General features: G+C 63.2%; 110 protein-coding genes, 1 tRNA gene and 3 pseudogenes (2 of these 114 running past the window's edge). 40 read left to right on the top strand and 74 right to left on the bottom strand.

Features of this window, described 5'->3' with window-relative positions:
• Together VF194_RS00910 and VF194_RS00915 are read left to right on the top strand one after the other, a co-directional pair.
• Window positions 1-651: the end of a sensor histidine kinase gene (locus VF194_RS00910; RefSeq protein WP_330887093.1), read on the top strand. The gene continues 807 nt to the left of window position 1, outside the view; 651 of the gene's 1458 nt are visible here — the last part of the coding sequence; its start codon lies beyond the left edge, outside the window; its stop codon occupies window positions 649-651.
• On the top strand, window positions 648-1349 hold the full coding sequence (locus VF194_RS00915; protein WP_330887095.1) for a response regulator transcription factor: 702 nt from the start codon (window positions 648-650) through the stop codon (window positions 1347-1349). The genes VF194_RS00910 and VF194_RS00915 overlap by 4 nt, the downstream gene beginning before the upstream one ends.
• Window positions 1350-1352: 3 nt before the next feature.
• Here the strand turns inward: VF194_RS00915 and VF194_RS00920 are convergent, their stop codons facing one another.
• Genes VF194_RS00920 through VF194_RS00930 form a run of 3 tightly spaced genes read right to left on the bottom strand, consistent with a single transcriptional unit; the run spans window position 1353 to window position 4068 of the window.
• The gene (locus VF194_RS00920) at window positions 1353-2021 is read right to left on the bottom strand and encodes an HdaA/DnaA family protein (RefSeq protein WP_330887097.1); all 669 of its coding nucleotides are present in this window, start codon (window positions 2019-2021) and stop codon (window positions 1353-1355) included.
• A complete protein-coding gene (locus tag VF194_RS00925; RefSeq protein ID WP_330887099.1) occupies window positions 2018-3097 on the bottom strand; it encodes an AI-2E family transporter in 1080 nt (359 codons plus the stop codon). Before VF194_RS00925 ends, VF194_RS00920 begins: the two co-directional genes overlap by 4 nt.
• Window positions 3094-4068 (bottom strand): DUF2066 domain-containing protein, encoded by a 975-nt coding sequence (locus tag VF194_RS00930; protein ID WP_330887101.1) that lies wholly within the window; start codon window positions 4066-4068, stop codon window positions 3094-3096. The genes VF194_RS00925 and VF194_RS00930 overlap by 4 nt, the downstream gene beginning before the upstream one ends.
• 222 nt (window positions 4069-4290) lie before the next feature.
• Between VF194_RS00930 and purM the strand changes: the two genes are divergently transcribed.
• Both purM and purN read left to right on the top strand, forming a co-directional pair.
• Window positions 4291-5370, top strand: coding sequence for a phosphoribosylformylglycinamidine cyclo-ligase (gene purM, locus VF194_RS00935; protein WP_330887103.1), 1080 nt, complete (start codon window positions 4291-4293; stop codon window positions 5368-5370).
• The gene (purN, locus tag VF194_RS00940) at window positions 5370-6020 is read left to right on the top strand and encodes a phosphoribosylglycinamide formyltransferase (RefSeq protein ID WP_330887105.1); all 651 of its coding nucleotides are present in this window, start codon (window positions 5370-5372) and stop codon (window positions 6018-6020) included. Before purM ends, purN begins: the two co-directional genes overlap by 1 nt.
• Before the next feature lie 87 nt (window positions 6021-6107).
• Here the strand turns inward: purN and ndk are convergent, their stop codons facing one another.
• Window positions 6108-6530, bottom strand: a complete 423-nt coding sequence (gene ndk / locus VF194_RS00945) for a nucleoside-diphosphate kinase (protein ID WP_330887107.1) — start codon at window positions 6528-6530, stop codon at window positions 6108-6110.
• A gap of 101 nt (window positions 6531-6631) precedes the next feature.
• Here ndk and VF194_RS00950 point away from each other — a divergent pair, with 101 nt between their 5' ends.
• On the top strand, window positions 6632-8545 hold the full coding sequence (locus tag VF194_RS00950; RefSeq protein WP_330887109.1) for an ABC-F family ATP-binding cassette domain-containing protein: 1914 nt from the start codon (window positions 6632-6634) through the stop codon (window positions 8543-8545).
• A gap of 7 nt (window positions 8546-8552) precedes the next feature.
• On the opposite strand, the gene VF194_RS00955 is transcribed toward VF194_RS00950, so the two are convergent.
• On the bottom strand, window positions 8553-9008 hold the full coding sequence (locus VF194_RS00955; RefSeq protein ID WP_330887111.1) for a DNA polymerase III subunit chi: 456 nt from the start codon (window positions 9006-9008) through the stop codon (window positions 8553-8555).
• A gap of 10 nt (window positions 9009-9018) precedes the next feature.
• A complete protein-coding gene (locus tag VF194_RS00960; RefSeq protein ID WP_330887113.1) occupies window positions 9019-10554 on the bottom strand; it encodes a leucyl aminopeptidase in 1536 nt (511 codons plus the stop codon).
• Between the two features lie 156 nt (window positions 10555-10710).
• Between VF194_RS00960 and lptF the strand changes: the two genes are divergently transcribed.
• The 6 genes from lptF to rsmA all read left to right on the top strand — a co-directional run bounded on the left by lptF (window position 10711) and on the right by rsmA (window position 18166).
• The gene (gene lptF / locus VF194_RS00965; RefSeq protein ID WP_330887115.1) at window positions 10711-11835 is read left to right on the top strand and encodes an LPS export ABC transporter permease LptF; all 1125 of its coding nucleotides are present in this window, start codon (window positions 10711-10713) and stop codon (window positions 11833-11835) included.
• Window positions 11836-11846: 11 nt separating this feature from the next.
• Entirely contained in the window at window positions 11847-12929 is a 1083-nt protein-coding gene (gene lptG, locus VF194_RS00970) for an LPS export ABC transporter permease LptG (RefSeq protein ID WP_330887117.1), read from the top strand.
• Complete coding sequence (locus VF194_RS00975; RefSeq protein WP_330887119.1) at window positions 12926-15082, top strand: LPS-assembly protein LptD; 2157 nt, start codon at window positions 12926-12928, stop codon at window positions 15080-15082. The genes lptG and VF194_RS00975 overlap by 4 nt, the downstream gene beginning before the upstream one ends.
• A gap of 19 nt (window positions 15083-15101) precedes the next feature.
• Window positions 15102-16337, top strand: a complete 1236-nt coding sequence (locus VF194_RS00980) for a peptidylprolyl isomerase (protein ID WP_330887387.1) — start codon at window positions 15102-15104, stop codon at window positions 16335-16337.
• Between the two features lie 70 nt (window positions 16338-16407).
• Window positions 16408-17355, top strand: coding sequence for a 4-hydroxythreonine-4-phosphate dehydrogenase PdxA (pdxA, locus tag VF194_RS00985; RefSeq protein WP_414656061.1), 948 nt, complete (start codon window positions 16408-16410; stop codon window positions 17353-17355).
• Complete coding sequence (gene rsmA, locus VF194_RS00990) at window positions 17339-18166, top strand: 16S rRNA (adenine(1518)-N(6)/adenine(1519)-N(6))-dimethyltransferase RsmA (protein WP_330887123.1); 828 nt, start codon at window positions 17339-17341, stop codon at window positions 18164-18166. Before pdxA ends, rsmA begins: the two co-directional genes overlap by 17 nt.
• A gap of 16 nt (window positions 18167-18182) precedes the next feature.
• On the opposite strand, the gene gmk is transcribed toward rsmA, so the two are convergent.
• Both gmk and VF194_RS01000 read right to left on the bottom strand, forming a co-directional pair.
• Window positions 18183-18833, bottom strand: coding sequence for a guanylate kinase (gene gmk / locus VF194_RS00995; RefSeq protein ID WP_330887125.1), 651 nt, complete (start codon window positions 18831-18833; stop codon window positions 18183-18185).
• Window positions 18823-19716 carry a YicC/YloC family endoribonuclease gene (locus VF194_RS01000; protein WP_330887127.1) on the bottom strand — a complete coding sequence of 298 codons (894 nt, stop codon included), beginning with the start codon at window positions 19714-19716 and terminating at the stop codon, window positions 18823-18825. The genes gmk and VF194_RS01000 overlap by 11 nt, the downstream gene beginning before the upstream one ends.
• A 65-nt stretch (window positions 19717-19781) precedes the next feature.
• Here VF194_RS01000 and VF194_RS01005 point away from each other — a divergent pair, with 65 nt between their 5' ends.
• Window positions 19782-20552 carry an SDR family NAD(P)-dependent oxidoreductase gene (locus tag VF194_RS01005; RefSeq protein WP_330887129.1) on the top strand — a complete coding sequence of 257 codons (771 nt, stop codon included), beginning with the start codon at window positions 19782-19784 and terminating at the stop codon, window positions 20550-20552.
• Here VF194_RS01005 and mltG read toward each other — a convergent pair whose 3' ends face one another.
• The 6 genes from mltG to VF194_RS01035 form a co-directional block, all read right to left on the bottom strand.
• Window positions 20553-21530 (bottom strand): endolytic transglycosylase MltG, encoded by a 978-nt coding sequence (mltG, locus tag VF194_RS01010; protein ID WP_330887131.1) that lies wholly within the window; start codon window positions 21528-21530, stop codon window positions 20553-20555.
• Window positions 21531-21540: 10 nt separating this feature from the next.
• Window positions 21541-22818, bottom strand: coding sequence for a beta-ketoacyl-ACP synthase II (gene fabF / locus VF194_RS01015; RefSeq protein ID WP_330887133.1), 1278 nt, complete (start codon window positions 22816-22818; stop codon window positions 21541-21543).
• A 60-nt stretch (window positions 22819-22878) separates the two neighbouring features.
• Window positions 22879-23118 (bottom strand): acyl carrier protein, encoded by a 240-nt coding sequence (locus VF194_RS01020; RefSeq protein WP_300302640.1) that lies wholly within the window; start codon window positions 23116-23118, stop codon window positions 22879-22881.
• 142 nt (window positions 23119-23260) lie between these two features.
• A complete protein-coding gene (gene fabG / locus VF194_RS01025) occupies window positions 23261-24001 on the bottom strand; it encodes a 3-oxoacyl-[acyl-carrier-protein] reductase (RefSeq protein WP_330887137.1) in 741 nt (246 codons plus the stop codon).
• A 10-nt stretch (window positions 24002-24011) separates the two neighbouring features.
• Window positions 24012-24953, bottom strand: a complete 942-nt coding sequence (gene fabD / locus VF194_RS01030; RefSeq protein WP_330887139.1) for an ACP S-malonyltransferase — start codon at window positions 24951-24953, stop codon at window positions 24012-24014.
• A 97-nt stretch (window positions 24954-25050) separates the two neighbouring features.
• Window positions 25051-26655, bottom strand: coding sequence for an FAD-dependent oxidoreductase (locus tag VF194_RS01035; protein ID WP_330887140.1), 1605 nt, complete (start codon window positions 26653-26655; stop codon window positions 25051-25053).
• Between the two features lie 121 nt (window positions 26656-26776).
• On the opposite strand from VF194_RS01035, the gene VF194_RS01040 reads away from it, so the two are divergent.
• Window positions 26777-26953 carry a hypothetical protein gene (locus tag VF194_RS01040; RefSeq protein ID WP_330887142.1) on the top strand — a complete coding sequence of 59 codons (177 nt, stop codon included), beginning with the start codon at window positions 26777-26779 and terminating at the stop codon, window positions 26951-26953.
• A 78-nt stretch (window positions 26954-27031) separates the two neighbouring features.
• Here the strand turns inward: VF194_RS01040 and VF194_RS01045 are convergent, their stop codons facing one another.
• From VF194_RS01045 to VF194_RS01080, 8 genes are all read right to left on the bottom strand, one after another.
• Entirely contained in the window at window positions 27032-27253 is a 222-nt protein-coding gene (locus VF194_RS01045) for a hypothetical protein (protein ID WP_330887144.1), read from the bottom strand.
• Between the two features lie 116 nt (window positions 27254-27369).
• The gene (locus tag VF194_RS01050; protein WP_330887146.1) at window positions 27370-29607 is read right to left on the bottom strand and encodes a tetratricopeptide repeat protein; all 2238 of its coding nucleotides are present in this window, start codon (window positions 29605-29607) and stop codon (window positions 27370-27372) included.
• Between the two features lie 36 nt (window positions 29608-29643).
• Window positions 29644-30006 carry a flagellar biosynthesis regulator FlaF gene (locus tag VF194_RS01055; protein ID WP_330887148.1) on the bottom strand — a complete coding sequence of 121 codons (363 nt, stop codon included), beginning with the start codon at window positions 30004-30006 and terminating at the stop codon, window positions 29644-29646.
• Window positions 29963-30379, bottom strand: a complete 417-nt coding sequence (locus tag VF194_RS01060) for a flagellar biosynthesis repressor FlbT (protein WP_330887149.1) — start codon at window positions 30377-30379, stop codon at window positions 29963-29965. Before VF194_RS01060 ends, VF194_RS01055 begins: the two co-directional genes overlap by 44 nt.
• 149 nt (window positions 30380-30528) lie before the next feature.
• Window positions 30529-31362: a flagellin gene (locus VF194_RS01065; protein ID WP_330887151.1), complete on the bottom strand. Its 834-nt coding sequence runs from the start codon at window positions 31360-31362 to the stop codon at window positions 30529-30531.
• Between the two features lie 211 nt (window positions 31363-31573).
• Window positions 31574-33061, bottom strand: a complete 1488-nt coding sequence (locus tag VF194_RS01070) for a tetratricopeptide repeat protein (RefSeq protein ID WP_330887153.1) — start codon at window positions 33059-33061, stop codon at window positions 31574-31576.
• A complete protein-coding gene (locus VF194_RS01075) occupies window positions 33058-35118 on the bottom strand; it encodes a tetratricopeptide repeat protein (RefSeq protein WP_330887155.1) in 2061 nt (686 codons plus the stop codon). Before VF194_RS01075 ends, VF194_RS01070 begins: the two co-directional genes overlap by 4 nt.
• Complete coding sequence (locus VF194_RS01080) at window positions 35115-36812, bottom strand: tetratricopeptide repeat protein (protein WP_330887157.1); 1698 nt, start codon at window positions 36810-36812, stop codon at window positions 35115-35117. The genes VF194_RS01075 and VF194_RS01080 overlap by 4 nt, the downstream gene beginning before the upstream one ends.
• A 130-nt stretch (window positions 36813-36942) precedes the next feature.
• On the opposite strand from VF194_RS01080, the gene VF194_RS01085 reads away from it, so the two are divergent.
• The 4 genes from VF194_RS01085 (at window position 36943) to VF194_RS01100 (ending at window position 43023) form a co-directional block, all read left to right on the top strand.
• On the top strand, window positions 36943-38373 hold the full coding sequence (locus VF194_RS01085; RefSeq protein ID WP_330887159.1) for a hypothetical protein: 1431 nt from the start codon (window positions 36943-36945) through the stop codon (window positions 38371-38373).
• Between the two features lie 9 nt (window positions 38374-38382).
• Window positions 38383-41070: a bifunctional acetate--CoA ligase family protein/GNAT family N-acetyltransferase gene (locus VF194_RS01090; protein WP_330887161.1), complete on the top strand. Its 2688-nt coding sequence runs from the start codon at window positions 38383-38385 to the stop codon at window positions 41068-41070.
• A gap of 96 nt (window positions 41071-41166) precedes the next feature.
• Window positions 41167-42156 (top strand): GTP 3',8-cyclase MoaA, encoded by a 990-nt coding sequence (gene moaA, locus VF194_RS01095; protein ID WP_330887163.1) that lies wholly within the window; start codon window positions 41167-41169, stop codon window positions 42154-42156.
• Between the two features lie 96 nt (window positions 42157-42252).
• Window positions 42253-43023, top strand: a complete 771-nt coding sequence (locus tag VF194_RS01100; protein ID WP_330887165.1) for an NAD kinase — start codon at window positions 42253-42255, stop codon at window positions 43021-43023.
• Between the two features lie 56 nt (window positions 43024-43079).
• Here VF194_RS01100 and VF194_RS01105 read toward each other — a convergent pair whose 3' ends face one another.
• The 4 genes from VF194_RS01105 to msrA form a co-directional block, all read right to left on the bottom strand.
• Entirely contained in the window at window positions 43080-44669 is a 1590-nt protein-coding gene (locus VF194_RS01105; RefSeq protein ID WP_330887167.1) for an ABC transporter substrate-binding protein, read from the bottom strand.
• A gap of 83 nt (window positions 44670-44752) precedes the next feature.
• The gene (locus tag VF194_RS01110; RefSeq protein ID WP_330887169.1) at window positions 44753-45364 is read right to left on the bottom strand and encodes a LysE family translocator; all 612 of its coding nucleotides are present in this window, start codon (window positions 45362-45364) and stop codon (window positions 44753-44755) included.
• Window positions 45361-45822, bottom strand: a complete 462-nt coding sequence (locus tag VF194_RS01115) for an Lrp/AsnC family transcriptional regulator (RefSeq protein ID WP_330887171.1) — start codon at window positions 45820-45822, stop codon at window positions 45361-45363. Before VF194_RS01115 ends, VF194_RS01110 begins: the two co-directional genes overlap by 4 nt.
• Before the next feature lie 42 nt (window positions 45823-45864).
• Window positions 45865-46524: a peptide-methionine (S)-S-oxide reductase MsrA gene (msrA, locus tag VF194_RS01120; RefSeq protein WP_330887173.1), complete on the bottom strand. Its 660-nt coding sequence runs from the start codon at window positions 46522-46524 to the stop codon at window positions 45865-45867.
• 132 nt (window positions 46525-46656) lie between these two features.
• Here msrA and VF194_RS01125 point away from each other — a divergent pair, with 132 nt between their 5' ends.
• Entirely contained in the window at window positions 46657-47601 is a 945-nt protein-coding gene (locus tag VF194_RS01125; RefSeq protein ID WP_330887175.1) for a DMT family transporter, read from the top strand.
• On the opposite strand, the gene VF194_RS01130 is transcribed toward VF194_RS01125, so the two are convergent.
• Window positions 47591-48265, bottom strand: a complete 675-nt coding sequence (locus VF194_RS01130) for a GntR family transcriptional regulator (protein WP_330887177.1) — start codon at window positions 48263-48265, stop codon at window positions 47591-47593. The two genes, VF194_RS01125 and VF194_RS01130, sit on opposite strands and share 11 nt — an antisense overlap.
• 107 nt (window positions 48266-48372) lie before the next feature.
• Between VF194_RS01130 and VF194_RS01135 the strand changes: the two genes are divergently transcribed.
• A complete protein-coding gene (locus tag VF194_RS01135) occupies window positions 48373-48711 on the top strand; it encodes a DUF1491 family protein (RefSeq protein ID WP_330887179.1) in 339 nt (112 codons plus the stop codon).
• Here the strand turns inward: VF194_RS01135 and VF194_RS01140 are convergent.
• The 7 genes from VF194_RS01140 to mnmA form a co-directional block, all read right to left on the bottom strand.
• On the bottom strand, window positions 48708-49763 hold the full coding sequence (locus tag VF194_RS01140; RefSeq protein ID WP_330887181.1) for an SAM-dependent methyltransferase: 1056 nt from the start codon (window positions 49761-49763) through the stop codon (window positions 48708-48710). The two genes, VF194_RS01135 and VF194_RS01140, sit on opposite strands and share 4 nt — an antisense overlap.
• Window positions 49764-49788: 25 nt before the next feature.
• Window positions 49789-52467, bottom strand: a complete 2679-nt coding sequence (locus VF194_RS01145) for a molybdopterin-dependent oxidoreductase (RefSeq protein WP_330887183.1) — start codon at window positions 52465-52467, stop codon at window positions 49789-49791.
• Window positions 52464-52805 carry a nitrite reductase small subunit NirD gene (gene nirD / locus VF194_RS01150; RefSeq protein WP_414656062.1) on the bottom strand — a complete coding sequence of 114 codons (342 nt, stop codon included), beginning with the start codon at window positions 52803-52805 and terminating at the stop codon, window positions 52464-52466. Before nirD ends, VF194_RS01145 begins: the two co-directional genes overlap by 4 nt.
• Window positions 52806-52818: 13 nt before the next feature.
• On the bottom strand, window positions 52819-55266 hold the full coding sequence (nirB, locus tag VF194_RS01155; RefSeq protein WP_330887187.1) for a nitrite reductase large subunit NirB: 2448 nt from the start codon (window positions 55264-55266) through the stop codon (window positions 52819-52821).
• Window positions 55267-55532: 266 nt separating this feature from the next.
• Complete coding sequence (locus VF194_RS01160; RefSeq protein WP_330887189.1) at window positions 55533-56120, bottom strand: ANTAR domain-containing response regulator; 588 nt, start codon at window positions 56118-56120, stop codon at window positions 55533-55535.
• Window positions 56121-56224: 104 nt separating this feature from the next.
• Window positions 56225-56299: transfer RNA gene (locus tag VF194_RS01165), tRNA-Met, on the bottom strand.
• Between the two features lie 145 nt (window positions 56300-56444).
• Window positions 56445-57632 carry a tRNA 2-thiouridine(34) synthase MnmA gene (mnmA, locus tag VF194_RS01170; protein WP_330887191.1) on the bottom strand — a complete coding sequence of 396 codons (1188 nt, stop codon included), beginning with the start codon at window positions 57630-57632 and terminating at the stop codon, window positions 56445-56447.
• A gap of 406 nt (window positions 57633-58038) precedes the next feature.
• On the opposite strand from mnmA, the gene VF194_RS01175 reads away from it, so the two are divergent.
• Together VF194_RS01175 and VF194_RS01180 are read left to right on the top strand one after the other, a co-directional pair.
• Window positions 58039-58446, top strand: coding sequence for a polyketide cyclase (locus VF194_RS01175; protein WP_330887192.1), 408 nt, complete (start codon window positions 58039-58041; stop codon window positions 58444-58446).
• Window positions 58447-58708: 262 nt separating this feature from the next.
• Window positions 58709-58999, top strand: coding sequence for a DUF1330 domain-containing protein (locus tag VF194_RS01180; RefSeq protein ID WP_330887194.1), 291 nt, complete (start codon window positions 58709-58711; stop codon window positions 58997-58999).
• 56 nt (window positions 59000-59055) lie between these two features.
• Here VF194_RS01180 and VF194_RS01185 read toward each other — a convergent pair whose 3' ends face one another.
• Together VF194_RS01185 and VF194_RS01190 are read right to left on the bottom strand one after the other, a co-directional pair.
• Window positions 59056-59667, bottom strand: coding sequence for a LysE family translocator (locus VF194_RS01185; RefSeq protein WP_330887196.1), 612 nt, complete (start codon window positions 59665-59667; stop codon window positions 59056-59058).
• 94 nt (window positions 59668-59761) lie between these two features.
• Complete coding sequence (locus tag VF194_RS01190) at window positions 59762-60316, bottom strand: dihydrofolate reductase family protein (protein WP_330887198.1); 555 nt, start codon at window positions 60314-60316, stop codon at window positions 59762-59764.
• A gap of 96 nt (window positions 60317-60412) precedes the next feature.
• On the opposite strand from VF194_RS01190, the gene VF194_RS01195 reads away from it, so the two are divergent.
• Both VF194_RS01195 and VF194_RS01200 read left to right on the top strand, forming a co-directional pair.
• Complete coding sequence (locus VF194_RS01195) at window positions 60413-60922, top strand: helix-turn-helix domain-containing protein (RefSeq protein WP_330887200.1); 510 nt, start codon at window positions 60413-60415, stop codon at window positions 60920-60922.
• Entirely contained in the window at window positions 60919-61686 is a 768-nt protein-coding gene (locus VF194_RS01200; protein WP_330887202.1) for an enoyl-CoA hydratase/isomerase family protein, read from the top strand. The genes VF194_RS01195 and VF194_RS01200 overlap by 4 nt, the downstream gene beginning before the upstream one ends.
• A gap of 13 nt (window positions 61687-61699) precedes the next feature.
• On the opposite strand, the gene VF194_RS01205 is transcribed toward VF194_RS01200, so the two are convergent.
• Both VF194_RS01205 and VF194_RS01210 read right to left on the bottom strand, forming a co-directional pair.
• Complete coding sequence (locus VF194_RS01205) at window positions 61700-62494, bottom strand: anti-sigma factor family protein (protein WP_330887204.1); 795 nt, start codon at window positions 62492-62494, stop codon at window positions 61700-61702.
• Window positions 62484-63047: a sigma-70 family RNA polymerase sigma factor gene (locus VF194_RS01210; protein ID WP_330887206.1), complete on the bottom strand. Its 564-nt coding sequence runs from the start codon at window positions 63045-63047 to the stop codon at window positions 62484-62486. Before VF194_RS01210 ends, VF194_RS01205 begins: the two co-directional genes overlap by 11 nt.
• Before the next feature lie 162 nt (window positions 63048-63209).
• Between VF194_RS01210 and VF194_RS01215 the strand changes: the two genes are divergently transcribed.
• Together VF194_RS01215 and VF194_RS01220 are read left to right on the top strand one after the other, a co-directional pair.
• On the top strand, window positions 63210-64103 hold the full coding sequence (locus VF194_RS01215; RefSeq protein WP_330887207.1) for a metallophosphoesterase family protein: 894 nt from the start codon (window positions 63210-63212) through the stop codon (window positions 64101-64103).
• A 4-nt stretch (window positions 64104-64107) separates the two neighbouring features.
• A complete protein-coding gene (locus VF194_RS01220; protein WP_330887209.1) occupies window positions 64108-64485 on the top strand; it encodes a cupredoxin domain-containing protein in 378 nt (125 codons plus the stop codon).
• A 46-nt stretch (window positions 64486-64531) separates the two neighbouring features.
• Here VF194_RS01220 and VF194_RS01225 read toward each other — a convergent pair whose 3' ends face one another.
• Window positions 64532-65659: a hypothetical protein gene (locus tag VF194_RS01225; RefSeq protein WP_330887211.1), complete on the bottom strand. Its 1128-nt coding sequence runs from the start codon at window positions 65657-65659 to the stop codon at window positions 64532-64534.
• Between the two features lie 194 nt (window positions 65660-65853).
• On the opposite strand from VF194_RS01225, the gene VF194_RS01230 reads away from it, so the two are divergent.
• A complete protein-coding gene (locus VF194_RS01230; RefSeq protein WP_330887213.1) occupies window positions 65854-66978 on the top strand; it encodes a mechanosensitive ion channel family protein in 1125 nt (374 codons plus the stop codon).
• On the opposite strand, the gene VF194_RS01235 is transcribed toward VF194_RS01230, so the two are convergent.
• Window positions 66952-67554 carry a response regulator gene (locus tag VF194_RS01235; protein ID WP_330887215.1) on the bottom strand — a complete coding sequence of 201 codons (603 nt, stop codon included), beginning with the start codon at window positions 67552-67554 and terminating at the stop codon, window positions 66952-66954. The genes VF194_RS01230 and VF194_RS01235 overlap by 27 nt on opposite strands.
• A gap of 287 nt (window positions 67555-67841) precedes the next feature.
• Between VF194_RS01235 and VF194_RS01240 the strand changes: the two genes are divergently transcribed.
• A complete protein-coding gene (locus VF194_RS01240; RefSeq protein ID WP_330887217.1) occupies window positions 67842-68690 on the top strand; it encodes an SDR family NAD(P)-dependent oxidoreductase in 849 nt (282 codons plus the stop codon).
• 6 nt (window positions 68691-68696) lie between these two features.
• Here the strand turns inward: VF194_RS01240 and VF194_RS01245 are convergent, their stop codons facing one another.
• The 4 genes from VF194_RS01245 to VF194_RS01260 form a co-directional block, all read right to left on the bottom strand.
• Window positions 68697-69386: a hypothetical protein gene (locus VF194_RS01245; protein WP_330887219.1), complete on the bottom strand. Its 690-nt coding sequence runs from the start codon at window positions 69384-69386 to the stop codon at window positions 68697-68699.
• A 184-nt stretch (window positions 69387-69570) separates the two neighbouring features.
• The gene (gene der / locus VF194_RS01250; RefSeq protein ID WP_330887221.1) at window positions 69571-70968 is read right to left on the bottom strand and encodes a ribosome biogenesis GTPase Der; all 1398 of its coding nucleotides are present in this window, start codon (window positions 70966-70968) and stop codon (window positions 69571-69573) included.
• Window positions 70969-70975: 7 nt separating this feature from the next.
• Entirely contained in the window at window positions 70976-72313 is a 1338-nt protein-coding gene (locus VF194_RS01255) for a PQQ-binding-like beta-propeller repeat protein (protein ID WP_330887223.1), read from the bottom strand.
• A gap of 35 nt (window positions 72314-72348) precedes the next feature.
• Window positions 72349-72999: a tetratricopeptide repeat protein gene (locus tag VF194_RS01260; RefSeq protein WP_330887225.1), complete on the bottom strand. Its 651-nt coding sequence runs from the start codon at window positions 72997-72999 to the stop codon at window positions 72349-72351.
• 233 nt (window positions 73000-73232) lie between these two features.
• Between VF194_RS01260 and VF194_RS01265 the strand changes: the two genes are divergently transcribed.
• From VF194_RS01265 to VF194_RS01280, 4 genes are all read left to right on the top strand, one after another.
• Window positions 73233-73877, top strand: coding sequence for a hypothetical protein (locus tag VF194_RS01265; protein WP_330887226.1), 645 nt, complete (start codon window positions 73233-73235; stop codon window positions 73875-73877).
• A gap of 75 nt (window positions 73878-73952) precedes the next feature.
• Window positions 73953-74123 (top strand): hypothetical protein, encoded by a 171-nt coding sequence (locus VF194_RS01270; protein ID WP_330887228.1) that lies wholly within the window; start codon window positions 73953-73955, stop codon window positions 74121-74123.
• Window positions 74124-74248: 125 nt separating this feature from the next.
• Entirely contained in the window at window positions 74249-75112 is an 864-nt protein-coding gene (locus VF194_RS01275; RefSeq protein WP_330887230.1) for a dienelactone hydrolase family protein, read from the top strand.
• A 66-nt stretch (window positions 75113-75178) separates the two neighbouring features.
• On the top strand, window positions 75179-75550 hold the full coding sequence (locus VF194_RS01280) for an SET domain-containing protein (protein ID WP_330887232.1): 372 nt from the start codon (window positions 75179-75181) through the stop codon (window positions 75548-75550).
• A 96-nt stretch (window positions 75551-75646) separates the two neighbouring features.
• Here the strand turns inward: VF194_RS01280 and VF194_RS19765 are convergent.
• Window positions 75647-76006: pseudogene (locus VF194_RS19765) on the bottom strand (PAS domain-containing protein); the annotation flags it as partial.
• A gap of 146 nt (window positions 76007-76152) precedes the next feature.
• Window positions 76153-76422: an HU family DNA-binding protein gene (locus VF194_RS01290; RefSeq protein ID WP_330887236.1), complete on the bottom strand. Its 270-nt coding sequence runs from the start codon at window positions 76420-76422 to the stop codon at window positions 76153-76155.
• A gap of 471 nt (window positions 76423-76893) precedes the next feature.
• Here VF194_RS01290 and VF194_RS01295 point away from each other — a divergent pair, with 471 nt between their 5' ends.
• On the top strand, window positions 76894-77328 hold the full coding sequence (locus tag VF194_RS01295) for a GNAT family acetyltransferase (protein ID WP_330887237.1): 435 nt from the start codon (window positions 76894-76896) through the stop codon (window positions 77326-77328).
• Window positions 77329-77344: 16 nt separating this feature from the next.
• Here VF194_RS01295 and VF194_RS01300 read toward each other — a convergent pair whose 3' ends face one another.
• On the bottom strand, window positions 77345-77698 hold the full coding sequence (locus VF194_RS01300; RefSeq protein WP_330887238.1) for an ArsC family reductase: 354 nt from the start codon (window positions 77696-77698) through the stop codon (window positions 77345-77347).
• Window positions 77699-77806: 108 nt separating this feature from the next.
• On the bottom strand, window positions 77807-78355 hold the full coding sequence (locus VF194_RS01305) for a TetR/AcrR family transcriptional regulator (RefSeq protein ID WP_330887240.1): 549 nt from the start codon (window positions 78353-78355) through the stop codon (window positions 77807-77809).
• Window positions 78356-78522: 167 nt separating this feature from the next.
• Between VF194_RS01305 and VF194_RS01310 the strand changes: the two genes are divergently transcribed.
• Together VF194_RS01310 and VF194_RS01315 are read left to right on the top strand one after the other, a co-directional pair.
• On the top strand, window positions 78523-79014 hold the full coding sequence (locus VF194_RS01310; RefSeq protein ID WP_330887242.1) for a DinB family protein: 492 nt from the start codon (window positions 78523-78525) through the stop codon (window positions 79012-79014).
• The gene (locus VF194_RS01315) at window positions 79011-79397 is read left to right on the top strand and encodes a hypothetical protein (protein ID WP_330887244.1); all 387 of its coding nucleotides are present in this window, start codon (window positions 79011-79013) and stop codon (window positions 79395-79397) included. The genes VF194_RS01310 and VF194_RS01315 overlap by 4 nt, the downstream gene beginning before the upstream one ends.
• 38 nt (window positions 79398-79435) lie before the next feature.
• On the opposite strand, the gene VF194_RS01320 is transcribed toward VF194_RS01315, so the two are convergent.
• From VF194_RS01320 to VF194_RS01355, 8 genes and pseudogenes are all read right to left on the bottom strand, one after another.
• Window positions 79436-80503, bottom strand: coding sequence for a hypothetical protein (locus VF194_RS01320; protein WP_330887246.1), 1068 nt, complete (start codon window positions 80501-80503; stop codon window positions 79436-79438).
• Between the two features lie 109 nt (window positions 80504-80612).
• The gene (locus VF194_RS01325; protein WP_330887247.1) at window positions 80613-81287 is read right to left on the bottom strand and encodes a VOC family protein; all 675 of its coding nucleotides are present in this window, start codon (window positions 81285-81287) and stop codon (window positions 80613-80615) included.
• A 578-nt stretch (window positions 81288-81865) separates the two neighbouring features.
• A complete protein-coding gene (locus VF194_RS01330; protein WP_330887249.1) occupies window positions 81866-83173 on the bottom strand; it encodes a type II toxin-antitoxin system HipA family toxin in 1308 nt (435 codons plus the stop codon).
• Entirely contained in the window at window positions 83173-83415 is a 243-nt protein-coding gene (locus VF194_RS01335) for a helix-turn-helix domain-containing protein (RefSeq protein WP_330887251.1), read from the bottom strand. The genes VF194_RS01330 and VF194_RS01335 overlap by 1 nt, the downstream gene beginning before the upstream one ends.
• A gap of 186 nt (window positions 83416-83601) precedes the next feature.
• Window positions 83602-84363: an enoyl-CoA hydratase-related protein gene (locus VF194_RS01340; protein ID WP_330887253.1), complete on the bottom strand. Its 762-nt coding sequence runs from the start codon at window positions 84361-84363 to the stop codon at window positions 83602-83604.
• A gap of 37 nt (window positions 84364-84400) precedes the next feature.
• On the bottom strand, window positions 84401-85600 hold the full coding sequence (locus VF194_RS01345; protein WP_330887255.1) for an epoxide hydrolase family protein: 1200 nt from the start codon (window positions 85598-85600) through the stop codon (window positions 84401-84403).
• Window positions 85601-85933: 333 nt separating this feature from the next.
• Window positions 85934-86256 (bottom strand): annotated as a pseudogene (locus VF194_RS01350) (IS66 family transposase); the annotation flags it as partial.
• A 49-nt stretch (window positions 86257-86305) separates the two neighbouring features.
• Window positions 86306-87562: an MFS transporter gene (locus VF194_RS01355; protein WP_330887257.1), complete on the bottom strand. Its 1257-nt coding sequence runs from the start codon at window positions 87560-87562 to the stop codon at window positions 86306-86308.
• A 113-nt stretch (window positions 87563-87675) separates the two neighbouring features.
• On the opposite strand from VF194_RS01355, the gene VF194_RS01360 reads away from it, so the two are divergent.
• Window positions 87676-88227, top strand: coding sequence for a helix-turn-helix domain-containing protein (locus tag VF194_RS01360; protein ID WP_330887259.1), 552 nt, complete (start codon window positions 87676-87678; stop codon window positions 88225-88227).
• A 738-nt stretch (window positions 88228-88965) separates the two neighbouring features.
• Entirely contained in the window at window positions 88966-89910 is a 945-nt protein-coding gene (locus VF194_RS01365) for a LysR family transcriptional regulator (protein WP_330887260.1), read from the top strand.
• Between the two features lie 519 nt (window positions 89911-90429).
• Here VF194_RS01365 and cysE read toward each other — a convergent pair.
• The 5 genes from cysE to VF194_RS01385 all read right to left on the bottom strand — a co-directional run bounded on the left by cysE (window position 90430) and on the right by VF194_RS01385 (window position 94038).
• Entirely contained in the window at window positions 90430-91236 is an 807-nt protein-coding gene (cysE, locus tag VF194_RS01370) for a serine O-acetyltransferase (protein ID WP_330887262.1), read from the bottom strand.
• Window positions 91237-91307: 71 nt separating this feature from the next.
• Window positions 91308-91811 (bottom strand): cupin domain-containing protein, encoded by a 504-nt coding sequence (locus VF194_RS01375; RefSeq protein WP_330887264.1) that lies wholly within the window; start codon window positions 91809-91811, stop codon window positions 91308-91310.
• Window positions 91756-92337, bottom strand: a complete 582-nt coding sequence (locus tag VF194_RS19770) for a GNAT family N-acetyltransferase (RefSeq protein ID WP_414656063.1) — start codon at window positions 92335-92337, stop codon at window positions 91756-91758. Before VF194_RS19770 ends, VF194_RS01375 begins: the two co-directional genes overlap by 56 nt.
• An 18-nt stretch (window positions 92338-92355) precedes the next feature.
• Complete coding sequence (locus tag VF194_RS01380; protein ID WP_330887266.1) at window positions 92356-93156, bottom strand: enoyl-CoA hydratase-related protein; 801 nt, start codon at window positions 93154-93156, stop codon at window positions 92356-92358.
• A 303-nt stretch (window positions 93157-93459) separates the two neighbouring features.
• Window positions 93460-94038, bottom strand: coding sequence for a TetR/AcrR family transcriptional regulator (locus tag VF194_RS01385; RefSeq protein ID WP_300781505.1), 579 nt, complete (start codon window positions 94036-94038; stop codon window positions 93460-93462).
• 515 nt (window positions 94039-94553) lie between these two features.
• Here VF194_RS01385 and VF194_RS01390 point away from each other — a divergent pair.
• Window positions 94554-95747: a YbfB/YjiJ family MFS transporter gene (locus VF194_RS01390; protein ID WP_330887270.1), complete on the top strand. Its 1194-nt coding sequence runs from the start codon at window positions 94554-94556 to the stop codon at window positions 95745-95747.
• 301 nt (window positions 95748-96048) lie between these two features.
• Here the strand turns inward: VF194_RS01390 and VF194_RS19715 are convergent.
• The 9 genes and pseudogenes from VF194_RS19715 to VF194_RS01435 all read right to left on the bottom strand — a co-directional run.
• Window positions 96049-96253: pseudogene (locus VF194_RS19715) on the bottom strand (Arm DNA-binding domain-containing protein); the annotation flags it as partial.
• A 291-nt stretch (window positions 96254-96544) separates the two neighbouring features.
• Window positions 96545-98104: a glutamine-hydrolyzing GMP synthase gene (gene guaA, locus VF194_RS01400; protein ID WP_330887273.1), complete on the bottom strand. Its 1560-nt coding sequence runs from the start codon at window positions 98102-98104 to the stop codon at window positions 96545-96547.
• Between the two features lie 63 nt (window positions 98105-98167).
• Window positions 98168-98698 carry a tetratricopeptide repeat protein gene (locus tag VF194_RS01405; RefSeq protein WP_330887275.1) on the bottom strand — a complete coding sequence of 177 codons (531 nt, stop codon included), beginning with the start codon at window positions 98696-98698 and terminating at the stop codon, window positions 98168-98170.
• Window positions 98699-98700: 2 nt separating this feature from the next.
• Entirely contained in the window at window positions 98701-100032 is a 1332-nt protein-coding gene (locus VF194_RS01410; RefSeq protein ID WP_330887277.1) for an RsmB/NOP family class I SAM-dependent RNA methyltransferase, read from the bottom strand.
• Between the two features lie 5 nt (window positions 100033-100037).
• Window positions 100038-101501, bottom strand: a complete 1464-nt coding sequence (gene guaB, locus VF194_RS01415; RefSeq protein WP_330887279.1) for an IMP dehydrogenase — start codon at window positions 101499-101501, stop codon at window positions 100038-100040.
• Between the two features lie 11 nt (window positions 101502-101512).
• Window positions 101513-101938 (bottom strand): hypothetical protein, encoded by a 426-nt coding sequence (locus VF194_RS01420; RefSeq protein ID WP_330887281.1) that lies wholly within the window; start codon window positions 101936-101938, stop codon window positions 101513-101515.
• A gap of 98 nt (window positions 101939-102036) precedes the next feature.
• Window positions 102037-102723 (bottom strand): RlmE family RNA methyltransferase, encoded by a 687-nt coding sequence (locus VF194_RS01425; protein WP_330887283.1) that lies wholly within the window; start codon window positions 102721-102723, stop codon window positions 102037-102039.
• A complete protein-coding gene (locus tag VF194_RS01430; protein ID WP_330887389.1) occupies window positions 102720-103763 on the bottom strand; it encodes a Ppx/GppA phosphatase family protein in 1044 nt (347 codons plus the stop codon). Before VF194_RS01430 ends, VF194_RS01425 begins: the two co-directional genes overlap by 4 nt.
• Before the next feature lie 100 nt (window positions 103764-103863).
• Window positions 103864-104934, bottom strand: a complete 1071-nt coding sequence (locus VF194_RS01435; protein ID WP_330887285.1) for a LysM peptidoglycan-binding domain-containing protein — start codon at window positions 104932-104934, stop codon at window positions 103864-103866.
• Between the two features lie 117 nt (window positions 104935-105051).
• Between VF194_RS01435 and VF194_RS01440 the strand changes: the two genes are divergently transcribed.
• Window positions 105052-105999, top strand: coding sequence for a cytochrome c (locus VF194_RS01440; RefSeq protein ID WP_330887287.1), 948 nt, complete (start codon window positions 105052-105054; stop codon window positions 105997-105999).
• A gap of 73 nt (window positions 106000-106072) precedes the next feature.
• On the opposite strand, the gene VF194_RS01445 is transcribed toward VF194_RS01440, so the two are convergent.
• On the bottom strand, window positions 106073-106528 hold the full coding sequence (locus VF194_RS01445) for a cytochrome c (RefSeq protein ID WP_330887290.1): 456 nt from the start codon (window positions 106526-106528) through the stop codon (window positions 106073-106075).
• Window positions 106529-106735: 207 nt separating this feature from the next.
• Between VF194_RS01445 and VF194_RS01450 the strand changes: the two genes are divergently transcribed.
• Window positions 106736-107320: a TIGR00730 family Rossman fold protein gene (locus VF194_RS01450; protein WP_330887292.1), complete on the top strand. Its 585-nt coding sequence runs from the start codon at window positions 106736-106738 to the stop codon at window positions 107318-107320.
• Between the two features lie 133 nt (window positions 107321-107453).
• The gene (locus VF194_RS01455) at window positions 107454-108665 is read left to right on the top strand and encodes an NADP-dependent isocitrate dehydrogenase (protein WP_330887294.1); all 1212 of its coding nucleotides are present in this window, start codon (window positions 107454-107456) and stop codon (window positions 108663-108665) included.
• A 163-nt stretch (window positions 108666-108828) separates the two neighbouring features.
• Here the strand turns inward: VF194_RS01455 and alaS are convergent, their stop codons facing one another.
• The 3 genes from alaS to VF194_RS01470 form a co-directional block, all read right to left on the bottom strand.
• On the bottom strand, window positions 108829-111486 hold the full coding sequence (gene alaS, locus VF194_RS01460) for an alanine--tRNA ligase (RefSeq protein ID WP_330887391.1): 2658 nt from the start codon (window positions 111484-111486) through the stop codon (window positions 108829-108831).
• A 517-nt stretch (window positions 111487-112003) separates the two neighbouring features.
• Complete coding sequence (locus VF194_RS01465; RefSeq protein WP_330887296.1) at window positions 112004-112603, bottom strand: hypothetical protein; 600 nt, start codon at window positions 112601-112603, stop codon at window positions 112004-112006.
• Between the two features lie 219 nt (window positions 112604-112822).
• A protein-coding gene (locus tag VF194_RS01470) for an IS1595 family transposase (RefSeq protein ID WP_330887298.1) crosses the window boundary here: on the bottom strand, window positions 112823-113543 show its 3' portion. 212 nt of this gene lie beyond the right edge of the window; the window shows 721 of its 933 coding nt (coding positions 213-933); its start codon lies beyond the right edge, outside the window; its stop codon occupies window positions 112823-112825.

A 113543-nucleotide genomic window follows, 5' to 3' on the forward strand; every position in this document is an offset into this window, starting at 1 on the left:
ATCGTCGATCGCGCCGCCGAAATGATCGATGTGGTGCTGGACAAGCCGCCTGAGACTGTGAGCAAACGCCTGACCAGCATCCGCGAGGCGGTACAGCGGTTGCTGCTGCTGATCGACCGTTTCCTCGATTCCGAGCGCCGCCAGGCCGAGCTGGTGCAGCCGAAGCGAATCGCCATCGCCAGTCTCTTCGCGCGCGTGCAGCGTCATTTCGCCAGCATGGATGCCGGCCATCAGCTGACCTTCGCCGCCGACCGGACTCTGCCTTTCTACTGGGGCGACCCGGAGATGCTGGCCACCGTTCTGATCATCCTGATCGACAATGCGATCAAGTATTCGCCCGATGCCAGCCCGATCGAGATCGCGGCGCGGTCCGACGACGGTGCGATCACGATCAGCGTCACCGATCACGGCATCGGCATACCGGCGGATGAGCTGGACTCGGTCGGCCGGCGCTTTTTCCGCGCTTCCAACACCAAGCCGGCCACCGGCACCGGCCTCGGCCTGCATAGCGCACGGCAATTGCTCGGCTACCATCGGGGCATGCTGAACGTGCATAACGGCCCCGACGGCGGCACCGTCGCGTCGGTACGCCTGCCGCTGCCCGGACTTACGCCATCACGCCGCTCAGCAGAGGATCGAGAAGTCGCATGACGCGCATCCTGGTGGTTGAGGACGAACCCTCGCTGCGCACCGATCTGGTGGATTATCTTACCATGCGCGGCTTTGCCGCCGAGGGCGTCGGCACGGCGCGCGAACTGCGCGTCCTGCTGGCGGAACCTGCCGCGCCGGACATCATCATCCTGGATATCGGGCTGCCGGACGGCAACGGCTTCGAGCTGGCCGGGGAAATCCGCGGCCGGTTTGACTGCGGCATCATCATGCTGACGGCTTTGGGCGAAGCCGACGACCGCATCAGGGGATTCGAGAGCGGCGCCGACATCTACCTCGTCAAGCATAGCAGCCTGCGCGAGATCGAGGCGACAGTGCAGAGTCTGCTGCGCCGGCTGCAGGATCCGCGCAACAAGGCGGCCGGCCGCCAGCCCGACCAATGGATCCTGAACCGCAGTTCCTGGCACCTGCTGGCGCCGAATGGCAGCGAGATCAAACTGACGGCGACCGAACAGGCCTTCCTCGCCGCCCTGCTCGACAATATCGGCCAGGCCTGCTCGCGCGAGAGGCTGGCGGAAATCCTCGCCCGGCCGCAGACCAACTGGGAGAACCGCCATCTCGACGCCGTGGTCAATCGGCTGCGCCGCAAGATCAAGGATACGGCCCAGCTCGACGCGCCGATCAAGATGGTCTATGGCCGCGGCTACGCCTTCTCCGCCCCCGGCAGAATCGAAGACTGAGGCTCAGTCCGCTTGCGCTTCCAGGACCTTTCGGGCCAGCGCGACGGTCACCGCCCGGCTCTCGGCCAGGGCGGCGGCATCGAGGGCCGCGACCCAATGGCGGGCGGCATGGCAGGAGCGCTCGATGCGCGGCACCAGATAGCGGATTACTTCCTCACCGACATTCAGTTGCCGATCGGCAAACAGTTTGACCAGCACGGCGGCGAGCAACGCGTCGTCGGGCTCGGCGATCACTTGCGACGGCATCGCCTTCAGCCGCGACATCAGGTCGGGCAGCGCAAAAGGCCAGCGCGCCGGCGGCAATGATCCGGTCAACAGCAGCGTGTGGCCGCGTTCGCGCACCATGTTGATCAGATGAAACAGCGCCGCCGGATCGCCGACGCAGTCGGCGTCGTCGACCGCAAGCGGCTGCCGCGCCAGATCGTCGACCTGCCCCACCCGCACCTGGTCCGGGCCGACGATGCGGGCATGCGACGCCGTTGCGGCCCAGATTTGCGCCAGATGGGTTTTGCCCGAACCGGCATGGCCATGGAGCACCAGCGCCTGCCCCGGCCAGTCCGGCCAGCGGTCGATCCAGGCCAGCGCCGCCTCGTTGCCGGGCGCAACCAGAAAATCCTCACGCGACCAGGATATCGGCAGCGTCAGGCCAAGACTGAGCTGATTCACTTTCATGCCTTCGGATCGGGTGACGCACCAGGACGATAAAGCAGGCTCTTGCGATAGCGTTCGAGCAGGAAGCGCGCCAGCACGCCGATGACGGCGAAAACCGGCACGGCCAGCAGGACGCCGAGAAATCCGAACAGGGTGCCGCCCGCCAGCAGGGCGAAAATGATCCAGACCGGATGCAGGCCGACGCGATCGCCGATCAGTTTCGGGTGCAGGATATTGCCTTCGATGAACTGCCCGACGGCAAAAATGCCCGCGATAACGGCGATCATCACCCAGTCCGGCCAGAACTGCACGATCGCCACGCCGACCGATACGGCGAAGCCGAGCGTGGTGCCGACATAGGGAATGAAGGAGATCATGCCTGCGGTCAGGCCGATGAACAGGCCGAACTGCAAGCCGGCGACCGACAGGCCGATGCCGTAGAAAGCCGCAAGGAACAGGCAGACCAGCACCTGCCCGCGCACGAAGCCGGCCAGAACGCGGTCGATCTCGAGCGCCTGCGTGCGGATCGTCTCGGCATGATCGCGCGGCAGATAGGCGTCGATGCGGGCGATCATGTGGTCCCAGTCACGCAGCAGATAGAAACCGACCACCGGCGTGATGACCAGCAGAGATACTGCGTTGAAGATGGCCCAGCCGCCGCCGAGCAGGCTGTTGAGCACATTGCCCAGCATCGCCACGGTCTGGCCGGAATTGCCGCTCAGCGCCTGCTCGACATTGCCGCGCAGGTCGATGCCGAAGCGCCGCGTAAGGCTCTCGATATAAGGCAGGACGCGCCCGTTGAACCAGGCGATGTATTCCGGCAGGTGCTTGATGAAGCTTTCGAGCTGATGAACCGCCACCGGCACCAGAAAGGTCAGCAGCAAAATGGCGATCAGGAAGAAGGCCAGGATGATCAGCAGCGTCGCTACCGTGCGCGGCAGACCCCAGCGCTCCAATCGATCGGCCACCGGATCGAGGAAATAGGCCACCGCCATGCCGGCGACGAAAGGCAGCAGGATCGGGCGGAACAGAATGAGCAATGCGACGGCAAGGGCGGCGATGATCACCCAGGCGATATATTGCTGCCGGAGGGTCAAGGCTGGCGACCTCGCAGCTCCCAGAAGCCGCCATTCTGCTCGAGCTGCACGTCGCGCTGTGCCAGCGCCACGGCGAGCTGGTTCGGCTCGCCATAGAAGGCGATCAGAAGCTGCGCGTCATGATGCGACAGACGCAGTACCTTGACCTTGCGCACCACCGGTACCGCCGCCAGCGCACTGCGCAGCTTGTTCCACTCGGCCAGGCTGGTGAACAAGGCGGCGGCGCTGAGCTGCCCCTGCTTCTCCGGATCGATGACCGTCCTCTCCTTCCAGCGCGCCTCGATGCGCCGCGACAGCTCCATCGCGGCTGAAAGCAGCGCCTCCTCCTGCGTTCCGCCGGTGGAGGTGAAAGTCGTGAGCCGATCGAGGAACTCGGCGCCGCCGACATGGTAGGGGTAAATCTCGATGCGGACGTTACCGGGATCCTGCTGCTTCAGCGTCGCCGAGACCATCAGCACGTCCTCGAAGCCTTGCTGACGGGCGAAACCGCGCAGATCCTCCGAATTGGCAAGCAGCCGATCCAGCGACGGTGCGCTGTCGCTGGGCGGCGCGACACCCAACGGCACCAGACCATCGCCGTCCGGCCGGCTCTGCCAGGCATCCCGCCAGGGGTTATCGGCTTCCCACAGCTTCTCCCCCGCAGGCGCCTGCCAGACCGGGATCAGCAGCACGGGGCGGCTCACGGTTTCCGAATAGGGCAGCCTGGCATCCTGCAACAGGCGGCGAACGGCATCGGCCCGGAAGTTCACCGTGATCTTGCCGATATAGCGGGTTGCGGATGTCCGCTCCTCGTCGATCTCGAAACCGGCGACGGTCTGATTGAGCAATGCCTCGGTCGGCCGGGGCAGCCGCCCGTAATCCTCGGGCAAAGTGAGCCGCCGCATGAGCTGCGAAAAGGCGCGGCGCTGGCCGTCCGCAATGGCGAGTGGCCGGGCAGCGGCGGCGCTGTCGGCGCTGGCATCGACGGCCACGGCCGAAACGGTGTAGGGGTTGGCCAGTTTCGCCTTCGCCGAGGGGGCGCCCGGGGCGGCGTTTCCCTGGCCAGTATTTTCCTGCGCATCCGCCGGCCCGCTTGTCGCGAATGCCAGAAGACCAGCAAAAAGGACGATGAAACAGAGCCTTGTCGGGCGGGTCTGGAGCATTGCAAACAAGGGCGGAATGGGTATGTTGGCCGGCATCCACTCTAGCCTATCGTGGAGGCCACCATCAACACGTCGCCGCTTTATAAGGCTGCCGGGGTCGATATCGATGCCGGCGAGGCCCTGGTGGATGCCATCAAGCCGCTGGCCAAATCGACCCGCCGCAAGGGAGCCGATGCAGCTCTGGGTGGCTTTGGCGCGCTGTTCGATCTCAAGGCAGCGGGCTTTTCCGATCCGATTCTGGTTTCCTCCACCGACGGTGTCGGCACCAAGCTGAAAATCGCCATCGAGACCGGCCGCCATGGCGGCGTCGGTATCGATCTGGTCGCCATGGTGGTCAACGACATCCTGGTGCAGGGCGCCGAGCCGCTGTTCTTCCTGGATTATTACGCCACCGGCAAACTCGAGGTCGAGGTGGCCAAGCGCGTCATCGCCGGAATCGCCGAAGGCTGTCGCCAGGCCGGCTGCGCGCTCACCGGCGGCGAGACCGCCGAAATGCCCGGCATGTATGCCGCAAAGGACTACGACCTTGCCGGTTTCGCCGTCGGCGCGGCCGAACGCGGGCGCCTGCTGCCGCGCGATGTGCAGGCCGGCGACGTGCTGCTCGGGCTGGCTTCCTCGGGCGCGCATTCCAACGGCTTCTCCCTGGTGCGCAAGGTGATCGCCGATAACGGTCTGGACTTCGAATCCCCTGCTCCGTTTGAGGTCTCGAAGCCTTTGGCCGATATCCTGATGGTGCCGACGCGCATTTACGTCAAAAGCTGCATGCCGCTGGTGCGCGATGGCCGCATCAAGGCGATGGCGCATATCACCGGCGGCGGGCTGGTCGACAATGTGCCGCGCGTGCTCCCCGACGGCACCCGGGCCGTGATCGATGCCAAAAGCTGGTCGTTGCCGCCGGTGTTCAAATGGCTCAAGGCAGCGGGCAAGATTTCCGACGCCGAGATGGCGCGGGCGTTCAATTGCGGCATCGGCCTGGTGGTTGTCGTCGCTGCCGATCAGGTCGATGCCGTGCAGGCGGCGTTGACTGCCGCCGGCGAGGCCGTCTCGCGCATCGGCCGCATCGAGAAACTGGACGATGCAACAGCCGAACCGGTCTGCGACGTCGTCAATATGGCGGGAGCCTGGAATTGATGGCGGCGCGCAAGTCCGCCGCAATCCTGATCTCCGGCCGTGGCAGCAACATGCGCGCCCTGGTCGAGGCAGCCGAAGCCGCGGGCTTCCCCGCCCGGATCGCTCTGGTGGTGTCGAACAACCCTGTTGCCGCCGGCCTGGATTATGCGCAGGCGAAAGGCATCACCACGGCGGTCATCCCCAGCAAGGGGCGAAGCCGCGAGGATTTCGACGCCGAGCTGCACGCGACCTTGAAGGCACACAACATCGAGCTCGTTTGCCTTGCCGGTTTCATGCGCATTCTCACCGAAGGCTTCGTGCAGAACTGGGCCGGGCGGATGATCAATATCCACCCCTCGCTGCTGCCGGCCTTCAAAGGCGTACATGTGCATGAGCAGGTAGTGGCATCCGGCGTGCGCTTCACCGGCTGCACCGCGCATTTCGTCACTCCCGGCATGGATGAAGGCCCGATCATCGTGCAGGCCGTCGTGCCGGTGCCGATTGGCGCCACGGCGGACGAGGTTGCCGCCCTGGTACTGGAACAGGAGCACAGGATCTATCCGCAGGCTTTGCGCTGGCTGGCCGAGGGGCGGTTGACCGTGGAAGGCCAGGTCGTGCGCGTGCAGGAGGCAGCGGTACCGCAGGGCGCGATGATCAGCCCTACCGTATAAACGAAGCTGCACAAATCGAAGCCGTGTAAAACAAAAAAAGCCCGGCAGTACTGCCGGGCTTTCCGTATTCGGATTGTGTCGGGCGGTTTAGCCGACGATCTCGGTACCCGAGAAGAAATAGGCGATCTCGACGGCGGCGGTTTCCGGCGCGTCGGAGCCATGCACCGAATTGGCTTCGATGCTCTCGGCAAATTCCTTGCGGATGGTGCCCGGCGCCGCGTTGGCCGGATTGGTGGCGCCCATGACTTCGCGGTACTTGGCGATGGCGTTCTCGCCTTCCAGCACCTGCACGACCACCGGACCGGAGATCATGAAGCTGACCAGATCCTTGAAGAAGGGCCGCTCCTTGTGCACGCCGTAAAAGGTCTCGGCCTGCTTCTGGCTCATCCAGATGCGCTTCTGCGCCACGATGCGCAGGCCGGCGGCCTCGATCTTGGCATTGATCGCGCCGGTCAGATTCCGGCGGGTGGCATCCGGCTTGATGATCGAGAAAGTGCGTTCAATCGCCATGGTCGATCGTCCTTTCGGCATTGGCGGGAAAAAAGGTGGCGGCTATATAGAGGCTTCGCCGCTCCCCTGCAACTCCCTGACCAGGCCTTTCAGACCCCGAAATGTTGAGTTTTCGCGATTTAACCTACCGGATTGCCGGCCGTGTCCTGCTGGACCACGCCTCGGCCACGATCCCGGCCGGCCATAAGGTCGGCCTGGTGGGGCGCAATGGCACCGGCAAATCCACCCTGCTGAAGGTGATCTGCGGTGAATTGCAGACCGAGACGGGCGGCGTCGAACTCCCGGAACGCTGCAGGATCGCCAAGCTGCCGCAGGAGCCGCCCGGCGGCAGCCAGACACCGATCCAGTACGTACTGGCCGCCGATGAGGAACGCGAAGCCCTCCTGGCCGAGGCCGAGGAGCTGGAGCTGTCGAGCAGCATGGAAGACGCCGAGCGCATCGCCGCGGTGCATTTGCGGCTCGCCGAGATCGAGGCGCATCGCGCGCCGGCCCGCGCCGCCGTGATCCTGGCCGGCCTGGGCTTCGACGAAGCGATGCAGAACCGGCCGCTGGACACCTATTCAGGCGGCTGGCGCATGCGCGTGGCGCTGGCTGGCTGCCTGTTCGCTCAACCCGACCTGCTGCTGCTCGACGAGCCGACCAACCATCTCGATCTCGAAGCCTCGCTATGGCTGGAAAGCTATCTCAAGACCTGGCCGCGCACCTTCCTGCTGGTCAGCCATGACCGGCATTTCCTCAACAACGCGGTCGAGCATATCCTGCATATCGACCACGCCAAGCTGGTGCTCTACCGCGGCAATTACGACAGCTTCGAAGCCGAACGCCGCGCCCGCATGGAGCAGCAGGCGGCTTTTGCCGCCCGCCAGACCGAACAGCGCCGCCATCTGCAGGAATTTGTCGATCGCTTCCGCGCGAAGGCCTCAAAGGCGCGTCAGGCGCAGAGCCGGCTCAAGATGCTGGCGAAAATGCAGCCGATCGCAGCAGCCATCGAAGATCCGACGGTGATCTTCCGCCTGCCCGAGCCGGAGGAGCTGGCGCCGCCAATCATCTCGCTCGACAATGTCGCGGTCGGCTACGAACCGGGAAAGCCCGTGCTGCGCGGCTTGAACATGCGCATCGACATGGATGACCGCATCGCCATGCTGGGTGCCAACGGCAACGGCAAATCGACTTTGGCCAAATTGCTGTCCAAACGCCTCGAGCCCCAAGCCGGCAGGATGCAGCAGACCAACAAGCTGCGGATCGGCTATTTCGCCCAGGATCAAGATGAGGTGCTGGAGCCGGAACGCACGCCGGTCGAACATCTGCAGGCACTGATGCCGAAGGCAACCGTCGAGCAGATCCGCACCCGGCTGGGCAGCTTCGGCCTCACCGGCGACAAATCGACCACCAAGGCCGGTGCTCTGTCGGGCGGTGAGCGCGCGCGGCTTTTGTTTGCCATGGTCACGCATCATGTGCCCCATCTGCTGATCATGGACGAACCGACCAACCATCTCGACATGGATACGCGCGATGCGCTGGTGCAGGCGGTCAATGAATTCAAGGGTGCGGTCATCCTGGTCAGCCACGACCGCCATATGGCGGAAGCCTGCGCCGACCGTTTCTGGCTGGTAGCCGACGGCACGGTGAAGGAGTTCGATGGCGATCTTGACGATTATGCCCGCCTGCTGGCCGAGAGACGCCGTGCCGCCTTGGCGCAAGAGCGCGGCGGCAACGAGAAGTCGGCGGTCGACCGCAAGGCCGAGCGCAAGCAGGCGGCAGCGACGCGCCAGATGCTCGCCCCGCTGCGCATCGCCGTACAGAATGCCGAGAAAGCCCTGGCCAGGCTCAATGCCGAAAAAGCAAAACTGGATGCCAAGCTGGCCGATCCAAAGACCTACGAGACCTTGTCGCCCGCCGCCCAGGCCGAGTTGCAGAAGCAGCATGGCGAACTGGTAAAGAGGATTGAAGCCGCGGAAGAGGACTGGCTGGCGGCGCAGGAAAAGCTCGAGGAAGCGCAGAACGAGGCAGCTTAGAAGGCGTTCACCCCTCCGCCTTCTTGACCCAGCCGCCGCTTTCACTCTGCTGCCAGTAAGTCAGCGTATGGCCGGCAGCCTTGGCTTTTTTCCAGCGCTCGCGCGCGGCCTGCACGGCGATTTCGTCGTTGCCATCGAAAAGATCGCAGACGCGGGTGAAGGCCGAGACATCCTCGGCATCGGCACCATCGACAAGGAACAGTACATCGGCCTTGTTCGGCCGCTCGTATTCGGTGGTCAGATAGATCGGCTGCTTGTCCTCGAAGCCATCGGCCTTAACGCCGTGCGGCAGGAAGCTGGCGCGGCCATAAGTCCAAAGCAGACCATTGAGCGCGTCGATGCGCTCTTCCGAACCGCCCTTCACCACAGCGCGCCAGCCGCGCTGCAGGGTTTTCTCCAGCAATTCCGGCAGCACCTGCTCGAGGCGCCGCCGGGTCAGATGGTAGAAAAGCAGTTCGGTCATGCCAACAGGTTCACCGCTCCTCGTAATGGTCGGCGACCAGGCGGTTGAGCAGGCGCACGCCGAAACCGGTCGCGCCCTTGGGCACCGTAGGCTTGTCCTTCTTGCTCCAGGCGGTCCCGGCGATGTCGAGATGCGCCCAGGGTGTCTTGTCCTTGACGAAGCGCTGCAGGAACTGCGCCGCCGTGATCGAGCCGGCACCGAAGCCAGGTCCGGCAATGTTCTGCATGTCGGCGATCGGCGATTTCAGACCCTCCTCATAGGCATCCGACAGCGGCATGCGCCAGAGCAGTTCGCCTTCCGCCTTGCCGGCGGCAGCGAGGTTCTCGGCGAGCTTATCGTCGTTGGAGAACAGGCCGGCATGCTCATGACCGAGCGAGATGATGATTGCGCCCGTGAGCGTTGCCAGATCGACCATGAAGCGCGGCTTGAAACGCTCTTGGCAATACCACATGGCATCGGAGAGGATCAACCGGCCTTCGGCATCGGTGTTGAGCACCTCAATGGTCTGACCCGACATCGACCTGACCACGTCGCCCGGCCGCTGCGCCTTGCCGCCCGGCATGTTCTCGACCAGGGCGACGACGCCGACGGCATTCACCTTGGCCTTGCGGCCGGCCAAGGCTGCCATGGTGCCGATCACCGCGCCGGCGCCGGCCATGTCCCATTTCATCTCCTCCATGCCGGCAGAGGGCTTGATCGAGATGCCGCCGGTATCGAAGCAGACGCCCTTGCCGACAAAGGCCACCGGCTGGCCAGCCTTCTTGCCGCCATTCCATTGCATCACCACGAGTTGCGACTCGCGATCCGACCCCTGGCCGACGCCGAGCAGCGCGCCCATGCCGAGCTTCTTCATCTCCTTTTCGCCCAGCACCTCGACCTTGACGCCGAGCTTGGCCAGCTTGCGGCATTCCGCCGCCAGTGCTTCCGGATGGATCACATTGGCCGGCTCGGTAACGAGATTGCGAGTGAGGGTGACGCCGTCCGCGAGCTTGTCCAGTGGCTGGTGCAGCTTGCGGGCGGCGGGCGCCGCGTCGCTCAATATACTGACGGCCTTCAGGGACGGCTTATCCTTGTCCTTCAGCTTGGTCAGATACTTATCAAAGCGATAGGCGCCGAGCCGCGCTCCCAGGGCGGCCCGCGCCGCGGCTTCTGCGGCCGGCAGAACAGCGCCTTTCGGCACTTCCGTGGCAATGGCAAGGTCGGTCTCGCCGGATGTGATCAGGCGACGGACGGCTTCTCCGGCCAGATCCTCATAGGCTGTGGCCTTGATCTCGGCCGGCTTGCCCAGTCCGGCCAGCAGGACACGCCGTATCGCCGCCCCGGCGCTTCCCTTGGCGCCGCCCGCCGCGCCCCCGGGGGCCAACACTTCGAGCCACTGCCCCTTGGCGCCGGAAAACCGCGGCGCAGCCGCCATGGCCCTGGCCAGCGCCCCGCCGACCGCCTTATCGACCTGAATCCCGAAAGGGCCGAGCTGGCCGCCATCCGACACGCATAGGACGAGACTGCCGCTCTTGGGGGGCTTGGCTTCGATGATATCGATTTTCATGGCGCTTCAGTCCAGGGAATTGGGGTGGGAACCGACCGGGCACTATAACGGCGGGGCGGCCGGGCGATCAATCCGCCTCAGCCCGGCGATTCGCCGAATCTTCTTTATCATCCAAGCCCTTCTTTTCAGGTCACGGCGGTGGCCAGAAGGGGCGGAATGGGTATACTGCCGGCCATGCGCGGGGTATCCCTCTACATCATGCGCCAGATCGCCTGGCCGATGCTTTTTGCCACCCTCACCCTGACCGGGGTGATCTGGCTGACCCAGTCGCTGCGCTTCATCGACCGGATCGTCAACAACAACCTGTCGTTGGCCGATTTCTTCTATCTGACATTGCTGGTGCTGCCGAACATCATGGCGATCATCCTGCCGGTCGCCGCTTTCTGCGCCACGCTCTATGCCTTTCACCGGCTGGCCAGCGATTCCGAGATGATCGTGCTTTCGGCCGCGGGCTTCAGCCGGCTTTCTCTTGCGCGGCCCGCCCTATACATCTCCATCCTGATCATGGCGGTGATGTATCTCATCCTGCTTTTCCTCATGCCACTGGGATCGCGCACCTTGCGGGAGACGCAGTACCAATTCCGCAACGACCTCGCCGGCATGGCGATCCTCGAAGGGGTCTTCAACACGCCAACGGCCAATCTGACGGTCTATGTGCGGGAACGCGAACCCAATGGGGACCTGATCGGCGTGCTGGTGCACGACAACCGCACGAAAGGCCAGCCGATCACCATGATGGCGGAAAAAGCCAGGCTGCTGCGCACCCCGGAAGGCCCCCGCCTCTACATGGTCAACGGCAACAGGCAACAGATGGACTCCAACCGGCAGTCCCTGTCGTTGCTGTATTTCGACAATTACAGCTTGGATCTGCAGGCCTATGCGGAAAAGGAAGCCGCCGCCTGGCGCGAGCCCTCCGAACGGTATCTGAGCGAGCTGTTCTGGCCGGATATGAGCAATCCGGACGACAGGAATAATTACAGCAAGCTGATCGTCGAAGGCCACCGCCGCTTGGTGACCCCGCTGCTGGTTCCGGCCCTGATAATGATTGCAGTCGCCAGCGTGATCGGCGGCGAGTTCAATCGTCGCGGCCAAGGCAAAAGGCTGGCCGTCGGCGCGGCGGCGGCAACCCTCCTGCAGGTGCTGAGCCTGGGTGTCATACATCTGGCCACCCAAACGCCGACTCTGATCCCGCTGCTGTACGTCACGCCGCTGGCTTTTTTCGCCATAGCAGCCTTCCTGCTGCGTGAGCCTCAGCTACGCCCTCGCCTGCGGAACGCTTGATGCGGCAATCGATGACTTTATCGGTGTATTTGGGGCGCCACTATCTGCTGGCGATCCTGAGTGTGCTGATCGTTCTTGCCGTATTGGCCTTCAGCTTCGATACCGTCGAGTTGCTGCGCCGGGCGGCGAAAAGCAGCGATGCCACGCTGCCGGTGGTTTTCGAGATGTCGATCCTGAAACTGCCCTCGCTGCTCACAAAGCTGTTTCCCTTCGCCGTCCTGTTCGGCGGCATGCTGGCATTGACAAGGCTGACCCGCTCACAGGAACTGACCGTCAGCCGTGCCGCAGGCGTCTCCGTCTGGCAATTCCTCCTTCCCGGCCTTGCCCTGGTCTTCCTGCTCGGCGCCTTCGTCGTGACGGTCTACAACCCGCTGTCATCCGCCATGCTTGGCCGCTACGAAACGCTGGAAGCCAAGGCGCTGCGCGGTCGCAGCAGCCTGCTCGCCGTCTCCTCCGGCGGGTTGTGGCTGCGGGAGGCCGATGCGACCGGTCAGGTCGTCATCCATGCATTGCGCACCGCACGTCAGGGCATCGAACTCTACGATGCGATCTTCTTCTATTTCGAAGCGGGCGATCATTTCGTAAAACGCATTGATGCCGCGAGTGCACTGCTGGAAGACGGAGAATGGGTGCTGAAGGAGGTCGTTGTCAGCTATCCGGACAAACCGGCCGAGCGTCTCGACCAACTGCGCCTGCCCACCACGCTGACATTCAATCGCATCCAGGAAAGCTTTGCCTCCCCCAATACGATTTCGTTCTGGGAGTTGCCGTCTTTCATCGCCACTTTGGAGCAGGCCGGCTTCTCTGCCGTCCGCCATCGGCTTTATTTCTATTCGCTGCTGTCGCTGCCTCTACTGCTCTGCGGCATGCTGTTGATCGCTGCCAGCTTCAGCCTTCGCCTGACCCGCCGCGGCGGCATCGGCGTCATGCTTTCCGGCGGCGTGGCGGCGGGCTTTCTTCTGTATTTCAGTGTCGAGCTTGTTCAGCCTTTCGGCCTTAACGGAACGATCCCTGCGCCGCTCGCTGCATGGGCCCCCACCGTTATCTTCCTGATGCTGGGTGTGTCCTTGCTGTTTCATCTGGAGGATGGATGAGCCGCCGCTGCAGTTCCTTCATTCTCCTGGTATTCTGGTCTTGGCTGGCGATATCCGTATCGGCATTCGCGCAACCGAGCACCAATGCGCCCGTGCTCGTTACGGCTGATACGCTGAAATACGATCAATCGCTTGGCATTGTAACTGCCGAAGGCCATGTCGAATTGGCCCAGAATGGGGAGACGTTGCTTGCCGATCTCGTGAGCTACAGCGAGCGCGACGATAAGGTGGTCGCCAGCGGTAATGTTGCTTTGATGCAGCAGGACGGCGCGGTTCTCTTCGCCGATTACATGGAACTGACCGGCGGCATGCGTAATGGCTTCATCCGCGATGCCTCTTTCCTGCTGGCGGACAATTCACGGGGTGCGGCGGCGTATGGCGAGCGTAAGGACGGCAACCGCACGATCCTGCATAAAGGCGTCTATACGACCTGTTCCCTGTGTGCGAAAGACCCGACCCGCCCCCCGCTTTGGCAATTGAAAGCCGATCGCGTGGAACACGATCAGGAGGCCCAAGAAGTCTATTATCGTGACGCGACCTTCGAAATGTTCGGCGTGCCGATCCTGTATACGCCCTATTTCAGCCATCCCGATCCGACCGTGTCCCGCCGCAGCGGATTGCTGCCGCCCAGCTATCTGACCAACACCTATTTCGGCCAGGCAGTCCGCATCCCGTATTACTACGTCATCGACGACAACGCAGACTTGACGCTGATGCCGCAATTCTCGACCGATCAAGGCGGCCAGATTTATGGCGAGTTCCGACAGCGGCGTCAGACCGGCGAAATCGATCTCGACGGCAGCATCACCAAAGTCGACAAAAGCGGGAACCAGCAGGATGGCGGGGAGTTCCGCGGTCATATTCGCGCCAATATGGCTTTCAGGGCGAACGACGACCTGACCTGGGGCGCCAACATTTTCCGTGCCTCGGATGACACTTATCCAAGCCTTTATCGGATCCCCGATTATACGACCCGCAATGCCCTGACCAGCCGGGTCTATGCCGAGGCGATCAACAATCGCCATTACGCGGCAATCAACGCTTTCGCATTTCAGAACATCAGAACCGACGTCGCCCCGGATACGGTTCCCATCGTCGCGCCAATTTTGGACTATTCCGCCTCGACCGATCCCGGCAAATACGGCGGCTACTGGACCTTTGGCGCCAATATGGCCTCCATTTACCGCGAGGCGGGGACCGATACCCGGAGGCTTTCCACCAGCGCCACCTGGACACAACCCTATTACGCGCCGAGCGGAGAAATTTACACTGCCACGGCGATGCTGCGCGCTGACGGCTATTGGGTAAACGACCTCAATCAGTCGCTGGGCCTGCAGACGGACAGCAACGGCTCCGAGTTTGCAGGCCGCGTCGTCCCACTCGTTGCGCTGGATTGGCGCTACCCGTTCGTCCGCGACGAGGGTACGGTTCGGCAATTGATCGAGCCGATCGTCAGCGCGGTCATCACCCCCTATGGCAGCAATTCGAGCAGAATCCCGAATGAGGATTCGCTCAGCCCGGAATTCGACGAAACAAACCTGTTCGGTCTGGACCGCTTCCCGGGCTATGACCGGTGGGATGGCGGTCCAAGATTGAATTATGGCGTGCGAGCGGCGGTTTACGGCCAGAGCGGCGGATATTCAGAGTTGCTGGTTGGCCAATCGATCCGCGGTCATGCCGACGACACTTTTGCCCCTGGCTCCGGCCTCGACGATCAGATGTCGGACTATGTCGGCCGCCTGACGATCTCGCCCGGCCGCTACCTCAGCCTGATCGACCGGGTTCGGCTGTCGCCGAACAGCAAGCTGGCAGTTCGCCGCAATGAACTGACCACGCAGATCGGCTCGAACACCTCATTCCTGAGCATTACTTATGCAGATGTGGCCGACACCGATTTCCTCGACGATGTGGGCGATCAGGAGGCAATCGCGGGAACACTGCGCATGCAGATGACGAAGTACTGGAGCACGGAGTTTCGGCATACCCGCGATCTCGGGGACCGGGGCGGCTCCCTTCTTAATTTCGCCGGTTTGCGCTATACCGACGAATGTTTCGATATCGTAGTCTTTGCACAACGGACATTCACGGTTAACCGTGAAGTTCAACCCGACACCACGATCGGACTCCGCTTCCGGATCGCAACATTCAATTGAGCTCATGATGCTTCGCTTGATGACCCTTCTTGTGCTTCTGAGCGGCTTGATCGGCATCTCAGCCTATGGCCAGGAGCAGCAACGCATCGTTGCCCTTGTCAACGACGAGGTCATCTCGCTCAGAGACGTCACCCAGCGCATGCGCATCATCATGGCCACGTCACATCTCCCGAACACGCCGGAAGTCCTCCGTGCCGTCCGGGAGCAGGCCATGCGCTCGCTCATTGACGAGCGCCTCGAGATGCAGGAGGCCAAGCGCCGCGGCATTTCTGTTTCGCAGCAGGATCTGGACACCGCGATCAATTCCGTGGAACGTCAACTTGGGATTCCCAATGGCCGCCTGGAGGAATTCACCAAGCGCGCCGATATCGATGCAGACGCCCTGATCAGCCAGATACGCGCCGAACTGACCTGGGCACGTATGATCCGTTCTCGACTGTTGGCGACGGTCACCGTCACCGATCAGGAGATCGATGAAAGGATCGAAAAAATGAAAAGCATGGCGGGTCAGACGGAAGATCTGATCGCCGAAATTCTCATCCCAGTCGACAGTCCGGACCAGGAGGAGCCGCAGCGGCAGACGGCTCTGCATATCCTGCAGCAATTGCGAAACGGCGCCAGCTTTCCGGCGCTCGCCCGGCAGTTCAGCCGCGGAACGACGGCCGCCAATGGCGGCGATGTCGGCTGGGTGCCGCGCGGCACCTTGCCCGAAGAAGTCGAAGCCGTCGTGGCGAAAATGAACAAGGGCGATATATCGGAGCCCATCCGCACCGTTGGCGGCTATCAGATCATCTTTCTTCGCGATCGGAGGCGAATGGCAATGCCGGGAGCGGAGGAAACGAAAGTCACGCTCAAGCAGATTCTGCTGCCCTTGCCGGAGAATGCCCCGCAGAATGCCATCCAGGCAGCCATGGCTTCAGCGCGTCAGGCCCGCGGCAATATCCATAGCTGCGATGACGTCGAAGCTGTCGCGCAACAGCTGAAGGCACCGGGCTCCGGCAGTCTAGGGACCCTACGGCTGGGCGATCTGCCCCCAGCCTTCCGCAACGCCGTGAGCAATTTGGCAATAAACCAGACCTCCGAGCCCGTTCAAATGCCGAAGGCCATTCATCTCTTCACGCTCTGCGGCAAGGAAGAGCACGGCGCCTTCGATCGCAACCAAATTCGCCAGAATTTGCTACTGCGCCATGCCGAGCTTCTGGCACAGCGCTATATTCGCGAATTGCGCCGCGATGCAACGATCGAATTCCGCTGATCGTCCGCACCGCGGCGCACCCATCGCCGTCACGATGGGGGAGCCGGCCGGTATTGGCGGGGAAATCGCGATGCGGGCCTGGCTGCAGCGGAATGACTGTAGGCTGCCGCCTTTTTTCCTGCTGGACGATCCGGACCGATTGAAGTCCCTGGCCGAACGGATGCACTGGCCGGTGCCGCTACAGGCCATCGCCAGCCCGGAAGAAACAGCCGCCATCTTCAGCACCGCCCTGCCGGTGCTGCCCATCCCCCTGGCAGAGGTGCCGCAGGCGGGCCAGCCCAATCCGGCCAATGCCAAGGCGGTGGTCGCGGCGATCGAACAGGCCACGGCGATGTGCAAGGATGGCAGCATCGCCGCCATGGTGACCAATCCGATCAACAAGGCGGCGCTCTATGCGGCCGGCTTCCGCCATCCCGGACATACCGAGTTCATTGCCGACCTGTGCGGCGGTGCGATGCCGGTGATGATGCTGGCATCTGAGCGACTGCGCGTCGTGCCGGTGACGATCCATATGTCGCTGCGCCAGTCGATCGACCATTTGACGACGGCTCTCATCGCGGCGACGTCCCGGATCACCGCCGCCGACCTGCGAGAGAAGTTCGGCATCGCGCATCCCAGGCTGGCAGTCGCCGGCCTCAATCCCCATGCCGGCGAGGCCGGGACAATGGGCCGCGAGGATGCCGATATCGTCGCTCCGGCGGTTGCGCAGCTGCGTGCCGAAGGCATCGCCGCGTTCGGCCCGCTCTCGCCAGATACGATGTTCCATGCCGAGGCTCGCGCCACCTACGATGCGGCCATCTGCATGTATCACGATCAGGCGCTGATCCCGATCAAGACGCTCGATTTCGATCAGGCTGTGAACGTCACGCTGGGCCTGCCGATCATCCGCACTTCGCCGGATCATGGCACGGCGTTCGATATCGCTGGTAAGGGAATCGCCAAAGCCGATAGCCTTATCGCGGCCATCCGCATGGCCGCGCAAATGGCCGAAAACCGGCGCCATGTCAGCGGCCATTGACAACCTGCCGCCGCTGCGCGAGGTGATCGCGCGGCATGAACTCGCGGCGCGCAAATCGCTTGGCCAGAATTTCCTGCTTGATCTCAATCTGACGCGCAAGATCGCCCGCGCTGCCATGCCATGGATGGGGCCCGCCGTGGTCGAAATCGGCCCCGGGCCGGGAGGCTTGACCCGAGCGCTGTTGCTGGAGGGGGCGCCGCGGGTCATCGCGATCGAACGCGACGAACGCTGCTTGGCGGCACTGTCCGAACTTGCCGCGGCTGCCGAAGGCCGCCTTAAGCTGCATCCCGGGGATGCAATGGAAACGGACATCGCTGAGCTGACGCCGCCGCCCTGGCAGATTGTCGCCAACCTGCCCTACAATATTGCCACGCCACTCATCCTCGGCTGGCTGAAGCGGGTCGAGTGTTTCACCCGCATCACGGTTTTGGTGCAGAAGGAAGTGGCCGAACGGCTGGCCGCAGCACCCGGCAGCAAATCATACGGCCGTCTCTCGGTCGCGGCGCAATGGCGTTGCCGCGCCCGGATGCTGTTCGATATCGGCCCCAAGGCCTTCGTACCGCCGCCGAAGGTCACTTCGACCCTGGTGGAACTCGAGCCGCGCGAAAAGCCGCTGGCGGAGGCCGATCCGGCCAAGCTGGAGAAGATTACCGCCGCCGCCTTCAACCAGAGGCGCAAAATGCTCCGGGCGGCACTGAAACCACTTTGGCCCGATTCCGATGCCAAGCTGACGTTGGCCGGCATCGATCCGACACGGCGCGCCGAGACGCTATCCATCGAGGAATTCTGTGCGCTTGCCCGCCTGTTGTAGGCGCGCCGTCTTGAATTCAATGGCCTTCGCGCAGCCGCTTGACGAAATCGACCAAGCCGATGCCGCGATGGCGCTTGAGCCGCTCGGCATGCAGAATGGTGCGCACCTCGCCCAGGCATTGCTCGATATCTTCGTTGATCACCACATAATCGTATTCGGCCCAGTGGCTCATCTCGTCGGCCGCCTTCGACATGCGCTTGGCGATCACCTCGGCCGAATCCTGTGCCCGCGTATGCAGCCGCTTCTCCAGATCTCGCGTAGACGGCGGCAGAAGGAAAACACTGACCAGATCGTCGCGGGCATTCTGGCGAAGCTGCTGCGTACCCTGCCAGTCGATATCGAACAGAACATCGTGGCCGGCAGCCAGGTGCTGTTCGACCGGGCCTTTCGGGGTGCCGTAGTAATAATCAAACACCTTTGCGTGCTCGAGCAGCTCCTGGCGATTGACCATCAAGCCGAATTCTTCGCCGCTGATGAAATGGTAATGCACGCCATCAACCTCGCCGGGCCGGCGCGGCCGCGTGGTCACCGAAATCGAGAGGTGCACGTTGGCTTCGAGTTCCATCAGGCGGCGTGAGATCGTCGTCTTGCCGGCGCCCGAGGGCGAGGACAGAACGAACATCAGGCCGCGGCGGGCAATACTGATGGCAGATGATTTATTCGACATTCTGAGCCTGTTCCCGCAAACGGTCGACCACCAGCTTCAGATCCAGGCCCACGGCCGTCAGCGCTGCATCGAATGCCTTCGAACAAAGCGTGTTGGCTTCCCGATTGAACTCCTGCGCCAGGAAATCGAGCTTGCGGCCAACGCCCCGGCTGTCGCCGCCACTGATCAGATGGCGCGCCGTCTCGACATGCGTGCGCAACCGATCGATCTCTTCACGTACATCCAGGCGCGTGATCTGCAACGCCAGTTCCTGTGCCAGCCGTTCCTCGGAAACCGGCGGTGACATCGCCAGAAGCTCGTCTAGCTGCTGACGCAGACGATTGCGCAGCGCTTCCGGTCGCACCGATTCCACGTCCTGTGCCTGGTCGGTCAGTTTTGCGATCTCGTCCAGAAGACCGCTGAGCACGCCCGCCAGCTTGGTTCCTTCTGCCGAACGGCTCTCAACCAGCTTGTCGACAGCCTCGGCAAAGCTTGCCTTCACTTCCGCCATCAAGGCATCGCGCGCAGCCTCATCCTCGCTGGTCCCGACCGGCTCGATAATCCCCCGCACGGCAAGAAGCCCATCCAGGCGTGGAGCCCCTATGCCGCGCGCCTCGAGACGTTCCGCCAGCGCCAATAACTGGTCCAGCAAGCCCTCATTCAGCCTGTAGGCTGGCGCGGAATCGCCGGTTTCGGCGAATTGCAGATTGAGTGTGATATTGCCGCGGACCAGCTTGCCTTGCGCCATGGCCCGCAATTCCGGCTCCAGCGATTCGAAGCCCGACGGCAGGCGGAAGCGCAGCTCCAGCCCTCGGCCATTGACCGATTTCAGCTCCCAGGTCCAGGCCTTGTTTGCGGCGCGCCCGTCGGCGCGCGCAAAGCCGGTCATGCTGACGAGCGACATCACTCCCCCGAAAATGCTACGCTGCGCCGGACTATAATCGCAAACCAAGCCATGGTCGAGGCTAAGTGACGGAACCAGAACCTCTTTCCTGCATCGTCGTCACCGGCGCGTCGAGTGGCATCGGCGCGGCGCTTGCCCGGCTCTATGCAACGTCCGGCGTGACATTGGCACTGACCGGACGCGATAAAACCCGTCTCGATGGCGTCGCCTCAGAATGCCGGGCGCTTGGCGCAACGGTCATCGCCGACACGATTTCGGTCACCGATGCCGAGGCGATGAAGGCCTTCATCAACGAGGTTGCGGACCGGGGTCGGCTCGACCTCGTCATTGCCAATGCCGGGCTGTCCGGTGGCTTCAAGGGCTGGGACGATTTCGACAGCTACGTCCGCGAGATCACCGGCGTCAATATCGATGGCGTGCTGAACACGGTCAATCCCGCCATCCCGATCATGGTCCGCCAGGGCGGCGGTCAGATCGCCATCATGGCTTCGATTGTCGGTCTGATCGCCGCGCCCGGCGCCGTGCCGTATTCATCGACCAAGCATTTCGCCCGCGCCTATGCCGAGGAATTGCGCGGCCGGCTGGCACCCTTGAACATTCGGGTTTCCGCGATCTGCCCGGGCTTCGTGGTTAGCCGCATGACCGACCGCAACAATTTCCCGATGCCATTCCTGATGAAAGCCGATAAGGCGGCGCACATCATCCGCGACGGCCTGGCCAGAAACCGGGGGCGTATCGCGTTCCCCTGGCCCATGCTGGCTCTGGCCCGGCTGCTCGGAATCCTGCCCTATCCCTGGCTGGACCACCTGATGCGCCGTATCCCGCGGAAAAGCTGATCAGCGCTTCCGCTCGGCCCGGTAGGCCGCCACGTTGCGCAGGTGCTGTTCATAGGTTTCGGCAAAGACATGGCCGCCTCTGCCATTGGCGACAAAGAACAGATAATCGTTCTGCTCGGGCTGCAGCACGGCCGCCAGGCTTGCCCGTCCGGGGTGATTGATCGGCGTCGGTGGCAGGCCGTCGATCAGATAGGTGTTCCATGGCGAAGCGGCCGCCAAATCGGCGTGGCTGAGCGGCCGGTCCAGCGGATGTTCGCCCTTGGTCAGCCCATAGGCGACGGTCGGATCAGCCTGAAGCCGCATGCCCTTCTTAAGCCGGTTCAGATATACGGCGGCCACCCGTGGCCGTTCCTCTGCGATCGGCGTCTCCGCCTCGACGATGGAGGCCAGCACGATCGCCTGCTCCGGATTGGCCAAGGGCAGGCCCGGCGCCCGCTTGGCCCAAAGCTCGGCGAGCAGGCTCTTTTCTGCCTGCTGCATGCGGTGAACCAAATCGCTGCGGCTGTCGCCGCGGATATAATGATAGGTTTCCGGCAGCAGGCTGCCTTCCGGAATGTTCTCCTGCGGCCAGTCGCCGCTTAAGGCATCGGCGCCGGCGATCAACTGGCGGATCTCGGCGGTGGTCAGCCCCTCCGGGATGGTCAGGCGATGGATCAGGACTCGCCCGGCGGCAATCTGCTCCAGCACGCCGCGCGGGGTCTCTCCGGGGGCGAACTGGTACTCGCCCGCCTTCAGCTTGGTTCTGGTGCCGGTGTAAGAAGCCGCGAATTCCAGCAGCCGCGCATTCGAGACCACGCCGCCCCGGGTCAACAGCCGGGCGATCGCCGTGACGCCGCTGCCGCGGGGAATGACGATTACCGTCTCCTGCGCGGCAGGACCGGGCCGATCCAGCCAGGATACGAACCAGATATACCCGCCGCCAAAAATCAGCACCGCCGCCAGCGCAATTGCCAGCAGCGGCCGCACGATCCGTTTCATGCCCAGGAGTTTAGGCGTCGTACCGCTTCAGGACCAGAGACGCGTTGGTGCCGCCGAATCCGAAGGAGTTCGAAAGCGCCGCCCGAACCTGACGCTTCTTTGCCTTGTGCGGCACAAGATCGATGCCCTCGGCCGCCTCGGAAGGATCGTCGAGATTGAGGGTGGGCGGAACCACGCCGGTCTTGATCGCCAGGATCGAGAAGATCGCCTCGACCGCGCCGGCGGCGCCGAGCAAATGGCCGATCGACGACTTGGTCGACGACATCGACAGGTTGGCCACCGCGTTGCCAAACAGGCGCTTGATGGCGCCCAGTTCGATTTCGTCGCCCAGCGGCGTCGAGGTGCCGTGTGCGTTGACGTAGTCGATATCCGACGGCTGCATGCCGGCGCGTTTCAGAGCCATCTGCATGCAGCGGAAGGCGCCGTCGCCGCTCTCATGCGGCGCGGTGATGTGATAGGCATCGCCTGACAGGCCATAGCCGACGATCTCGGCGTAGATTTTAGCGCCGCGACGCTTGGCATGCTCCAGCTCTTCCAGCACGACGATGCCGGCGCCCTCGCCCATCACGAAACCGTCGCGCCCCTTGTCCCAGGGACGCGATGCCGCGCTCGGGCGGTCATTGTAGCCGGTGGACAGCGCGCGGGCGGCGCAGAAGCCGGCAATACCGAGCGGACCGACGGTCGCTTCGGCGCCGCCGGCGATCATGACGTCGGCATCGTCAAAAGCGACCAGACGAGCCGCATCGCCGATCGCATGCGCACCGGTCGAACAGGCCGTCACCACGGCGTGGTTCGGGCCCTTGAAGCCGTGCTCGATCGACACGTAACCAGAAACGAGATTGATCAGCCGACCCGGTACGAAGAACGGGCTGATGCGGCGATGCCCCTTTTCCTTGAGCGTGATCGCCGCCTCCTCGATGCCATTCAGGCCGCCAATGCCGGAGCCGATCAGGACCCCGGTCCGGCAGCGCTGCTCTTCGTCGGCCGGCACCCAGCCGGAATCGCTGATCGCCTGCTTCGCCGCCGCCATGCCGTAGACGATGAAATCGTCGACCCGCTTGCGCTCCTTGGCTTCCATCCAGGCGTCCGGATCGAAGGCATCCTCCCGGTCCGGGTGATCCGCCTTGAGGGGCACCTGACCGGCGATCTTCGCCGGCATTTCGGACGCATCGAACCGGGTGATCGGACCAATGCCGGACTCGGAATTGGTCAAGCGGGTCCAGGTTGCCTCAACGCCGGTGGCAAGCGGCGTAACCAAGCCGAGGCCGGTAACGACGACACGACGCATGGCAGAACCTTTCTTACGGGAACCGAAAAGCGAAAGATGCGCAGCAGGAGCGGGCCCGACTTAGGAGGCCGAACGCTCCTTGATGAAATCGATGGCATCCTTGACGGTCAGGATCTTTTCCGCCGCGTCGTCAGGGATCTCGACGCCGAATTCTTCTTCGAACGCCATCACCAGCTCGACCGTATCCAAGCTGTCCGCGCCCAGGTCATCAATAAAGCTTGCGCTTTCGGTAACCTTTTCTTCCTCGACGCCCAGATGCTCGACGACGATCTTCTTAACGCGCTCAGCAATGTCGCTCATTTCCTAAATCCTTGTTGTTGTGGCTGCCCGCACCGCGCCAAGCGGCGGCAGCCGGCAGATGGGGGCCTCCATTACCATAGAAAATCGGCGCTTCCAAGTTGTTCCAGCCCCCCGCCGAAGGATGATCCGTCGCCGAATTTCCTCAGGAAATCATGGCCATACCGCCGTTTACATGCAAGGTCTGGCCGGTCACATAAGCGGCTTCCTCAGACGCCAGATAGATCACGGCGGCTGCAATTTCAGGGCTTTGGCCGAGTCGGCCGGCCGGGATGCGCTGGGAAATGGTCTCTTTTTGCTGCTCGGTCAGCACGTCCGTCATGGCCGTCTGGATGAAACCCGGAGCGACGCAATTGACGGTGATGTTGCGGGAGGCGACCTCCTGGGCGAGCGCCTTGCTCATGCCCGTCAGGCCGGCCTTGGCAGCAGCATAGTTCGCCTGGCCCGGATTGCCGGTCGCACCAACCACCGAGGTGATGCTGATGATACGACCCCAGCGCCGCTTCATCATGCCCTTCAGGGAGGCCCGGGCGAGCCGAAAGGCCGCGCTCAGGTTGACATCCAGCACCGTCTGCCAGTCCTCGTCCTTCATGCGCATGGCAAGGCCATCGCGCGTGATGCCGGCATTGTTGACCAGGATATCAACCTGGCCCATCGCGGCCTCGGCCTTGGCGATCAGGCCGTTGACCGCGTCCACATCGCCCAGATTGCAGGGCACGACGTGGACGCGATCGCCGAGCTTGGCGGCCAGTTCCTGCAGCATGGCTTCGCGGGTGCCGGACAGCGCCACCGTGGCGCCCTGCGCATGCAGGGCGGTGGCGATCGCGCCACCGATACCGCCGGTAGCACCGGTCAGCAGGGCGAATTTGCCGGACAAATCGAACATAGATGTCTCCTTAAAGGGTTTTCGCCCAGGCTTCCAATTCGGCAGGCAAACCAACGCTGACCGGTTCGACCTCCTTGTCGATCCGCTTCATCAGGCCGGCCAGAACCTTGCCCGCCCCCAGTTCCGCGACCTGGGATGTGCCTTGCGCCTTCAGCCAGATCATGCTTTCGCGCCAGCGCACAAGTCCAGTGACCTGTTGCACCAGCAATTTCTTGATATCGTCGGGATCGGATTCGCCCTTGGCCGTGACATTGGAGACGACCGGCAATTTCGGTGCGCTAAGCTGCACCTTGCCCAAAGCCTCTGCCATGGCATCGGCCGCCGGTTGCATCATGGCGCAATGAAATGGCGCGCTGACCGGCAGCAGCATGGCCCGCTTCACCCCCTTGGCCTTGGCCACTTCGATGGCGCGCTCAACGGCCGATTTCTTGCCGGAGATCACCACCTGGCCGCCGCCATTGTCGTTGGCGCAACCGACCACCTCACCTTGCGCCGCTTCGGCGACGACCTGCTGCGCCAGATCGAGTTCCGCGCCCAGCAGGGCCGCCATCGCCCCCTCGCCGACCGGCACCGCCTTTTGCATCGACTGGCCGCGCAGCTTCAGGAGCCGTGCCGCATCGGCGATCGACAGAGCGCCCATGGCGCAAAGCGCCGAATACTCACCCAGCGAATGGCCGGCCGCATAGGCCCCCTTGGCCGCCAGATCGACGCCGAACTCCTTTTCGGCGACACGTACCACTGCCATGCTGGTCGCCATCAAGGCGGGCTGCGCATTTTCGGTCAGCGTCAGATCGCTTTCCGGCCCTTCGAACATCAGCTTCGAGAGCTTTTGCGACAGGGCATCGTCGACTTCCTGGAACACCTCGCGTGCCGCGCTGAAGGCCTCGGCAAGTTCCTTGCCCATGCCGACCGCTTGGCTGCCCTGGCCTGGAAACAAATAGGCACGGCTCATACTCGGGCTCCCCGTTCGTTGACGCCACAAATGATAAAATGCGGCGCCAGTCATAAGCGCCAGTCCCGCCCTGTCAAGCGCTGACGATTACCCGCCCTCAAACCGGCTGCATCAGAGCTTTTCTGTAAGCTTTTGAAATCTTTTCAGGATTCGCGCGCCGCCAACGTGCCGCGACATGCTGATCCGGGCGCAGCAGGTAAACGGTTCCAGGCTCGGCACCGTAGCGGCGGGCAATCAGATCCTGGTTGTGCACGGGAAGCGTGGAGATTCGAGAAGCCAGCGGTGCCGGCACCGCGGCCTCGGCATCGAAGGTCAGCAATGTGAACCCATTCTGGCATCGCCGCAGCAGCCAATCCCCATCGTTCAACGGAGCATCTATGGCCGGCGCCCCCGGCGGCGGCCCGCCAGCGAAAACCTCATCATCCGGCGTCGACAAGGGCGAATCGCGATACCTTGTCGGCAAGGACAGCCGGCCCGAATTGACCATCTGACGCGCGAAGGCGTAGTCGCCGGCGAGATCGAGGACGGCATCGCGCAAAGCCTTGGCGGCGCTGTTGCGTGGCACGATGAAATCGGTGCTGCGGGTGGAATGCAGGATATTCTCCTCCGCCGCCTCGACCCGCTCGCTGTCATAGGTGTCCAGCAGCGCATCCGGCGCCTCGCCGGTCATCACATAGGCGAGTTTCCAGATCAGGTTGTCGACGTCCTGAACGCCGGAATTGGCGCCGCGCGCGCCAAATGGCGATACCTGATGGGCGGCATCGCCAATGAACAGGATACGACCGTGACGGAAATGGTCCAGACGCCGGCACTGAAAGGTATAGATGCTGACCCATTGCAGCTCGAAGGGGGTATTCTCGCCCAGCATCGCCTTGAGCCGCGGAATGACGCGCGCCGGCTGGCGCTCGACTTCCGGATCCGCCTGCCAGCCCAATTGCAGATCGATCCGCCAGATGTCATCCGGTTGCTTGTGCAGCAGCGCCGAGCCGCCATTGTGGAAAGGAGGTTCGAACCAGAACCAGCGCTCGGTGGGGAAGTCGGCCTTCATATGGACGTCGGCGATCAGGAAGCGGTCCTCGAAGACCTGACCACGGAAATCCAAGCCAAGCTGCCGGCGGATGGTCGAGCGCGCGCCATCGGCGGCCAGCAGGTAATCCGCGACCAGTGTATAGCCGCCATCCGGGGCTTCCACGCTCAGCCGGACGCCGTCATTGCCCGTCGTCACCCCCACGGCCCGATGTTTCCAGCGCAGGTCGATCGCCTCCTGCGCCCGGGCCGCCTCGACGAGGAAAAGCTCGGCATAATATTGCTGAAGATTGATGAAGGCCGGGAAGCGATGGCCGCTTTCTGGCAGCAGATCGAAGCTGTAACGCTGCGCCGGTCCGTGGAAGACCCTGCCAAGCTGCCAGGTCACCCCCTTGTCCAGCATGCGCTCGCCGACGCCCAGGCGGTCCCAGATCTCAAGCGTGCGCTTGGCGTAGCAGATCGCCCGGCTGCCGACGCTGACCGTGTCCTCCTCGTCCAGCAGGACGCAGGAGATGCCGTGTTTGGCCAGATCCAGGGCGGCGCTGAGGCCGACAGGCCCTCCGCCCACGATAGCAACCCGGCAATGCTCGACGCCGCCCGGATTGTTGGGCGGCCTGTACCCAAACGACGGATAGGCGAACTCCGCCATCCTTTCCTCCGGCTGTTTTGGTTGCATTTGAAACCAATATAGCGAACGGAGAAAGCCTCTGGCGATGGAAAATATGGTTAATCAATGCTGAAGGCGTGGTGCGGCCTCTGCGCCGATACGAAACTGGACGCGAATTGAGGAGTTCGCCGTGGAAGCGTCAGGCGTCAAGCAGAAACTGTATTTCGTCGGCCTGAGGGTCGCGCAGGACAGCCAGCTCGCCGTGCTCACTGCCGTGACGGCGGGGCTTGAAAATATCAAGCAGATCACCAAGGCTGCCGCCCCCATGCAGGCTGGTGTCGGCGGTCAGGTGGATATCTCGGTCTAAGCGGGCGATCCGCCTCAAAGACAAAAAAACCGGCCAGTTCCTGGCCGGTTTTTTCACGCCTGCTGCAGGACTGGGCCTTTATTTGGCGTCGAAAGCGCCCGAGCGAATCGTATCCGGCAACTTCTCCAGGCCATGGGCGGTGACCGCCTTGCCGAAGATCGCCGTCAGCTCCGCCAGAGCCATGCTCATGGCTATCGCCGCAACGATCTCGCGGTTCACGCCACCATTCACCAGAGCTTCCCAGGTCGCGACGAAGGATTCGCGCGTGACCTTGCTCTGCTCGTCTTCCGTCATCGACATGGGTTGACCCCCCCTCCGAAAACTGGGCAAACAATTTCGCCTCAACAACCGCTTTCGTCGCATATTTTGGTTGATTGATGGTAAATGCGACTCTTCAAGGCCGAGCGGTAACCGAATTATAACCCGGCGCCGCCGGATTCGCTAAGCATGGCCCGAAAGATGGGCAGCGCGCGCTGGACGACGTCGTTACCGCGAGGATCGGGCGCGCCCCGGCAAAGCCGTACCGAGGGATACCAGGGCGTCCGCTCACCGGCCGCGCCCCAATACCAGAGCTGCCCCCAATCCTCCGGCAGCAGGATCAGGGTCGGCACCCCCAGGGCTCCGGCAATGTGAGCCGAGGCCGTGCTGACCGTGACCACCATATCCAGAGCGGCGATCTGCGCCGCCTGACCGTCGATGTCCGCCAACGGATCAATTTCCGGATCGCGGTAGATATCGATACCGGTCTCCTTGCGGAAGGCCTCGGTATCGGCCGCCGCCTGGCCGTACTGCAGGGAAACGAAGGCTACGTCCGGCTCCTGAAATAACGGCAGCATGTCTCGCAACGTAACGGATTTATGCCGACCGGTACGTGGGTTGCGGCTATTCCACGAAATTCCGACACGTTTACCGAAACCCGATTTGCGATATCGAGCTTGCAATATTCTGACGCGTTCCGCGTCAGGTATGAGGAAACGGCGTGGCTGGAGCCGGAAATCCTCCTGACCCTGCCGGCAAAGTGCGGCGACATCCCCCAGCGGCATCTGACAGGTCAACCGCAACGCGCCGGTGTCCAAATCCAAAGCGTTGTCTACGACCTGAATGTCGGGGAAGGACCGCGCGAAGAGAGGCACGAGACGTTTTTCTGCTGCCAGCACAATGCCGATGCCTGCCGCGGCCAATTCCGGCAACAGGCTGGAAAACAGGATTTCGTCGCCCACTCCCTGCTCGCGCCAGATCAGAACGCGGCCCGGCGAGGGGTTACTCCCATCCCAGCGCGGGAGGCCTCGGCTGCAATCGGGCGATGTCCAGCCAGCGCTGTATCGGCGCCAAGCGAAATACGGCCATCCCTCGCCATAGCGTCCCAGCCGGAGCAACATCATCCCGAGGTTGTTATGCGTATCCGCATCCCCAGGCTGAAGAGCCAGCAGTTGCCGATACAGCGCCTCCGCCGCCTCGAATTGGCCCTGCGCGCTGCGAATATTGGCGAGGTTGCCGATGGCAACCGTGTTGTTGGGATCGAGTTGCAGCGCCGCCTCCGCAGCTTCGGCCGCCGCCTGCAGATTGCCGCGCCGCAATTCCAAACCCGCCAGATTCGCGTAACCAGATGGCTCCTCCGGTCTAGCCGCGATCACCTGCCGATAGGTGTCGCAGGCCTCATCGAGACGGTCGATCTTGCCAAGGCTCTGGGCCAGCTTGGCACGCGCCCCCAGATCGTCCGGTTGGCTGGCAACCACCTGTTCGAGGATCTGAACCGCCCGTTCATGCGCTCCCACATGGTTAAGGGCGTGGCCCAAGGCCGCCAGCGCCGCCGGATCCTGCGGTCTTTGCGTCAGTAATTGTTCCAACAAGGGAATGGCTTCCGCTTCTGCATGACGCTCCAGCAACAATTTGGCAAGCAATGCCAAGGCATCGCCATGATGCGGATCGAAAGCCAGTGCGGCGCGCAGTTCCTGCTCGGCACCGGCGGCATCGCCATCCGAAAATGCCATTCCACCTTTGATGAAATGCCGCTCCCCTTTCGGCAGGGTCGCCTTCTCCTCCAGTAAATTGAAGAGCCGGCGCGCACCCGATGTATCCTTGGCGCCGAGAGCGGCTTTGATCAGATTTGCCAGCGATGCGGCATATCCCGGCGCTGCATTCAGGATATCGGAAAACGCTGATAACGCGGCTTGCTGCTCGCCTGACATCCATTCTGATAATGCCAGATTGAAACGAGCGGCAACCAGGCCGGGATCGGCGGTCAATGCGGCACGGAAATGCGCCGCGGCGGCGCGCCATTCTTTGTCTTTTTGATCCAACAGACCGAGATTATTATGCGCCTCGGCAAAAGCAGGGTTTCGATCCAATGCAGCCTGATAGGCGGCCCGCGCCGCCCCGGCATCGCCAAGGGTGCGGAGAATATTGCCCAGGCTGTTATGGTAGGCGGCTATTTCCGGGGCGTGGCGTATCGCCAGTTCTATGAATGGACGCCCCTGCGCCGGCAGACCGGCCTGTTCCAGGGCCATGCCCAGAAGATGCAAAGCGTCGGTATTCTCAGGACGCTGCGCGAGAACCTCGCGATAAAGATCGATTGCCTCGCCGAGCCGACCAGTCTGGTGCAATTGCACCGCGCGCTGGAGCTGCTGACGCCATGGTACAGCACTTCCCGTCATCAATGGCTGCGGGGGCCTACGGTGAAACAGATTGCCTCATTTCAGGCCGTCCATGATATTGCGGTTGATCTGGATGAGCGATTCGATATCCCGGGTTTCGCCCTGAGTGATCTTATCCGTGTGCCGATTGACGAAAATACAGATATTGATCAAAGCCAGTTTGGTTTCGCGATTGAGCGGGTTCTTCTCATCCAGGACTTCCGGCATCAGATGATTCCAGACATCCCGGTTCCAATTGATGGCATTGGCGATCTTGGCGACGTCAAGCGGCTCTGTACTGTTGATGATAGGACGCAGATCCATCAGCGCGCGGGTGACCGACGAGAAAAGCCGGTATTCGAGCTGTCGCGGCGTTTCAAGGGTGTTTTGCGCTGCCAGGTATGGATTCTTTCCCGACATCCAGCAATCTCCGTTCTACCTCGATCAAACGTCGAGCCAGTTTCAGGAGCTTGAAATAGTCTTTCTGGACCAATGCTGCCCCGATACTGCCCACCAATGCATGTGTACTCGGGGCCGCCTTAACGAAATCCAAACAGGACTCTTTTATCTGCGGGTAAAGTTCTTCGAACTTCTCCTCCCACAGATAGGCCAATTGGCAAAGATAATAAATCTTCTTGCCTAGGGTATCGACTTCCTCCGGCTTGAGGATGTGTTTCTCACGCAGGAACGAAGCCTTGTTCTCGATGATGATGCTGGCGGATTTCGAGAGGCTGAGCACCGCCCGATTAAGAATGAATTTCTCGCCAGCCTTAAGCGTAATAATGAGCGGCACTGGCTTGTGAGGACGACGGTCCTCATCCCTGATTAATTGCAAGCCATACAGGGCTATCCGGGTTGGAGCTGGCCGTCAAGAAATCCCGTCAGAAGAAAAAGAAAGGGGGCCTTGCGGCCCCCTTCCCAAAGCTAAGCTGGCTGTACCGATTAGCGGAACAGGCTGAGCAGGGTATTCGGCTGCTGGTTCGCGATCGACAGCGCCTGGATGTTGAGCTGCTGACGGACCTGCAGGGACTGCAGGTTGGCGCTTTCGGTCGCCACGTCGGCATCCACCAGGGCGCCGAGGCCCTTCTTGGTGGCGTCCACCAGATCGTCGACGAAGCCCTTCTGCAGGCTGATCGAACGAGCCTGGGCAGCAACCTGCGCCGAAATCGAGTTGACCAGCGCCTCGAAAGCACCCAGAGCGGAAGCCGCCTGCGAGTAACCCGATGCACCGGCGCCGCTGTAGGTCACGATATCGCCCGAGAAGGTCTGGGTCGAAACCGACAGCGAAGTCGAGGTCTGCAGCGTCAGCGTCGTACCGGTCACGTCGGCCACGAAGGTGACCGCAGTGGCGCCCGAGCCGCTGAGCAGGTTCTTGCCGTTATAGGTCGCCTGGCTGATGTAGTTGACGATCTGACCGAGCAACTGCTTGGCGTCGTTGACATACACCGCGCGCTGGTCGGTGGTCAGCGAGCCGTCCGCCAGGTTGGCGAACTTCGCTTTCAGGTCGCCAACAAGGTTCGAAATGCCGGACAACGCGGCGGCGGTCACCTGGCCGAGGCCTTCACCGGCCGCCAGCGAGGACTGCACCGAGGCATAGGCCTTGATGTTGCCGCGGATGCCCTGGGCAACCGCGAAGACGGCTGCGTCGTCAGAGGCGTCGGCCACCTTGTAGCCGGTCTGGACGCGCTTGGAAGTCTTATCGAGTTCGGTATTGACGCCGCGCAGCGACGAGAGGGCGACGAGCGCGCCAACGTTGGTATTGACGGAATTAGACATCTGAATGCTCCTGTTCTAGGACCAAATTGTAGAAGCCCTCTTTTGAGGACGCTCACTTTGTATGAGGCCGGCACAGGGCCGTCAACTCAAAAAAGTTGGCATATCGGAAAAAATAGCTCACTGGCGTAAGCTCTTGTTAACCATGCTCGCAGCTACCCGACAGGCTGACGGGCTTTCCCGATGCTGCATGGGTATGGATTCACATGGAAATTTAGAGCCGATGTTCTGACAAAATGGTGCGCAGACAGGCAACGGCCGCTTCCCAGTCGCCAGCCCGTTCCTGGCGCAGGATACGGACGGACGGATACCAGCGGCCTGCCTCCCCTCCCGCCGGCCAATACCACAGCCGACCGCGACCAAGTGGCAGAAGCAGCTGGCATGGGACGCCCAGTGCTCCGGCAACATGAACAGTGGTGTTGCTCACCGAGACGACGCCATCCAATGCCGAGATCTGGGCTGCCAAAGCATCGATGTCCTGGAATGCATCGATCGTTTCATCCTGATGGATATCAATCCCCCGTTCGCGCAAAAGCGTTATTTCAGCAGCCGTGTCCCCATACTGCAAACTGATCCAGAAGACATCGGGTTGTCGCAGAGCCGGCAGCAATTGCTCCAACGGAATGCTCTTATCCTGGCCGATGCTGCTGTTGCCGCTTCGCCACGAGACCCCCAGCAGGCGTTTTCCCTCGCCAGCGATCTGCTGGTAGCGCTGGCGCAAATATCGGCTTCGCCCGGTATCTGCAACGAGGTAGGTACCTTTGTCGACGAAGTCGGCTTCCTCGCGCCGCAGCCAACGCCCTAGGCTGGCGAACGGACATTGCCGGACCGCATCGGTCTGCTCGCCCCGCGCAATGACCCTGACCCGGACATCGGCGAACGAGCGCTCGAACAACCCGACCAGCCGTTTGTCGACGGCGATGCACAAATCAGCACGGCTGAACTGCCGGGCGTCCCGTAGCATGGTTCCATAGAGGATTTGGTCACCGATGCCCTGCTCGCCCCACAGCAGAAGCCGAGCTCCATCGAGCGGCTCGCCATTCCAGCGCGGCAAACCGCAGCCCCAATCCCGCTCATGGTATGTTTCGCTGCGCCAGCGCCATTCGTATTCCGCCCAGCCTTCTCGGAAATCCCCCCCGGCCAGCAGGAAAACGCCGTGATTCATATGCGCTGTCGCCCAGTCCGGCGCTTGTGCAAGCAGGCACTTGAACGCTTCGCCAGCCGCAACGGAATCTGCGCAATCCTCCCACAACAGCATCGCCAGATTGTTTCTGGCCTGCACGTGATTCGGCGCCAGGCTGACAGCACGTTCGAGATGCTCCCGGGCTGCCGGCACGTCACCGCGCCGCCGCAAAAGATTGCCGAGATTATAGTGGCCCTCGACATAATCCGGATCGAGCGTCACGGCATGCCGATAGGCTTCCTCCGCCTCTGCGGCCCGATTGGCGGCCAGCAGGGCTGTTCCGAGATTGCCATGGAACATCGCCTGATCCGGCGATTGCACGATGGCTTTCTGAATGAGTGCAACTGCCGCCTCATGGCGTCCCATCTGATCCTGCAGCACGCCGAGGAGGTGCAGGGCATCGGGTTGCAGCGGGTTGCGAGCAAGCACCGCCTCGTATCCCGCCTGCGCCTCTGCCAGGCGCCCACTCTGATGATGGGCGACCGCCTGCCGCAACAATGCCGACAAGCTTACCGTCATACTTCCGCATCCCGTCGAAAATGCTCCAGGTCGGCGACGGCAGCCTCGATCGGTTGCTGCCAAGCGTCGCCGGCACCACGCGGCTGCCGAAACAACCGGACATTGGGGTACCACGGGCTGTCCGTACGATCGTACAGCCAATACCAGATGCGGCCGAAACCGCCCGGCACCATCACCCAGCAATGGCACCCCGTGGCGGCGGCCAGATGAATGCCGCTGTTGCTGCTGCCGATCATCAGATCAAGCGCGGCAGCCTGAGCGGTAAAACCATCCAAATCTTTCATGGCGTCAATGCTGTCGTCATGAAGGATTTCGACACCCAATTCTTCCCGAACCTGCCGCCGTTCGTCGGCGGTGTCGCCATACTGCATATCGACGAACAGAACGTCCTGTTGCAGCAGGAGTGGGGCCCAATCCATCAGGGAGGTGCTTTTGTAGGCACCGTACGAGGGATTCCGGCTGCGCCAGGTCAAACCGATCACCAGTCGCTTGCCATAACTGCGATACCGCTGCCGCAGCGCGGCCACCCGGACCGGATCGGGCCGCAAGTAGGCCTGAGGCGGTGGAAAATCGGCGAGCGTCGGCCGTAGCCAGGTGCCAAGATCGCCTAAGCCGATCTGCACATCGTTCTGTTTTGCCCAAAGTTCCAGTTCCGCATCCTTGGCTGGCTCGACATGCATTCCCGGGAATGATCGCGCGAACAAAGCCACGAGCCGAGGATCACAAAGGAAAGTGAAGTTCGCTCCCTTTGCCCGCAAATCCGGCAGCATCGAAGCATACAGAACCTGATCGCCGACGCCCTGCTCTCCCCAAACCAGCAACCGTTGCTCTGGCCGGACGATGCCATCCCAGCGCGGCAGCAGCTTTTCGAAGACTTGCCCGCGTGGATCAGGACTGTTCGCCTGCATGCGTGAGCGATAAAGCGGCCAGCCTTCGGCAAGCCGTCCCAGCGACAGAAGAATAAGGCCACGTTTGAAGGTGATATCGGCAATCCGCATCGGGGTGCGGCGGTTTGTTGCCCGCAGAGCTGCTTCATAATCAGCCAGCGCACCGGCCAGATCGCCGAGATGCTCGCGAATGGCACCGCGTTGAGCCAGTGCCACACAATCATCGGGGGCAAGGCGAATGGCCCGTTCGCAGCAATCCAGAGCTTGTTCGGAACGACCAGTGAATATCAATGCCATCGAGCAATTGATCAGCACTTCAAACTGCTCACCACCGATAGAAAGTGCCTGCTCGAGATAAGGCAAAGCGGCGCGATGCCTCTGCTGTTTGAGCAGAACCGCTCCCATGGCGGCCAACGCATTCACCCGATTCGGTTTTTTGTCCAGTACAATAGACAATTCGGCTTCCGCCTCGCGATAAGCACGCTCGTGGCCGGTCTTGATCAGACTGATTGCGTAATTCTCGCGGTAACGCATCTCCGATGGCGCGAGGGCGATCGCCTTGCGGTGCTGCAGAAGCGCATCGTCGATCCTGTCGGTCGCCCGCAAGGCCATTGCCGCCAAATCGCGGGCCTCCGCTGCCCTGGGATCGGCGTGAATGATCGCTGCAAGGTGCTTGATCGCTTCGTCGTAGCGATGCAGTTCGAGTAAAATACCGCTGACCGCCAGCTTGGCCCCGGTATGTCCAGGCGAAGCCCGCAATGCCCGCCCATAAAGGTCCAGCGCTTCATCCCGCAAGCCACGCTGGCGCTGTAGGTTGGCGAGATTGAACAAAGCATCTGCATAGTCCGGGTCAAATACGATAGCCCGCCGGTAGGCCGCCTCTGCATCCCCCTCGTCCCCCACCGCCAGTAGAGCATTGCCAAGGCTGTTGTGAAATATGGCCGATCGCGGCGAGCGCTCGATCGCCTGCCGGATCAAGTCGACAGCCTGCTGATGATGCCCTTCCTGATCCGCGATGACGCCAAGCAGGTGCAACGCATCGGGCTGCTTTGGATCGAGGCGCAAGGCGGCGGAATAGCATTCCTGCGCCCGTTGGACCTGCCCGGCCTGATGGGCCTGCACGCCCTCGGTCAGCCATTGCGAGAGGGTTTTTGGCTGCGGCGCCGTCATTGACCGTCTAATTCTTTGTTAACCCGCTCGATCACCGGCGCCCAGTCCCCCAGCACGGTTTGGCGGAACAGCCGCACCGACCCATACCATGGCGTCCGCTCGCCCTGGCGCGGCCAATACCACAATCGCCCGCGCCCCGACGACAGCAGCACCCAGCAGGGCACGCCAAGCGCGCCGGCGAAATGAACCGTGGAATTGCTGGTGCTGATCACGCCGTCCAGAGCCGCAATCTGCGCCGCCAGGCCGTCCAGATCATGCGTGGCGTCCACCTCCGGATCCTGGTGCACGCTGATGCCATGGCGGCGGGCAAAATCGTCGATCTCCGCCGCTACATCGCCGTATTGCAGGGAAACCCAGGTGATGCCGGGCCGCCGCAGGATCGGCAGCAACTGCTCGAGAGTGAGGCTTTTGTATTCGCCGATATGCCAATTCACGCTGCGCCACGACAGCCCCATGATCCGCGCCCCGGCGCCCGCCAAGCCGGCATACCGGCGCCGCATGGCCGCGCTGCGCTCGGCATCCGCCTTCAGATAGCGGCCGGCCCCGCAATCTTCGGGCCGCTGGCGCAGCCAATGGCCCAGGCTGCCCAAGGGGCATTGAACATCCGCCTGTGCCGGGGCGCCGCGTTCGATCACCGTGACATTGCCGGCCGCCAGCGAACGGGCAAAGAGTGGCGCCAGCCGTTTCTCCACCGCGATCGAAACGGCCCCGCCGGCCCGGCGGATCGCATCCGGCAGCATGGTGCCGTACAGGATGTGATCGCCGATGCCCTGTTCCCCCCAGAGCAACAGCCGCCGCCCCTGCAGCGGCGATCCGTCCCAGCGCGGCAATCCCTGCGACCAGTCCCGCTCGTCGAAGCGGTCGAACTGCCAGCGCTGCTCGTATTCCTTCCAGCCTTTGGCATATTCCCCGATCGAAAGCAGGAACAGCCCGTAATCCATATGGCCTTCGGCATAGTCCGGCGCTATCTCGAACAGCCTTTCGAAAGCCGCTCGCGCCGGTTCGATCTCGCCGGCAAGGCTCAGCGCATAAGCCAGATTCTTCTGGGCCTTGGCAAAGCGCGGCTGCAGGGCGAGAGCGCGACGGAAATGCTCCGCCGCCGCGTCGAAGCGCTCGTCATCCAGAAGATCGGTGCCCAACCCATTCAACGCCGCCAGGTCGTTTGGATCCAAGGCCGAGGCCATACGGAAGCTTTCGGCGGCAGCGGCACGCTGTCCCATCCGCTTGCGCACGATGCCCAGCAGGCTATGGGCGAAAGCGTTCTTGCCGTCCAGCGAGAGGGATTGCGCAAAATCGCCGGCCGCCGCTTCCAGTTGCCCCTGGTCCAGGCGGCACCGCCCCCTCTCCATCCATAACGCGGCATCCTTCGGAGTCTTCCGGAGGGCTTCGTCGGCGATCTTTTCGGCGACGTCCGCACGCTGCGCTTCGCGATAGCTGGCGGCCAGCAGCTGCGCATAGCCAGTGTTCCCCGGTTCCTGGCCCAGCAGCCGGGAAAAGAACTCCGCCGCCTGCAATGACTGGCCTTCGCTGCGCGCGATCTGGCCGAGCCGGAACAGCGCTCCCATATTCTGCGGATCGAGCTGCAGGACGAGCTGGCAGGCGCGGCGTGCATCCTCGGCATGCCCCATCGCATGCAGCTTTTTCGCCGTCGCCAGGGTGCGGCTGATTTTCTCGGCTATCCTTTCGGGCAACATGTTAATCTGCATTAAGTCATCAGCGTTAACGGACTCGTAATCCCGTACCGCAATGCAAGATCCGCCATCGACAGGCCATTCCCGTTCATTTCTGGCCAAATACCTCGCGCCCTTCCGCCTGGGAAGGCCGATGGCGCCGGAGCAGCTTGCCACCCCGGCCGATTTCACGCATGCCCTCTATCAGGATTTTGTCGGTTACCTGATCTCGCTTGGGCTGCAGAATGCGGGCGGATTGCTGCTGCTGCCTGTTGTCACCGCCTATCTGCAGCCGGCCGATCTCGGCCTGTTCAGCCTGATCGAGACCGCCCAGGTGCAGGGCGTTACCTTCGGGCTGCTCGGCTTGAAATTCGCCTACCTTTATTACTATGCGCATGTGCCGCCCGAACAGCGGCCGGTCCTGCTGGGGGCGACATTGCTGCTCTGCGGCTTGGCCGGGGCCGCCGCGGGCGGATTGCTCTGGGCCGGCTTTTCCAGCGCAAGCCTGATGTCGCTGTTCGACAGCGCCATCCTGCCTCATGCCTGGCTGCTGGTGCCCCTGCTGGCTTCCGGCGTCCTGCAGACGATCCTGCTCACCGAATTGCGGGCGGCGCGCCGCGTGTGGCTGGCCGGCGTCATCGGTCTGTCCCAATTGACGCTCGTCCTGCTTCTCAGCCTGGCCGCCGTCGCCATTTACGATCTCGGCCTGCCCGGATTGCTCGCCGCGCAGGCCCTGGCGCAGTTCTTTTCCTGCGGCCTTGCCCTTGCACTGGTAGCCGGCCGCTTCAGACTGGGACTGCCGCCCGAATTGTCGTGGAAGCTTCTGCGCTATGGCATGCCGATGATGCTCGGGCTGATGCTGCGATACAGCCTGGATTCGTTATGCCGTTTCTTTCTCGCGGCCCTGGTTTCGATCGAGGCTGCCGGCCAGTTCATGATCGCGGCCAAAGTCACGTCGCTGTTCGATGCGGTCCTGGCCCTGCCCTTCTTCATGGCCTGGGGCGGACTGGTGCATCATGCCCTGCGCCAGCCTATGGCATCGGCCATCATCGGGCGCGTCAGCAGCATCGCGCTGACGGCCGGCGCCCCGCTGGTTTTCCTGCTGTTGCTTGCCCGCGGGCCGTTATTCGCCTTGCTCGCCCATGATGCCATGCCGCAGCTTGCCGGTGTCTACGCCTTGCTGCTGCTGAACCGGGCCGTGCAACTCGCCAAATCGCCATTGACGGCCGGCATATTGCAGACCGGCCGGACCGGCTGGTCGGTGCGCAACAATTTGTTCGCCCTCGCTATCTTCCTGGCGGCCTGCTACCCGGCAGCCGAGATGGCCGGCATGGCGGGCATCGCCGCCGTTCTGCTGGCGGCAAATTTCATCGCCGCGGCAAGCCTCACGGTTGCCGCGCAGCGTCTTTGCGCGCAACGTATCGAACCGGCGGCAATCGGCCTGGCCGCTTTTGCCGCCATTGCAGGACTGGCCTTCGTGTTTGTCGGCCCCGTCTCGCCACCGATATGGGTCCTTGCATTCGTCATCGCCGGCGCCTGCCTGATGGCCGTGTTCCGTCAAGCCCGCGTCACAGACCGGATATAGCCTGGCACCATGACAGTTCGGAACCTGGACAAACTTTTCGCGCCGCGCTCGGTCGCCGTCATCGGCGCCTCGGAGCGCCCGGCGCGCGTCGGCACCGTGGTGCTGCGCAATGTGATGCAAGGCGGCTTCCGCGGCGACATATGGCCGGTCAACCCCAAATACCGGAAGCTGGAAGGCGTGACCTGCTATCCCTCGGTCCGCGCGCTGCCGCGGGCTCCGGACCTTGCCGTCATCTGCACTCCTCCGCCGACCGTGCCGGACCTGATCGCCGCGCTGGGTGAAGCCGGCTGCCGGGCTGCCGTCGTCCTGACGGCCGGCCTTGCCCGGGAAAGACTGCCAGATGGCCGCACATTGCAGCAGGCATCGCTGGATGCCGCGAAGCCACATCTGTTGCGCATCCTCGGGCCCAATTGCGTTGGCCTGCTGGTGCCCGGCCTGCAACTCAATGCAAGCTTCGCCCATGCCAACGCCCTGCCGGGACAGCTTGCCTTCATCAGCCAATCCGGCGCGCTGTGCACCATCGTGCTCGACTGGGCAAACCAGCGCCGCATCGGCTTCAGTCATTTCGTGTCCTTGGGCGATTCAGCCGATGTCGATTTCGGCGATACGCTGGACTACCTCGCCGCCGACCCGCAGACGCGGGCGATCCTGCTGTACATCGAATCCGTCACGCATGCGCGCAAGTTCATGTCGGCCGCGCGCGCGGCAGCCCGCACCAAACCCATCGTCGCGGTGAAATCGGGGCGCAATGCCCGCGCCGCCAAGGCGGCCGCGTCCCATACCGGCGCGCTGGCCGGCGGCGACGACATCTATTCAGCGGCACTCCGCCGTGCCGGCATCCTGCGCGTCGACGGCGTCGAGGAGTTGTTCGATGCCGTCGAAACCCTCGCACGCAGCCGCAAACTGCCCGGTGAACGGCTGGCCATCATCACCAACGGCGGTGGGCCTGGCGTGATGGCGGTCGACAAACTGGTCGAGTATGGCGGCGTCCTGGCAGACCTGGCGCCCGAGACGATGGCCGAACTCGATCGGCTGCTGTCGCCCACCTGGTCGCATGGCAACCCGGTGGACATCATAGGCAATGCCCCGAGCGAACGTTATGCTGCTGCGCTGCAGGCGGTTCTGAAAGATCCAGGCGTGGATGCCATCCTCGTGATGCATGCGCCGACCGCAATCGTCCCGTCGATCGAGCCGGCGCGGGCGGTGATCGAAGCGGTTCGCGGCACCGCCAAGAACATCCTTACCTGCTGGTCCGGCGGCGAAGCGGTCATGCAGGCCCGCCAGGCCTTTGCCGATGCGGGCCTGGTGTCGCTGGAAACGCCGGACGCTGCGATGCGCGCCTTCACCCATATGGTCGAGTACCGGCGCAACATGAAGAACCTCATGGAGACGCCGGACGAATTGCCGAGCGACCTGCAGCCGGATCAGGCAACCGTACGCGAAATCATTGAAACGGCAATGCGGGAAAACCGCTCTATGCTGAACGAGATCGAGGCGAAACGCATTCTGGCGGCCTACGGCATCCCGGCGGTTCCGACCGAGGCTGCGTCCAGCCCGGAAACCGCGGTCACTGCCGCAAGCCTCTTCGGCTTTCCCGTCGCCCTGAAGATTTTATCGCCCGATATCACCCATAAATCGGATATCGGCGGCGTCGCGCTCAATCTGCGCAGCGAAGCCGAACTGCAGACGGCAGCCGAGGCGATGCTGCAACGGGTGAAGCGGCGCCGGCCGGAAGCCCGGATCGACGGCTTCACGGTGCAGCCGATGATCCGCCGCCCGAGGGCGCATGAACTGATCGTCGGCGCGCTGACCGATCCGATCTTCGGTCCGGCCATCATGTTCGGTCAGGGCGGGGTCGGGGTCGAGGTGATCGGCGATCGGGCGGTCGCGCTGCCGCCGCTCAACCTCCATCTCGCCAACGACCTGATCGACCGCACCAAAGTCAGCAGGTTGCTGTCCGGTTATCGCGACTTTCCGCCGGTCGACCGCAAGGCGCTGGCGACGGTGCTGGTCCGGGTGGCGCAGTTGATCGCCGACCATGCCGAGATCTGCGAACTCGACATCAACCCGCTTTACGCCGATGATCAGGGGCTTGTCGCGCTCGATGCCCGCATCATTCTCAGACCGAGCGCGCAGGTCGGACACGACCGCCTCGCCATCCGCCCCTATCCCAAGACCCTGGAGGAAACCGTCACCCTGAGAAGCGGCGAAACCGTGCTGCTGCGCCCGATCCGGCCGGAGGACGAGCCGACGCATCAGGAATTCGTCCGCCGGGTCTCGGCCGAGGATTTCCGCTTGCGCTTCTTCTCGCCGATGCGCAGTCTGCCGCATACGGAAATGGCTCGCTTCACGCAGATCGACTATGAGCGGGAAATGGCCCTCATCGCCACCCGAACCGGTCCGGATGGGCATCCCGAAACCCTGGGCGTCGTCCGCGCCATCACCGATCCGGACAATCAGCGCGCCGAGTTCGCGGTCCTGGTGCGGACCGATTTCAAAGGGCACGGTCTGGGCGATGTGCTGATGCGCAAGATCATCGATTATTGCCGCCAGCGCGGCACCAGGGAAATCGTCGGCGATATCCTGCGCGAAAACCAGGCCATGCGCACCCTGGCGACGGAACTGGGGTTCAAGGTGATCCCCGGCGCCGCGACCGGCAGCGACGTGATCGAGGTCCGCCTACCGCTGCAGGAATGATCTCCGGCCGGTGCTGCCGTGTCGGGGTTGCCCCCGGCTATCCCCCTCTCTATCTTAAGGGCCGAAGGAAGGGCAATTTTGCCCGTATTTCTGCCAATGCTTGACCCGTTCAACCGGACAATTTCCTATCTGCGCGTATCGGTGACCGATCGTTGCGACTTCCGCTGCGTCTACTGCATGGCCGAGGACATGACGTTCCTGCCCAAGGCCGAGGTGCTCAGCCTGGAGGAACTGGACCGGCTCTGCTCGACTTTCGTCCGGCTGGGCGTGCGCAAGTTGCGGCTGACCGGCGGCGAGCCGTTGGTCCGCCGCGGCATCATGACCTTGATCGACAGTCTCGGCCGCCACCTGAAAACCGGCGCGCTGGACGAACTGACCCTGACGACCAACGGCAGCCAGCTCGAGAAATACGCCGAGCAACTGGTCGCTGCCGGGGTGCGCCGGATCAATGTGTCGCTGGACACGCTGCAGCCGGAAAAATTCGCTGAGATCACCCGTTGGGGCAAACTCGAAAAGGTGGTGGCGGGGCTGCAGGCGGCGAAAGCCGCCGGCTTGCAGGTCAAGATCAACGCCGTTGCGCTCCGCGGCGTCAATGACGACGAATTTGACGAGCTGATCGCCTGGTGCGGGCAGGAAGGTTTCGACCTGGTCTTCATCGAAGTCATGCCGATGGGCGAAATCGGCGCCGATGCCCGGCTGGATCAGTATCTTCCCCTGTCGATGGTCCGCGCCCAGGTCCAGCGGCGCTGGACCCTGGACGAAACCGACTACCGGACCGGTGGCCCGGCACGGTATTATGTCGTCCGCGAGACCGGCCGCCGGCTCGGTTTCATCACGCCGCTGACCCATAATTTCTGTGAAAGCTGCAATCGGGTGCGGCTGACCTGCACCGGCACGCTTTACATGTGCCTGGGCCAGAACGATGCCGCCGATCTGCGCACGCCGCTGCGTCAGTCGGAAAGCGACGCCCCGCTGGAGGCCGCCATCCTGGAGGCCATCGCACGCAAGCCGAAAGGCCATGACTTCGTCATCGACCGGCGCCATTCCACTTCGGTATCGCGCCATATGAGCGTCACCGGCGGCTGAGCCCGCTCTGCGGTGCGGCGGGGCTGGCTGTGGCCGGCCCGACGCCGTTATACTGCCGACCCGGTGCAGCGACATCCATCCAACACGCGGACCAGCATGAGCGGACTGAACAAGATCGCCTTTGTGGCGGCCCAGGGCGAAGCGGCTGAAAGCGCCTGCAACCGTCTGATAGCCCGCTACGGCAATGTCGCCCCCGAAGAAGCGGAGGTCATAGTCGCCCTGGGCGGCGACGGCTTCATGCTGCAGAGCCTGCACCGCTACATGACCCTGAACAAGCCGATCTATGGCATGAATCAGGGCACGGTCGGCTTTCTGATGAACGAGTATGACGAGGATGAACTGCCGGCGCGTCTTGCCAGTGCGAATGCCGCAGTGCTGCACCCCTTGCGCATGCGGGCGGTCAAGGAAGGCGGCGTCGAGCAGGAGGCCCTGGCGATCAACGAGGTTTCGCTGCTGCGCCAGACGCGGCAGATCGCCAAGCTCCGCATTTCCATCGACGGCCGCGTCCGGGTGGACGAATTGGCGGGCGACGGGGTCCTGATTGCCACCCCGGCCGGCAGCACCGCCTACAACCTTTCAGCCCACGGCCCGATCCTGCCGCTCACCGCGGGGGTTCTGGCCCTGACGCCGATCAGCGCCTTCCGCCCCCGCCGTTGGCGCGGCGCCCTCCTGTCGCGGACCGCCACGGTCAGGTTCGAGGTGCTCGACTACTTCAAGCGCCCGGTTTCGGCGACGGCCGATTTCAACGAAGTGCGCGATGTCGTCGAGGTCATCGTCAAGGAAGCGCCCGAGATCAGCCTCCGCCTCCTGTTCGATGCCGGTCACGACTTGGAAGAGCGCATCCTCAACGAACAGTTCATCTCGTGAAAAAGAAGAACGCCGCGGAGCGATCCGCGGCGTTCTCCCTTGAAGCGAGGTTGCGATCAGTCGCGCGAAACACCGTTGGCCAAGGTGTACTGGTCGGCGCGCGCCTTGTACGTCAGGCCCTTGCGGGTGGCCCACGGCGTGACCTCGATATGGATCGGGATCAGAGCCTGGTCATCCATCGCGATCTTCGAGGCTTCCTGCAGCAGCTTCTCGCGCTTGTCGCTGTCGACGGTCCGGAGCGCCTCTTCCAGAACGGCATCCAGCTTCGGATTGGAGTAACGGGCCTTATTGGTGGTGCCGTACCCCTTTTCCTTGTTCGGCGTGGCGACGAGAGCGCGCAGCGGATCCGACATCTCGCCGGTGCCGGCACCCCAACCGGCCAGATAGGCCGAATATTTGTGATCGTCGCGGTTCTTGAAGAACACGGTCTTGGTTACGGCCTCGACCTTGGTCTTCACGCCGATCCGGGTCCACTGCGACGCGACCGCCTGCGCCACTTCGGCATCGTTGATATAGCGGTCGTTCGGCGTGCCGAGGGTGATCGAGAATCCTTTGGGATAGCCGGCTTCAGCCAGAAGCTTCTTGGCCTTTTCCGGATCATACGGGTCCGGCTTGGCATCCTTGCGCGTGCCGAACATCGGATACGGCAGGAAATCGCCGGTCGGCTGGCCCAGCCCTTCCATGATGCGGCTGTCGATCGCCTCGCGGTTGATCGCCAGCGACAGGGCCTTACGCACGCGCACATCCTTCAGCGGATTTTTGCCGTTCGCATCCGGAATGCCGATCGTGGTCGGCGTGCTGTAGCTGTCGAGATGGATGTAGATCAGGCGATTCGACACCGCCTGGCTGATCTTCACGTTGGGATTGCTGCGCAGCTTCTTGAGATCGGCCGGCGGCGGGTTCTCGATCATGTCGACATCACCTGCCAGCAGCGCCGCAACGCGCGCCGCGTCATTCGACATCGGGCGATAGATCACCTTGTCCCATTTCGGCTTGCCACCCCAGTAATCCTTGTTGGCTTCCAAAACGAGGCGGTTGCCGCGCACCCACTCGACATATTTGTAGGGGCCGGTGCCGATCAGGCCCTTGCCGTTGTTGAGATCTTCGGTGGTGATCCCCTCCGGCACGTCGGGCTTGGCCGCTTTCGCCGACATGATTGCCACGCGGCTCAGGTCGGTGGGAAGCAGCGGCGTCGGCGCCCGGGTAATGAAGTGGACGGTATAGTCGTCGATCACCTTCGTCTCGACGATCGAGCGCGTGAAGATCGTCATCGACGATGGGCTGTTCGGCACCTTGGCGGGGCGATTGATGGAAAACACCACATCTTTCGCGGTGAACGGCGAGCCGTCATGAAACTTGACGCCCTGGCGCAGCTTGAACTCCCAGGTAGTGTCGTTCAGCGGCTTCCAGCTTACGGCCAGGCCGGGGGTCAGCTTCTGATTCTCGTCCTGCAGAACCAGCGCATCGAAGATCGTATAGGCGATCTGATTGTTGGGCCCCAGATTGTGGTAGTGCGGATCGAGCGAGCTCGGCTCGGCCGACAGGCCGATCTTGAGTTCGTCGGCTTTGGCGGGCATTACCGCCGCTACCGCCATGCCCCCGGCCAGAATGGCCGCCATGGCTAGCGTCTTCCATCGCATCATCATTACTGTTCTCTCCCCTCTGCGGCGCCGTTGCGCCGAGCTGAACGCAAAGATTGCCGATTAATGTCAGCGCTGACAAGAATTTACTACAGCGCGAGCAGGCCGGCGAAGACAATCAGGACGCCGCCGGCAATGCGGTTGATCCAGACGATCCCGGCATCATTGATGCTGTGCCGCACAATGGAGAGGAAACCGCTCAGAAAAGCCCACCATAGCAACGAGCCGATAAATACCCCCGCCACGGCCGCAATTCGCGCTGTCGGTGAAACCACTTCCGCCAGCCCCATGGTGGCAAACAGCGCCGCGAAGGAAAGAATCGTCGTCGGATTGCTGATCGTAAGGGCAAAAGTCCCGATCAATAGGCGCAATGAATGTTTGGCCGGCGCTATCGCTGCGGCCCGTTTGGCGTGAGGGCGCAATATGGTCCGCAGGCCGAGCCAGGCGACCACGGCTGCGCCGCCCCAGCGCAACCAGCCGTCGGCGGATTCCAATGCACTGCCGAAGGCGGCGAAGCCGGCCGCGGCAAGCCCCGCGTAAACCGCATCCGCAGCGGCGGTCCCGATGCCGCCGCTGAAACCGGCCCAGAAGCCGCTGGACAGGCTGCGCTGAATGCAGAGCACGCCGATCGGCCCGACCGGGGCGGCCACCGCCAGGCCCAGGAGTACGCCGCGCAGGAAAAGCTCGGGCGTGCCGATCATTCGGAAGCCGCCGGCAGGGGCAGCGCCGCCGCCTCCTTGGCCGAGGACAGGGCGATGACGGTTTGGGTACGCGGGATACCGGGCAATGCCTTTATGCGCTGCGCCAGCAGGCGCTCCAGGGCTGCCATGTCGGCAACGCGGACTTTCAGCAGATAGGACCAGTCGCCGGTAACGTGGTGGCATTCCTGGATGGCCGCTTCCTGCCGCACCAGTTCCAGGAAGGCGGGCTCGTGCTCCGGCCGTTCGACCATGACATGGACGAAGGCCAGAATCCTGCAGCCGACGGCATTCGGATCGATCCGCGCGGCCCAGCCGGCGATCACCCCCTGCCGCTCCAGCTTTTTCAGCCGTTCGTTGACCGCCGAGACCGAAAGGCCCGCCGCATTGCCGATCTCGGCATAGGAGCTGCGGCCGAATTCCTGAATATGAGCAATGATTTTCCTGTCAAACTCGTCCATTCCGGGATTTTATCCGGAATAAGCGATATTTGACAGTCGATTTTACGCCGCCACCCCGGTTCCGATCGGGCAGGACACCCCCGTTCCGCCCAACCCGCAATAGCCATTGGGATTTTTGGCCAGATACTGCTGGTGATAATCCTCTGCGTAATAAAATTCGGGGGCATCGAGGATTTCCGTGGTGATCCTCCCCCGGCCTGCCGCGGTCAGGGCTTTCTGGTAGGCGTCCAGCGACGCTTCCGCCTGCCGGCGCTGTTCGGGCGTATAGACATAGATGCCCGAGCGGTATTGGGTGCCGACATCGTTGCCCTGCCGCATCCCCTGCGTCGGATCGTGGCTCTCCCAGAAAATCTTGAGAAGGTCGGCGTAGCTGATCCTGGCCGGATCGAAGACGACGCGGACCGTTTCATTATGGCCCGTCATGCCGCTGCATACCTCTTCATAGGTCGGGTTCGGCGTATACCCCACGGCGTAGCCGGCCGCCGTACTGAAGACACCGGGGGCCTGCCAGAATTTACGCTCCGCACCCCAGAAACAGCCAAGGCCGAAAAGCGCCAGCTCCATACCTGCCGGGAATGGCGGCCTGAGGGGATTGCCATTGACGAAATGCCGGGCTGGCACCGGCATCGGCGTCTGCCGTCCCGGCAAAGCCTGCTCAGGGGACGGCATTTGCAACTTCTCGCGCGGCACTGTGAACCACATGGCAATCTCCTATCGCTGTCCGTTATAGGTTGTGCCGGTCTGCGCTGGGGTCAAGACAGCTCTGCGTGATCGACCGTTTCCCGGCGCCCGGAAGCCGGGTAGTGTGCGGCAGCAATAGAAAAAAAGCAGACCATGAGTCCCGCCCGCCTCGCCGCCTTCCCTGGGGCCTTCTATGCCAGACTTTTCGGTAATGCCACGCCGCGCGGCGTGACATCGATGATTCTGGGCATGGCCGCCTTCGTCACCAACGATACCTTCACCAAACTGGCCAGCGCGACGATGCCGACCGGCCAGTTGATCGTCATCCGCAACATCACCGCGACCATCCTGATCCTGGCGTTGATCTGCCTGACCGGCCATGCCGGCCAGATCCGGCATGCCACCAACCGTGCCGTGATTACGCGCAGCGCGATCGACGTAATCGCGACGCTGCTTTATCTGCTGGCGCTCTTCCACATGCAGATCGGCAATGTCACCGCCATCAACATGGCCACACCGCTGGCCATGACCGCGGCGGCAGCGGCCTTCCTGCGCGCTCCCGTCGGCTGGCGCCGCTGGTCCGCCGTCGTCGTCGGTTTCATCGGCGTGCTCCTGATCGTTCAGCCCCGGGCCGAAGGTTTCAACTTCCATTCCTTGTCCGCCATCGCCGCCGTTGTCTTCATCGTCGCGCGCGACCTGACGACGCGCAGCATCAGCGCCGCCGTTCCTTCGCTGATGGTCACGCTGACCAATGCCATCTTCGTATTGATCGGCGCCCTGGCATTGTCGCTGGTAGAGGGCTGGGTCGCGATCGGCTGGAAGGAATGCGCCCTGCTGTTCGCATCCGGGATATTCCTGATCTGCGGCTATCTGCTGATCGTCGATGCCTTCCGGCATGGCGACCTCGCCACCGTCAACCCGTTCCGCTACACCGGACTGATCTGGGCCTTGACGTTCGGCTTCATAGTTTGGGGGGATGTTCCCAACAGGCTGGCGCAGATCGGCATCGTCATTGTCGTCGCCAGCGGCCTGTACGTTCTGCATCGCGAGCGGCTGCGCAGCCGTGAAGAGGCCGTCAGGAAACAGCCTAGCGCGTGAATTCCTCGGTGATTACGTCGACGGCACCGATATGCCGCGCCATTTCCTGTTCGGCCAGGGCCGCATCGCCGCGCAGGATGGCCCGCACCACCGCTTCATGCTCGGCAAAGGATTGCGCCAGCCGTCCGACCAGGCGGAACTGGGCGCGGCGAAACGGCGCCAGGCGGTGACGGACCGCCGTCGTATTCTCCACCAGGGCCGAATTATGCGTCCCCTCGTAGATGCAGTTATGGAACGCCAGATTGATGGTGGAATAGGCGTCGATCTCGCCGGCGCGCACGAGCTGGCGCGACTGCTCGTGCAGATCCTCCAACTTCTTGCGCTCCGCTGCCGTCATGCGTTGCGCGGCATAGCGGGCGCAGATCGCCTCGAGTTCCCGCATGACCTCGAACAGGTCATGCATATGCTGTCGGCTGGGGATGGCCACGACGGCACCGCGGTGGGGCCGGATTTCCAGCAGGCCGGTTTCGACCAGCGCCTTCAGCGCTTCACGGACCGGGGTGCGGGAGACGCCGAAGCGGTCGGCGAGATCCTGCTCCTCCAGGCGGGCGCCCGGCGGCAACTGGCCGGACAGAATCTCGTCGGCGAGTCGCTGGCGCAGCGTCTCGGCACGGGTGCGCTTGCCCGTGTTCTGCGTCCCCAGTTCTGGCCGGACCTCGTTCATGCGGCCTCCCGACAAATCCGGGACTTAATGTACCAACAGGCGCTTCATCTCGCCACCGGTCCGCTCAAGGCCTTCCCAAGCGGCCCCGGTATCGTCAGCATGGCCGCATGAGCGAGCCCCGTCTTCGAGCCAAGCTTTTGGTTCAGGCCATCCTGCGCCGGTACGATCAGGAGACGATCCCGGTCTATATCCGCCGGCAAGGCGATCCGGACGCGGGGGCTATTCTGTTGAAGATTGCACTCAGCCGGGACGAGGCAATCCTGCTGACCCAGGCGCGGGATGCCGAAGGCCGCGCCGCCTGGATGCGTGTCGGCGGTCAGGATCGGCTGGAGGATAGCGCCGCCGAGGGGCTGATCGAAAAGGCGATCCGTCGTGATCCGGACCTGTTTGTCATCGAAGTCGAAGATCCCAGGGGGCGAATCCTGGTCGAAGGTGCGATGCTTTAAGCGCTTTGCGCGTCATCATGAGCTTGCCGATGCGCCGATGGCGCGCCGAAAGCCGCAGCCGTGGCAATGCCAGGAATAACAGAGACCGGGATACCGGCAGATTGCAGAATTGCAATCTCCGCGCCGGCGCGGCCGGAGATCACCGGATCGCCCGCGATGAGCCGCACCACGCGTTTGCCCTGCCTTGCCAGCTGGACCATCAGACCGTCGATACCGTCCCGCCGGCAGCCTGACCGGCCGACGCGCCTGCCGACCAGAAGGCGCTTCGCTTCGCGACGCGCCAGTTCCAGGACATCGTTTGACACCAGGTCATCGAATAGAATGACGTCCGCCGATTGCAGCGCCCGCACTGCCTTCAGGGTCAACAGATCCGCCTCGCCCGGACCGGCGCCGACCAGGATGACGCTGCCGCCTGTCTCATGTCGTGATCGTAACGCTATCGGCAGCAGCGATTCCGGTGCCAGCGGCGGCCGGCATGTGAAGGCGAGATCGGCGAACCGCTCCCAGAAGGCACGCCTGCCTGCCGGACTCGGCAGCAAAGTTCCCAGACGCCGGCGCAGAGATCGCGCAAGCCGCGCCCACTCGGCCAGGCCGGGCGGCAAGACGGTCTCGATGCGGCGGCGGATCGCCTGCGCCAGGACCGGCGCAGCGCCGTCTGTGGAGATGCCGACCACGACGGGAGAGCGATTGACGATTGCACCGAACTGCACGTCGCAGAATGCCGGCTTGTCGATCACCGAGCAGATCGCGCCTTCGTCATGGGCTGCCGCCCGGAACCGCCGCGCCTCATCCGGATCATCCGTATCCAGCACCGCGATCGCCGCATCGCACAGATCGCCCGCTTGCCAATGGCGGTCGATCAGATGCAGCGAGCCGCCCCTGGGTTCACCTGCCAGCAGCGCCTGCATCTCGGCCCCGACGTGATCGGCATAGATAACAACCCTGGCACCGGCCGCCGACAGCAGCTCCGCTTTCCAGGCGGCGGCGGCCGAGCCGCCGGCAACGATGGCCCGGCGATCGTGCAAATCCACGAATAGCGGGAGTTTGGCCAACCTGCCGATCCGCGGCGGCGGCACTTCAGCCGGCTTTCTGGATACCTGTTGCATCGATCAATCTCTGAATCTCGCCACGGCAGGAGCCGCAATTGGTGCCTGCCTGCGTGGCCGCGCCGATCGCCTCGACGGTGCGGCAACCGCCCGCGGACGCGGCCTGCACGATCTGGTTGACGCCGACATCGAAACAGGCGCAGACGATGGCGCCGCGCTCGGCCTTGCCCGCACCGGCCCGGCCGGCCAGCAGTCGCAGGCGATCCGCAGGGGCGGAAAAATCCGCTTCAAGCTGCTCGGCAAGCCATGGGCGTGAAACCGCAACCGGATCGGGTGCGACGAACAACGCTCCGATCAGGCGACGACCGGCAAAAGCGGCGAAACGACGCGAGCCGGCTGCAGTGTCGTGATAGGCGAGCAGGCCGACATCCGTCCCGAACAATCGTCTGGCCCAGTCGCTCCAACCCGAAGGCGCCTCGGTCCCCGCCAATTCGATCCGCCAGCCGCCTCTCGCCCTGGCCAGCGCCCAGTAACCGGCGTCGATCCGCTCCGGCCGGTTGAGAAGTGCCGCGAAGCCGTACCAGCTTGCAGCATAGGGGCGGATTTTGACCGGGGTGAATTTCAGTTCCGGTTGACCGGAAGCCGGATCGGCATGCGGCGCCACCAGGGTGTCGACGCGCCCCTGGGCTGCAAACTGATCGGTCCAATGCAGCGGAACGAATACTGTTCCCTTCTGCTGGTCGTCGGTCAGCGAAGCGCGGACGATGACGTGCCCGCGCGCGCTCGACACCTCGACCAGCGCGGCGGCCGCGATGCCATGCGCTGCGGCATCGTCGGGGTGGATTGCGGCAAAAGGCTCGGCGATATGGCCCATCAGCCGCGGCGACTTCGCCGTGCGGGTCATCGTGTGCCATTGATCGCGGATGCGGCCGGTGTTCAAGACCAAGGGAAAGGCCTCATCAACCGATGATGCCGGCTGGCGGAATGGCGTCGGCACGAAGGCCGCGCGGCGATCCGGCGTGAAAAACCGCCCATCGGCAAACAGCCGATTGTCGCCTGAAGCTTCGGCCTCCCCGGACCGCAGCGGCCATTGGAACGGCTGGAGAGCGTCGTAGTCGCCCCGCGCGAGGCCTTCCAGGGCCGCAATGTCGAAGTCGCGCCGCCCGGCATTCTCGACACCGGACAGCGCGGCATATTCCGCGAAGATATCGGCGGCAGTTTCATAGGCGAAAGCGCTGGGCCATCCCATGCGGCGGCCAATCTGGGCGAAGATCCACCAATCGGGCCTGGCTTCGCCGGGCAATGGCAGAAACGGTCGCTGGCGCGAGATGCGGCGCTCGGAATTGGTCGCCGTTCCGTCCTTCTCGCCCCAGGCCGCGGCCGGCAGCAACACATGGGCATGCATCGCCGTATCGGTCTGGCGGGCGACTTCGGACACGACGACGAATGGACAGGCGGCAAGAGCGGCCTTGACCAGATCGGCATCGGGCATGCTGTCGGCCGGATTGGTGCCGGCGATCCAGATCGCTTTCACGCGGCCATCATGCACGGCCTTGAACAGATCCACGGCCTTCAAACCGGACCGGTCCGCCATCGACGGCGCGCGCCAGAATGACCGCACGATCCGGCGATGCTCCGGATCGTCGAGTTCCATATGGCAGGCAAGCTGATTGGCCAGCCCGCCGACTTCGCGGCCGCCCATCGCATTCGGCTGGCCGGTGAGCGAGAACGGGCCCATGCCGGGCCGGCCGATCCGCCCCGTGACCAGATGGCAATTGATGATGCTGTTGACCTTGTCAGTGCCGCAGCTCGACTGGTTCACGCCCTGCGAATACGCCGTGACCACGCGCTCGGTGCCGGCGAAGAGCTGGTAAAAGGCCCGCAATTGAGCCTCCGGAAGACCGGTCGCGTCGGCAACAGTCTCCAGCGATTGTCCGGCCGCCTGCAGTGCCTCCGCCAACCCGCGCGTGTGGCTGCCGACGAAAGCCGCATTCTTCGCCCCGGCCGTATCGAGATGGGCCAGCAGGCCGTTGAACAGGGCCACATCCGAGCCCGGCTTGAGCGGCAGGTGCAGATCGGCGAATTGCGCCGTCATGGTGCGGCGCGGATCGATTACAACGATGCGCATGTCCGGCCGCAGCGCTTTCGCAGCCGAAAGCCGCTGGAACAGCACCGGATGGCACCAGGCCAGGTTGGAGCCGACCAGTACCACCAGATCGGCAAGTTCCAGATCGCGATAGCAGCCCGGCACGGTATCCGAACCGAAGGCCCGCTTGTGACCGGCCACCGAGGAAGCCATGCAGAGCCGCGAATTGGTGTCGATATTCGCTGCGCCGATGAAACCCTTCATCAGCTTGTTGGCAACGTAATAATCCTCGGTCAGGAACTGGCCGGAGACATAGAAGGCCACCGCCTCCGGCCCATGCCGGGCGATCGTGGCTTTGAACGTGTCGGCGACGAGATCGAGCGCCGCATCCCAGTCCGCGCGCCTGCCGTGCACGATCGGATGCAGCAGCCGGTCCTCCAGACCGATCGTCTCCGCCAAAGCCAGGCCTTTGGAGCAAAGCCTGCCGTGATTGGCAGGATGATCCGGGTCGCCTTCGATCGTGACATTGCCGGCATGGTCGGCCTTGGCCAGCAGGCCGCAACCCACCCCGCAGTAGGGACAGGTGGTCTTTGTTACGCCGGCCGGCCCGGACACCGTTTTCACGCCGCGCGCATGGCCAATGCGGGCCAGGACAGCAGTACGCGGCCGTCTTCCGTCACCTTGACGCCGATGGTTCCGGTACAGCCTTCGTCCGCTCCCTGCGCTTCGCCGGATGCAAGGCTGATTACCCAGTTGTGCAACGGACAGGTCACGCTGTCGCCCTGCACGATGCCCTGCGACAGCGGACCGCCGCGATGCGGGCAATGATCGTCCAATGCAAAGACCTTGTCGTCGCCCGTGCGGAACACGGCGACATCGCCGCGAGGCGTCTTCACCACCCGGGCGCCGCGGGGCGGGATGTCGCCCAGATGGCCGATTTCGATCCAATCCGTTGCGTTCATGGCCATCGCGCTCCTATTCCGCTGCATGCGCCAGCCGCAGATCGGCCAGCGGTCTGAATTCATGCGCGAACTTTCCCTTGATCCGTTCGGCCCAGGGGTCGATCTGCACGAATTTTTGCGCGTGAACGAAGCGCTCGAACAACGCGCGCCGGCGCGCGCCGTCCTCGACGATCTGCTTCTTCACCGTCTCGAAGCCGACGCGGTTGACCCACTTGAAGAGGCGGTCGAGGTAATGTGCCTGCTCGCGATAGAGCTGCAGCAGCGCGCCGCAATATTCGAGTACCTCGTCCTCGGTCTCGACCTTGCAAAGCAGCTCCGTCCCCTTCACATGCAGGCCGGCGGCGCCGGCGATATGCAGCTCGTAGCCGGACTCGACGCAGATCACACCGAAATCCTTCACCGTCGCCTCGGCGCAGTTGCGCGGGCAGCCGGAGACGCCCAGCTTCACCTTATGCGGCGTCCAGCTTCCCCAGGCGAACTTCTCCAGCTTGATGCCGAGCCCGGTGGAATCCTGGGTGCCGAAGCGGCACCATTCCGAGCCGACGCAGGTTTTGACCGTGCGCAAGGCCTTGCCATAGGCATGGCCGGAAACCATCCCGGCCGCATTCAGATCGGCCCAGACGCCGGGCAGGTCCTCCTTCTTCACTCCCAGCAGGTCGATGCGCTGCCCGCCGGTCACCTTCACGGTCGGAATTTTGTATTTCTCCGCCACATCGGCGATGGCCCGCAACTCTTGCGGGCTGGTCAGCCCGCCCCACATGCGCGGCACGACGGAATAGGTGCCGTCCTTCTGGATGTTGGCATGGGCGCGTTCGTTGATGAAGCGCGACTGGTTGTCGTCGGCATATTCGCCGGGCCAGCTGGCCAGCAGATAGAAGTTCAGCGCCGGGCGGCATTTGTGGCATCCGCAGGAGGTCTTCCATTCCAGCTCCTGCATCACCGCCGGGATCGACTTGAGCCGCCGGGCGACGATCAGGCGCCGCACTTCGTCGTGGCCCAGATCCGTGCAGCCGCAGATCGCCGTCAGCTCGGCGGGCTTGTAGCTGCCTCCCAGCGTGATCGCGAGCAATTGCTCGACCAGGCCGGTGCAGGTCCCGCAGGACGCAGACGCCTTGGTCTGGGCGCGGACCTGCTCGAGGCTGGTCAGGCCCTTGCCCTGGATGGCCGCGACGATCTTGCCTTTGCATACGCCGTTGCAGCCGCAGATCTCCGCATCATCTGGCAAGGCTGCAACGGCTGCCATAGGGTCCAATTGGGCGCCTCCGGCATAGCCCTGCCCGAAGATCAGCGTGTCGCGCATCTCGGAGATGTCGGTTTGCTTCCTGAGCAGATCGAAGAACCAGGAGCCGTCCGCCGTCTCGCCATAGAGAACCACCCCGATGATGCGGTTGTCCTGCAGCACCAGACGCTTGTAGATCCCGGCGGCGGCATCGCGCAGCACGATCTCCTCCCGCCCTTTCCGCTCGCTGAAATCGCCGGCGGAAAACAGGTCGATGCCGGTCACCTTCAGCTTGGTGGCGGTCACCGAGCCGTTATACGCGGCCGCCTCGCCGAGCAGCGACCTGGCCAGGACCCCGGCCATCTCATAAAGCGGCGCCACCAGGCCGTAGGACACGCCGCGATGCTCGACGCATTCCCCCAATGCGTAGATGTCCGGATCCGAGGTGACCATCTGATCGTTGACGACGATGCCGCGATTGACCGCCAGCCCGGCATTCTTGCCCAATGCCGCATTGGGCCGGATGCCCGCCGCCATGACCACCAGGTCGGCCGGGATGCGGGTGCCGTCGTCCAGTTCGACCGCCTCGACCCTGCCGCTGCCGAGAATCGCCTTCGTGTTGGCGCTGGTCAGCACGCGGATGCCGCGCGTCTCGATGGCCTGCTTCAGCAGATGGCCGGCGGCCGCATCGAGCTGACGCTCCATCAGCGTGGGCATCAGATGCAGGACGGTCATCTCCATGCCCTGCTCGGCCAGGCCGGCCGCCGCCTCCAGGCCAAGCAGGCCGCCGCCGATCACCACGGCGCGGCCGCGCGCCCGGGCAGCCAGGATCATGGCGTTGACATCATCGAGATCGCGGTAGGTCAGCACGCCGGCAAGCGTATGCCCCGGCACCGGAATGATGATCGGGAGCGAGCCGGTGGCGATTACCAGCTTGTCGTATTCCTGGACGAGGCCGTTATCAGTGGCGATCGTCTTCGCCGCCCGGTCGATGCCGATAACCCGCGTTCCCTTGTGAAGCGTCACGCCGTTCTTGATGTACCAGCCGTCGCCATGGATGACGATCTGCTCGAAGCTCTTCTCGCCGGACAGCACCGGCGACAGCATGATGCGGTCGTAATTGACCCGCGGCTCGGCGTTGAAGATGGTCACGTCATAGCGGCCCGGCGCCTTCTCGAAGAGATGTTCGAGCATGCGCCCCGGCGCCATGCCGTTGCCGATAATGACCAGTCGCTCAGCCATGACTACCCCACCAACTCGGCGTCGAAAGCAAAAAAGCGCCCGCAATGCCGGCCTTGCATAAGGCCGCATCGCCGGACGCCCCTGTCCCATTCGCAGACCGGCGCGCCATTGCGCCGTCGCTTGCCTGCGTGAAGCAGAAAGCATGCCAAGCTTCGCCGCGCGGATTTTCTCCGGATCGATGATGAGCCGGGCGGCTCGGTCCACCGCACTGCACACAAAAGAGGCGGCACTGCCGCCCGCCTAGGCAGCCGGCATAACGAATGGCGCTAGCGCCGGTTCAGCAGATCGGCGAAGGCCAGCAGGGACTCGGCGGTCTCGGCGAGCCGCTGCTGGCGATCCATCGCCAGCTTGCGCAAGGCCGCATAGGCATCCGCTTCCGAAAGCTGGCGCTCGCGCATCAGCAGCCCCTTGGCGCGGTCGATCAGCTTGCGCTCGGCCAAGGCCGCCCTGGCCTTCCGCAATTCCTCGCGCAGCGCCTGGGCCTCGCGGAAACGCGCGACGGCAACGTCGAGGATCGGCTTGATGCGGCGCGCGGCGCGCCCGTCGATGACATAGGCGGCAACCCCGGCCTGCAGGGCCTGCCGGGTCATCGCCGCGTCCGAGCGGTCGACGAACATGACGACCGGCCGCGGCAGTTCGGCATCGAGCTGGCGCAGGCAGGCGATGATCTCGCGCGAGGGCGCTTCGATGGCGAGGATGACGATCTCGGGCGCGATCTCCTGCACCCTGCGGATGCTGAACGCGCGCGGCGCAAGCTGCGCTGCCAGGCCGTAGCCCTGCGCCTGCAGGGCATCGGCGAGCGCGGCGGCGCGCTCAGGCGATTCGTCAATCAACAGAACCCGGACACCGGCCACGCATGCTCACCAGATCGCACAGGGATACCATGCGATATGCAAAGCAAGAGCCGTGCCGTTACTGGATCACGTCCAGGCCAGCCTGGATCCGATGACTGTAGTGTTGGTAGCGGGGGGCGGGATTGAACCGCCGACCCAGGGCTTATGAGTCCCTTGCTCTACCACTGAGCTACCCCGCCCCAAAACCGGGCCCCAGAAGCTGGGTCCCGAACCGGGCCCCAAGCCGGGCCCAGAACTGGGTTCCGGACCATCGCAAAACGGCCCGGAGGGCGGCATGGATACGGGCCGCCGCCCCCGATGTCAAGCCTGCCGCAAGCCTTTGATTCAGGCCGCTAAGCTACCCTTGCCGGCTGCCCCGCTGCGGGCGATCCAGCCGCCGCCGAGCAGGCGTTCGCCATCGTAGACCACGCCGGCCTGGCCGGGCGCGACGCCGTATTCGGCCTGCAGCAGCTCGAGCCGGGCGCCGGCGGCGTCATCGGCATCCGGATAGATCACGGCGGCGATGGCCGGCTGCGCCGAGCGCAGCTTGACCGTCACCTCCCGCCCTGCCGCCGGGATCGGCGCGGCATCGAGCCAGTTCAGCTCCCGCAGGTGGACCAGGTTGCGCGCCAGCGCCGCCTTCGGGCCGACCACGACGCGCCGCTTCGCCGCATCGAGGCGCAGGACGTATAGCGGTTCGGCGGCGGCGATGCCGAGGCCTTTGCGCTGGCCGACGGTGAAATGGATGATGCCGTCATGGCGGCCGAGCACGCGGCCGGCCTCGTCGACGATCTCGCCCGGCTCCTTGGCCTCGGGCCTGAGCTTGGCGACCACGCCGGCATAATCGCCGTTCGGCACGAAGCAGATATCCTGGCTGTCCGGCTTGTCGGCGACGATGAGGCCGAATTCCTCCGCCAGCCTGCGCACCGCCGGCTTTTCCAGATCGCCGAGCGGAAAGCGCAGGAAATCGAGCTGCTCGCGCGTCGTGGCGTAGAGGAAATAGCTCTGATCGCGGCGCGGATCGCGGCCGCGATGCAATTCCGCCGCGCCGCCTTCGCCGATCACCCGCCGCACGTAATGGCCGGTGGCGAGGCAATCGGCGCCGAGATCCCGCGCGGTGGCCAGCAGATCCTTGAACTTGACGCGCTGGTTGCAGCGGATGCAGGGGATCGGCGTCTCGCCGCGTATGTAGGATTCGGCGAATTCGTCGATCACCGCCTGGCGGAAGCGGCTTTCGTAATCCAGCACGTAATGCGGAATGCCGAGCCGGGCCGCCACCTGCCGCGCATCGTGGATATCCTGCCCGGCGCAGCAGGCGCCCTTGCGGCTGATCGCGGCGCCATGATCGTAAAGCTGCAGCGTGATCCCGACGACGTCATAGCCTTCCCGCGCCAGCAGCCCGGCCACGACCGAGGAATCGACCCCGCCCGACATCGCCACCACCACGCGGGTGGCCGAGGCCGGCTTGGCGAAGCCCAGGCTGTTGCGGGCCGGTCCGCCGCGGGCGGCGCTATCGGGGGATGGCTGGATCATGGCGGCGGACTATAGACTCCTGTCCCTACCAGGCAAGCAGGCAAAGGCAGGCCGGGCGCGATGCTCAGATAGGGCCGGCCGCGGCCGGATGTGAGCCGGTTTCGATACGATTCCCGCCCGATTGAGGTCGGATTGAGGTCGGATTCGAGCCCATGAGAGTCGAGTCCGGTCGATTCCGGCCGGATTGAGGTCGCTTCCGGTCCAATTCGCTCTTATCCGGTCTTATTTCGCCGTCCGGCGCAGAACGGCCGCTTACGGCCTGCCGCGCCAGGATAACCACCGGCAGCCGCCAGTTGCATCAAATGAGGAACATTTTAATCGCATAAAGCATAAAAATTCCCTTTACCTGATGGAATATATGAACATATAATGAACACATTTGCAGAGTCAAGCCCGGAGAATCGCAATGCCTGCGCCGCTGCCCGCCCGCCATATCGGCATCCCGATCGCCCGCCCCTTCGATGCCGTCTACGGCTTCCTGGCCGAGCCGGCGAACTGGCCGCGCTGGGCCAGCGGCCTCGGCGCCATGCAGCGGCGGCCGGACGGCTCATGGACGGCGGATCAGGAAACCGGCCGGGTCGGCATCGTCTTTGCGCCGCGCAATGCCTTCGGCGTGCTCGATCACAGCGTGACGCTGCCGAACGGAGACATCGTGCGGGTGCCTTTGCGCGTCGTCCGCAACAATGATGGCAGCGAGGTGATCTTCACCCTGTTCCGCCAGCCCGGCATGGACGATACCGCCTTCGAGCGCGATGCGGCCTGGATCGCGCAGGATCTGGCGAAGCTGAAAACGCTGCTGGAAAATGACGCCTGATCGCCGTCAATCAATACCTATCGCTTCGCCGATCGCAAGGAGAAGGTCGTCGACCTTCTGCAGCGGGCGGTTACGGTCAGCGTCAAGACGATGGAGATCACCGAGGCCATGCGCAAAGCGCCGCGCTGAGGCCTGGATCCTCGGGCCGAGCCCGAGGGTGACGATTTTTGTCAACGAGGCTCCCTTCGCGGCCACGGGCGAAGGCTGGCGAGGCCGGCGGGCGGGCTGCTAACATCGCGGCCGCAACAACCGGAGGAAACCCATGGCGAAAGGGTACTGGATCGCCCGCATCAGCATCCGCGAGCCGGAACGCTATGCCGATTACATCAAGGCGGCGCGCCCCGCTTTCGAGAAATACGGCGCCCGCTTCATCGTGCGGGGCGGCCCCTACGATGCCGTGGAAGGCACGGCGCGCGAACGCAACGTGGTGATCGAGTTCGCCGACCTGGCCACCGCCAGGGCCTGCTACGACAGCCCGGAATATCAGGCGGCCAAAGCCATCCGTCTGGCCGGCACCGAGGGCGAGATCATCATCATCGAGGGCGCCGAGTAGGCTCCCCCCTCTCTCTCCGCCCGGGGTCTCTCCGCCCGGGGTCTCTCCGCCCGGGGTCAGCGGTCGGCGAAAGCCAGCCTGGCGCCAAGGGCGACGAAGGCGGCGGCGAAGCTGCGCCGCAGCCAGGCAAGCACGGCGGGCCGCGAGATCACATGGTCGCGGATCGCGGCCGCGAAGAGTCCGTAGCCGACGAAAACCGCGAAGGTCATCAGCATGAAAATGCCGCTCAGTTCCAGCATGCGCGGCAATGGCTGCGTCTCCTGCGCGCTGACGAATTGCGGCAGGAAGGCGAGAAAGAAGATCGACAGCTTCGGATTGAGGATGTTGACGAGAATGGCGGTGACCCCGACCTGGGTCAGCGAGCGGCGGTCGGGCTTCTGCTCGACCTTCAGGGCACCGCGCTCGCGCCAGGTGTTCCATGCCATGTAGAGCAGATAGGCGACGCCGGCATATTTGAACGTCTGGAACGCCACCGCGCTGGTATGCAGCAGCGCCGCCAGGCCCAGGATGGCGGCGGCGATATGCGGCAGGATACCAAGCGTGCAGCCGAAAGCGGCGACGATGCTGGCCTTCGATCCGCGCGACAGTCCGGCGCCGAGCGTATAGAGCACGCCGGTGCCGGGGGCGATGACGACGATGAAGGACGTGATCAGGAACTCGATGCTCATCGTCAGCGGCCTCCGGGCTTTTTCGAGGCCGCCAGAATGCCGCCGCCCGGCCATGCCGGCAAGCCCCGTCCCCGCCGCGGAACGCAAGGTCCGCTTATGCCGCGACCGGCGCATAGCGCAGGATGATGCCGCCCGATTGCAGCACCCGCGAGTCCAGCAGCGTCATCGGCCGGCGCCCGCCGCCCGGCCTGAACAGCAAATTGCCGCCGCCCAGCATCACCGGCACGAGGCATAGCCGGTACTCGTCGATCAGATGGCGTTGCTCCAGCGAGGCCATCAGATCGGCGCTGCCGAAGATGAAGATATCCTTGCCGGCCTGCTGCTTCAGCCGCGCGACGGCATCCCCGACATCGCCGTCGAGCAGCGTCGTGTTGTTCCAGTCGACGGCCTCGAGGCTACGCGAGGCGACGGCCTTGGGCACGGCGTTCATGAAATCGGCGATCACGCCCTTCTCCCCGCGCCAATAGGCGGCCATGCCTTCATAGGTGACGCGGCCGAACAGCAGCAGGCCGGCCTCCTGGCATTGCTGGATCGCGTACCGCTCCAGTTCCTCGCCCCAGACGAGGTTGTGGAAATCGAGATCCCAGCCTTTGCCGCCTTCGAAATAGCCGTCGAGGCTGACCAGATTCCAGACGATGAGCTTGCGCATGGGGGTATCCTTTCCGACTGCTTGCAATTCGCAAGCAGTTGTCTTTTAGCCATACCGATTGCATAATGCAAGCGGTTTTTCGGAGAGGGTCCCGTCATGCTCGAAACCCGGCGCTCCGGCTGCCCGATCAATCTCTCGCTCGAGGTCTTCGGCGACAAATGGTCGCTTCTGATCCTGCGCGACATGGTCTTCGGCGGAAAACGACATTTCCGTGAGTTGTTGCGTTCGGAAGAAGGCATCGCCTCCAACATCCTGGCCGACCGGCTGAAACATCTGGTCGAGCTAGGCATGCTGACCAAGACCGACGATCCGACGCATAAGCAGAAGGCGCTCTACAGCCTGACCGAGATGAGCATCGAGCTGGTGCCGGTCTTTGCCCAGCTCGGCGCCTGGGGGCGCAAATGGCTGCCGGTCACCGAGAATCTGAGCATCCGCGCCGAATTGCTGGAAAAAGGCGGGCCGGCGCTGTGGGAGCGCTTCATGAAGGAACTGCGCGCGGAGCATCTCGGCAAGGGAAGGCCCGGTCCCGGCCCTTCCGTGCGCGCCGAATTGCAGGCAGCCTATGAGCGGGTGGCGGCGCGCAACGGCAGAAGGGCCTCGCAATGAGCAATGCGGTGCATTACCACGTCAGGGACGGCATTGCCGAAATCCTGCTCGACAGCCCGCCGGTCAATGCGCTGACCATCGCGATGCTCGAGCAGGTCATCGCCGGCTTCAGGCGCGCCGCTGCGGACGATGCCGTGCGCGCGGTGGTGCTGAGCAGCGCGGTGCCGCGCCGCTTCTGCGCCGGGCTCGACCTCTCGAACCTGCTCGGCGCGCCGGAAGCCGAAATCCGGCGCCTGTTGAACGCGCTCTATATCGAACTGTCGGATGCGCAGCATGCCCTGGGCAAGCCATCCGTCGCGGCGATCACCGGGGCCGCGCGCGGCGGCGGCATGACGATCGCCATATCCTGCGACGTACTGCTTGCCGCGGAAAGCGCGAGCTTCGGCTATCCCGAGATCGACATCGCCGTGCTGCCGGCGATCCATTTCGCGCATCTGCCCAGGATCGTCGGACGCCACCGGGCCTTCGAGCTTCTGTTCACCGGCCGCAGCTTCGATGCCGCCGAAGCGGCCGCGCTCGGCCTGGTCAGCCATGTCTATCCTGACGCCGAACTGCACGACCGCGCCCATGCGCTGGCCCGGACATTCGCCGCCAAGCCGCCGCAGGCGATGCGGGCGGCGCGCGAAGCCTTCCTCCATGCCAACGATGCCGGCTACCGCCTAAGCATCCGCAAGGCGGTGGACGATTTCTGCAGGATCGCCACCGGCCGGGAAGCGCAGGAGGGCCTGGGCGCCTTCCTGGCGAAACGCAAGCCGCGCTGGTGAGCCGGATCGCGGCCTAGTTCTCGGCGGCCAGCCGACGGTCGAAGGCGGCGACGAAGCCGTCGAGATCCTGCCCGGCGATATCCGAAACGGCGCTGAGCACGAAGCGGTCCCGGCCCCAGCGCCGGATCGCGAAGCCATCCCGCGTCGCGCGTACCGGCGTTGCCGCCGCCTCGCCCGGCCAGAGATACAGCGCGACGAAATGCTGGCTGCGCCGATAGACCAGCACCGCGACCTTGCGGCCGTCGACGACATCGACGCGCCCTCCGACCAGCGGGAAGCCCTCGGTCGTCAGGTCGAGAACCGGCGGCGCGAAGTCGATGCGCCCGGCGAACCACGGCTTCACCGTGTGGCGGTTGGAGGACGCCACGTCGACCGGATGCTCGCTCGCGCTCAGCCGCAAAAAGCCGGCGACGACCTGATCTTCCAGCCGCGCATCCGCAGGCTGCGGGCCGTAGCGCCCGATCGCCCAGCCGAGCGCCACCGAGATCAGCACCGCCGCCGCCCAGCGCAGCGCCGGCGCCATCCGCTGCCGCGGCCGCGCGGACCCTGCCGCGCCTGCGGTGCCGGCCGTGCCCGCCGCGCTTTCGGCATTCGCCCATGCGCCCTGCCGGAGCGCGGCGCGCAATTCGGGCGGCGCGGCGTGATAGGTCGCCCCGCGCAGCGCGGCGCGCAGCAACCTGCGCTCGTCCAGACGGGCCGTGCAATCCGGACAGGTGGCCAGCGCGGCCTCGAACGCAGCCGCTTCGCCGGCCGGCAATTCGCCGTCGAGATAGAGATCGACCAGGCCTGCGCAGCGTTCACAATCCATGTCTGCCCCCCGTCATCGCCGGGTGCAGCCGCACCACGCCCTGCTCGCGCCGGCGCAGTTCGACGGCCAGGGCATCACGCGCCCGCGCCAGCCGCGACATCACCGTACCGACCGGCAGATCGAGAATCTCGGCGATCTGCCGGTAGGAGAAATCCTCGATCTCGCGCAGCACCAGGATTTCGCGCGCGGCCACCGGCAAGGCCGCCAGCGCCGCATCGACCATGCGTTTGGCATCGGCCTGGATCAGCTGCGCTTCCGGATCGCCGCCGGCCTCGGGATGATGCCGCTCGTCGTCGAGCGGGACCAGCAGCGGATCGTCCCTGCGCCGGCCGGACCGGAAGCTGTTGCGCAGGATGCGGAACAGCCAGGGCCGCGCCTCGTCGCCGCGAAAGGACTCGAAGTAACGTGCCGCGCGCAGTATCGCCTCCTGCACCAGATCCTGGGCCTCATGGGGATCGCGGGTCAGCCGCCGGGCATAATTGTACAGCGCATCGAGATGCGGCAGCACCAGCGCCTCGAAACGGCTTGCCTTCGCCAGATCCGCCTCGTTCATCGCGGACCGCCCCTGCAGGTTCCCGGCTCCATCCCCGCTCTACCGCCGAAGCTTCGGTTTTATTCCAGGAAATATTTCGCCGGCCCGACGGAATAGCAAAAGCCGCCGCGCGGTAGCGCTTTGTGACGGAACGCCGTCGAAGCCCTTAGCGAGGAATGGTTCATGAGCATCACAGTGACACGCCGCAACATCATGCAGCTGGCCGGCCTGGCCGGCGCGACCTACATGTCCGGCCTCTTTCCGACTTTCGGCAAGGCCGCGGCCGCCGAGTACGACGATTTCCATTTCGTCCAGTTCTCCGACACGCATTGGGGATATGCGGGCCCCGCCAATCCGGACTCCGCCCATACGCTGGAAAAGGCCATCGCCACCGTGAACGCCCTGGCCGAGCAGCCGGATTTCATCGTCTTCACCGGCGACCTGACCCATACGACCGACGATGCGAAGGAGCGCCGCGCCCGGCTCGCCCGCTTCCGCGAGATCGTCTCCGCGCTGCGGGTGAAGACGGTCCGCTTCATGCCGGGCGAACACGACGCCTCGCTGGATCAGGGCGCAGCTTACCGCGAATTCTTCGGCGACAGCTATTACAGCTTCGATCACAAAGGCGTGCACTTCATCGCGCTGGACAACGTCTCCGATCCGCATGGCGCGATCGGAGAGGCGCAGCTCGCCTGGCTGGCAGCCGACCTCGGGCAGCGCAAGCCGGAGGAGCGCATCGTCGTCTTCACCCACCGGCCGCTTTTCGACCTGGCGCCGGACTGGGACTGGGCGACGAAGGACGGCGCCAGGGCGATCGAGCTGCTGATGCCGTTCAGGAAGGTGGCGGTGTTCTACGGCCATATCCACCAGGAACACCACCACATGACCGGCCACATCGCCCATCACGCGGCGAAGTCGCTGATCTTCCCCCTGCCGGCGCCGGGCTCGCAGCCGCGCAAGCTGCCGCTGCCGTGGAATCCCGAACATGGCGGCGCCGGCCTGGGCACCCGCGATGTCGGGATCGGCCTGAAATCGGCCGCCATCGAGATGGTCGAGCATCCGGTCCAGGAAGGTTGACGCCATGAGCATCCGCGTGATCCGCGCCGGTACTCTGGCCGGCGCGGCCGGGCTTCTTGCCGCCTTCGCCGCCGGCAACCTGTTCGCCGTCGCCTCCTCGCCCGCCGAGCCGGTGATCCGTATCACCGCCAGGCGGTTCGAATACATCCCGCCGTCGATCACCCTGAAGAAGGGGCAGCCCGTCACCCTGGAGCTGACGGCCGAGGACACGACGCACGGCTTCAAGGTCAGCGAACTCGGCATCCGCGCCGACGCCATTCCCGGCAAGGTGACCGTGCTGCACGTGACGCCGGACAAGGCCGGCAAATTCTATTTCGCCTGCGATGTGTTCTGCGGCGCGGAGCACGATTACATGAGCGGCGAGATCGCCGTCACCGAGTAAGGCCGGACCGCCAACCTTCGCCTCTGCCGCCGCGCAGGCCGCCTGCTCAGGCGGAACGCGGCTGCAGCAGGTATAACGCCCAGGCCCCAAGACCGAAGATCACCGCCAGCACCGCCACCAGCCAGCCAAGGACCGGCACGAAGCCAAGGAGGATCAGCGCCGCCAGCCCGGCCAGCATCGCGGCGATGGCGGCGGCGCTGCCCTCGCCGCCTGCCATACGGGCGGCATTCAGCAGGCTGCGGCCAAGCATATGTGCCGCGCCGAGATAACCCGCCAGCAGCGCCAGCGGGATCGCGACGAGCATCAGCGGCAGCAGCGGAATGCCGATCAGCGATATCGCGAACACCAGCAGCGAGCCGAACAGGGCCGAGAGCACGATGACCCCGAACAGCAGACTGCGCCAAGGTTGCGCCCGCACGATCCCGCGCAGTTGCGCGAGCGGCCGCGGCAGCAGCCAGGCGAACAGCAGGGCAAGGATCAGCAGCACGACGGTAAAGACGGTGCCGCCGGCAATCGCGGCGGCGATGCCGGCTTTGTGGGCGATCGCCGCGCCTTGCGGCAAGGCATGCGCCGTGATTCGCTCGGCGGGAATCACGCCCGCCGGAATCTCGATCGGCCGCCGCGTCCAATAGGCGAGCGTGCCGTCGATCCGCGCATTGGGGCCGAAACGGATATGGTCGGCGCGAATCTCGGCCGAGCCGGATATCGGCGCGTCGATCTCGACATCTTCGCCGGCGAGATTGGCGTTGCCCGCCACCGGGCCGCGCAAGTGGATCAGCCGGCCGGCAAGCAGCGCATTGCGGCCCACCGCGCCATCGCCGCCAAGTTCGATCCGATACCCCGCCGCGGTGACGTCGCCGACCACGGCATTGTCGATCTCGACGCCATAGCCCGCCGCATAGACATCGCCGCCCACCGTGCGCCTGATCCGCACCTGCCGTCCGATGGCATGCACGGTGCGTCTGACGGCGGCATCGACGGTGACCGCCTCGCCGGCCGCATAGATGTTGCCGATCCCATCCGCTGTGACGCGGATATCCAGACCGGTGGCATAGAGGTCGTCGCCGAAGCGATGCTGCGCTTTGCGCGCTGTGCCCTCCTCCGCCCAACCGGGCGAAGCGGCGCAGACCGCCGCCCAGGCAGCCATCACGATCCTTGCCAGCAGTCGAAACATGGCATCCTCCGGGGCGCAGCGAATCAGAAGGGATTATGGCACAGCCGGCGGTCGCTGCACGGCGCAGCACCGGGCAAAAACCAGTGCATGTTTTCCGTTTGTGCCATGCGGAACGGCTTTCCCGGGCCCATGTTATTGCATGGATGACCTGGATAACCGCCACCTTGCAAAACGTAAACGGGACGCTGGCCTGGATGCCTGACTGGGCCATCAGCCTCGTCCTGCTTCTGCTCGCCCTTTTCATCGCCGATCTGATCCATCAATCGGCATTCCGTCTGCTCAAGCGGATCGTGGCCGAACGCGACCTGTTCTGGCGCGCCCTGGTGGCGCGCACGGAAGGCCCGTCCCGTCTCGGCCTGATGATCCTCGCCGCCTCCAGCGCAACGACCCTGGCGCCCCTGCCCGGCTACTGGGCGGGTCTGCTGCGGCATATTCTGCTGGTCGGCTTCATCGCCCTGCTCGGCTGGCTTGCGATGACCGCGGTGCATATCTGGATGGTGGTGTATCTGCGCCGCTTCAAGCTGGACGCCGAGGATAATCTGCTGGCCCGCAAGCATGTCACCCAGACGCGCATCCTGCGCCGCGTCGCCAACGCGCTGATCGTCATGATCACCGGGTCGGCGGCTTTGATGACCTTCGACGGCGTGCGGCAATATGGCGTCAGCCTGCTGGCTTCGGCCGGCGCCGCGGGCATCGTGGTCGGCCTGGCGCTGCAACCGGTACTGAAGAACCTGATCGCCGGCATCCAGCTTGCGGTCACCCAGCCGATCCGCATCGACGACGCCCTGCTGATCGAGAATGAATGGGGTAAAGTGGAGGAAATCACCTCCACCTATATCGTGGTGCGGATCTGGGATTGGCGGCGGCTGATCCTGCCGCTCAGCTATTTCATCGAGAAACCGTTCCAGAACTGGACGCGCGAAGGCGCGGCGCTGATCGGCTCGGTGATGCTGTACGTGGATTACACCGTTCCCGTCGATGCGCTGCGCAGGAAAGTCGAAGAGATCGCCGCGCAATCGCCGCTGTGGGACCGGCAGGTCGTGAATGTGCAGGTGACAGATTTCCGCGAGAGTACGATGGAAATCCGCATCCTGGCCAGTGCCGCCAATTCCGGCCGCACCTTCGACCTGCGCTGCGAAATCCGCGAAAAGATCATTGCCTACCTGCAGAAGGAATTTCCGCAGAGCTTGCCGCGCCTGCGCGCCGATCTGGCCGAGCGCAATGGCGGCCATCCCGCCATGCTGCCGGCACCGGCCGAGACGTCGCTGGCGGAAGCCTCGTCGGAGCAGGCTTCAATGCGCGTCGCCGGCCGGCAGTGAGGCCGTCTTCAGGCCCAGGCTGTCGAGGACAAGCCGCATTTCATTGGCGCCATAAGGCTTCTGCAGGAAGCGCAGTTGCGCATCCGCATCGATCTGGCGGCGCATCAGCGCCGGCGACCTTCCGCTGGCGACGACGATCGGCAATTCGGGCTGGCCGGCGCGGATCTGGCGCACGAGCATGGCGCCGTTCAGGTCCGGCAGCCCGATATCGATGACGGCAACGGCGATGCGGCTCTGCGCCAGTTGCAGGCGATCCAGCGCGCCCGCCGCCGAGGGCACGTCCTCCACCGTAAACCCCAGCTCGCGCAGGGCATCGGCAACCACGATCCGCACAAGAAACTCGTCCTCGACCAGCAGCGCGCAGGGCCGCTCATCCGGGCTTGCTTCCGTCGGCGCGGCCTGCTGCCGGATGTCGTCGGCGAGTTGTGGCGGGCAGCCTGACAGGAGATTTTCGATGGTGCGGATACCCGCAACCGTGATGAGGATATGCGGCAACATCACCTTGTCGCCCGTATCCAGCACCCAACCGGCGGGAACCAGGTAATCCAGCGCCCGGCGCGCCATTTCCTGCGACATGCCAAGGCGACGGGCCAGGCGTCGGGCACAAATGATCTGATCGACCCGACCGTGGCTGTGATCGTATAAGCCTTTCAGAAGGTCAAATGCCGGTTGGGGGATTGCGCGCGCCACGCCTGCTCCCATCGTTATTGCACAATTGAAACCTGAATTGAGGTCGCGTTTATACGGTATAGTAAAACTGGTACTTGTGCGTTGTGATCAGGTTGTGATCAGTTGTGGCCGAAACTGAGACCGCGCCGCCGTCAAGCGCCAAACGTTTGAAACCATTCGGAGTGAAACGCCCGATGTCCGATACAGATTCCATTATGGCGGCCGGCAAGGTTGCCGTTCTTACCGGCGCGGGCAGCGGCTTCGGCCGCGAACTCGCGTTGCTCTGTGCCGGGCGAGGCATGAAGCTGGTATTGGCCGATATTCAAGCGGCGGCGCTGGATGAAACTCTGTCGCTGTTGCCTGCCGGAACCGATGCCCTGCCGGTGATCTGCGACGTCGCCAAGGCGGATCAGGTGATGGCCTTGGCCGATCGAACCGACCAGCGCTTCGGCGCAACTCATCTGTTGTTCAACAATGCAGGCGTCTCCGTCGGCGGCTTCAGCTGGGCGACGACCGAAGCGGATTGGCAATGGGTGCTCGGCGTCAATCTGATGGGCGTCGTGCACGGTGTTCGGGCCTTCGTGCCCCGCATGCTGGAAGCCGGCACTCCCGCGCATGTCGTCAATACCGCTTCCGCCGCCGGCTTCGTTTCGGTGCCCGGCTCGAGCATCTACTGCGTCAGCAAGCATGCCGTGGTCACGTTTTCGGAATGCCTGCATCACGAATTGCGGAGCGAGGACGCCAAGATCAATGTCTCGGTGCTCTGTCCGGCTTTCGTGTCGACCGGCATTCTCGATTCCGCCCGCAACCGTCCGGCCGAACTGGCGGAAGCCAACCCGACAGCCGCCCATTTCGCCGAACGGCGGCGCCAGGCGATCACCTCGGGCCGTCTCAGCGCTGCCGATATCGCGGCGGCGGTTGCAGACGCCGTCGCGGCGAACCGCTTCTACATCCTGCCGCATGAAAAGATCAAACGCGCCATCGAAATCCGCATGCGGGATATTCTCGATGGCCGGCAGCCGACCGATACGATGCCCAAGTGATCGCGGTCAGCGATCCGCAAACCAGGCGTGGATCGGCTTGAAGAAACCCAGGCCGGCCGCCTCGGCGAAAGACAGCTCGGCCGCCGTCGCACCCAGATAGAAGGCCTCCTTGCGCGGCACCCGGATTTTTGCAAGCTGGCGCCCCAGATGGGCAGCGATTGCCGCGTCGCCCTCCATCGTTCGATACGGCAGCACAATCAGCGCCTCGAAGCGGCCTTCGAACGCCGATTGCAGCGCCGCCCGCAGCCGCCGCTTGCCGGCCCTGTCGAACCTCCCCGTATAGGCTTCATCGATAACGATCAGCAGACGGCCATTGAACCGCGCGATGCAATCGGCCAGCCGCGGCGCAACTGCCAGATCCATGCCGCCATCGCGCCGCCGCTGCATGGCAGCGACGTGGTGCAGCGGCAGCAAAGCCGTCGACAGATGACTGCCCGTGTCGAGCAGCGCGGCGGCATAATCGCGATATGTCAGGCCGAGCGCTTCGGCGCGCCGCAGCCGGCGCAGGGCGATCTCGCGCGGCGGCGTCTCCCAGGTCTTGGCGATTGCTCGCCGCCAGAGCCAGGCTTTCCAGGACATATCGAGCGGCGGGCCGCCGTTATGGCCGATGCCCGGCAGCGGCGACGGAAGGCTCGGCGGCCGACGCAGCAGCAACTCGATATTCGGATGGCGATGGTCGAAGTAACGATCACCCATGGCGCTCCAGCCCCTCTTCGAATCCGATCATAAAATCCCAGGCATACCAAGCAAAAATGACGGTGCAAGCGGCATGCCAGTACCGCCGAAAGCTCGTTCGGCAGCTCGGGTTGGACGGGGTGATATGGGACCGAAAGCGGAGCGCGGGGCGCGGCGCCGGGCGGGCCCGCCCTGAAACAAATCCCTATTCGTCGTCGCGGACGTAAGGGTTCTTGCCTTTGCGCAGATGCATGCGGATCGGAATGCCCGGCAAATCGAAAGTCTCGCGCAGGCCGTTGATCAGGTAACGCAGATAGGATTCCGGAATGAACTCGGCGCGCGGCGCAAACAGCGCGATCGTCGGCGGGCGGGCCTTGGCCTGCGTGGCGTAGCGGATGCGCACGGAGCGGCCGCCGGCCAGCGGCGGCGGATTGCGCTCGGTCATTCCTTCCAGCCAGCGGTTGAGCTGTGCCGTCGGGATACGGCGGTTCCACCGTTCATACTGAGCCAGGACCGCCGGCAGCAAGCGGTCGAGATGGCGGCCGGTCAGAGCCGACAGGGTGACGACGGGAATGCCCCGCGCCTGCGGCAGCGATTTTTCCAGCCGCTCCTCGATATCGCGCAGGGCCAGCGCCCGATCCTCCACCGCATCCCATTTGTTGACCGCGATCACCAGCGCCCGGCCTTCCCGCAACACATGATCGGCGATGGTCAGATCCTGCCTGTCGATGCCGAGATTGCCGTCCAGCAGCAGCACGACGACCTGTGCCAGCCGGATGCTGCGCAAGGTTTCGGCGACCGAGAGCTTCTCCAGCTTATGCTCGACGCGCGACTTGCGCCGCATGCCGGCGGTATCGACCAGCTTCACATTGCGGCCCTGATACTCCCAGGCGACGGCGATGGCATCGCGGGTCAGTCCCGGCTCTGGGCCGGTCAACAGGCGCTCGCTGCCGACCAGCCTGTTGATCAGCGTCGACTTGCCGGCATTGGGGCGGCCGACCACCGCCAGCTGGATCGGCTTGGTCGGATCGTCCGGCATATCGGCATCGATATCGGTTTCCGGCTCGGCGATCTTGTCCGCCGCCGCGGCCGCGGCGTCGCCGCCACCGCTGCCGATATGCTCGATCAGCGCCTCGGCGACATCGTAAAGGCCCTCGCCATGCTCGGCCGAAACCGGTATCGGCGTGCCGAAGCCGAGGCCGAAAGCCTCGCCGATGCCGCTTGCGCCGGCATTGCCCTCGCATTTATTGGCGAGAAGGATGACCGGCTTGCCCTGGCGGCGCAGCCAGTTGGCGAAATGCCGGTCCATCGGCGTAACGCCCGCGCGGCCGTCGATGACGAACAGCACGGCGGCGGCTTCGCGCACGGCGGTTTCGGTCTGCATGCGCATGCGGCCCGCCATGGTTTCATCCGCGGCTTCCTCGAGACCGGCGGTATCGATGGCGACGAATTCGAGATCGGCAAGCCGCGCCTGCCCCTCGCGACGGTCGCGGGTCACGCCCGGCGTGTCGTCGACGAGCGCCAGCCTCTTGCCGATCAGACGATTGAACAAGGTCGACTTGCCGACATTCGGCCGGCCGACAATAGCAACTTTGGCAACCATGGCGAGCCTAGCGAAAGGCCGTCAGCTTCGCATCGTCGGTGACGACATAGACGGTGCCGTCGGCGACGATGGGCGGGACGGAAGCCTTGTCGGAAAGTTTCAGCGAGCCGAGCAGATCGCCGGTATAGGGCGAAAGCGTGACGATGCGCTCGTCGGTGGAGGCCAGCAGCAGCCGGTCGCCGGCCAGAACCGGCCCGTACCAGTTGATGATGCCCTTGTCGGTCTTGGCGTCCGGATCTTCATAGCGCCGCAGCTGGCGGATCCATTTCACCCGTCCGTCGCGGCGCGACAAACACAGGATTTCGGCGTCGACGGTGACGACGTAGATGAAGTCGCCGGCCACCCAAGGCGTCTGGATGCTGGGGATGACCTTTTCCCAGACGCGCTCGCCGGTGCGCAGGTCGATGGCGATGAAACGGCCCGATTGGCTGACGGCGTAGACCCGGCCGCGATCGATCACCGGCCGGCCGTCGATGTCGTTCAGCGCGCCGATCTGACTGATGCGGCCGCTGTTGCGCACCAGTTGCTCGCCCCAGGCGACCACGCCGGTATCGGCGCGCAGCGCCAGCACCTCGCCCGAGGAAAACGGCGCAATGACGATATTGCCTTCCACCGCGGGATTGGCGCCGCCGATGAAACTGGCCAGCTCGGTGATGCCGGTATAGGTCCATAATTCATCGCCGCGCTCGACATCGAGGGCATGGACCTGGTTGTCGAAGGTGACGACGAAGACACGGTTCGCATCGGCAGTCGGCGCGCCGCGGACCGGCACCTTCAGCGGCGTGTACCAGAACGATGCCCCGGTTGCCGGATCCAATGCGAGCACATCGCCATAGCCGGTCGCCACGATCAGCTTGCCGGCATGATAGGCTAGGCCGCCGCCGATGGCGCCGCTTTCCTCGTGGCGCGGCGTCAGATCGACGCGCCACAGGCGCTTGCCGGATTTGGCATCGAAAGCGCTGACCCGCGTTTCGGCGTCCACGGCGAAGATACGCCCTTCGGCCACCACCGGCTGGGCCAGTATCTTCTCTTCCTCGCTGGCGGAACTGCCCAGATCGGCGCTCCAGGCCTTATGCGGATTGTCGCCAAGCATCAGATGCTGCATGGCATGGCTCGGATAGCCGCCGGCCTGCGGCCAATCCGGATTGTTCCACGGCTTGGGCAGGATGACGGGCGTTTCGGCCAGTTGCGGATCGGGATCGAGCTGGCTGTCGAAGGCCAGCACGGAAATGCGTTCACCGACCGCTTTCGGTGCCTCATCCTGCTCGAACCAGCCGGTGATCGTATCGCAGCCGGCCAAGGCAAGCGCGCCCAACAAGACAATCGGGAAGCGGTAGCGCATCATGGTCTCGCTTATTTCCAGGCTGTTACCGCATAGAACTACTGCACGGGGCCGCCCAGCGCGGCCAGCAATTCGGTCGCCCGGCCACGCAGATTGACCGGTGCCATGGCATCGTCGGAAAGCGTCGTCAGCAGCCGCCGGGCGGCTTCGGTCTCGCCTGCCTTCAGTTCGGCCAGGGCCAGCAATTCGCGCGCATTGGCCGACCACAGGCTGTCGGCCGGGATGGCGGACAGGCGCTGCTTCAGATCCGCCGCGTCCAGCGTGTCGAAGCCATGAAATGCCGCAAGATAGCGCGCCAGATCGCGATAGCGCGCCGCGACCGCATTATCGGCCGCGACGGCATCGAGGGCCGCGATCGCGCCTTTGACGTCCTTGCCTTCCAGCAGATTGGCCGCCTGCTGGAACCGCGCCAGCAGGGCATAGCCGCTGTCATCCGTCTGGGCGAGGTCGGCAAAGGCCTTTGCGGCATCGAGCGGCTTGCCGGCCTGGACCTTGCTGAGTGCCGCATCAAAGGCGCTCGCCGCCGCCGCCGCCTTCTCCATCCGGTGATTGTGCCAAATCTGATAGCCGGCCACGCCGGCGAGCAGCGCGATGACGACCCCGAAGACGAGCGGGCTCCAGCGCTTGAACAGCTTCTGCATCCGCTCGCGGCGGACTTCCTCGTCGACTTCCTCAATGAAATTGGCCACGCCCTACTCCCTGAACGATGCCGGACCGAGACAGCGGTCCGGAAGGCGGCGTACATTACCCGGATCAACCGCCAATGGCAAAGCCCGCAGAGATCCGCTGGAATTCGGTAACCTTTTGATAATACATAGACTCTTGGCAGATAAAACAAAATCAACTAGTCTGCCGGCAGCATTTCGGAGCGTCGACAATTGACGGGCGCTCCACTGTGGCGCCCGATTTAAGGGGGGAATCCATGCGACGAGTCCGTTTTGCGCTCCTGGCGCTGGCTGTCTATGGTGCCGGTACTGCCCTGCATGGCGCCGCCGTCGCGCGGGAACCGGCCAAGCCGATGGCGCTGATCCCCTTTGAGCTCGAACGGGCCAAGGAACGCGGCGACCGCGCCGTCCTCAACCTGAATGAAGACGTCACGCGCGTTCCCGGCTTTCGCATCAGCGAATTGCCGGTCGTCGACGGCAAGCTCGGCGAGCATGCCAAGCTGGACAATGTCGAAATCTACTTTCCCTACGGGCGGATCGTCACCGCGACCGCGGAATTCCACAAATACCGCATAACCCGGGTCAGCAGCGGCACGGCCGCCATGCTCGATCCGCGCTATCAGCGCGTGCGCAGCTTCGATCAGCAGCTCGGCAAGGTCTGCGCCAGCGAGATCGGCAGCAATGGCGAGAAGGTGGAGATGCGCATCGCGCCGAACCGGGTCATGTCGGTGGTCCACGTCCTGCCGCCGCAGCAACCCGGCGTCGATGGCGACACCAGCCCCTCCTACCGGGTAACCAGCGGACTGGAGCTGCGCTTCCTGTCGCGCAAGGAGCCGATGGCCGAGCAGCTTTATCGCGAATGCCGCCGCCCGGCAGGCACCAAGCTGACCCAAAAGGGTTGACGCGGCAGATCGACGGCCCGCCGCCGGCCGGCCGGTGCGCGATACGGCGATCCTCCAACGGACAGGTTAAAAGCGGTGATGCTGCAATCCGCCTGGGCGCAGCTACTGGCCCTGGCCCTCATGGCCATTCTCATCATGCCGGCGGTCTTGCGCCTGCCCTGGCGCAGCCGCCGCATCCTCGTATTCATCGCCGCCTGGCTCGGCATCTTCATAGCCGCGGCCCTGCTGTTCAACCTGCTGCAGTAGTCACCGCGCGGTAAGCAGGCAGGCCGCCGTTCACGCGGATTTTTATCGTCTGCGGCTGCAATTGCGCCAAAATCATTCGCCCCATCGCTCGGCCTTCCATATCTGGCCGCAACTGGAGAATGACTATGGACACCGATCTGCTGAGCCTTGTCCCGAAAGTCGATTTCACCCGCCGCGGTTTCGTCGCCACCTCGCTGGTTTCCGGCTTCACGCTGGCGGCCGGCCCGGTGGTCGCGCAGACCGCCATCGTGACCGATACCAACGGCCTGACCGCCGGAGAAGTGAAGATCCCCGTTGCCGACGGCCGGATGGCCGCCTATCGCGCCATGCCGGCGCAGGGCAACGGTCCTTTCCCGACCATTCTGGTGGTGCAGGAGATCTTCGGCGTACACGAGCATATCAAGGATATCTGCCGGCGGCTGGCCAAGGTCGGCTATCTCGCCATCGCCCCTGACCTCTACGGACGCCAGGGGGACATGAGCAAGGTGACCGACCTGCAGGGCGCCGTCGCCGTCGCCGCCCAGGTGCCGGACGCGCAGGTGATGTCGGACCTGGATGCGACCGCAGCCTGGGCGAATGGCAACAAGGGCGATGCCGGCAAGCTGGGCATCACCGGCTTCTGCTGGGGCGGACGCATCGTGTGGCTCTACGCCGCCCATAACCCGTCCCTGAAAGCCGCGGTTGCCTGGTATGGCCGCGTTACCGGCCCCAGCAACGACAAGACCCCCAAGCATCCGCTCGATATGGTGCAGCAGATGAAAGCGCCGGTGCTCGGCCTCTATGGCGGTGCCGACCAGGGCATCTCCGTCGATTCCGTGCATCAGATGGAGGCGGCGATGAAGGCCGCCGGCAAGACCGCCGCATTCCATATCTACGAAGGCGCACCGCATGCCTTCAACGCCGACTACCGGCCGAGCTACCGCAAGGAAGCCGCCGAGGACGGCTGGACGCGCATGCTGGCCTGGTTCAAGCAATACGGCGTGGCATAAACAATACGGCGTGGCGTAAGCGCGCGGCCATTATGCTAGGCTCCGGCCGCCAAGCCGGAGTCTAGCATGCTTGTCGTTCCGACCTACGCCGCCGCCAGCCCGATCCAGGGCATCGGCCTGTTTGCCGCCGCGCCGATCCTCAAGGGCACGCTGATCTGGCGCTTCGAGCCGGGCTTCGACCGGATCATCCCGGACGAGGTATTTCGGCGTCTGCCGGAGGTGGCGCGCGCCTTCGTCGACCGCTACGGCTACATCACGCCGCAGATTCCGGGCGGCTGGGTGGTGAGCCTGGACAATACCCGCTTCATCAATCACAGCGATACGCCGAATACCGACAACACGACGCCGCTGACCTACGCCAGGCGCGACATCGCCAAGGACGAAGAAATCACCTGCGATTACGGCGAATTCTGCGACAGCTACGATCTGACGAGCTGAGCGGCGGTCCCGTCGCCGTCTTTCGGGCGGCCATATCGCCCCCAGAATCATAGCCGTCCGCTCCGGCGCGGCTTCGACGGCCAGCGGCAGCAGCAGTCTTTTATGTGTGAACCAGCGATCTTCGACGACGTTATCGAAGCTGCGCATTTGCGGCATCATGCTTTCCGCGACCTCGAGATAGTCCCGATGGGCCAGCCGGCCGAAACCCGGCGGCTGCAATTCGTCGACATGGCGGCCGGTCATGTCGGCGCCGTAGTCGCTGCCGAGATTGACGCCCCAAAGCCGGTAGCGGAACCGCAGCGGCCGGTCATCGGTCGCCTCGACCAGCAGCACATTGCCGAGGGCAAAGCGGATTTCGAGCGGGTCGATATCCGATCGCAGCGGCAGCCGCCGCGCGCCGCACTTGGCCTGCCAATATTCCAGCAGCGCCTGAAGCTGTGGATGGACCAGATCCACGCCATGTCCTCCCCTGTCCTTTTTTCTTCTTTCGTCAGCATAGCGGATCGAAGGTCGCGTGGCATTATCGCGGCTGAATATGCGGACAAAAAAAGCCCCGCACCGTATGGCGCGGGGCCTTGTCCTCGGCTGTCGTCGAGATGGGCTTAGAGCCGATCCTTCAATTGCTTCGACGCCTTGAACCGCACCGACTTCGACGCAGCGATCTTGATCGGCTCGCCGGTCTGCGGGTTGCGGCCCTTGCGCGCAGCACGCTTGGAAACCTTGAAGGTGCCGAAACCGACGATGGTGAAACCGCCTTCCTTCTTCAGCGACTTGCCCATCGCCTCGAAAATCGCATCGACGGCTTCGCCCGCCGAGGCCTTGGAACAGCCGGCCGTCTCGCGGACGATCTCGATCAAATCTGCCTTGTTCATAATCCCCTCCAAAAGGCTGCGGATCTTGTTCCCGCCGGTACCCGAATCAAAAAGATCCGCAGCGGGAGGTTGCTGGTAGCATATCTGCGGCGCCGTTCAAGACCGGCCGGGCCATACTAAGAGCTTGCGTTTCTGGAGGAATTTGCCTGCAGCGATTCGCCGCACGAGGCGGTAGCGATTCGCCACCAACGGATGGCAAAAGCAAAACTTGATCCAGATCAAGGCATGGGCCTGCAGGACCAATAGCGTCCTCCCAAACGGAGGAGAAGCATGCCCCTGGAGCAGCAAATCTATCTGATCGGAACCATCGCGGCCTTCGTCGTTTTCGGCCTCGTGATCGCTTTTTGCCGTTTCGACTCTCCCAGACGGCCTTCGCCGTAAGGCCGGGCTGGCAAGCGCTTCCGGCGTCGACCGCCGGCGCCTGATTTCCTACACTGGGCTCCGACACGACGCATTGCCGGAGCGCCAACCATGTCGCGGCTCATCAGACGATTTCAGGCGGCCGACCGTCAGGCGGTCATCGACCTCTGGCGCGTGTGCGGCCTGACCAGGCCGTGGAACGATCCGGCCAAGGATATCGATTTCTGCCTTTCCTCCCAGGAGGCGACCCTGCTGGTCGGCGAGGCCGGCGGGGCCATAGCCGCCACCGTGATGGTCGGCCATGACGGCCATCGCGGCTGGCTCTACTACCTTGCCGTCGATCCGCAGCGGCAAAAGAACGGTTTCGGCCGCGCCATGGTCGCCGCGGCCGAAGATTGGCTGAAAAGCCGCAGGGTGCCGAAGGTCATGCTGATGGTCCGGCCGGATAACGAGCAGGTGCGCAGCTTCTACGCCAATATCGGCTATGGCGAAGAGCCGCGCATCATCTTCACCAAGTGGCTGGAAGACCGGCCAGCGGCCCCCTAAACCGGCCTGTCACGGGTCAGCCCGCAATCGCTTTCGCGTAAAGCTCGGGCGCGAAGCCGACCAGCAGCCTGCCCTTGCCAAGATCGAGCACCGGCCGCTTGATCATCGCGGGCTGCGCCAGCATCAACCTGATCGCCTTTGCCGCATCCAGGGATTGCCGGTCGGCCTCGGGCAGCTTGCGGAAGGTCGTACCGGCACGGTTGAGCAGAACCTCCCAGCCGAGCCGCTTGCACCAGGCCTCGAGCCGGAAACGATCGATACCCGCCATCTTGTAATCATGAAAGCGGTATTCGACGCCATGGTCGTTCAGCCACGCGAAGGCCTTCTTCATCGTGTCGCAATTCTTGATGCCGTAAATGGTGGTGGTCACCGTCCTGTACTCCGATTTCTGTTGCAGACACTACCCATATCGAAATGAATCGTATGACCCATGCGCCTTGGCATTACCATCCGCAGCTGTGCAGGAGCGGATAGCGGATCATCGCAGGTATCGGGTCACCAGACGGGTGGCCTCGTCGACGAGGGCTTCGGCCCCATCATCCGATAGCATCTCGGGACGGTACAAGACTGCCGTATGCGTCAACGCCTCGATCGCCGTCACGCACATGAATGCCGCAAGCTCCAAATCGACACTGCGCAATTCATTCCTGTGGTTCTCAAGGTAAGCCCTGAAGAGCGCATAAAATTCGCGGTTGAAAATCTCGATTTCGCCCAGCCGTCCCGTGCGCGGAATCTGTTCCGACAGAACCCGATGCAGCCTGGGATCGACCCGATGCGCCGCGATCGCCGCGGCAACCAGCCGCCGCACCGCCTGCTCCACCGGCAGCGTTGCGACCTCCGCCAATGCCGCGCGGGCAACCTGCATCAATTCCCGCGTATGGCGTTCGATGACGGCGATCACCAGCGCTTCCTTGCTGGGGAAATACTGATAGAGGGAGCCGATACTCACGCCGGCCTTCTCAGCGATCCGGTTGGTGCTCGCCTTATCGAAACCCTCTTTGACCAGAATGCGAGCGGTCGCCTCCACCAGAGCATCTACGGTGGCGCGCGACCGCTCCTGCGACGCCTGTTTTCTTGGACTTGTATGCGGTCTGCGGGCCATGCCTGGTGCCCTCGAAACGCGAGTGGACAATGCGAGTAATAGCTCGCATTTTAAGTCGGCATCGCCTCTCCGGCAACAACGAAAGGAACGTCATGACTGCTCCCTACCGCCTTATGATCCGCCAGAAGCGCTGGGCAACCGACGGCCTCAACCGGGTCGTTACCGAGACTCTGGACCGCATCCCCGCCGATGATAGGGTTCTGATCCTGCGGCTGCTGGATCACGTTCAGGCGGTCGACGAAATCTTCTGCGCCCATCTGCAGATGCGCCCGCATGGCTATCAGGCGCCGCGTTCGCCTGAGCTTCCCAGCCTAGAGACGTTGGCCGCCAGGGCCCGCGCGATTGCCGACTGGTATGTCGGGTATGCCGAAGCCCTGACGTCGAAGCAGGCGGACGAGAGGATCGCCTTCACCTTCGCGAATGGCGAGCCCGCGCGCATGAGCAGAGGCGAGATACTATTGCATGTCGCCACGCATGCCGCCGGCCATCGCGGCCAAGCCGCGCTTCTGCTACAGAAGAATGGCATCCAGCCCTTTGGAGACCGGATCACCGATTTCCTGCAAGCCGAGGAGGCCGCCGCATGACCAAGCCATTGCCGCTGGACCGTTTTCCGCTTCATCTCGGCCTCGGCGCCCGCGCCGTGCCGCAGCCCGAATTCACCGGCATGGAGTGGTACGAGGCGTATGTCGCGCGCAATGGCGACGAGGCGCGGCTCGTTTCGCTGTTCAGTTTCAGCGAAAGCTGGACGAGATGGGAGCAGCATCCGGCGGGCGACGAGGCGGTGATCTGTACCGCCGGAGAGATCACGCTGATCCAGGAATTGCCGGATGGGCCAAGAAAGATCACGCTGCGCCCCGGCGAATATGCCGTCAATCCGCCTGGCGTCTGGCATACGGCAGATGTCGCCGACCACGCCACGGCCGTGTTCATCACCGCCGGCCGGGGCACCGAACACCGTCCGCGTTGAGGCCCCGCATTGAAGCCCTGCGTCGAGGCCCGGGCGGGTTAGCGGGCGGGCATGATCGCGATCCTGTCGCCATGCGGCGTGCCGAGCCAATACTCGTCGCCGGTCCGCAGGGCGGTCGACGCCGCGCCGAAGCTCGAAGTTCCGGGATGGCGGATGACTTCCTCGGCCCGAAGCGTCGCGGGGTCGATCCTCAGAACGGAAAACGGGCCGGTGCAAAGCTGCGTCGTACCGGGCGCACAAGCCAGCAGATTGTCCACCGTGTCGCGCTGCCCGGCGGCATAAAGGAAGCCGTCCGATCCCCAGCGCAGGTTGTCGGTATGGAAGCCGGTCTCGATGACGGCGCGATCTCCCGGCATGCCATCGAGCGGCAGCCGCACCACGGTCTCGTCGCCTGCGCCGGCCACGAAGAGATGCCGGCCATCGGGCGAGACCGCAACGCCGTTACCGGCGGAAATCGTCGCTGCTTCTGCCAGGCGCCGCCAACCCGTCTTCGGCCGCCAGATCAGCAGGCCTCCCAGCGGCTGGCCCGCGGACAGCTTCTCGATCGCCTGCGGATCGTCGGTGCTCATGAAGTGACTCGCCGCGAAACCGCCATCGGGCAAGGCTGCCACGCCATTGCCGAAAACGCCGGCCGGATAGATGACGCAGCCTATCCAGGTCAGGACCGGAGCCGCGGCGCCCGGCTTGAGCTTGAAGACCTCGACCGATTCCCGCTCGCCGTGATGCACGACATAGAGCCGGTACTCCGCCCCGATCCCGGCATGCAATCCGAGGCCGTGCGCCGAGAATGCCGCCTCGTCGGGTGCACCGGGGCAGCCGCCGAATGTCTCGGTGTCCTGCCGATAGACGATGCGCCCGGGAAGTGCGGTTCGCACCGAGCGGTCCTGCGTATTCACCAGATAGATATGCCCGCCGGTCCGCTCGCCTTCCGCCAGGCCGCTGGCGACGATCCATGGCGTACCCGGCACCTGAACCATGTCCTCGGCATTGGCCATTCCGCAGATGAATGTCAGCCCCGCGGCGGGATCGCATGCCGCCCGCGCAACAACCGATGCAGCCAGCACCATGACCGCAGCGAACAATGCCGCCGCTCTGCCGAACCCCATGCTGCTCTCCTCCCGCCCTGATCGCCTCTGCGGCAACCGTGGAATCGACACCGTCAGCCTAAGCAAGCCGGGTTCGGGAAGGGAGTGACAAATCTGGCGGGATTGCCGGCTAAGCCGACTTCACTGCCTTTTCGATATCGGCAATGACAATCTTCTTCATCTCGAACATGGCGCGCATGGCCGCGGCGGCAACCTTGCGGTCGGGGCTCCGTACCAGGTCGAGCAGCCGCTTTGGCGTGATCTGCCAGGCCAGCCCGAAACGGTCCTTGAGCCAGCCGCAGGGCAGCTCGGCGCCACCCTCGGTGAGCCGGCTCCAGAGCCGGTCGACCTCCTCCTGCGTTTCGCATTCGACCAGCAGCGAGACCGATTCATTGAACGGAGCGTTCTGACCGGCATTCAGCGCATAGAATTGCTGCCCGGCCAGCTCGAAGGTGACCATCATGACCGAACCTTCCTGGCTCGGATTGGCCTCGGTGTAGCGGGCAACGTCGACCACGCGGCTGTCGTCGAACAGCGAGGTATAGAAATTCGCCGCCTCCTCGGCCTGACTGTCAAACCACAGGAAAGTGGTGATCTTCTGTCTGACCCGAGGCATGGCGTTGCTCCTTCTCCTCGTCGCAATATGGCGCGCCTCGGCGAGGTACTTGAGGCGGTATTGCAGCGTGCGGCGCGGTGGTGGCTCTTGCAGCGAATCGGCAATCTGCTGCGCCGTCGCCCCGCCAGAGTGGCGGCGCACGGCTTCCTCGATCACCTGCAATTCCTCTTCCAGGATGCGCCGTACCACGTCGCCTCTCTTTCTTGGGCATGCGTCTGTATGCGCAATTTAGCCTGGATATGCGCAATTTCCAATGATACGCGCAACCATCCGGCCCTACGCGCAAACATAATTGCGCATAAAGCCCTTTCCTGCGTGTAGAAGGGACAGCGTTGGCGCCGATCTTTAAATTGGCGATGGCGCACCGATGCGGGTCCCGGTGGCGCGAGAGAAAAGGGCGTTGCCAGCGCCTTGCGCACAATTCAACGAGGCCGGAGGCACAGGGTGCATGCGCCTGTGATGCCTCATCCGGCCGCAACAGGCGGTTCCTCCCTGACCTTCCCTCTGCGCATGAACCGCACAGAATCTTAGCCGCTGAGCCGCGCGCGGCCCATGCGACCGCAGAAGGGTGCTTTGTACAAGCGCCTTATAGAGCACCGGGTACGAGAAGCCTCGGCTGACACGCCCGCGACGGTGACAGGACTGGATCCGATCCTATCTGACCTCGGTACTCACACGTGACCTGCGCGACATCCAAGCGGAAAGCGGCGGCCCCCGCGACATCAGATTCTTCACTGCGCAAATGGACCGAGCCGATTGCTCGCGCATCACGCACCTGCTGAAAGAATCCGGAGGCGCGCGGTCACAGCCCTTCTGACGGAAACATGGATTGATTTCGGAAACCGGGGCGGCAACTCGTCCGCCAGACGCTCCATGATGTTCCTGGCCGCTGCACCGATTTCATCAATCAGGGCTTGTACCCTCGCCTTCGACAGGCCAGCCGCTCTCGCCGTCTCGAAGAAATGGTGGGTCTGAATTCCGTCAATTCTGTAGTGGTTCTTCGCGCCCACGGCCATCGCGAGCTTCATTTGCTTGCGCCCGATCTGACGAGCGTCGAGGCTCGGCTGCGCCGAGAGGATGTCATAGAGAGGTGTCAGCCGGTAGGTGCCGCCCGGCCCCAGGAAGACACTGAAATTCTTGGCATGCCCGTCTGTCGCGCCAATGAGCCAGAACAGGATCTGAGCCTTCAGCACGGTCCTTCGATCCTCCTCCGGCGTATCGCTACCCTCGAGGAGATTGAGGATCTGCACGAGGCCCGGGCCACCATCGCTCTGGTACTTCCTGCCGGGAGGAACTGACAGCGCCTGGCAGCAGTCCTCCTGCGGCACGCGCAACAAGCGTCCATCGCGCGTCCAGCGCCGGTCGAAGCGCTCGATCACGAGCGCCGTGGTTTTACCGAATGTCTTGATGACGGCATCGTTGATCGGAAGCCCAAAGGCCTTGAGCAGCTTCAGACAATAGAATTCGTTCTCGACGCTGTTCGACAAATCGATGCCGTTGGGCAGCTCATCGATCTGAGGCTTCAGGATATGGGTTGTCGGTGTTGTGCCGATCGGCTTGCGCCAGCGCCGGCCGTCCCAGAGCAGCGCGGTCTTCTCCTGCGCGCCGGCAATGGAGATCCGGAAATCATCGTCGCGGCTCAGACCAAGCGGCGCCTGCCCAAGGCTGCGCAGCAACTTTTCGACGGCCGCGTCATCGACCGGATCACCCGCGATCGCGCCAGCGCGCTCGTCGGCTTCATCGGCAAGGAACTGGAGCGCACCGACGCAATCCCGGCCGATGGCCGCGAGCAGGCTGTAGGCATCGGCTCCGGCCGCACCCACCCTTTCCGCGACACGCCGACGCAGAACCTCGGAGTCGGGCAGAAGATTCTCGAAGACTGCGCTGACCGGAGCACCGCGATAGGCATCTTCACGCAGCGGCAGCGAAAGCGAGACCGGGATGGCATTCTCCCAGCCGAGCCAGCTTTCGTCATAGCGGAAGCTGACCGCGCCGCCGGGCTCTTTCAGAAAATAGCCGACGAGACGATTGTTGAGATAGACGCGCAGCGGTGCATGCTGGCGGCGCCGCGGCATCAGAAAATGTCCTCGATCGCCGCCGCTTGCCCCTTCGATCGCGGCCCGATCCGGAACTCGAGATCGAGCGCCGCGAGCACGGTGAGAATGGTGTCGACCCTGGTCGCCGGGTTGCCGGACTCGATGAGCGAAATCGTCTCCTGGCGCAGGCCCGCCCTCTCGCCGAGTTGCGTCTGACTCCACTTGCGATGCTTGCGTGCCCGGCGGACCAGGTTGCCGATCTGCTTGGGATTGCGTGCCACGTCTGCCACTAGACACTTATGGTCCAATTCCGATAATTTGTCAAAATCGGAATTAGCTAATAAAATTGGTCTATGCGATAATCACGATGAATCGTATGCGAGCGTCTGTCGATGATCCGGCAATCTGCCGACTCAGCATGGGCAGGCCTCGCTTAGGCCAGCAATGCCCGCCAAGCAGTCGCCCCTTTAAGCCGTCTTACTTTTGCGTACGAAGGACTCCATCAACTTGCGACGCTCCGGCATCGCAAACGTTAGGTGAAAGAGCTTCCGCTCAAACGCCAATCCGTCTGGCAATGTCATGCTCTCAGCATGAATTACGGACTCTTTGATCAGGCGAGCTACGGCCGCAGGAAACGCTGCAATCCGCCGCGCAACCGCACCAGCCTCTTCCATCAGCTTGTCCTCGGAAACGATGCGAGAAACTAGGCCAAACATCTGGGCTTCGGAGGCTGTAAGAATCCGTCCAGTTAGCAGGACATCCAGCGCCACGTGCCTTCCGATTAGCCTTGGAAGACGTTGCGTTCCGCCTGCGCCCGACATCGTGCCGAGCGTGATCTCTGGATGCCCGAAGCGCGCGCTGTCGGCAGCAATCACGATGTCACACATTTCCACTAGCTCGCATCCTCCGCCCAACGCGCAACCTCCGACGGCTGCGATCACGGGCTTGGGAAAGTCTCCGAGCCGAGCGCAACAACCTGAAAAGTCGGTCGCTGCGACGTGCTGCACGCTCATCTCGACCATCTCGCGTATATCCGCACCGGCCGCAAAATCCCGACCCGTTCCGCCTAGAACCAAAACCGCTACGCTGTCATCGGCATCAAGCCGATCGAGCACCTTGGTCAATTCGAGTACAATATCCGACGAGAGCGCGTTGCGCGCTTCCGGCCTGTTCATCAAGACCGTTGCGACTCCTGCGTCGATGGTGACCTGAAGCTTGGTTTCATTCACGGCTTTAGTCTCCGCCCCGCACTGATTCCGCCTGGCATCACCGCTTGCTACTGGATGTGCGAAGGGGGCGAAAAAAGCTGAAGATTTCTTGAGCTAAGGCGTCCGGATCTTCGAGCGCAGGAAAGTGCCCCCCGCGCCGCATAGAACTCCAGCGTTGGATATTTCCGTAAAGTGTTTCCGCGACGGACTTCGGCGGCCTAAGAATCTCACGCGGGAACTCCGCGTATCCGGTGGGGGCCTGTACCTTTTCGCCCGATGGAACAATCCAAGGGCCATGGATGCGGGCATAGTAAGGCCAAAAGCTTGAGTTTATGGCGCCTGTCACCCAATAGATCATGATGTTGTCGAGCAGCACGTCGCGAGAGAAGTGAGCGTCTACGTCACCACCGCAATCGCTCCAGCTTCTGAATTTCTCGATGATCCACGCAGCAAGACCCACCGGCGAATCGGTCAGGCCGTACGAGAGGGTCTGCGGCTTGGTACCCATCATCGCGGAATATCCGGTCTCTTCGCACAGCCAATTGGCAAGTTTCTCGTTAAACCGCAATTCCTCAGGCGTGTTCGCTGCCTGAACCGGCTCTCGCGGGACGGCAAGCAATGTGATGTGGATTCCAAGAAGGCGGTCCACATGAGCGAAACCGAGTCGCGTTGCCAGAAAGGCGCCCCAGTCATGTCCATGAGCAGCGAAGCGCTTGTAGCCCAGCGTCTCGGTCATCAGGTCGGCTAAGACGTCGGCGATCTCTATGATACCGAGCCGAGCTTGGCCAGTTGAATACGAGAAGCCATGACCGGGGAGTGATGGCACGATAACGGTGAAGGCGTCTTCGGCGCGTCCCCCGAATGCCGAAGGGTGAGTGAGTCTTGGGATAAGCTGCTGGAATTCTACAATTGATCCAGGCCAGCCATGAGACAGGAGAAGGGGATATGGAGCGTTGCCTTCGCCACATTCATGGATGAAGTGCACGCGCGTACCGCGAATGCTTGTAGTGAATTGCGGGTAGCGATTGAGAGTTCGCTCGCGAGCCCGCCAATCGTACGTGTCACGCCAATATTCAATTAGCCCCCGCAGATAGGTGAGATCCGCACCAAAGTTCCATCCACCGCCTGGCACTTCATCTGGCCAGCGGACACGCGATAAGCGATCCTGCAAGTCCTGCAGAATGACATCAGGAACGGCAATCGAAAAGGGATCGATTGCCGTTCCTGATAACTGAGCCTTGAAATCCGCGCGCGTCATATCAGTACGCCCCGTTGAATTGTCAGATCTGCATTCGAGGCGCAGTGGAATGCCTGCGAAAACTCCCTAGGTAGATTCCACACAAGCCATTGCCGGTCATTGAAGGCGGGACCCGAGGGACGCCCGGTCCTCCCGGCACCAGAAGGCTCAGGTGCGATCGCTTGCATGTTGACGAATTTAGCCGACGAGGCTCCGTGAGCAAAATCGATTGCACTCACAATGTCTATCGACCGCGCTAATTTCCCGGCTTGAACGCATCGCAAGGTCAAGAAAAGGACGAGCCAGATGAACTGTAAGCGGTGCTCCGCGGCCCTTTTTGAGGGCGCTTGACAGTTACACTGCGTTTCCGGCGGTGCTGGCCCAGGACAGGAGCTCGTCGATATGGGACTGAGGCCATCCGTTGACGAGGCGGGTGAGCGTGTTAGCGAGGTAGCGCTGCGGATCGACAGCGTTCAGCTTGCCGGTCTCGACCAGCGACCATACAGCAGCCCAGTTCGCGGTGCCCTCGTCGCTGCCTGCAAATAGCGCGTTCTTCCTGCTGATGGCGATCGGACGCATGCTCCGCTCGACCGGGTTGGTGTCGATCTCGATGCGGCCGTCCTCGAGAAACCGGAATAGCCCTCCCAATGGTTCAGCGCATAGCCAATGGCATCGGCGGTCGGGCCGCGGGCGAACAGCTTCTGATGCTGCATCGTGAATCCGAAGTTACCGAGTACCACGCAAAGTGCCGACCCAAAACAGGACAGCCATCAGGCTGACAACTGCACCCAAAGTGCACACACCCAGCCAGCCGAACGCCGCATAGGTAGCTGTAGATGCAATTGCGCCAGAGCCGCATCCGACGGAATAGAAAAGCATGTAAACACCAACGAATCTGCTTCTGGCTTCCGGTCGCCGAGCGAAAATCAAGCTCTGATTTGTGACGTGAACCGCCTGCACAGCGAAATCGAGCATCACAATCCCTACCACCAAGATCCACAGCGATACGCCCATGAAGGCGATGAGGCTCCAAGAAACCAGCATCAGGCCTAGCGCAAATCCTGTCGTGCGCTCATGGAAGCCGCGATCTGCGAGCCGTCCCGCGCGACTTGCGCCCAGTGCCCCGGCTAGACCTACCAACCCGAACAGGCCTATTTGAGTGTGTGACAAGGAGAAGGGCGGTACACTCAGCGGCAGTACAAGGGGCGCCCAGAATATGTTGATTGCTGCAAAGACTAGCAGTCCAAGACCTGCGCGCACCCGCAGTATCGGTTCCTCCCGGAACAGCATTACCAGGGAGCGTAGAAGTTCGGGATATGATCCCGCGGCACTCTCTTGAGGGCTACGCGGAAGAATTCTAAACAGCAACGCGGCCATTACGGCGGTGATCCCCGCCGACGTGAAATAGACCAGCCGCCAACCGCCGAGGTCGGCCAACGCACCTGCAGCAAAGCGGGCCAACAAGATGCCCACCACGACACCGCTCTGCACCACTCCAACGACTTCGCCACGCTCAGACGGATGCGCCAAATTCGCGGCGAAAGCCACCAGCACCTGTACCGCCACTGCTAGCACCCCAACAGCAACCATACCGATCAGCAACGTTGTCGAATTCGGCGCGACGCCAACCACAACCAGTGCCGCGCTCGAAAGGAGAGCTTGACCAACTATAAGTCGGCGGCGGTCTATCAGATCGCCCAGAGGGACAAGAAAGATCAGGCCAGCGCCGTATCCGACTTGCGTCAGCGTTACGACAATGCCGATTGTCGCCGGAGTGATCGCAAGATCGCGAGCCATCTCATCGAGCAAGGGATGTGCGAAATAAATGTTCGCCACGCTCAAGGCGCACGCAGCCGCAAACAGCAGCACAATCGTACGTGGCAGAATGGACGAACCTCCGAGCGGAGCACTGGCCGATGATGTCTCGGCACTACGAGGCGAGCCGATTGTCTGCGTAAGTCCGGTTCTCATGTTCGCGTCCATGTCATCTCATATACTGGTTCTATTATAGAACCCCTTGAGTCGATTTCCATCTAGTACTATCTTAGAACACGTTTTAGGGGCGCCCTTGAGGCCAGCTGGCCGGTAGCAATTGGATGCCGATAGGAGGACAGGCTTTGGTCCGACGCACGAGATTCGAGTCAGCGAGTTGTCCCATTGCGCGGACGTTAGACACCGTTGGTGATTGGTGGTCGCTGCTTATTGTTCGCGACGCCTTTGACGGAGCCAGCCGGTTCAGTCAGTTCCAGAAGAGTCTCGCCGTCTCCAAAGGAATTCTCACAGTTCGCCTGCGTGAATTGGTCGCTCGGGGAGTACTCAGGACGACGCCGGCATCGGATGGAAGCGCCTACGAGGAATACGTATTGACCGAGAGCGGACGAGCCCTCTTCCCTGTATTGGTCGCTCTGCGCCAGTGGGGAGAAGATCATTGCTTCGGACCCGACGAACCGCATTCAGTGCTGATCGACAATAGCACTGGACAGCCGATTGCTCCGCTGCAGGTCCGCTCGGCGACCGGGCGTGAGGTAAGCTTCGCCGATACCACCGTCAAAAAGGTCATCAAGACAGCGGTAGCCAAGAAGCCATCCCACACTCGACGCCGAACTCGGCGGTTGCAGGCTCCAAATTCCAGAACGCAATCTCATTAACGAACCGCAGTCGTGACCCTGCCAGCAGGCTTCCGACAGTGTCACCTATTCCGAGGAGCACTCACGCTCTCCTCACCGTCGCTTTTGTCAGGACCTCGTCGCATCGGCCAGCGAATGAGCGGCGAGATGGCCGCGAAACAAGCAAGCTCGGAGAGGACCGATGTCCAGTTGCGAGGCTAGCTACTTCGACCGCACAGGGTGTCCAGTACGCAGGGTTTCCGACCACGACTAGTCATGAAAGCCCAGGACATGCGGGTGAAGCTCCGAACTGAAGCAATTAAGTTCTTCAGCGAGAGCTCGACTTGGCTGCCAAAAGATCCAGAACGAGCGTCGATTTACCATTTGCTCGTAACGTGGACCAAATGCTTCCCGGAAACTTCCGAGGTGATGAAGCGCGGCCTCCGAACTCTCATACCGCTCAAGTATACGACATTTCCGTCGGTCGCCGGTAAAGAAAGCGCTCGTAGGATAGGCAGCCGGGCTCACTATGCGCAGCATTGATCATTTCGAGCGTCAGCGCATAAAACGGATCAACTTGGTCCGGCAAGATGTCGAGATCGACAATCCACCCGACCTCGTTCATTGTCAGCCCCGCAATTCATCGATGCCAGGGTGGCGCTCCGCCGACGCGGTCCTCATGCACGATCGAGAATCACGCAGGTCCATGAAGGGCACCCGCTTGCAGATACCGCCAAGGTACACCATAAAGGACTGTGCATAAAATCGGTTGCAGTCACTATGCCCATCGACCACGCTAATCTCTCCAGGCTCGACCTAAACCTGCTCGTGGCGTTTGACGCCCTCATAGCGGAACGGCACGTCACGCGCGCAGCGCAGCGAGTCGGCCTTGGCCAATCCGCGATGAGCCACAACTTGCGTCGCTTACGTGACCTCTTCGGTGACGAGTTGCTGACTCGATCGGGGAGCGAAATGATACCCACGCCTCGCGCTGCTCAGTTGGCCGATCGAGTGCGAGCCTTGCTGGCCCAGTTGCAGTCATCCGTACTTTCCGCAACGATTTTCGATCCGCGCCTGTCTGATCGGCACTTTGCAATCGGTATGTCACCGAGCCTTGAGATCTCGATTGGGCCAACGCTCCTCGCCAGCATCAATCGGGAAGCGCCGAACGTCAGCCTATCGCTCCACAGCGAAGCGCCAGAGGTTATGCTGCGAGCTCTCGATGAGGGGCAACTGGACCTGGCAATAGGTGCTTTCACAGAGGGCGAGGTCCATCATAAGCGTCGGCTCCTTCGGGAGGCGGAGGGTTACCTGTGCCTGTTCGATGCTGAGCGCGTCGGCTTGCGGGCGCCACTCTCACCCGAAGACTTTTGCCGGCTTCCCCAGGTTACAGTGCTCTCGACCGACAGCGTCTCGCAATTGCTCGATCAGAGCTTACAGGCTTTGGGCGTCAGCCGCCGCGTGATTTACCGTACGCCGCACGTGATGGCCCTTCCGTTTTTACTACGCGAGACCGGCGCAATTGCTATCCTTTGCTACCGAACGGCGATGATCTGTGCGAGGACATTTGGCTTGGCGACGAGCCCCATCCCGTTTCCTTTGCCACCACAACACGTCGCGGCTGTCTGGCACACCTCGAACGACCAAGAGCCTGGGCACAAATGGCTACGGCAAAAGTTGCTGACCGCAGCGGTGGTGCTGAAGAGCCAGGAGGGTGCGCATTGAGCCAGCCCCGCCTAGCTCACGCCGGGGCCGTGTCACGCTCCGCGGCCAACGAAGCCAGCTCTCGAGCAAACCGCGGCGGGTACTCTCTTGGCGAAAGGCCCGTCTACGCTTGAACGATTGCCGAAACGTGCTGGTATCGCCGTAACCAACGCGCTAACTCACCGTCTCAAGATTGTAGCGGCCGGACCCCAGCAAGCGCATGGCATCGTCGTGGCCTGGCGATTCAGACGCCACGGCGCCCGCGTTATACGACAACCAAGTAATAGAGCGTGTAGCCGTCGACCAGTCTGCCTGGGAATTGCCCCCCGCGAGCCCAAGATCGAACAGGGTTTCTGATATCGACCACCGGCAGGCATCAAATCGAGCGTCATGACACCTACCAGGGATTCAAAGCGATACTCCTTACCTAAGTAAGCGCTAGAAGATTACTGCCGCCCATCCGGTGGTTAGTGACAGGAGGGAGCAGTTCATCTTCGGGCAAAGATCTCTCCACCTCATCCGTCGCGGACACCGGCAACGTCAAATACTTTGGTCCATCGATATAGCAGGCACCGCTGCCGCGTTATGGATGCGCACAATCTGCGCAGGCATCCCAGCGACGGTGCAGTGCGGCGGGACAGATTTCAAGACCACGCTCCCGGCAGCAACTTTGGAAAATTCTCCGATCTCGATGTTGCCAATGACCTTTGCACCGGCGCCAATCATTACGCCCTGCCGGACCTTGGGGTGACGATCGCCACCAGTCTTTCCGGTTCCGCCCAAGGTGACATTTTGCAGAATTGAGACGCCGCTTTCGACAACTGCCGTCTCGCCGATAACTATCCCCGATCCGTGATCAAGCATAATACCAAGACCTATTCGCGCTGCTGGATGAATATCCGGTCCCAAGACAAGTGACGCTCGGTTTGATATCCACGAGGCGAGCTCCGTTCGCTCGTCTAGCCAGAGTCGATGGGCGATGCGATGGGCTTGTAATGCCTGAAAGCCTTTGAAGTTTATGAGGGCATGAAGGTATGTTTCACACGCTGGATCGCGGGTCCGAACCGCCTCCAGGTCACGCGCGGCACATATCTCTATTGTCGGGTTTCCCGACACGATCTCCGCAAACAGGTCAGCCAAATCCGCGGCCCTGACGCCCGGAGCCTGCAGCAGATCGGCTAACCTGGCGGCCACCGCCTGTTGCAGCGTACCATCTTTGCGAACGAACCGCGAAATCAGATCTCGAAGCAGGGGCTCCTTTTCGATGAGCTCAGCGGCCTCAACCTGAATCGTGTCCCAGAGCGAAACCTCCGGAGGCTCAATGCATTTTCTTTCTTGGCTTCCCAACGCTAGAGTCCTTCGAAAAACCCATCAAGCAAATTGGTGGATACTCTTGCGCTCGCTGTGCATCACTCCTCTCACCAAGGACTGCCGTTCTTGCGGACGAACCGGTACTTTCCGTCCGAAGCCATTTCCGCGCGCAAATCATCGTCTGGATATGTCACCTCGTCACCTGGTGTTCGATCCCCCACCTCGATGTAAAGTACGTCACAGCCCGTATCATTACGGAGATAATGAGCGGTACCCCCGGCCGCAAACCCTGCGCACATGCCTGGGCGCAGCTTCGCCTCCCCCTCGTCCGTTATGAGCGTAGGCTCACCCTCCAAGACATAAATGAACTCGTCCTGGCGGCTATGGCGGTGGCGCAGCGCAGATGAAGCTCCTGGCGATAGCCGTGTAAGATTCACGCCAAAGTTGGTAAGGCCAAACAGATCACCGAGCGGCCGCTTTTCGCGCCCAGCCATGCGCAAGGCAAACTGTTCAGGATAGTTGGATGGTCTTGTTCGCGGCGCGGCCAGCGCCGCCTCAACCGCAACGGCGGCGGCTTGGCCCGCCCCCTGCACCGTCTGGGTTTTCTCCATTGCGTATCTCCTTCGCTAAGGTCTTTTCGAAGTGAAATCTGCGGAGGCCGCCGCCCATTGTCTTGTGCGTTGCTTCGCCCGCACTTTCTTCCTTTATCAAACGATAGCCAGCCCGACGGTAGAGAGAGACCGCTGCAGACTGTAATTCCGATGTACTAAGAACGAGCCGATGCAAGCCTGCGAGGACGCAAAGTCGTTCAGCCTCCGCAAGTAGTGTCCGACCGACACCGCGACGCCTACACTCAGGAGCCACATACATCCGGCGCAGCTCTGAGCTATCGTCACCAGCGGGCTCGAGTCCAAAAAAGCCGATCAGCGCACCGGAAGGATCCTCTGCGACCCAGAACCCGCGGCCTGGGCTCGACCCGTAATAATCGGGAATTCGATTGATCTCATCCCGTAGTGCGATGGTGATGTATTGTTCGAAGCGCTCGCGAAGCCCAGGCGGAGCGAGTTCACGATTCACTCTCTCGAACAGCGTTCTCACAGCTGATGTGTCGTCACCTCTAAACGCACGGATGAGCAAATCGCGGTTCCTTTTGTTTTAGACGCCGCGGAAGGTCGGCTGGCGCTTTTCGACGAAAGCAGCAACACCCTCTCGTGCATCGACCGTAGGCACGATACGGGCAAAGGCTGCTTCCTCAATGGCGAGACCATCATCAATCGAGCTATCCATACCGCGATGAACCGCTGCCAGTGCAGCAGCGACCGTCAGGGGCGGCTTGGCAGCCAAATGCTCCGCCAGCGCCATTGTTTTTGAGATCAGTTCGGCATCCGTTACCACTCTGTTTACGAGCCCGAGCTGAGCCGCCTCGTTCGCGTCGAAGACACGACCGGTCAAGATCAGTTCGATCGCGGCTTTGCGTCCGACGTTGCGTGGCAAACGTTGCGTACCGCCAAAAGTGGGAATGATTCCGATGTTAATCTCCGCCTTTGAAAAGGTCGCCGTCTCCGCGGCGAGCGCAATGTGAGTTGCCTCGATCAGTTCGCAACCTCCGCCAAACGCAATGCCATTTACGGCGCCAATAATGGGCTTCGGGAAGCTCTCTACGCGGCGCGTCATCTGATGACCTGGCCTCATAAAATGGACCACGGCTTCCGGAGCCCCGGCTTCGATGTGTCGCTGAAACGCCGCAATGTCAGCGCCCGCGCTGAAGGCACGTCCGGCGCCCGTGATTACGACCACCCGAAGACGCTGATCGAGCTCAATTTCATCCAGAGCGGCCATCAGGGCCGCAATCATCTCGTTACTTAGCGCGTTCAGCTTTCGCGGGCGATTTAAGGTCAGCATCGCCACAGGACCGCGATCTTCGCGTAGCACTTGCGGCGCGGTGCCGCTGTCCATTTCTCTAGTATCCACCATTTCCTCCATGTCGGGACCAAGCCGGGCCTGCGGCTTAGAAACCAGAGCTGTCGCCCCCGGGACCTAGCAGGCTCGGGCAGCCCGTTGTCTCGGACGCCCCTGGCACTCCGGCTCACGATCAGCTTAATTGAGGCCAGGCTGCCAATGAAATTGATGCTGTTCACGTCCCACATTGACGCTAGTAATTTCCATCCTCACTGCCACGGCTTAAGCCGATTTGCCGGAACCGCAACGCAGTCATTCCTGACTAAGTGATTAGAGCGCCACGTAATGCATTGACTCAACTCATTCGCCGCCAAGAAGCGTATCAATGAATGTTGCTGCCGTTTCCTTCAGGTGCTTGCGGCTGTATCCAGCGCGTTCCATCACCGCTATACCTCTTGTGAATGTTACAACTACCCGCGCAATTCGATCCGCATCAATCACCGACGATTTATGGGGGTCCGAACCGATTGCCTTGGCGATAAGCCGTTCAAGTCGGTTGAGCAAACTTTGCACGCGCCGGCGCACAGCTCTGCTCGAAATAGAAGCGTCGAGGGCGGTCCGCGTCGTAAGGCATCCTCGCGCAGGAGAACCGGCCGTCATATTCGCGATAATTAAGTCGAAAAACGATCGCAACGCTACTGCAGCGTCGCCGCGGGCCAAGGCGTTGTCGACGGCTTGCAGGAATTGCTCGGCGTATTGGTCGAACGCGCGCAGGAAAATCGCTTCTTTGTCACCGTACGCGTTGTAGAGGCTGCCACGCTGGACACCTGTCGCCGTGGCAAGGTCCTGCATTGTCGCATCGTGGAGACCTTTCCGCCAGAACACATCAAGCGCGATCGCGATTACCTGACTTTCGTCAAACTGGCGCGTGCCCGCCATCCTATCCGCCCCCCGTTGATCCATCCTTGACATTCTCGTCAACTTTGACATTCTTGTCAAGAATGACTTTAGGCGATACGTCAGCTATGTCCCATCACTTGGCTGGTTCCAAACGCGTATTGAAAGGGATGACGCCAGCCGGCGCCTGCGTTCGTCTCGGCGTTATCGTGACTTGGTTATTCCACTCCACAGAGGCAGGACTTGATGGGCGATACCGAGGAATAGGCCCATTGATCACGCAACTCCGCGCTCGAGCGACGTCTCGGATCCGGCGATGGCGCGAAGCTCAGCAGAGCTGGGAAGCGCTCCGCCACCTGGATGATCGTCAATTAAAGGAATTTGGAATTCATTCCCGGCCGCCCGACTTGATAAAAAATAAATTTCCCTGAGCGAGCAGTCCAGCAGTGAAGAACTTGCGACCGATCCCTTCTTACCAAACACTCTCCGATTGCCCAATCGCTATTTCGATACAGCCTGGTTTTGGGGCACTTACAATGACAGCAGGATTTATAAAGGTGAACGGCAGCAGAAGTGACCTTTGGCGGGAGGTTATCATCGCGCTTGGACTATCTGCCGGCGCAGCCGTCGCCCTGGGATTCGCTCGGTTTGCTTACGCCTTGCTACTGCCACCGATGCGGGAGGATCTAGGATGGTCTTACGTTGAAGCTGGCGCTCTGAACACGGCGAACGGAGCCGGCTACATCGTGGGCGCGCTCGTCACGGCATGGATTGCCAGAAAGTGGGGCACGGCACGCGTCTTTCTCGCTGGTTTCTCCGTCAGCGTCTTGATTCTCTTGTTGACGGCGGCCGCGACTCGTTTCTCTACCCTCTTCCTTTTGCGAATTGTTGGTGGCGCTTCCACTGCGCTCACATTCATTTTGGGCGCGGGATTGGCTGCTGCAATCTGTCCCATGCAGAGTCCACGTCGGCGTGGCACCCTCGTCGGTCTCTATGTTGCTGGAGCAAGCATTGGCATTCTGTTAGCTGGCGCGGCTATCCCGATTGTCTTGCAAGGTAGTGTGCAGCGTTGGCCAGAGGGCTGGGTCGCCCTAGGCCTCATTGGTGCCGCGACACTGCCGGCTGCTTGGGGGGCCGCGCGCAATGTACCCGAACCGGTCGGTCGTGGCATTGCCGTGTTGGACATTTCCGAATTTCGGCAACTGGCGCCGACATTTGTCGGCTACAGCCTCTTCGGCGCCGGTTACGTCGGCTACATGACCTTCATCATCGCTTTGTTACAAAAGCAAGGCAGCAGCAGCGGACAGGTAACTTTGTTCTGGTTCGTGCTGGGGCTAGTTTCTGCCGTATCGACGCTGCTATGGGGAAGGGCTCTGGGCGCCTGTAAGGCTGGTCGGGGGCCAGCCTTGGTGTTCGCAGCGACGATGCTCGGCGCGCTACCTGTTCTGCTCCACCCTGGCCCGACTGCAATGTTCTTGTCTGCATTCCTTTTCGGAGGCAGCTTCTTAGCAGGCCCAACGTCGATCACGATCGTTGCACAGCGCCAACTGCCGGCTTCGTCCTGGACCGCGGCGATTTCCCTTCTCACAGTCGGCTTTGCCTTGGGGCAGGCTGCGGGTCCGGCTTTAGCAGGAGCGATTTCCGACGCTTTGGGAAGTGTTGCTGCAGGCTTTTGGGTCTCACCAGCTCTCCTCGGCATCGCGGCCTGCGTGAACTTGCTGCAACGCCCCGCCCGGGCAAGCACTGTGTGACAACTGCCGACGAGCTTCGTTCAGGCCTCTGCGCCGCGGACAACCGAGCCCGCCTTCGCCGCCACAACGATCAGCAACTAATCAGATATCGATACGAGACCATTATGTTATACGGTCGGCGAGTGTACGACGCGAGAGGCAAGCGCCAAGGCCCCTCAGCGGGAGCTCTGATTTTACCGCTCAGAGGGACGTGCAGCCTACCGCGCTCTGCTGCACATGCGGCGCCTGTCCTGCAATTAAAGTGCACACCTTCTTTCGCGTGCGAGGCGCAGCCGTGACCGAGTTCCCTTGGATGTGCCGAACAGCTCTCGTGCTCGAGCGAGCGACAGCCCCGCCGGGCCGTACTTGCCGAAGGTGACGGTCTCGCGCCGCCCATTCATCCGGTAGTCCAGCCGAAACGTGAGTGTCCCGGACGGCTTCACCAGCACTTACATGCCGTCCCGGTCCGTCACCTTATAAATTTTATCTTTTGGTTTCAGGTCCTTAAGAGCTGCATCCGTCAACATTCGGGCCGCCTCCTCGAAAAAAGACCGTCAGCCAATTTCGGGCGCCATCAGGACGAAATCTCTTTTTTCTTACAGTGTCTTAATTCAAAACAAGACCGTCATCTGGCGCTCAGCCCCTGACGGCATCGGATGAAATCGGATTCGCAACCAGAAGCCGGACCGTCAAGGAGTATGTCAGCCGCGATCTCTGCCGGCCGATAGTCCTCGAATGTCTTTTGGGTATTTCTTTTTTTTATCAGTGCATTACGGCGTATTCTGGCGTGCTGCGGGATAGCGCCGGATGGGCCTGAATCATTCCCACTCGATCGTGCCGGGCGGCTTGGAGGTGATATCGTAGACCACGCGATTCACGCCGCGTACCTCGTTGATGATGCGCGTCGCCACGCGCCCCAGGAAGTCATGCGGAAACGGATAGTAATCCGCCGTCATGCCGTCGGTGGAGGTCACGGCGCGTAGCGCACAGGCCTGATCGTAAGTGCGGCCATCGCCCATCACGCCGACGGTGCGCACCGGCAGCAGCACGGCAAAGGCCTGCCAGATCACGTCGTAAAGCCCGGCCTTGCGGATCTCGTCGAGATAGACGGCATCCACCTCGCGCAGCAGGTCGAGCTTCTCGCGGGTAATGTCGCCCGGGATACGGATCGCCAGGCCAGGCCCCGGGAAGGGATGCCGGCCGACCAGGCTCTCCGGCAGGCCGAGTTCGCGGCCCAAGGCGCGCACCTCGTCCTTGAACAGCTCGCGCAGCGGCTCGACCAGCTTCATCTTCATGCGCTCGGGCAGGCCGCCGACATTGTGATGCGACTTGATCGTCACACTCGGCCCGCCATGAAAACTGACGCTTTCGATCACGTCCGGGTAGAGCGTGCCCTGGGCCAGGAAATCGGCGCCGCCGATCTTCTTCGCCTCTTCCTCGAAAACATCGATGAACAGCGCGCCGATGGTCTTGCGCTTCTGCTCCGGATCGGCAATGCCGGCCAGCCGGCCCAGGAACAGATCCGAGGCGTCCTTGTGCACCAGCGGAATGTTGTAGTGATCGCGGAACAAGCGCACCACCTCTTCCGCCTCGCCCTTGCGCAGCAGGCCATGATCGACGAAGACGCAGGTGAGCTGATCGCCGATCGCCTCATGGATCAGCACGGCGGCCACCGAGCTATCGACGCCGCCCGACAGGCCGCAGATCACCCGGCCCGTGCCGACCTGGGCGCGAATCTTCTCGACGGCTTCGTTGCGGAAGCCCTTCATGCTCCATTCGCCGCTGCAGCCGGCGACCTTGCGCACGAAATTGCGCAGCAGCTTGGCGCCGTCGGGTGTATGCATCACTTCCGGGTGGAACTGCACGGCATAGATCCGGCGTGCATCGTCGGCGATGGCGGCAAACGGCGCGCCCTCGCTGACGCCCACGACACGGAAGCCGGGCGGCAGCTTGGTGACGCGATCGCCATGGCTCATCCAGACCTGATGCTTCTGGCCCTGCTCCCAGACGCCGTCGAACAGCGCGCAATCGTCCTTGATCTCGAGGAAAGCGCGGCCGAATTCGCGATGATGGCCGGTCTCCACCTGGCCGCCGAGCTGGGCGCAGATGGTCTGCTCGCCATAGCAGATGCCGAAGACCGGCAGGCCGAGCTTGAAGACGTCGTCCGGCGCGCGGGGGGAGAATTCCTCGGTCGTCGAAGCCGGGCCGCCGGAGAGGATGACGCCCTTCAGCTTGCCATGCGGGCTGTTCTCCCTAAGGGCCGCGCCGGCCTTCTGGAAGGGGACGATCTCGCAATAGACGCCGGCCTCGCGGACCCGCCGGGCGATCAGCTGCGTGACTTGCGATCCGAAATCGATGATAAGAATGCGCTCCGCCATCGGCGTCCTTCAACTCCTTGTCTGGGGCAGGCGGAGCGCAGAACCGGGATACGACCGGTCCGGTCAGCTCGCCTTGCCGGTCTTGTAGTCGGCAATCTTCTTTTTCAGTTCGGTATACTCAGCGCAGCCGAAGATGCAAAGCCTGTCGAGCTCGTTAAGCTGCTCCTCGGCCTTGGCCAGATTGCCGGTTTTCAAGTAAGCCTCGCCAAGATATTCATGCGCGCCGCGATGGCGCGGATTGATGGCGAGCGCCTTGCTGTAATTGGCGAAGGACAGCTCGTAATTGCCCTGGTTGCGATAGGCATAGCCGAGCCAGTTATAGGCATCGGCATTGGTGTTGTCCTTGGCCACCACCGCCTGGAACAGCGGAATCGCCTTGGCCCAGTCCTTGTTGTCGATCGCCTTCTTGCCTTCGGTGAAATTCGGATCCTCCGCCTTGGCAGGCGTGCCGGGCGTGCTCATGTCGCTCGAGCCGCCGGCGGCGAGAAGCGGCGACGCGGTCAGGCCGATACCGGCAAAAATCAGGAATGCCGCGACAATCCGGGCCGGACGAAGGGTAAGCATGTCGGGACTACGCATGGTGGGGGTACGCATGGTCAGCTCCTCGAAGCGGTGGGAGTATACCGGTCGGGATCATCGGCCTGCCACCCTCGCCTCCCGCGCTGGAACGCGACGGCGAAAAAGCCGTCGGTGCCATGCCGGTAGGGCGTCAAGGCCAATTCCGACCCAGACCGTATACGCAGCTCGGTTATATCCGAGCCGAAGGCCGCCGTCAGAGGAAGCGTTGTAAACTCAGCGTGATGAGCCAAAAACCACTCCGCCTGCTGTTGATTTTCCAGCGGCAGGATCGAGCAGGTGGCATAGACCAGCCGGCCGCCCGGGCGGACCAGCCGGGCGCCGTCGGAGAGCAGGCCGCGCTGGCGGCGGACCACCTCATCCAGGCTGGCCGGGTCGTAGCGCCAGCGGGCTTCCGGATTGCGCCGCCAAGTGCCGCTGCCGGAACAGGGCACATCCAGCAGCACCCGATCCGCACGGCCTTCCATGCTGCGCAACAGTTCGGGCATTTGGTCGGCCGGATGGATGGTCACGTTGCGGATGCCGGCGCGCTGCAGTCTGGGCGGCAGCCGGCCGAGGCGGCGCGGATCGTTGTCGGTGGCGTGCACCTGGCCCCGGTTGCGCATCAGCGCCGCCAGCAGCAGGGTTTTGCCCCCGGCCCCGGCGCAGAGATCGACCACCGTCTCGCCCGGCCTGGCATCGACCAGCAGGCCGCCGAGCTGCGCGGCCTCGTCCTGCGGCTCGATGAGACCGTCGCGATACAGCGGATGCGCCTCCAGCCGCACCCGTTCGGCGATGCGGATGCCCAGCGGCGAATAAGGCGTCGGCGCGGCCCCGATGCCCTCGGCGCGCAGTTGCAGCAACACTTCTTCCCGCGTCGTCTTCAGCGTATTGACCCGCAAATCCAGCGGCGCCCGTCCGTTCAGCGCCGCCAGTTCCATCTCGGCGGCATCGCCGAAGGCGGCCTGCACCATGTCGGCGACCGTCGGCGGCAGATTGACCCGCGCCCAGAGCGGCGCGGCCTCGTCGGAGGGCAGGTGCGACAGCGCCGCGGCTTCGGCTTCGCTCAAGGGCGGCGGCGCGTATTTGCCCCCATCGCATAACCGCTGCCATTCCGCCAGCGGCGTGGACGCATCGGCGAAGGTCAGCAGGCGCGGCGTCATTTCCGCACCGCCCTGCTCCAGCCGCCAGCGCCGCATGCCCTGTTCGCGCAGCACGGCATAGACGGCATCGCTGATGGCTCGGCGGTCCTTGGCGCCGGCATAGCGGTTGCGCCGCTGCCAGTCCGCCAGAACGCGATCCGCCGCCGCGGCGCGGCCGAAAATCTCCGCCAGGATATCGATGGTCGCGGCCAGCCGCGCCCCGGGCGTCACTGACTTTACGACTCCTGCCGGTAATTCGGCGCCTCGCGCGTGATCGCCACGTCATGCACATGGCTTTCGCGCAGGCCGGCCGAGGTGATGCGGATGAAACGGCAATTCTTGCGCATCTCTTCCAGCGTCGCATTCCCGGTATAGCCCATCGCCGAACGCAGGCCGCCGACCAATTGATGCAGGATGGTGCCGGCCGGGCCCTTATAGGCGACGCGGCCCTCGATGCCTTCCGGCACCAGCTTCAGCTTGTCGCTGACTTCCTGCTGGAAATAACGGTCGGCCGAGCCGCTGCCCATCGCGCCCAGCGAACCCATGCCACGGTAGGATTTGTACGAACGGCCTTGATAGAGGAAAACCTCGCCCGGAGCCTCGTCGGTGCCGGCGAGCAGCGATCCGACCATGCAGGCGCTGGCGCCGGCGGCAATCGCCTTGGCGAGATCGCCGGAATATTTGATGCCGCCATCGGCGATCACCGGCACGCCGGCTTTCTCCGCCACCGCCACGGCATCGGATACGGCGGTCAGCTGCGGCACGCCGACGCCGGCAACGATGCGCGTGGTGCAGATCGAGCCCGGACCGATGCCGACCTTGACGGCGTCGACGCCGGCATCGATCAGCGCGCGGGTGCCTTCGGCGGTCGCGACATTGCCGCCGATCACCTGCGTGCGGTTGGAAACCTTCTTGATCGCGCGCACCGCCTCCAGCACGCGGCTGGAATGGCCATGCGCGGTATCGACGATGATCACGTCGACGCCGGCATTCATCAGCTCCTGCGCCCGCTCCATGCCGTCGGCGCCGGTGGAAACGGCGGCGGCGCAGCGCAGCCGGCCCTGCTCGTCCTTGCAGGCATTCGGATGCAGCCGCGCCTTCTCGATGTCCTTCACCGTGATGAGGCCGACGCAAGCGTAGTTCTCGTCGACGACCAGCAGCTTCTCGATGCGATGCTGATGCAGAAGGCGTTTGGCCTCCTCCATCGACACGCCCTCGCGCACGGTGATCAGCGGGTGCTTGGTCATCAGCTCATGCACCGGCTGGCTCATATCGGTGGCAAAGCGCACGTCGCGATTGGTGAGGATGCCGACCAGCTTGCCGCCCTGCTTCTCGGTGACCGGGATGCCATGGATGCCGTGCCGCTCCATCACCGCCAGCGCCTCGGCCAGCGAGGAATCCGGCCGGATGGTCAGCGGATTGACCACCATGCCGGATTCGAACTTCTTCACCGCCGAGACTTCGCGGGCCTGTTCCTCGATGCTGAGATTCTTATGAATCACGCCGATGCCGCCGGCCTGGGCCATGGCAATCGCCATGCGCGCTTCGGTGACGGTATCCATCGCCGCCGAGACGAGCGGAATGCCAAGCTCGATGCTCCGCGTCAGCCGCGTGCGGGTGTCCACCTCGGTGGGCAATACGCTTGAGGCCGCCGGTTCGAGCAGGACATCATCGAATGTATAGGCTTCACGAAACTGCATGGCGGGCTCCTTCAGACGGTCTGGGCGGTGGTCTGGTTCTGGTTTGCTTCGGCAGCGGCTTCGGCGGCGAAATCGCCACCGGCGCGCGCTTTCTTCATCAGATCGGGATAATGCGTCAGCATCGCCTGGCGCCATGCGGCGAAGGGCAGATCGGCAAAGCTGCCGCAGTCGGCCACATATTCCATATGGCGGCGATTATCGGCATTAAAGGGATGAAAGATCGAATCGGTCCCGCCGTCGAATTCGAGCGGCAGGACGCGGAATTTGTCGCAGAGCGCGAGATTGAAGGCGGGCGTCGCCTTGGCCTTTGGATCGCGCGTACCGCCAACGGCATCCTGCGCCAGAGCGCGCACCAGGGGATGGTCCTTGTCGATAAAAGAGGTGGCGGCCAGGAAAGCCGGGTCCACCGCAGGCTCGGGCAAAGCCGGCGCGGTCATAGGCAAGGTGTCTCCCGTAGGGGGTGAGATAGGGTTCCTTGCCGCGGAGGATATAGCCGCTCTTTGCCGCCGGGTCCAGCCTCAATCCGCCCCGGAAATCAGCCCCGGAATCCCATGGCGATGACGTAGGATTCGGCCGAATCCGCCCGGCTGGCCGGCGGCTTGACGTGCCTTACCAGCTTGAAGTCCCGCTTCATGGTGTTCAGCAGCTCGTTCTCGGTGCCGCCACGCAGCACCTTGGCGACGAAAGCCCCGCCCGGATTGAGCACGCGCAGCGCAAAGTCCAGCGCCGCCTCGCACAGCGCCATGATGCGGATATGGTCGGTCTGGCGATGGCCGGTGGCTGGTGCCGCCATGTCGGAAAGCACCAGGTCGGCCTTGCCGCCCAGCGCCTCGATCACCCTGGCATCGGCGCCCTCGGCCAGGAAATCCTGTTGCATCAGCCTGGCGCCGGGAATGGGATCGACCGGGTTGATGTCGACGCCCAGCACGAAGCCGCCGCCGGCCTCCCCCGCCTTGACCTTCTGCACGGCAACCTGCGTCCAGCCGCCCGGCGCGGCGCCAAGATCGACCACCCGCATGCCCGGCTTGAGCAGTTTGAATTTCGCATCGAGCTCAAGCAGCTTATACGCCGCACGGCTGCGGAACCCGGCGGTCTTCGCCGCCGACACATAAGGATCGTTGAGCTGGCGCTGCAGCCAACGCTGCGAGCCGACCGAACGTCCGCGCGCCGTCTTTACTTTCACCTTGGCGCGATGGCTCGGCCCCGGCGTGCGTGCGCTCATCGGCCGCTCCTATGGGACTGGAAGCGTCCCAAATGCAGCGTGTTGCGCATCAGTTCGACCAGCACGCCTTCCCGGACGCCGCGATCCGCCACCCGCAATCGCGTCGCCGGCCAGAAACGGTACAGCGTCTCCAGGATCGCGCAGCCGGCCACGACCAGGTCGGCCCGTTCGGAGCCGATGCAGGGATGCAGCGCGCGCTCGGCAACGCTTTGTTCAGCCAGCCGGTGCGACTGCTCGATGACGGCATTGAAATCGAGCCAGCAGCCATCGACCTGGCGCCGCTCGTAGCGCGGCAGCCCCAGCAACACGCCGGCCAGGGTCGTCACCGTGCCGGACGTGCCCAGCACCTGCACATTGCCGCCGGCCAGATGCCTGGCCAAGCCATGCTTGGCCTCGAAAGGCTGCAGCACCGCAGCGACATCCGCGATCATCTTTTCGTAGGAGCCGCTGTGACTGTCGCCCGGGCCGAAACGCTCCGTCAGGTTGACAACGCCGAAGGGCAGCGAAATCCAGTCTATCACTTCGGCATGACCATGCTGGGTCAGTTTGGCCCAGAGAATCTCGGTCGATCCGCCGCCGATATCGAAGACGATCGCATGGCTGTGCGGCGGTTCGAGCAGCGGCATGCAGCCGATCAGCGCCAGCCGCGCCTCCTCGGCGCTGGAAATGATATCCAGCGTGATGCCGGTCGAGATTTTGACCTCGTGCAGGAATTCGGCGCAGTTGCCGGCGCGCCGGCAGGCTTCGGTGGCGACGGCCCGTGCCACGCCGACGCCGCGCCGGGCCATTTTCTCGGAGCAGATCTTCAGCGCCTCGATCGTGCGCTCCATTGCGGCGTCGGACAGCCGCCCGGTGCTGCTCAGGCCCTCGCCCAGCCGGACAATGCGGGAGAATGCCTCGATCACCCGAAAACCGTCGCGGTTCGGCCGGGCGATCAGCAGGCGGCAATTGTTGGTCCCGAGATCAAGAGCCGCGAATACCGGCGGAACAGCTCGCCCCGGCGCAGCAGTCGACGGACCGCTGGCTACAGGCGCATCCATCGTCACGGAACCATCTCTCGGCGCGTTAAATGTGAAACTCGCATCGCTGCAGTTTAGCGCGGCCGGCGCTGAACGGTAAGGTGCTGGTCGGCTGTCCCGCTCAGTTCTGCGGTTTTTGCGACGTGCCTTGATCCGGCTGCTGCGGCTGGGCCGGTTTCGCGGCGCCGTTGGCTTCCTGGGGCACCGAGAAAATCTGGCCTGGATAGATCAGGTCTGGATCGGCGATCTGGGCTTGGTTGGCGCGGTAAATCTCCGTATAGCGCAAACCTTCGCCGTAAATATGGCGGGCGATGCGCCACAGGCTGTTGCCCGGCTGCACCACGACGCTCCGGCCGTCCGGCCCGAACTTGAGGTCCTCCGGCTTGGCCCGGCTGAACGGCATCTCGAGGCGGGAGGCGACCTTGCCGGCCTGCTCGACCTGGTCGACCCGCATCGAATAGATGCCCGGCTCCACGGACTTTTCCGGCTTGAGCGTCCAGCGCCCCTTGTTGTCGGCCGCGGCCACGCCGATCGGCTCATTGTTCAGGTAGACCTGTACCGTCGCGCCGGCCTGCGCCCGGCCCGACAGGATCAGGTTGCCCTTCTCGTCATATTCGACGGAATCGAGTGCCAGGCCTTTGCGGGCCGGGTCCAGCGGGCCCTCATTGGGCCGCTGCAGCAGCCGGCTGGCGCCCTTGAACGGGGTAAGGACCGCGATTGCCTGCTCTCCGCCCTCGCCGGGCTGGCATTCGGGGACCACGGTGACGACTGAAGCATCGGCCTTGATCGGCTCCTGCCCCTGCATCTGCGATTCCAGGACGAATTCCTGATTCCCCTTCTCCAGCGGCAGATCGGGCACCAGAACCCATTCTCCCCGGGGGTCAGCCGTGACGCGGCCGATCTCGCGCGTTCCGGTCTTCACCACGACGACGGAGCCCGGCATGGCGCGGCCGGCAAAGACGGCTGTGCAGTTGCGGCTGATGCGAACCACATCGAAACTGGGTGGAACCTTGGCCACGCTCTCGGGCGCCGGCGTCGCTGCGGGCGCAGGCACCGGCGGCGGCGCAGCCGCATCCTTGCTGGCCTGCGGCGGCAATCCGCGGTTGTTGGGCTCGGCGCCGAAGAAGATCACCGCTAGGATGCCCAGAACAGCGACGCCAAGTAGAATGAAGAAGAAGCGACTGCCCCGCACCCGAATATCCCGGCTGGCAAAATTGTGAACGACCCCGGAGATTAAGACCTCGCCTTCCGCCCCGCAACTCTCCTAAGCTTGGCGGCCTTGCAATAATGAATTCCACCTGCAAATCACATGCGATATTTCCCGCAACACCTTGTCGCAGGACGGCTCTTTCACGCCCCGCGCGCTCTGACGTCAGCCTTTCTCCTGCTGCTATGGGCCTTTGCGGCCGCAGCTCAGGGCCAGACCGGCACGCCGGATGCCGATCTCGTCAATCGGGGCGCCTATGTCTTCCGGGCAGGCGGCTGCTACGAATGCCACACCGACACCAAGAATAAAGGCGCGGCGCTTGCCGGCGGCCGCGCGCTGCCGACGCCGTTTGGCACCTTCTATGCGCCCAATATCACGCCGGACCCGGAGACCGGCATCGGCCGCTGGACGGAAGCGCAGTTCGCCGCGGCAGTCCGGCAGGGCCTGGCGCCGGATGGCATGCCCTACTACCCCGCCTTCCCGTACACGTCGTTCACTCAGATCCGCGACGGAGACCTGCACGCGCTCTGGGTCTATCTGCGGGCCCAGCCGGCGGTACGGCAGGCAAACAAGCCCCACGATCTCGGCTTTCCGTTCAATCTGCGGATGCTGACCTGGGGTTGGCGGCTGCTCTATTTCCATCCCGCGCGCTTTACTCCGGATGCGTCTCAATCGGCGCAATGGAATCGCGGCGCCTATCTGGCCAATGCGCTCGGCCATTGCGGCGAATGCCATACGCCGCGCGATCCGCTCGGCGGCTTGGAAACCGATATGAGATATGCCGGCTCGAATGACGGCGCCGAAGGCAAGCCGGTGCCGAACATCACGCCGCATCAGAAAAACGGCATCGGCACCTGGAGCGCGCAGGATATCGCCGATTTCCTCGGCAGCGGCATGACGCCCGAGGGAGACTTTGCCGGCGGCCTGATGGGCGATGTGATTGACGACAGCACGAAATACCTGACGGATGACGACCGTATGGCGATCGCCGTTTACCTGAAATCGCTGCCGCCGATCGATTTCCGTCCGCACGGCAAGCAGAAGCAATAAGAAAAACGGGCCGGCTGATGCCGCCGGCCCGTGACTATCCGACTGTTCCGGAATGGTATTCCGGATCGGCAGATCAATGCTGTTCCGGCACGCGGTACAGCTTGTGGCAGGCGCCGCAGGTCTGGCCGAGCGCCTTGAAATCGGCCTTCACCATATCCATGCTGCCGCCTTTCGCGTCGGCGACGAGTTTTTCCGCCGCGGCCTTGCTGTTGCTGGCATGCTTCTCGAAATCGGCCCAGTTCGCCCAGATTTCCGGCTTGGCCTTGGTGTCGCCCTTGTCGGAGCCCTTCGGGAAGGCCCCCGGGATTTTGGCCGACATGGCGGCGATGCTTTCAGCCGGCTTGACGGCGGCGGAGGCCGGGCCGCCCGCATCGATGATCTGTTTCAGTTCCTTCATCGCCCGGCCATTGCCCTTCATGCCCTCCTGGCGGGCCTTGATGATATCGGCCTGGGCGATGGCCATTCCCCCGACCGTCGCCACCGCGATGCCGACGGCAGCCGCCAATATCGCTTTATGCCACTGTGCCATTGTCTCTCCCTTGCTCTGTCGCCCGCGCGCTGGTCCGGGCCGATTCTGTATACCCTCTCCGGCGGCGCGGAACGACAAGTCCTTAAAACCTCACGAAAAATTTAGCGCACGGTTACCCAGAGGTAACATCGCGGCTTTTCTGCTGGCATACTGGTCTGGAATCGGTTACCCATCGCCACCCCGTACCCAGACAAACCTCCCAGTCCGATGACGGCTATTCGCTCTGTATGTGTTTATTGCGGCTCGAGCCTCGGCGAGAGCCAGGCTTACACCGCCCAGGCCCAGATTCTTGGACGGCTGCTCGGCGAAAGCCGTATCCGCCTGATCTATGGCGGCGGCCGGATCGGCCTGATGGGCGTGGTGGCCGAGGCGGCGCTGGCGGCCGGCGGCGAGGTGGTCGGCATCATCCCGCACCATCTGCACGACTGGGAGATCGGCCATACAGGCCTCACCGAGCTGCATGTGGTCGACAGCATGCATACCCGCAAGCGCATGATGGTGGAAATGTCCGACGCCTTCATCGCCCTGCCGGGCGGGCTCGGGACTTTGGACGAATTCTTCGAGATCGTCACCTGGCGGCAGCTCAAGCTGCACGACAAGCCGATCATCGTGCTCAATGTCGAGGATTACTGGCGGCCGCTGCTGGCGCTGATCGAGACGGTGATCGAGCGCGGTTTTGCCCGCCGCACCGCCACGAATCTGTTCACCATCGTGGATGAAGCGGAAGCGGTGATCCCGGTGCTGCGGGACGAGCCCGCCCCGGAACATCCGCCGGCGACCAGCCGGATTTGACCTTTTCTCGACCGGTCTGGAATTTAAATCCACCCGCCGCAAAGGGCCTTAAGGCTTCTCCCGCCCGGCCGGCTTTGCTAGGGTCCGCCGACTTAAAATTTTGCGCCCAACCCGAGACTGAGAAGGGGGACTTATGGAGAAGATCAAGGTCAAGAATCCAGTCGTCGAACTCGACGGCGACGAGATGACCCGCATCATCTGGAAGTTCATCAAGGAGAAGCTGATCCTGCCGTATCTGGACGTGGATCTGCTCTATTTCGACCTCGGCATCGAATACCGCGACAAGACCAACGACCAGGTTACCGTCGACAGCGCCCATGCGATCCTGAAGCATGGCGTCGGCGTCAAATGCGCCACCATCACGCCGGACGAAGCGCGCGTGAAGGAATTCAGCCTCAAGGAAATGTGGAAGTCGCCGAACGGCACGATCCGCAACATCCTCGGCGGCACCATCTTCCGCGAGCCGATCATCTGCAAGAACGTGCCGCGCCTGGTGCCGCACTGGAACGATCCGATCGTGGTCGGCCGTCATGCCTTCGGCGATCAGTACCGCGCCACCGATTTCCTCTTCCCCGGCAAGGGCACGCTGACGATCAAGTTCGTCGGCGAGGACGGCAAGGTGATCGAAAAGGAAGTCTTCAAGGCGCCGGGTTCGGGCGTCGCCATGGCGATGTACAACCTGGACGACTCGATCCGCGACTTCGCCCGCGCCAGCATGAACTACGCGCTGTCGCGCGGCTGGCCGCTGTACCTGTCGACCAAGAACACGATCCTCAAGGCCTATGATGGCCGCTTCAAGGACCTGTTCCAGGAAGTGTTCGACAAGGAATTCGCCGGCGAATTCAAGAAGGCCGGCATCACCTACGAACACCGCCTGATCGACGACATGGTCGCCTCGGCGCTGAAATGGTCGGGCAAGTTCGTCTGGGCCTGCAAGAACTACGACGGCGACGTGCAGTCGGATGTCGTCGCGCAGGGCTTCGGCTCGCTCGGCCTGATGACCTCCGTTCTGATGACGCCGGACGGCAAGGTGGTGGAAGCCGAGGCCGCGCACGGCACGGTGACCCGCCATTACCGCGAACACCAGGCCGGCCGCGAGACCTCGACCAACCCGATCGCCTCGATCTTCGCCTGGACGCGCGGCCTGATGCATCGCGCCAAGCTGGACAACAACGCGGCGCTGGACAAGTTCGCCCATACGCTGGAGAAGGTCTGCATCGAAACCGTCGAGAGCGGCTTCATGACCAAGGACCTTGCCATCCTGATCTCGAAGGACCAGCCCTGGCTAACCACCCAGAAGTTCCTCGACAAGATCGACGAGAACCTCAAGAAGGCGCTGGCGTAACTCCGCGCCCGTTTACCTCGATCGGAAGGGCCGCGTCATCGACGCGGCCCTTTTTGTTTGCCCTCGTCGCTCCCGCGAAAGCGGGAGCCCAGTCGTGTCATTTGCTGGCGTGCCATTTGCTGGCTTCCCGCGTGCGCGGGAATGACGAGCGGGGTTGCGGTGCCTACGCCGCCGCCTTGGCATTGCCGATTGCGGCCGCGATCGCCTCGAGCGCCTTCTCGGCCCCGGCCGGATCGGCGCCGCCGCCCTGCGCGAAGTCAGGCCGGCCGCCGCCGCCCTGCCCGCCGATCAGCGGCGTCGCCACCTTCACCAGTTCGGCGGCGTTCAGCTTCGCGGTCAGGTCGCTGGAGACGCCGACCACCACCGCCACCTTGCCGTCCAATACCGAGGTCAGGGCGACGACGCCGGAGCCGATCTCCTTCTTCATCGCATCGACCATGCCGCGCAGATCCTTGGCCGGCACGCCGTCCAGCTTGCGGGCGGCGAAATTCACGCCGTTGACGTCCCTGACCTGCGGGCCGGCCGCGCCTCCACCGGTCGCTAGCTGGCGGCGCAGTTCGGACAGTTCGCGCTCCAGCCTGCGGCGCTCTTCGAGCAGCGCGGCGAGCCGCTGCGGCACGTCCTTGGGCTGCGCCTTGAGCGCATCGGCGGCCGCCTTCAGCGTCTCTTCCTGTTCGGCGAAATAGGCGCGCGCCGCCTCGCCGGTCAGCGCCTCGATGCGGCGCACGCCGGCGCCGACCGCGCCCTCGTTGACGATCTTGAACAGGCCGATATCGCCGGTGCGCCGCACATGGGTGCCGCCGCAAAGCTCGACGGAGAAATCCTTGCCGTCATCCGCGCGGCCCATCGCGAGCACGCGCACCTCATCGCCGTATTTCTCGCCGAACAAGGCCATGGCGCCGGCCTTGATCGCCTCGTCGGGCGTCATCAGGCGGGTGGTGACATCGGTATTCTGCCGCACGACCTCGTTCACCTTGGCCTCCACCGCAGCGATCTCATCGGCCGAAAGCGGCTTGGGATGGCTGATGTCGAAGCGGAAGCGGTCGGGCGAAACCAGCGAGCCCTTCTGCGCGATATGCGTGCCGAGCTTTTCGCGCAGCGCCGCATGCAGCAGATGCGTCGCCGAATGGTTGGCGCGGATCGCGGTGCGCCGGGCGTGATCGACCTCCAGGCTCGCCAGATCGCCGACCCTGACGCTGCCTTCGACCACCTTGCCGATATGGGCGTGCAGCAGCCCGAGCTTCTTCTGGGTATCGCCGACCGCGATCTTGCCGCCGCCCGCGGTGACGATCACGCCGGTATCGCCGACCTGGCCGCCGGATTCGGCATAGAACGGCGTCTGGTTCAGCACGACGGCCACCTCGGTGCCGGCCTTGGCCTCGTCGACGCTCTTACCGCCGACCACGATGGCGTCGATGCGGCCCTCGGCGGCTTCGGTGTCGTAGCCGAGGAACTCGGTGGCGCCCTTCTCTTCCTTGATGTCGAACCAGACCTTTTCGGTGGCCGCTTCGCCCGAGCCGGCCCAGGCCTTGCGCGCCTCTTCGCGCTGCGCCTGCATCGCGGCCTGGAAGCCGTCGACATTCACGCCGATGCCGCGATTGCGCAACGCATCCTGCGTCAGGTCGAGCGGGAAGCCGTAGGTGTCGTAAAGCTTGAACGCCACCTCGCCCGGCAGCATGTCACCCTTCGACATGCCCGTGGTGGCGTCGTCCAGCAGCTTGAGGCCGCGTTCCAGCGTCTGCTTGAAGCGGGTTTCCTCCAGCTTCAGCGTCTCGGCGATCAGGCCTTCGGCGCGGCCAAGCTCCGGATAGGCGCGGCCCATGACGCCGACCAGGGACGGCACCAGCCGCCACATCAGCGGGTCCTTGCAGCCCATGAGCTGCGCATGCCGCATGGCGCGGCGCATGATGCGGCGCAGCACATAGCCGCGGCCCTCGTTCGACGGCAGCACGCCATCGGCGATCAGGAAGCAGGACGAGCGCAGATGGTCGGCGATGACGCGATGGCTCATCTTGTGATCGCCGTCCGGATCGGTATGCGACAGATCGGCGGACGCCTCGATCAGGGTCCGCATGATGTCGATGTCGTAATTGTCGTGCTTGCCCTGCAACACGGCGGTGATGCGCTCCAGCCCCATGCCAGTATCGATCGAAGGCCGGGGCAGATTGACGCGCTCGTCCCTGGTGACCTGCTCGTATTGCATGAACACGAGATTCCAGATCTCGATATAGCGGTCGCCATCGGCTTCCGGGCTGCCCGGCGGACCGCCCCAGATCTTGTCGCCGTGATCGTAGAAGATTTCCGAGCACGGGCCGCAGGGGCCGGTATCGCCCATCGCCCAGAAATTGTCGGAAGTCGGAATCCGCACGATGCGCTCGTCGGGCAGGCCGGCGGTTTTCTTCCAGATATCGAAGGCTTCGTCGTCGGTGTGATAGACGGTCACCCACAGCTTGTCCTTGGGCAGGCCGTATTCCTTGGTTACCAGGTTCCAGGCCAGCGGGATCGCTTCTTCCTTGAAGTAGTCGCCGAAGGAGAAGTTGCCGAGCATCTCGAAGAAGGTGTGATGCCGTGCGGTGTAGCCGACATTGTCCAGGTCGTTGTGCTTGCCGCCGGCGCGCACGCATTTCTGCGCGGTCGCGGCGCGCGTATAGGGGCGCTTCTCCTGGCCGGTGAAGACGTTCTTGAACTGCACCATGCCGGCATTGGTGAACATCAGGGTCGGGTCGTTGCGCGGCACCAGCGGCGACGACTCCACCACCTGGTGCCCGGCCTTGGCGAAATAGTCGAGGAAGGCCTGCCGGATATCGTTGGCGGAGGACATGGATTTCACACCCCTGGTCGGCGGCGCCTCGGCTTCCAGCCAAGGCGCCATAAATCTGCAGTTTCGTATCATGCGCCGGTCCAGCCAAAGGCGGGACCGGCAAGAGGCACTACTTAACGCCCCCCTTTAACGCTGTCCAGCGAGCCGCAAAGGCAGGTTCCACGGCTAAACTCTTGATCTGCATAACCAAGCTCCCGTCGCTTCGGTCTTATTGCGAGCCAATTGCAGCCCATTCGATGCCAATTGCACGCCAATTCGATACCCGTTCGGCGCCAATCGCGGACCAAGGCCGGCCCATGGGACGCCAGGAGCAGGCCACTCGACTGCCGGTTTCCTCCGATGGCCTGACCAAAAGCCCGGACGAACCGGCAGCTCCGACTTGCGGCGGCACTTCACTTTCAGAACATATAAAGCACATTGTTTTGGGATTTTAGTGGCAATTATATACTTACCACCACAAGGCCGAGCGCTAGTATGAGCCCCGACAGGCCGGCGACAACTGAGGAAGAGATTGAGATTACCCCTGCGATGATTGAGGCGGGGCTTTCCGCTTGCCTTGCTTGGGCTGTACCTGGGTCGTTTTCTGAGGCACCGGAAGCGGTTTATCGTGCCATGGAAAGTGCTCGTCGAGCAGCCAATTCGAGTTCTGGAGCCGGTACTGCTGCATCCTGAACCGGACGGCTATACTCAGACCGGAATACCAGTTTAGCCATTCAATCGAAACTTCAGTTGGCCCTTGCGGTTTGAAAGCTGTTTCGGCGCGGAAGATGCCAACAGTCTTGTGTATTGGTGAGTACCAGACCTGCTCATCGTGTATCACTCGGTTGCGGTAATCAGCTATACGCACGAATTCGTGCGCCAGCTTGATGAGCTTCTTTTTGTCCGCTTCTAGAGTGACGTTGGTTTCTACCAGTCTTTCGAGTAGCGTTGCTCGCGGGACGTAATACGGGATTGCCGCTGTGACGGCTCTACCGGATTGCTCGGAAAGACCTGCGATATGCCATATGAGATGGTTCATCTCCGTCTCCATGGCGCTGAAATACACGATGAACTCGCCAAGGTGAGGGGCGAATTCTTTTGGGAAGATCGTTCCCACGAAATAGTCAGGGGGTTCCATGGCGAATCCGAAGAATAATGACAGGTACAGCGAGGACGAAGCGGCGCGCCGGTTTGATAAAGCGTTGCGCGGTGCGCTATCGACTCCCCCAAAGCCGCTAAAGGATATCCCTAAGCAGGGAGAAAAGCCCAAGCGAAAAAGGAAGCCCGTTAAGGCTTCCTCTTAAGCTGCTTCACATACTTGCGTATGAACCAAGCCCGCATGGTCAGCGGGAGGGGTTTAGTTAGGCTGTCGATACGTCAGCCGCTTGCCTTCCGCGCCTTTGACGGCAAGGGCTGCCCGTTCCCCATCGGTTACAAAGCGGGCGTTGTAGCGGAAATCAAACTCCGCCAGATAGCGATGCAGATGCTTCTCGCTGCAATGCTGGTAAACACCACGCATGCCGCGCTTAAAGATCGAGAAGTAGCCTTCAACGCTGTTGGTATGCACGTCACCACGAGCATATTCCTTGGCGGAATGGATCACGGTTTCATGCGAGGCAAAGGACTTGCCGGGCGTGATGTAGAGGCGGCTTTCGTCCGTCATCAAACGGGTTTCGCGGTCGATATTCTCGTTCACGATCTTGGTCACGGTATGCAGATCGGCACGCGGAACATGGAACGAGCGAACGCTGCCGCCACGCTCCACGAGCGAGATAATGGCGCGCTTGTTTGACGGGCCGGACTTACCGCCCTTGGTGTACGGGCCCTTGCGCGGATCACGCGGCTTCGGGTTCTCGACTTCGCCAAAGTAGGTTTCGTCGGCTTCAACGATTTTGCCATTGCCACCAAGCGGCGGAAGGTCTAAACCGCCCGCCCGCATAGCTTCACGGATGCGGTGGTGCATGAACCACGCAGTCTTGTAAGTGACGCCCAGCATCCGGTGGAGCTGGTGGGCTGACATGCCCTTCTTGCTGGACGAAACGAGGTAGAAGCCCAACAGCCACTTATTCAGTTTGATG

Origin of the sequence: Ferrovibrio sp. (assembly GCF_036381655.1) — a bacterium.
In the GTDB taxonomy this organism is placed as follows: Bacteria; Pseudomonadota; Alphaproteobacteria; order Ferrovibrionales; family Ferrovibrionaceae; genus Ferrovibrio.

Excerpts from the sequence above, each read along its gene's own strand:
- purN (WP_330887105.1), top strand. The coding sequence starts at position 5,370 with ATGGCGGCGCGCAAGTCCGCCGCAATCCTGATCTCCGGCCGTGGCAGC.
- rsmA (WP_330887123.1), top strand. The coding sequence starts at position 17,339 with ATGTCAGCGGCCATTGACAACCTGCCGCCGCTGCGCGAGGTGATCGCG.
- nirB (WP_330887187.1), bottom strand. The coding sequence starts at position 55,266 with ATGGCTGAGCGACTGGTCATTATCGGCAACGGCATGGCGCCGGGGCGC.
- der (WP_330887221.1), bottom strand. The coding sequence starts at position 70,968 with ATGGTTGCCAAAGTTGCTATTGTCGGCCGGCCGAATGTCGGCAAGTCG.
- VF194_RS01420 (WP_330887281.1), bottom strand. The coding sequence starts at position 101,938 with ATGACCGCGCCGGCTTTGCCCGAGCCTGCGGTGGACCCGGCTTTCCTG.
- fabD (WP_330887139.1), bottom strand. The coding sequence starts at position 24,953 with ATGAGCCGTGCCTATTTGTTTCCAGGCCAGGGCAGCCAAGCGGTCGGC.
- ndk (WP_330887107.1), bottom strand. The coding sequence starts at position 6,530 with ATGGCGATTGAACGCACTTTCTCGATCATCAAGCCGGATGCCACCCGC.
- VF194_RS01110 (WP_330887169.1), bottom strand. The coding sequence starts at position 45,364 with ATGATCGGCACGCCCGAGCTTTTCCTGCGCGGCGTACTCCTGGGCCTG.
- VF194_RS01290 (WP_330887236.1), bottom strand. The coding sequence starts at position 76,422 with ATGAACAAGGCAGATTTGATCGAGATCGTCCGCGAGACGGCCGGCTGT.
- VF194_RS01085 (WP_330887159.1), top strand. The coding sequence starts at position 36,943 with ATGGCGCCGGAGCAGCTTGCCACCCCGGCCGATTTCACGCATGCCCTC.
- VF194_RS01000 (WP_330887127.1), bottom strand. The coding sequence starts at position 19,716 with ATGTCGCTCGTCAGCATGACCGGCTTTGCGCGCGCCGACGGGCGCGCC.
- VF194_RS01330 (WP_330887249.1), bottom strand. The coding sequence starts at position 83,173 with ATGCCGCGGCGCCGCCAGCATGCACCGCTGCGCGTCTATCTCAACAAT.
- VF194_RS01230 (WP_330887213.1), top strand. The coding sequence starts at position 65,854 with ATGCCTGACTGGGCCATCAGCCTCGTCCTGCTTCTGCTCGCCCTTTTC.
- VF194_RS01205 (WP_330887204.1), bottom strand. The coding sequence starts at position 62,494 with ATGGATTGTGAACGCTGCGCAGGCCTGGTCGATCTCTATCTCGACGGC.
- mltG (WP_330887131.1), bottom strand. The coding sequence starts at position 21,530 with ATGAAACGGATCGTGCGGCCGCTGCTGGCAATTGCGCTGGCGGCGGTG.
- fabF (WP_330887133.1), bottom strand. The coding sequence starts at position 22,818 with ATGCGTCGTGTCGTCGTTACCGGCCTCGGCTTGGTTACGCCGCTTGCC.
- VF194_RS01215 (WP_330887207.1), top strand. The coding sequence starts at position 63,210 with ATGAGCATCACAGTGACACGCCGCAACATCATGCAGCTGGCCGGCCTG.
- msrA (WP_330887173.1), bottom strand. The coding sequence starts at position 46,524 with ATGTGGTTCACAGTGCCGCGCGAGAAGTTGCAAATGCCGTCCCCTGAG.
- VF194_RS00980 (WP_330887387.1), top strand. The coding sequence starts at position 15,102 with ATGACCCTTCTTGTGCTTCTGAGCGGCTTGATCGGCATCTCAGCCTAT.
- VF194_RS01050 (WP_330887146.1), bottom strand. The coding sequence starts at position 29,607 with ATGACGGGAAGTGCTGTACCATGGCGTCAGCAGCTCCAGCGCGCGGTG.
- VF194_RS01440 (WP_330887287.1), top strand. The coding sequence starts at position 105,052 with ATGCGATATTTCCCGCAACACCTTGTCGCAGGACGGCTCTTTCACGCC.
- VF194_RS01275 (WP_330887230.1), top strand. The coding sequence starts at position 74,249 with ATGGACACCGATCTGCTGAGCCTTGTCCCGAAAGTCGATTTCACCCGC.
- VF194_RS01105 (WP_330887167.1), bottom strand. The coding sequence starts at position 44,669 with ATGATGATGCGATGGAAGACGCTAGCCATGGCGGCCATTCTGGCCGGG.
- VF194_RS01135 (WP_330887179.1), top strand. The coding sequence starts at position 48,373 with ATGAGCGAGCCCCGTCTTCGAGCCAAGCTTTTGGTTCAGGCCATCCTG.
- VF194_RS01405 (WP_330887275.1), bottom strand. The coding sequence starts at position 98,698 with ATGCGTACCCCCACCATGCGTAGTCCCGACATGCTTACCCTTCGTCCG.
- guaB (WP_330887279.1), bottom strand. The coding sequence starts at position 101,501 with ATGCAGTTTCGTGAAGCCTATACATTCGATGATGTCCTGCTCGAACCG.
- VF194_RS01240 (WP_330887217.1), top strand. The coding sequence starts at position 67,842 with ATGTCCGATACAGATTCCATTATGGCGGCCGGCAAGGTTGCCGTTCTT.
- VF194_RS01455 (WP_330887294.1), top strand. The coding sequence starts at position 107,454 with ATGGAGAAGATCAAGGTCAAGAATCCAGTCGTCGAACTCGACGGCGAC.
- lptF (WP_330887115.1), top strand. The coding sequence starts at position 10,711 with ATGGGTATACTGCCGGCCATGCGCGGGGTATCCCTCTACATCATGCGC.
- lptG (WP_330887117.1), top strand. The coding sequence starts at position 11,847 with ATGACTTTATCGGTGTATTTGGGGCGCCACTATCTGCTGGCGATCCTG.
- VF194_RS01450 (WP_330887292.1), top strand. The coding sequence starts at position 106,736 with ATGACGGCTATTCGCTCTGTATGTGTTTATTGCGGCTCGAGCCTCGGC.
- fabG (WP_330887137.1), bottom strand. The coding sequence starts at position 24,001 with ATGTTCGATTTGTCCGGCAAATTCGCCCTGCTGACCGGTGCTACCGGC.
- VF194_RS01380 (WP_330887266.1), bottom strand. The coding sequence starts at position 93,156 with ATGGACAGCGGCACCGCGCCGCAAGTGCTACGCGAAGATCGCGGTCCT.
- moaA (WP_330887163.1), top strand. The coding sequence starts at position 41,167 with ATGCTTGACCCGTTCAACCGGACAATTTCCTATCTGCGCGTATCGGTG.
- VF194_RS01195 (WP_330887200.1), top strand. The coding sequence starts at position 60,413 with ATGCTCGAAACCCGGCGCTCCGGCTGCCCGATCAATCTCTCGCTCGAG.
- VF194_RS01430 (WP_330887389.1), bottom strand. The coding sequence starts at position 103,763 with ATGGATGCGCCTGTAGCCAGCGGTCCGTCGACTGCTGCGCCGGGGCGA.
- VF194_RS01225 (WP_330887211.1), bottom strand. The coding sequence starts at position 65,659 with ATGTTTCGACTGCTGGCAAGGATCGTGATGGCTGCCTGGGCGGCGGTC.
- VF194_RS00975 (WP_330887119.1), top strand. The coding sequence starts at position 12,926 with ATGAGCCGCCGCTGCAGTTCCTTCATTCTCCTGGTATTCTGGTCTTGG.
- VF194_RS01200 (WP_330887202.1), top strand. The coding sequence starts at position 60,919 with ATGAGCAATGCGGTGCATTACCACGTCAGGGACGGCATTGCCGAAATC.
- VF194_RS01315 (WP_330887244.1), top strand. The coding sequence starts at position 79,011 with ATGACCAAGCCATTGCCGCTGGACCGTTTTCCGCTTCATCTCGGCCTC.
- VF194_RS01125 (WP_330887175.1), top strand. The coding sequence starts at position 46,657 with ATGAGTCCCGCCCGCCTCGCCGCCTTCCCTGGGGCCTTCTATGCCAGA.
- VF194_RS01090 (WP_330887161.1), top strand. The coding sequence starts at position 38,383 with ATGACAGTTCGGAACCTGGACAAACTTTTCGCGCCGCGCTCGGTCGCC.
- VF194_RS01045 (WP_330887144.1), bottom strand. The coding sequence starts at position 27,253 with ATGTCGATGACGGAAGACGAGCAGAGCAAGGTCACGCGCGAATCCTTC.
- VF194_RS01345 (WP_330887255.1), bottom strand. The coding sequence starts at position 85,600 with ATGACGCGCGCGGATTTCAAGGCTCAGTTATCAGGAACGGCAATCGAT.
- nirD (WP_414656062.1), bottom strand. The coding sequence starts at position 52,805 with ATGAACGCAACGGATTGGATCGAAATCGGCCATCTGGGCGACATCCCG.
- VF194_RS01070 (WP_330887153.1), bottom strand. The coding sequence starts at position 33,061 with ATGACGGTAAGCTTGTCGGCATTGTTGCGGCAGGCGGTCGCCCATCAT.
- mnmA (WP_330887191.1), bottom strand. The coding sequence starts at position 57,632 with ATGATCCAGCCATCCCCCGATAGCGCCGCCCGCGGCGGACCGGCCCGC.
- alaS (WP_330887391.1), bottom strand. The coding sequence starts at position 111,486 with ATGTCCTCCGCCAACGATATCCGGCAGGCCTTCCTCGACTATTTCGCC.
- gmk (WP_330887125.1), bottom strand. The coding sequence starts at position 18,833 with ATGTCGAATAAATCATCTGCCATCAGTATTGCCCGCCGCGGCCTGATG.
- VF194_RS01245 (WP_330887219.1), bottom strand. The coding sequence starts at position 69,386 with ATGGGTGATCGTTACTTCGACCATCGCCATCCGAATATCGAGTTGCTG.
- VF194_RS01360 (WP_330887259.1), top strand. The coding sequence starts at position 87,676 with ATGCCGATAGGAGGACAGGCTTTGGTCCGACGCACGAGATTCGAGTCA.
- VF194_RS01180 (WP_330887194.1), top strand. The coding sequence starts at position 58,709 with ATGGCGAAAGGGTACTGGATCGCCCGCATCAGCATCCGCGAGCCGGAA.
- VF194_RS01295 (WP_330887237.1), top strand. The coding sequence starts at position 76,894 with ATGTCGCGGCTCATCAGACGATTTCAGGCGGCCGACCGTCAGGCGGTC.
- VF194_RS01185 (WP_330887196.1), bottom strand. The coding sequence starts at position 59,667 with ATGAGCATCGAGTTCCTGATCACGTCCTTCATCGTCGTCATCGCCCCC.
- VF194_RS00915 (WP_330887095.1), top strand. The coding sequence starts at position 648 with ATGACGCGCATCCTGGTGGTTGAGGACGAACCCTCGCTGCGCACCGAT.
- VF194_RS00950 (WP_330887109.1), top strand. The coding sequence starts at position 6,632 with ATGTTGAGTTTTCGCGATTTAACCTACCGGATTGCCGGCCGTGTCCTG.
- VF194_RS01445 (WP_330887290.1), bottom strand. The coding sequence starts at position 106,528 with ATGGCACAGTGGCATAAAGCGATATTGGCGGCTGCCGTCGGCATCGCG.
- VF194_RS00960 (WP_330887113.1), bottom strand. The coding sequence starts at position 10,554 with ATGAAAATCGATATCATCGAAGCCAAGCCCCCCAAGAGCGGCAGTCTC.
- VF194_RS01075 (WP_330887155.1), bottom strand. The coding sequence starts at position 35,118 with ATGACGGCGCCGCAGCCAAAAACCCTCTCGCAATGGCTGACCGAGGGC.
- VF194_RS01385 (WP_300781505.1), bottom strand. The coding sequence starts at position 94,038 with ATGGCGGGCACGCGCCAGTTTGACGAAAGTCAGGTAATCGCGATCGCG.
- VF194_RS01375 (WP_330887264.1), bottom strand. The coding sequence starts at position 91,811 with ATGGAGAAAACCCAGACGGTGCAGGGGGCGGGCCAAGCCGCCGCCGTT.
- VF194_RS01425 (WP_330887283.1), bottom strand. The coding sequence starts at position 102,723 with ATGAGCGCACGCACGCCGGGGCCGAGCCATCGCGCCAAGGTGAAAGTA.
- VF194_RS00955 (WP_330887111.1), bottom strand. The coding sequence starts at position 9,008 with ATGACCGAACTGCTTTTCTACCATCTGACCCGGCGGCGCCTCGAGCAG.
- pdxA (WP_414656061.1), top strand. The coding sequence starts at position 16,408 with ATGCGGGCCTGGCTGCAGCGGAATGACTGTAGGCTGCCGCCTTTTTTC.
- VF194_RS01355 (WP_330887257.1), bottom strand. The coding sequence starts at position 87,562 with ATGGACGCGAACATGAGAACCGGACTTACGCAGACAATCGGCTCGCCT.
- VF194_RS01365 (WP_330887260.1), top strand. The coding sequence starts at position 88,966 with ATGCCCATCGACCACGCTAATCTCTCCAGGCTCGACCTAAACCTGCTC.
- VF194_RS01255 (WP_330887223.1), bottom strand. The coding sequence starts at position 72,313 with ATGATGCGCTACCGCTTCCCGATTGTCTTGTTGGGCGCGCTTGCCTTG.
- VF194_RS01055 (WP_330887148.1), bottom strand. The coding sequence starts at position 30,006 with ATGTCGGGAAAGAATCCATACCTGGCAGCGCAAAACACCCTTGAAACG.
- guaA (WP_330887273.1), bottom strand. The coding sequence starts at position 98,104 with ATGGCGGAGCGCATTCTTATCATCGATTTCGGATCGCAAGTCACGCAG.
- VF194_RS01190 (WP_330887198.1), bottom strand. The coding sequence starts at position 60,316 with ATGCGCAAGCTCATCGTCTGGAATCTGGTCAGCCTCGACGGCTATTTC.
- VF194_RS01235 (WP_330887215.1), bottom strand. The coding sequence starts at position 67,554 with ATGTCGCAGGAAATGGCGCGCCGGGCGCTGGATTACCTGGTTCCCGCC.
- VF194_RS01175 (WP_330887192.1), top strand. The coding sequence starts at position 58,039 with ATGCCTGCGCCGCTGCCCGCCCGCCATATCGGCATCCCGATCGCCCGC.
- VF194_RS00920 (WP_330887097.1), bottom strand. The coding sequence starts at position 2,021 with ATGAAAGTGAATCAGCTCAGTCTTGGCCTGACGCTGCCGATATCCTGG.
- VF194_RS01320 (WP_330887246.1), bottom strand. The coding sequence starts at position 80,503 with ATGGGGTTCGGCAGAGCGGCGGCATTGTTCGCTGCGGTCATGGTGCTG.
- VF194_RS01310 (WP_330887242.1), top strand. The coding sequence starts at position 78,523 with ATGACTGCTCCCTACCGCCTTATGATCCGCCAGAAGCGCTGGGCAACC.
- VF194_RS01265 (WP_330887226.1), top strand. The coding sequence starts at position 73,233 with ATGCGACGAGTCCGTTTTGCGCTCCTGGCGCTGGCTGTCTATGGTGCC.
- VF194_RS01220 (WP_330887209.1), top strand. The coding sequence starts at position 64,108 with ATGAGCATCCGCGTGATCCGCGCCGGTACTCTGGCCGGCGCGGCCGGG.
- VF194_RS01115 (WP_330887171.1), bottom strand. The coding sequence starts at position 45,822 with ATGGACGAGTTTGACAGGAAAATCATTGCTCATATTCAGGAATTCGGC.
- VF194_RS01080 (WP_330887157.1), bottom strand. The coding sequence starts at position 36,812 with ATGTTGCCCGAAAGGATAGCCGAGAAAATCAGCCGCACCCTGGCGACG.
- VF194_RS01280 (WP_330887232.1), top strand. The coding sequence starts at position 75,179 with ATGCTTGTCGTTCCGACCTACGCCGCCGCCAGCCCGATCCAGGGCATC.
- VF194_RS01130 (WP_330887177.1), bottom strand. The coding sequence starts at position 48,265 with ATGAACGAGGTCCGGCCAGAACTGGGGACGCAGAACACGGGCAAGCGC.
- VF194_RS01035 (WP_330887140.1), bottom strand. The coding sequence starts at position 26,655 with ATGCAACCAAAACAGCCGGAGGAAAGGATGGCGGAGTTCGCCTATCCG.
- VF194_RS01210 (WP_330887206.1), bottom strand. The coding sequence starts at position 63,047 with ATGAACGAGGCGGATCTGGCGAAGGCAAGCCGTTTCGAGGCGCTGGTG.
- VF194_RS01100 (WP_330887165.1), top strand. The coding sequence starts at position 42,253 with ATGAGCGGACTGAACAAGATCGCCTTTGTGGCGGCCCAGGGCGAAGCG.
- VF194_RS01065 (WP_330887151.1), bottom strand. The coding sequence starts at position 31,362 with ATGTCTAATTCCGTCAATACCAACGTTGGCGCGCTCGTCGCCCTCTCG.
- VF194_RS01020 (WP_300302640.1), bottom strand. The coding sequence starts at position 23,118 with ATGAGCGACATTGCTGAGCGCGTTAAGAAGATCGTCGTCGAGCATCTG.
- VF194_RS01465 (WP_330887296.1), bottom strand. The coding sequence starts at position 112,603 with ATGGAACCCCCTGACTATTTCGTGGGAACGATCTTCCCAAAAGAATTC.